66 protein-coding genes (2 of these 66 only partly in view) are annotated in these 115,343 nt (G+C 45.9%); 25 read left to right on the top strand and 41 right to left on the bottom strand.

Annotated elements, in window-relative coordinates:
* The 12 genes from DXN04_RS16215 to DXN04_RS16270 all read right to left on the bottom strand — a co-directional run.
* Positions 1-3,523, bottom strand: partial view of a hybrid non-ribosomal peptide synthetase/type I polyketide synthase gene (locus tag DXN04_RS16215; protein WP_116854431.1) — the 5' portion only. It extends 3,896 nt beyond the left edge of the window; 3,523 of the gene's 7,419 nt are visible here — the first part of the coding sequence; its start codon is at positions 3,521-3,523; the stop codon falls past the left edge of the window.
* A gap of 1 nt (position 3,524) precedes the next feature.
* Entirely contained in the window at positions 3,525-15,638 is a 12,114-nt protein-coding gene (locus tag DXN04_RS16220) for a non-ribosomal peptide synthetase (RefSeq protein WP_116854432.1), read from the bottom strand.
* A 38-nt stretch (positions 15,639-15,676) separates the two neighbouring features.
* On the bottom strand, positions 15,677-35,830 hold the full coding sequence (locus DXN04_RS16225) for a non-ribosomal peptide synthetase (protein WP_116854433.1): 20,154 nt from the start codon (positions 35,828-35,830) through the stop codon (positions 15,677-15,679).
* Positions 35,831-35,870: 40 nt separating this feature from the next.
* Complete coding sequence (locus DXN04_RS16230; RefSeq protein WP_116854434.1) at positions 35,871-47,066, bottom strand: non-ribosomal peptide synthetase; 11,196 nt, start codon at positions 47,064-47,066, stop codon at positions 35,871-35,873.
* A 30-nt stretch (positions 47,067-47,096) separates the two neighbouring features.
* Complete coding sequence (locus DXN04_RS16235) at positions 47,097-48,761, bottom strand: carbamoyltransferase N-terminal domain-containing protein (RefSeq protein ID WP_116854435.1); 1,665 nt, start codon at positions 48,759-48,761, stop codon at positions 47,097-47,099.
* Between the two features lie 11 nt (positions 48,762-48,772).
* Positions 48,773-49,279 (bottom strand): UpxY family transcription antiterminator, encoded by a 507-nt coding sequence (locus DXN04_RS16240; protein WP_116854436.1) that lies wholly within the window; start codon positions 49,277-49,279, stop codon positions 48,773-48,775.
* Positions 49,280-49,643: 364 nt separating this feature from the next.
* Positions 49,644-50,312, bottom strand: coding sequence for a response regulator transcription factor (locus DXN04_RS16245; protein ID WP_116854437.1), 669 nt, complete (start codon positions 50,310-50,312; stop codon positions 49,644-49,646).
* Between the two features lie 445 nt (positions 50,313-50,757).
* Positions 50,758-52,140, bottom strand: coding sequence for a DHA2 family efflux MFS transporter permease subunit (locus DXN04_RS16250; protein WP_116854438.1), 1,383 nt, complete (start codon positions 52,138-52,140; stop codon positions 50,758-50,760).
* A gap of 54 nt (positions 52,141-52,194) precedes the next feature.
* Entirely contained in the window at positions 52,195-53,520 is a 1,326-nt protein-coding gene (locus DXN04_RS16255) for a TolC family protein (RefSeq protein ID WP_116854439.1), read from the bottom strand.
* A gap of 36 nt (positions 53,521-53,556) precedes the next feature.
* Positions 53,557-54,687, bottom strand: a complete 1,131-nt coding sequence (locus DXN04_RS16260) for an ABC transporter permease (RefSeq protein ID WP_116854440.1) — start codon at positions 54,685-54,687, stop codon at positions 53,557-53,559.
* A gap of 6 nt (positions 54,688-54,693) precedes the next feature.
* Entirely contained in the window at positions 54,694-55,521 is an 828-nt protein-coding gene (locus DXN04_RS16265; protein ID WP_158569047.1) for an HlyD family secretion protein, read from the bottom strand.
* 146 nt (positions 55,522-55,667) lie between these two features.
* On the bottom strand, positions 55,668-56,360 hold the full coding sequence (locus DXN04_RS16270) for an ABC transporter ATP-binding protein (RefSeq protein WP_116854442.1): 693 nt from the start codon (positions 56,358-56,360) through the stop codon (positions 55,668-55,670).
* An 86-nt stretch (positions 56,361-56,446) separates the two neighbouring features.
* Between DXN04_RS16270 and DXN04_RS16275 the strand changes: the two genes are divergently transcribed.
* The 6 genes from DXN04_RS16275 (at position 56,447) to DXN04_RS16300 (ending at position 62,393) form a co-directional block, all read left to right on the top strand.
* A complete protein-coding gene (locus DXN04_RS16275; RefSeq protein WP_116854443.1) occupies positions 56,447-57,409 on the top strand; it encodes a helix-turn-helix domain-containing protein in 963 nt (320 codons plus the stop codon).
* A 416-nt stretch (positions 57,410-57,825) separates the two neighbouring features.
* Positions 57,826-58,506, top strand: coding sequence for a phosphatase PAP2 family protein (locus DXN04_RS16280; protein WP_199415063.1), 681 nt, complete (start codon positions 57,826-57,828; stop codon positions 58,504-58,506).
* 1 nt (position 58,507) lies between these two features.
* Positions 58,508-59,092 (top strand): HD domain-containing protein, encoded by a 585-nt coding sequence (locus tag DXN04_RS16285; protein ID WP_158569048.1) that lies wholly within the window; start codon positions 58,508-58,510, stop codon positions 59,090-59,092.
* 280 nt (positions 59,093-59,372) lie between these two features.
* Complete coding sequence (locus DXN04_RS16290; protein WP_116854446.1) at positions 59,373-60,353, top strand: helix-turn-helix transcriptional regulator; 981 nt, start codon at positions 59,373-59,375, stop codon at positions 60,351-60,353.
* A 79-nt stretch (positions 60,354-60,432) separates the two neighbouring features.
* On the top strand, positions 60,433-61,497 hold the full coding sequence (locus DXN04_RS16295) for an alkene reductase (protein ID WP_116854447.1): 1,065 nt from the start codon (positions 60,433-60,435) through the stop codon (positions 61,495-61,497).
* Entirely contained in the window at positions 61,494-62,393 is a 900-nt protein-coding gene (locus DXN04_RS16300) for an NAD(P)-dependent alcohol dehydrogenase (protein WP_116854448.1), read from the top strand. Before DXN04_RS16295 ends, DXN04_RS16300 begins: the two co-directional genes overlap by 4 nt.
* Positions 62,394-62,686: 293 nt before the next feature.
* On the opposite strand, the gene DXN04_RS16305 is transcribed toward DXN04_RS16300, so the two are convergent.
* From DXN04_RS16305 to DXN04_RS16315, 3 genes are all read right to left on the bottom strand, one after another.
* Complete coding sequence (locus DXN04_RS16305; RefSeq protein ID WP_116854449.1) at positions 62,687-63,577, bottom strand: alpha/beta hydrolase; 891 nt, start codon at positions 63,575-63,577, stop codon at positions 62,687-62,689.
* 142 nt (positions 63,578-63,719) lie between these two features.
* A complete protein-coding gene (gene fabV / locus DXN04_RS16310) occupies positions 63,720-64,901 on the bottom strand; it encodes an enoyl-ACP reductase FabV (RefSeq protein WP_116854450.1) in 1,182 nt (393 codons plus the stop codon).
* 130 nt (positions 64,902-65,031) lie between these two features.
* On the bottom strand, positions 65,032-65,454 hold the full coding sequence (locus DXN04_RS16315) for a cupin domain-containing protein (RefSeq protein ID WP_116854451.1): 423 nt from the start codon (positions 65,452-65,454) through the stop codon (positions 65,032-65,034).
* A gap of 121 nt (positions 65,455-65,575) precedes the next feature.
* On the opposite strand from DXN04_RS16315, the gene DXN04_RS16320 reads away from it, so the two are divergent.
* Both DXN04_RS16320 and DXN04_RS16325 read left to right on the top strand, forming a co-directional pair.
* Complete coding sequence (locus DXN04_RS16320; RefSeq protein ID WP_116854452.1) at positions 65,576-66,436, top strand: helix-turn-helix domain-containing protein; 861 nt, start codon at positions 65,576-65,578, stop codon at positions 66,434-66,436.
* 75 nt (positions 66,437-66,511) lie between these two features.
* Entirely contained in the window at positions 66,512-67,672 is a 1,161-nt protein-coding gene (locus DXN04_RS16325) for an FAD-dependent oxidoreductase (RefSeq protein WP_116854453.1), read from the top strand.
* A 21-nt stretch (positions 67,673-67,693) separates the two neighbouring features.
* Here the strand turns inward: DXN04_RS16325 and DXN04_RS16330 are convergent, their stop codons facing one another.
* From DXN04_RS16330 to DXN04_RS16370, 9 genes are all read right to left on the bottom strand, one after another.
* Positions 67,694-68,866 (bottom strand): MFS transporter, encoded by a 1,173-nt coding sequence (locus DXN04_RS16330; RefSeq protein ID WP_116854454.1) that lies wholly within the window; start codon positions 68,864-68,866, stop codon positions 67,694-67,696.
* 63 nt (positions 68,867-68,929) lie between these two features.
* Positions 68,930-69,787, bottom strand: coding sequence for an AraC family transcriptional regulator (locus DXN04_RS16335; RefSeq protein WP_116854455.1), 858 nt, complete (start codon positions 69,785-69,787; stop codon positions 68,930-68,932).
* 27 nt (positions 69,788-69,814) lie between these two features.
* Positions 69,815-70,879 carry a TlpA family protein disulfide reductase gene (locus DXN04_RS16340; protein ID WP_158569049.1) on the bottom strand — a complete coding sequence of 355 codons (1,065 nt, stop codon included), beginning with the start codon at positions 70,877-70,879 and terminating at the stop codon, positions 69,815-69,817.
* Between the two features lies 1 nt (position 70,880).
* Positions 70,881-72,077, bottom strand: a complete 1,197-nt coding sequence (locus DXN04_RS16345) for a TlpA disulfide reductase family protein (protein ID WP_116854457.1) — start codon at positions 72,075-72,077, stop codon at positions 70,881-70,883.
* A 20-nt stretch (positions 72,078-72,097) separates the two neighbouring features.
* The gene (locus DXN04_RS16350; RefSeq protein ID WP_116854458.1) at positions 72,098-73,504 is read right to left on the bottom strand and encodes a RagB/SusD family nutrient uptake outer membrane protein; all 1,407 of its coding nucleotides are present in this window, start codon (positions 73,502-73,504) and stop codon (positions 72,098-72,100) included.
* Positions 73,505-73,519: 15 nt separating this feature from the next.
* On the bottom strand, positions 73,520-76,990 hold the full coding sequence (locus DXN04_RS16355; protein WP_199415064.1) for a TonB-dependent receptor: 3,471 nt from the start codon (positions 76,988-76,990) through the stop codon (positions 73,520-73,522).
* 174 nt (positions 76,991-77,164) lie between these two features.
* A complete protein-coding gene (locus DXN04_RS16360) occupies positions 77,165-78,274 on the bottom strand; it encodes a FecR family protein (RefSeq protein WP_158569050.1) in 1,110 nt (369 codons plus the stop codon).
* Positions 78,275-78,360: 86 nt separating this feature from the next.
* Positions 78,361-78,921, bottom strand: coding sequence for an RNA polymerase sigma factor (locus DXN04_RS16365; protein WP_116854460.1), 561 nt, complete (start codon positions 78,919-78,921; stop codon positions 78,361-78,363).
* Between the two features lie 177 nt (positions 78,922-79,098).
* Entirely contained in the window at positions 79,099-79,806 is a 708-nt protein-coding gene (locus DXN04_RS16370; protein ID WP_116854461.1) for a Crp/Fnr family transcriptional regulator, read from the bottom strand.
* Between the two features lie 110 nt (positions 79,807-79,916).
* On the opposite strand from DXN04_RS16370, the gene DXN04_RS16375 reads away from it, so the two are divergent.
* The 4 genes from DXN04_RS16375 (at position 79,917) to DXN04_RS16390 (ending at position 84,514) form a co-directional block, all read left to right on the top strand.
* Positions 79,917-80,519 (top strand): methyltransferase domain-containing protein, encoded by a 603-nt coding sequence (locus DXN04_RS16375; protein WP_116854462.1) that lies wholly within the window; start codon positions 79,917-79,919, stop codon positions 80,517-80,519.
* 3 nt (positions 80,520-80,522) lie between these two features.
* Positions 80,523-81,227, top strand: a complete 705-nt coding sequence (locus DXN04_RS16380) for a YoaK family protein (RefSeq protein WP_116854463.1) — start codon at positions 80,523-80,525, stop codon at positions 81,225-81,227.
* Positions 81,228-81,319: 92 nt separating this feature from the next.
* On the top strand, positions 81,320-83,611 hold the full coding sequence (locus DXN04_RS16385) for a glycoside hydrolase family 3 protein (protein ID WP_116854464.1): 2,292 nt from the start codon (positions 81,320-81,322) through the stop codon (positions 83,609-83,611).
* Positions 83,612-83,686: 75 nt separating this feature from the next.
* On the top strand, positions 83,687-84,514 hold the full coding sequence (locus DXN04_RS16390) for a glutaminyl-peptide cyclotransferase (RefSeq protein ID WP_158569051.1): 828 nt from the start codon (positions 83,687-83,689) through the stop codon (positions 84,512-84,514).
* 45 nt (positions 84,515-84,559) lie between these two features.
* Here the strand turns inward: DXN04_RS16390 and DXN04_RS16395 are convergent, their stop codons facing one another.
* Genes DXN04_RS16395 through DXN04_RS16405 form a run of 3 tightly spaced genes read right to left on the bottom strand, consistent with a single transcriptional unit; the run spans position 84,560 to position 86,309 of the window.
* Positions 84,560-84,931, bottom strand: coding sequence for a VOC family protein (locus DXN04_RS16395; RefSeq protein WP_116854466.1), 372 nt, complete (start codon positions 84,929-84,931; stop codon positions 84,560-84,562).
* 57 nt (positions 84,932-84,988) lie between these two features.
* On the bottom strand, positions 84,989-85,687 hold the full coding sequence (locus tag DXN04_RS16400) for a helix-turn-helix domain-containing protein (protein WP_116854467.1): 699 nt from the start codon (positions 85,685-85,687) through the stop codon (positions 84,989-84,991).
* The gene (locus tag DXN04_RS16405) at positions 85,677-86,309 is read right to left on the bottom strand and encodes an HAD family hydrolase (RefSeq protein WP_116854468.1); all 633 of its coding nucleotides are present in this window, start codon (positions 86,307-86,309) and stop codon (positions 85,677-85,679) included. The genes DXN04_RS16400 and DXN04_RS16405 overlap by 11 nt, the downstream gene beginning before the upstream one ends.
* Positions 86,310-86,343: 34 nt before the next feature.
* Here DXN04_RS16405 and DXN04_RS16410 point away from each other — a divergent pair, with 34 nt between their 5' ends.
* Positions 86,344-86,745, top strand: a complete 402-nt coding sequence (locus tag DXN04_RS16410) for a nucleoside deaminase (RefSeq protein WP_116854469.1) — start codon at positions 86,344-86,346, stop codon at positions 86,743-86,745.
* Between the two features lie 65 nt (positions 86,746-86,810).
* Here DXN04_RS16410 and DXN04_RS16415 read toward each other — a convergent pair whose 3' ends face one another.
* The 6 genes from DXN04_RS16415 to DXN04_RS16435 all read right to left on the bottom strand — a co-directional run bounded on the left by DXN04_RS16415 (position 86,811) and on the right by DXN04_RS16435 (position 91,777).
* Positions 86,811-88,310: a carboxylesterase/lipase family protein gene (locus DXN04_RS16415; protein WP_199415065.1), complete on the bottom strand. Its 1,500-nt coding sequence runs from the start codon at positions 88,308-88,310 to the stop codon at positions 86,811-86,813.
* Positions 88,311-88,471: 161 nt separating this feature from the next.
* On the bottom strand, positions 88,472-88,996 hold the full coding sequence (locus DXN04_RS16420; protein ID WP_116854907.1) for a TlpA family protein disulfide reductase: 525 nt from the start codon (positions 88,994-88,996) through the stop codon (positions 88,472-88,474).
* Positions 88,997-89,009: 13 nt separating this feature from the next.
* Positions 89,010-89,150 (bottom strand): hypothetical protein, encoded by a 141-nt coding sequence (locus tag DXN04_RS34810; RefSeq protein ID WP_158569052.1) that lies wholly within the window; start codon positions 89,148-89,150, stop codon positions 89,010-89,012.
* Positions 89,151-89,258: 108 nt separating this feature from the next.
* Complete coding sequence (locus DXN04_RS16425; protein ID WP_116854471.1) at positions 89,259-89,984, bottom strand: SDR family oxidoreductase; 726 nt, start codon at positions 89,982-89,984, stop codon at positions 89,259-89,261.
* Positions 89,985-90,079: 95 nt separating this feature from the next.
* Entirely contained in the window at positions 90,080-90,967 is an 888-nt protein-coding gene (locus DXN04_RS16430; protein WP_116854472.1) for a helix-turn-helix domain-containing protein, read from the bottom strand.
* A gap of 21 nt (positions 90,968-90,988) precedes the next feature.
* The gene (locus DXN04_RS16435) at positions 90,989-91,777 is read right to left on the bottom strand and encodes a helix-turn-helix domain-containing protein (protein ID WP_199415066.1); all 789 of its coding nucleotides are present in this window, start codon (positions 91,775-91,777) and stop codon (positions 90,989-90,991) included.
* Here DXN04_RS16435 and DXN04_RS16440 point away from each other — a divergent pair.
* Positions 91,754-92,410 carry a phytanoyl-CoA dioxygenase family protein gene (locus tag DXN04_RS16440; protein WP_233525609.1) on the top strand — a complete coding sequence of 219 codons (657 nt, stop codon included), beginning with the start codon at positions 91,754-91,756 and terminating at the stop codon, positions 92,408-92,410. The genes DXN04_RS16435 and DXN04_RS16440 overlap by 24 nt on opposite strands.
* A 42-nt stretch (positions 92,411-92,452) precedes the next feature.
* Here the strand turns inward: DXN04_RS16440 and DXN04_RS16445 are convergent, their stop codons facing one another.
* The 3 genes from DXN04_RS16445 to DXN04_RS16455 form a co-directional block, all read right to left on the bottom strand.
* Positions 92,453-94,345: a TonB-dependent receptor plug domain-containing protein gene (locus DXN04_RS16445; protein ID WP_158569053.1), complete on the bottom strand. Its 1,893-nt coding sequence runs from the start codon at positions 94,343-94,345 to the stop codon at positions 92,453-92,455.
* 70 nt (positions 94,346-94,415) lie between these two features.
* Positions 94,416-95,246, bottom strand: a complete 831-nt coding sequence (locus DXN04_RS16450) for a hypothetical protein (protein WP_199415067.1) — start codon at positions 95,244-95,246, stop codon at positions 94,416-94,418.
* 139 nt (positions 95,247-95,385) lie between these two features.
* Complete coding sequence (locus DXN04_RS16455) at positions 95,386-95,709, bottom strand: hypothetical protein (protein WP_147319960.1); 324 nt, start codon at positions 95,707-95,709, stop codon at positions 95,386-95,388.
* A gap of 265 nt (positions 95,710-95,974) precedes the next feature.
* On the opposite strand from DXN04_RS16455, the gene DXN04_RS16460 reads away from it, so the two are divergent.
* From DXN04_RS16460 to DXN04_RS16470, 3 genes are all read left to right on the top strand, one after another.
* Positions 95,975-96,937, top strand: a complete 963-nt coding sequence (locus tag DXN04_RS16460; protein ID WP_116854477.1) for an aldo/keto reductase — start codon at positions 95,975-95,977, stop codon at positions 96,935-96,937.
* 9 nt (positions 96,938-96,946) lie between these two features.
* A complete protein-coding gene (locus tag DXN04_RS16465) occupies positions 96,947-97,735 on the top strand; it encodes a helix-turn-helix domain-containing protein (RefSeq protein ID WP_116854478.1) in 789 nt (262 codons plus the stop codon).
* 66 nt (positions 97,736-97,801) lie between these two features.
* The gene (locus DXN04_RS16470) at positions 97,802-98,389 is read left to right on the top strand and encodes a 5'-methylthioadenosine/S-adenosylhomocysteine nucleosidase family protein (protein WP_116854479.1); all 588 of its coding nucleotides are present in this window, start codon (positions 97,802-97,804) and stop codon (positions 98,387-98,389) included.
* Positions 98,390-98,456: 67 nt separating this feature from the next.
* On the opposite strand, the gene DXN04_RS16475 is transcribed toward DXN04_RS16470, so the two are convergent.
* A complete protein-coding gene (locus tag DXN04_RS16475) occupies positions 98,457-98,996 on the bottom strand; it encodes a hypothetical protein (RefSeq protein WP_116854480.1) in 540 nt (179 codons plus the stop codon).
* A 201-nt stretch (positions 98,997-99,197) separates the two neighbouring features.
* The gene (locus DXN04_RS16480; protein WP_116854481.1) at positions 99,198-99,737 is read right to left on the bottom strand and encodes a hypothetical protein; all 540 of its coding nucleotides are present in this window, start codon (positions 99,735-99,737) and stop codon (positions 99,198-99,200) included.
* Positions 99,738-99,874: 137 nt separating this feature from the next.
* Between DXN04_RS16480 and DXN04_RS16485 the strand changes: the two genes are divergently transcribed.
* The 5 genes from DXN04_RS16485 to DXN04_RS16505 all read left to right on the top strand — a co-directional run bounded on the left by DXN04_RS16485 (position 99,875) and on the right by DXN04_RS16505 (position 107,201).
* Entirely contained in the window at positions 99,875-100,669 is a 795-nt protein-coding gene (locus DXN04_RS16485; RefSeq protein WP_116854482.1) for an ImuA family protein, read from the top strand.
* Positions 100,670-100,672: 3 nt separating this feature from the next.
* On the top strand, positions 100,673-102,274 hold the full coding sequence (locus tag DXN04_RS16490) for a Y-family DNA polymerase (RefSeq protein WP_116854483.1): 1,602 nt from the start codon (positions 100,673-100,675) through the stop codon (positions 102,272-102,274).
* Between the two features lie 187 nt (positions 102,275-102,461).
* The gene (locus DXN04_RS16495) at positions 102,462-105,572 is read left to right on the top strand and encodes an error-prone DNA polymerase (protein WP_116854484.1); all 3,111 of its coding nucleotides are present in this window, start codon (positions 102,462-102,464) and stop codon (positions 105,570-105,572) included.
* 231 nt (positions 105,573-105,803) lie between these two features.
* Positions 105,804-106,691 (top strand): helix-turn-helix domain-containing protein, encoded by an 888-nt coding sequence (locus DXN04_RS16500; RefSeq protein ID WP_158569054.1) that lies wholly within the window; start codon positions 105,804-105,806, stop codon positions 106,689-106,691.
* A gap of 12 nt (positions 106,692-106,703) precedes the next feature.
* A complete protein-coding gene (locus tag DXN04_RS16505) occupies positions 106,704-107,201 on the top strand; it encodes a VOC family protein (RefSeq protein ID WP_116854486.1) in 498 nt (165 codons plus the stop codon).
* A gap of 63 nt (positions 107,202-107,264) precedes the next feature.
* Here DXN04_RS16505 and DXN04_RS16510 read toward each other — a convergent pair whose 3' ends face one another.
* Positions 107,265-108,164 carry a pentapeptide repeat-containing protein gene (locus tag DXN04_RS16510; protein ID WP_116854487.1) on the bottom strand — a complete coding sequence of 300 codons (900 nt, stop codon included), beginning with the start codon at positions 108,162-108,164 and terminating at the stop codon, positions 107,265-107,267.
* 1,262 nt (positions 108,165-109,426) lie between these two features.
* On the opposite strand from DXN04_RS16510, the gene DXN04_RS16515 reads away from it, so the two are divergent.
* Positions 109,427-111,064: an FAD-dependent oxidoreductase gene (locus tag DXN04_RS16515; protein ID WP_116854488.1), complete on the top strand. Its 1,638-nt coding sequence runs from the start codon at positions 109,427-109,429 to the stop codon at positions 111,062-111,064.
* A 326-nt stretch (positions 111,065-111,390) separates the two neighbouring features.
* On the opposite strand, the gene DXN04_RS16520 is transcribed toward DXN04_RS16515, so the two are convergent.
* Together DXN04_RS16520 and DXN04_RS16525 are read right to left on the bottom strand one after the other, a co-directional pair.
* Entirely contained in the window at positions 111,391-113,736 is a 2,346-nt protein-coding gene (locus DXN04_RS16520) for a TonB-dependent receptor (RefSeq protein ID WP_116854489.1), read from the bottom strand.
* 41 nt (positions 113,737-113,777) lie between these two features.
* Positions 113,778-114,068, bottom strand: coding sequence for a hypothetical protein (locus tag DXN04_RS16525; protein ID WP_116854490.1), 291 nt, complete (start codon positions 114,066-114,068; stop codon positions 113,778-113,780).
* 189 nt (positions 114,069-114,257) lie between these two features.
* Between DXN04_RS16525 and DXN04_RS16530 the strand changes: the two genes are divergently transcribed.
* The gene (locus DXN04_RS16530) at positions 114,258-114,740 is read left to right on the top strand and encodes a GNAT family N-acetyltransferase (RefSeq protein WP_116854491.1); all 483 of its coding nucleotides are present in this window, start codon (positions 114,258-114,260) and stop codon (positions 114,738-114,740) included.
* Positions 114,741-115,062: 322 nt separating this feature from the next.
* Positions 115,063-115,343 carry the 5' end (the start) of an SDR family oxidoreductase gene (locus tag DXN04_RS16535; RefSeq protein ID WP_116854492.1) on the top strand. 460 nt of this gene lie beyond the right edge of the window, so 281 of the gene's 741 nt are visible here — the first part of the coding sequence; it begins with the start codon at positions 115,063-115,065; the stop codon falls past the right edge of the window.

Here is a 115,343-nt window from a genome sequence, read left to right on the forward strand (position 1 = left end):
AAAGGGGTTCAAAATAACGGTAGTCAACAATACCTGCAGCATGAATAACGCCGTCAATGTGACCGGTTCCGGATACTATAGTCTCAATAGCGTCAGCATCACTGATATCGGCACTGTAATAGGTGATTGCTGCACCCGTTTCCTGCAATTTTAAGAGCCTTTCGCTGGCTTTTGACCCATCGTTAAGCACTTGCCTGCCAATAAGCACTAATCGGGCCTTAAAACGGCTGGCAAGGTGCCTGGCCAGCACATAACCTGCATTACCCAGACCACCGGTGATCAGGTAGGTGCCTCCTTCTTTTATGCGGCTTTGCGTATTAGCAATAGTTCTTTTGTTACGCTCATGACCATAGATCCACAGGTGGCCTTTTCGAATGGCAAGCATGCGATCCTGGCTATTGTTAAGTACAGCTGCCAGCAGGCGGGCAGATACATGTTCATCCAGGTCTATGTTTGTACAGGATAGTCCATATTCCTGCGGAACTACCTGCAGTAAGCCCAGGAGTAAGGACTGGCTGTAAGCGCCCTGTTCATCGCCATACACCTGGTGAAGAGAGTTTGTCAGCACTGTAAGCCGTTGTACGCTGAACTGTGATGCAGCCTTTATTACATCGGCCAGTTCAAAATATTGTTTCAGCGGGTCGTCTTCTTCCAATGACCAGCCATAAATAATATCAGCCGGTGATTGCAGGCTACTCAATACCTGCATGTAATCTTCTCCTTTATGTATTTGTTTCACATTGTCCAGCTCCGCGCACAATGCCTGGGACAATTTATTATTCGCGGTAAAAAACAGGTATTGCTTTTTTTCAGTCTCAATCAATGGTTGTTCAGAACGCTTCCATGTAGGATAGTACACCCAGTCCTTCAGTTCCTTGCCACTATCTGACATGGCAGACAAGAGGCCATCCGCAAATACATCTACTTCCGCAGGATATTTTACCGGCTCAAAACAATAGGTAGGCAGTGACACCCTTCTGCGGGTTTCGCCTTCATTAAAAGCAGTCCAATCGACAGGCAAGCCATGCGCCCATAACTTTGCAACACCTTCCAGCAGGTAGGCATCATCTGCCCGATCTTCTTTTGGAGAGCGGAGGAGGCTCACTGATAAACCACCCCGTTTTTGCAATAAGGGGACCAATGTACGGGCTCCTAATTCTATAAATACAGGATTGTCACCTGCCGATAACAATGTTTGAATCCCATCGGAAAAACGGACTGTCTCACGTAAATGGCGCACCCAATATGCAGGACTGAGTGCTTCTGAAGTAATAAGTTTACCTGTCAGGTTGGAGACAAAAGGTATTTCTATCTTCCCGAAATGAATAGATTTCAGCAGGCGCTGATAAGCAGGCAGGATAATATCCTGCATGGCTGAGTGAAAGGCGTGGGAGGTGTGCAAGCGGACGAATGCCACATCCGCGGCTTTCAATTGTTGTTCCAGTAAAGCAATGGCATCCAGGTCACCGGAGAGGACTACCTGGCGGGCACTGTTTACTGCTGCGAGACTAATGCCCTTACCCAGGAAAGGTTTTACAGCTTCCTCATCCAGCCCGACACTCAACATCGCACCAGGAGGCAAGGCGGCCATCATTTCACCACGGCGTACCAACAAGTGAAGCGCATCTTCAAAACTAAACACACCACTGATACATGCCGCCACATACTCGCCAATACTATGCCCGATCATATAAGACGGCCGAATACCCCAGCTGATTAAAAGCCTGCTCAATGAGTATTCAAACAGGAAGATCAGCGGCTGTGCATAGCGTGTATCATTGATACGGGCAGCATCTGTTAATACTGCCTGGTAGTTCTCTCCCGTTAACTTCGTTATTAGCGCAAAGCCGGCATCCATATGCTGCCTGAATACCGGCTCATGGTTATAGAGGTCAGTTCCCATCCCTGCATACTGGGAACCCTGGCCAGGGAACATGAAAACAGTTTTTCCCAAAGGACCTGCCTCGCGAACGATCCTTTCTGACAAACCTGGTACGGACAAGGCAGTGGCTGCATCTTCACATACCAGGGGCAGGCGATATGTAAAATGCCTGCGGCCTACCTGTAAGGTGTAAGCCATGTCAGCAACATTTACCTGTTCTTTATTAATAAAGTGCTGTAATTGCGTTGTGAATTGAGTGAGTGACTGACTGGTACGCGCTGATAAGGGAAGGATTTTATACCTACGACCGGCTATGCTTTGGGGCTGTTCCGGAGCTTCTTCCAGCACAGCATGCGCATTTGTGCCTCCAATGCCCAGGGAGCTTACACCTGCGCGCAGCGGGGTATCCCCTTTCCGTTGCCATTGCTGCAAGCGGGTATTGACATAAAAGGGGCCTCCATCGAAATCAATTTCAGGGTTCGCCTTTTGAAAATGAAGGCTTGCCGGCAACTGTTGATATTTCAGGGCCAGCACCGTCTTTATTAATCCGGCTACACCGGCAGCGGCATCGAGGTGACCAATATTCGTTTTTACAGAACCTATGGCACAGAATTTCTGATCACCGCCGGTGGCAAAGGCTTCATTCAATCCCCTTATTTCAATTGGGTCTCCCAAAGCGGTTCCCGTACCGTGTGCTTCTATATATGAAATACTTTGTGCACTTACGCCTGCCAGTTTATGAGCAGCAGCAATGCATTCCGCCTGCCCTTTTACACTTGGCGCGGTATAACCAACTTTAAAGTTACCATCATTATTTACTACTGAAGCCTTGATGATAGCATATATATGATCACCATCTTTCATGGCTTCGCTAAGCTTTTTCAACACTACGATGCCAACACCTTCACCGGAAGCTGTACCACTCGCCTCCTCGTCAAATGCCCTGCAATGACCGTCTTTGGAAGCTATCATATCAGGCCTGTACAGGTAGCCTTTTCTTTTGGCAGTACGAATACAAATACCACCTGCCAGGGCCATGTTACATTCCCTGGTCAGCAGGCTCCTGCTGGCCAGGTGTATGGCACTCAGGGAAGTTGAACATGCTGTGTCTACATAATAAGAGGGGCCTCTCAGGTTCAGTTTATAGGCAACCAGTGTGCTGATAAAATGCTGAGACATAATCATGTTCAGGTAGAAGGGATCCAGCGTACTATCCGCAGCTTTTGAATGCGCATAGATCTTCCAGTTATCATTGATAGAGGCACCTGCAAACAGGCCAATCTTTTTTGATCCTGTCATTGAAGCATAGCCGGCATCTTCCAATGCCTTCCAGCAATGTTCATGGAACATGCGGATCTGGGGATCCATGAAAGCAGCTTCCTCAGCACTGTAACCAAAAAAAGCATGGTCGAAATGCTCTTTACCCTCTACCACACCTTGTGCTTTGACAAAGGATTCATTCTTGAGTAAGTGCTCAGGAACACCTGACAGTCTCAGTTCTTCATCGCTGAATGTCTTAATAGACTCCCTGCCTGATTTCAGATTTTCCCAGTATTCCAGGTAGTTATTGCTTCCCGGGAACTGAGCCGACATTCCGATCACAGCAATCTCAAGACCATCATATTTCTTAACAGCAGTCATGTTATTCAAATTTATTTAAGTCATCCAGTAACTGGTCCCTGTCTATCTCTTCTTCTTCCACCAGCACCTGTTCCTGCAATACATAGTCTACCAGGTCCTTGATAGTTGGGTAACGGAATAATAGTGTAATGTTTACTTCGATATTCAGTATGGCACTTGTTTGTTTAGCCAGCTTAATAATCATAATAGAGTTGCCCCCAGCTTCGAAGAAGTTATCTTCTACGCCTATTTTGTCCCTGTGTAATAATTGTTGCCATACGACTACCAGCTTTTCTTCTATCTCATTGCGGGGGGCTACATATGTTTCATTTGAGGACTCTCCCGGTGCAGGTAACCGCCGCCTGTCTATCTTTCCATTCACTGTGAGTGGAATACTGCCCATTTGTACAAAATGGGAAGGGATCATATAGGCAGGGAATTTGTCCTGCATATATTTCCTGATTGCAGCACTCGTTTCATTGGTGCCGGCAACGAAATAGGCGATCAGCTTCCTTTCGGCATTCTCAACACCACTGGCGATGACAGCGGCCGTTGTGACACCCGGATAATCGAGTAGTGCACTTTCAATTTCGCCTAGTGAAATGCGGTAGCCACGTATTTTCACCTGGTCATCATTTCTGCCCAGGAAGCGGATATTGCCATCCGGGAGCCATGCAGCGAGGTCACCGGTTTTATAGATCCTTTCATTTTCCCGGAAGGGATCTGTTAAGAATTTCTTACCTGTGAGTGCAGGATTGTTGAGATAGCCACGGGCCAGCTGGGAGCCACCGATGTATAGTTCACCGGGTACACCGACAGGACTTAGATCTCCATATCTGTCTAGGATGTAGATGTGCATATTGGCAATAGGCTTGCCGATGAGCACGGGGGTATTTTCTTCCAGTTCTTTGACGATACAGCCTACGGTTGCTTCTGTAGGTCCGTATTCATTATAGATCCGGATCTGTGGATTGATTTTTTTAAGAATGGACACATGTTTGGGAGTCACTTCTTCCCCACCGACGATAGCAGCAGTCATGGTTGTAGAGCTAAGATCCAGCTGCTCCAGGATACTGATATGTGAAGGGGTCAGTTTGATACTATTGATGCCACTCTCTATGCTAAAGCTATGTTGCAATACACCGGATATTTCATCGTCCTGGTCGTAGAGGAATAGCCGGCCGCCTTTTGCTAAGGGACAGAAAATGCTCGTGACGGTGAGGTCAAACGACAGGGATGTAAACAAGCCAAAACATGGGAGATCTGTAAAATAACAGGATGTGGCCCATTGGATGTAGTTGTACAGGCTTCCATGTGTAATAGCGCAACCTTTGGGTGCTGCAGTGGAACCGGATGTATAGATGACGTAAGCAAGGCCTTCTGAATTTGTCTTTGCCGGTGGTACTTCGCTGTTATAATTATGTGTGTCACTTTTGAATTGTGTTAACACCTCATTATCTACCAGCACCTTGCAGCCGCTATCAGTCAGCATATAATCAATTCTGCTCTTTGGATAGGCAGGATCTATTGGCAAATACGCGGCACCTGATTTAAGCACACCCAGGATAGAGATAATCATCCATTCACTACGATCCAGTAGTATGCCTGCAAGGTCTCCGGCGTGTAAACCAAGGCTTGTATGCAGGTAATGCGCAAACTGGTTGGCACTCGCATTAAGTTCTGCATAGGTCAGTTTCTTTCCCTGGAAGATCAGGGCGGTGGCAGCAGGCGTGTTCCGCACCTGTTGTTCAAAGAGCGAGAGGATCGTTCCCTGCTCATATTCTACAGCTGTTTGATTGAACTCGTTGATCAGCTGATGTTGTTCTTTTTCATCCAGTATCTTTAGTTCTCTGACCGTCTGATTGGGATTGTGCAGGGCTTGATCTATCAATACCAGTAACTGATTCGCGGCTCTTTCCATCAGTGCAGGTGCGTACTTATTGACATTGTAATTGAACTGAATTTCAATTTCTTCCCCAGGTACCACAACAAGCAACAGATCATAGTTGGTCTGTTCAAAACTGTCGTAAGACAGGAAAGATAATTTCTCATGTTCCTGGATACTGCGTTCTACGATCTCTTCTACAGGGTAATTTTCAAATACAATGATATGATCGAACAGGTTTCTTCCCAAGGCGCTTTCCATCTGCACTTCTGCCAGTTGCACATAATGATGAGGAGTGCTTTCAATATTGCTTTGTTGTAATTCCTGGAGTAGTGTGCGGATGGTCTTGTTATGAACAGGTACACGTACGGGGATTGTATTAATGAACAGGCCGATCATCTCTTCAATTCCTTTTACTTCAGCAGGACGGCCGGAAACGGTGGTGCCAAATACTACGTCGTCCGTGTTGTTGTATTTACTTAAGAGTACACCCCACATTCCCTGGATAAAGGTATTTTCTGTGAAGCCGTATTTGCCACACAGTTCTTTGATCCCCTCACTCTTTATTTTCAGTTTATATTTCTGAGCCTGGTATACCTCGCTAAGGGATTGTTTAGGTAATCCGCTTAGTGTATCATAACCCTGCAGGTAATTCCGCCAGTAGTTAAGTGTAAGTTGCTTATCCTGTTTTTCCAGCCACCGGAAGTAGTTTGCATACGCCTGCACCGGTTTCAGTTCTGTCTGTCCGTAATAGAGGTCAAAGAACTCTTTGCTCAGGATACTACTGCACCAGCCATCCATCAGGATATGATGGTAACTCCAGATCAGCTCATAGGTGTCTTCTCCAAGGTCCAGGATACATAAGCGCATCTGCGATCCGTTATCTAACCTGAATCCACGGGAGCGATCAGCCGAGCGATATGCGCGTACGGCTTCTTCTATTTCCCCATTGATTATTTCATAATGAAAATCGCCTTTTACATTTTTCTGTACTACCTGTAATAAACGATCTCCTAACCTCTCTGTAAAGAAGGTGCGCAGCACTGCATGACGGGATACCAGGCGTTGATAAGCCTGTTCCAGTAACTGGATATTTAGTTTACCACGGATCCGATAGCTAACCTGTTCAAAGTAAGCAGGTGCCTGTGGATGGGTCGCCCAATGATAGTATAGCCCTTCCTGCAGCGGACTGAGTGGATAGATATCTTCTATAGTATAATCGGCTGTCAACTCCGACAACCCGGCTACCTGTAGGGATTTATAGGTAAGGTCAACAGGCGTAATATGCTCTGTTGTCTCCCTGCTTAACTTATTGATTAATGCTTCCAGGTGATGACGATAGGAAGCTGATAATTTTTCTATGGTGGATGCTTCGTATTGCTGGCTGCTATAAGTGAAGGTAAGCTGTAAGCGACCAGCGGCTATCAGACCGGAGATACCCAGTAATACATCACGTTCCAGCATGGGAGAGAAATCGTGCCCATGGGATTCAGCGGCATGGTTGAAGAATTGATTATTCAATGTAGCAGTTCCGAATTCACCCAGGTAATTAAAACTCACCCGCGCTTTTACATGCGGGATGGGATGTAATAGCCCATAACCAATTCCCTTATTAGGGATCCGGTGCAATTGTTCTTTTACACCTATGAGTTGGGCTAGCTGATCTGCATACCCCATTTCCAGCACCACAGGATAGAGCGTCGTAAACCAGCCTACGGTGCGGCTTACGTCTACATCTTTCCCGATATCTTCACGACCATGACCTTCCATCTGAATGGCGACACGGGTAAGATTGAAAACCTCTTCTATTGAAAGTGCGAGGGCTGTCAATAAAATATCATTGATTTCAGTGCGATAAGCTTTATAACAATGTTGTTGAAGAGTTGCTGTCGTTCTTTCATCCAAGATGAAAGAAACAGACACGGCATCTTTGACATGGTTTGTTCCATTGGCATGATCCAATGGCAAGTCAGTGGATGTTATTTGAGACCAATATCCGGCTTCATGAGTTACATCAAAAGAGTGTAATTGCTCCTGCCAGTAACGGAAAGAATCTGTTTTTTGTGGCAAAGAGAAAGCAATACCCTGTGTAGACTGAGCATAAAGTGTACTGAGGTCTTCCAGTAATATACGCCATGATACGCCATCTACTACCAGGTGATGAATGACCAGTAATAAACGATCTGCATCGTCGCTATGGAATAATCCTGCACGCAGTAAGGGACCATGTTCCAGGTCGAAGCCTGATTGAAGTTGTTCGTAATAAGCCAGGGGATCATTGGTTTTATGAACTTCCAGGTGATAGCCCTGTTCAGCACCCAGGTTTTCCTGTAACCAACCTTCAGCTGTCTGCCTGTACACCATTCGCAATGCGTCGTGGTGCAGGACTAATGCAGATAAGGCTTTCCTGAGCCTGGATTCATCTATGCGGGGATTACCTTTTAATAAAACGGACTGATTGAAATGGTGTTTGTGATCATGAGGGCCATGTTCCAGGAAAGATGCCTGGATGGGGCCTAAAGGTACAATACCAGTTACCAGTCCCTGATCAGCAATGCGACTCAGGACCTGGATATGTTTACCCAGGTTCGCCAGTTCAGGATAACGAAGGATATCCTGGATTGTAACGCGGTAGCCTCTTTGCTTTAAGCGGGAAGCGATCTGGATAGACTTGATTGAATCACCACCCAGTACAAAAAAATTATCACGGATCCCGATGGGGTGTTTGTGGAGCACTTCTTCAAATACAGCTACGAGTTGCCGTTCCATTTCATTACGGGGTGCCAGGTAGCTGACACCGGTACCCATATCCTGCCCTTCGGGAGCTGGCAAACGCTTGCGGTCTATTTTCCCGTTCGGGTTTAATGGCAGTTCTTCCAGCTGTACATAATGTGCAGGCAACATATAGGATGGCAAAAGCTCACCCAGATAGAGACGTACATCTGCGGTGGTAAGCCCCTCATCCCCTACAATATAAGCCACCAACTCCTTTTCACCGGAGACATGTTCACGGGCTACAACTACAGCCGAGTTGATACCGGGATGGCCAAGCAGGAGACTTTCAATCTCCCCTAATTCAATACGGTAACCACGTACCTTTACCTGTTCATCTTTACGCCCCAGGAATTCTATATTGCCATCAGGCAACCAACGGCCAACATCTCCGGTGAGGTAGATCCTTTGACCCGGCTCATAAGGGTTGGCTACAAATTTCTCCTGTGTTAATTCCGGGCGATTGAGATAGCCACGTGATAAGCCATCACCTCCTACACAAATCTCACCGGTAACACCCACAGGGAGCAACCTGAGGTGATTATCCAGGATATATACTGAAGAACAGCTGACTGGCTTGCCGATAGGCACAATGCTGGCTTCCAGGAAATGAGCCGGCCAGTTCGTGGAATCATCCGTATTCTCTGTAGGACCATAGGCATTATGCAAGGTAGTCTTAAATCTTGTCACGAAATCATTCACCGTTTTCACGGTGAGCTTATCGCCACCAGATACCACATGCTTAAGGGAACGAAGTCTGAATGACGCTTCCTCATCTGCAGCCAACATAAGTTCCTGTAAGAGGACCGGCGGCATGTTTATTTTGGTGATGCTATATTTTTCTATAAAATCATAGAGGTTCTCAACGATATTATCCTTGAAATCAGGAGGGGCTATACAACATTTTGCCCCTGTCACAATGGGCAACAGGTACTCTTCTATCGCTCCATCAAAACTGTATGAGCGGTAGAAAATGATATTATCGGCAGGACCTGTACCGTAGGTATCCCTGAAGTATTGCATGCGGGCTGAGAGACTTCTATGTTCGATCATTACACCTTTGGGTTTGCCGGTAGACCCTGAGGTGTAGATCACATAGGCAAGGTGAGCGGGAGAGGGTAAAGAGGCCGGAAGACCGCTGTTATATGAAGCGGCAACTGTACGAAAACGTGCAAGCTCCTCTTCATTGATGAGCAGACGGGCATTGCTGTCGGCCAACATGTAGCTGATCCTTTCTTCCGGATAGGATGGATCAATGGGTACATAGGCGGCACCAGATTTAATAATACCAAGTATAGTGATGACCATCCATTCACTTCGATCCAGGAGAATGCCTACCAGGTCTTCATGCGCTATACTATAATTGTCCCGAAGGTAATGGGCAAACTGGTTAGAGAGGGTATCCAGCTCCTGGTAACTAAGCTTTGCAGTGCCATATTCTACTGCTATCGCTGCCGGTGACTGCTTTACCTGTTGACTAAACAAATGCGCGATGGTGTCATTTTCCGGGTAGGCGACAGTTGTGTTATTGAAGCCTCTCGTTAACTGCTGGTATTCTTCTTCCGTGAGATAGCTTAGTTCTCCAAGGGTTTGAGAAGGCCTGTTGACAGCATGGCCGATCAGGGTGTAAAAATGCTTAGCTAAACGGCTTATCTGTTCCTGATCGAAGATGTTGTGATTATAAGTAAAAGATACTTCCAGTGCATCACCGGGATTGACAGTGATGGAAAGGTTATAATTCGTTTGTTCAAGTATGGTAGAACTAAGGAGTGTAAGGTGTGAAGAAGTATTAGCCTCCTCATTGCCTGTAATTTCCTGCACCGGGTAGTTCTCATACACCAGGATATGATCAAAGAGGTTTCTGCCAAGCTCACTTTCCGACTGTACTTCGGCTAACTGCACATAGTGATGTGCACTGCTTTCTATACTTTCCTGCTGTACTGATTGTAAAAGGCTGCTAACAGTGCAGGTATCATCGACCTTGATTCTTACGGGCACGGTGTTTATAAACAGACCGATCATATCTTCTATACCCGCTACTTCTCCCGGGCGACCTGCTACTACTGCACCAAATACGACATCATCCGTATTATTATACCTGGCAAGTAATACGCCCCACATAGCCTGAATGAAGGTGCTTTCTGTAATACCCAGATCGGCACAAAGATCCCGCAGCCTGCTACGAATGTCGCCAGCCAGCAGGAAACGTTCTTTCTCTGCTGTGAAATCGCCTGCTACATCTGTGCTTTTAGTGGGTATACTGCTCACCGACTCATAATCCGACAAATACTTTTTCCAGTAATCAAGGGTGGCCGGTTTGTCTTTTTTTGCCAACCAGTTGAAATATTCTGAATAGGGTTGCACTGGTTTCATCTCAGGCATGATACCATCCAGCAGCCCATTATACACTTCAAAGAATTCTTTGATCAGGATACTGCCACACCAGCCATCCATCAGGATATGATGGAAACTCCAGATAAACTCATAGTTATCGTCTCCAAGGCTCAGTATACCTAAGCGCATCTGGGAGCCTGCATGCAAATCGAATCCACGGGCACGATCAGAAGAACGATAGTCCTGTACTGCCGCTTCTATATCTCCATGGATAGTATCATAATGGAAGTTCCCTTTCACATTCTTTTGCACTACCTGCAATAAGTTTTCTGTAAAGAATGTCCGCAGAACAGCATGACGGTCTACCAACATCTGATAGCTCTGTTCCAGCAAGGCAATATCTACCCGGCCACAGGCACGGAAGCTCATCTGCACAAAATAGGCAGCTGCATCCGGGTTGGTCAGCCAGTGATAATACAAACCTTGTTGTAAAGGGCTGAGGGGATAAACATCTTCGATTGTATAACGGGATGTGAGCTCAGCAAGTGCTGATATCGTTAAGTCTTTGCAGGTAAGATCGACCGGCGTTAAATGGACGCTTGTCTCCTGACTCAGGTGGCTGATCAGCGCTTCGAGGTGAAGGCGATACGAATCCAGTAATTGTGCAATAGTAGCAGCATGGTATTGCTGATTACTGTACGTGACAGAGAGTTGCAAGCGCCCCCCGGCCATCAGACCAGAGACATCCAGCAATACATCGCGTGCCAGTAATGGTGAAAAGTCATGTCCATGTGCTTCTGCTGAATAACTAAAATGAGCGGCAGTATCAGATGAAGCTATGTTATCGCCAAAGTCACCCAGGTAATTAAAACTCACTGCTGGCTGTAAATGACGGGCATGCCGTAACAGGCCATAGCCGATTCCCTTATTAGGTACCCGGTGTAATTGTTCTTTTACACTTACCAGCTGCGCAACAGGATCTGCGTACCCCATATCCAGCACTACAGGATATAAAGAGGTAAACCAGCCAACAGTGCGGCTCACATCTACATCCATACCAATGTCTTCCCGACCATGCCCTTCCATCTGAACAGCAACGCGCTTAATGCCGAAGACTTCTTCAATGGCAATCGCCAGGCCTGTCAGTAAAATATCATTGATCTCTGTACGATAAGCTTTGTAACAATGATGCTGCAAATCTGCTGTGATCTTTTCATCCAGTATAAATGAACCGGATACCGTGTCTCTCATAAGATTTGTACCATCAGGCATTTCTATCGGGAACGCCGGCAGTACAAGAGACGTGAGCTCCGACCAATACGGAGCTTCATCCGCTACATTATAAGAGCGTAACTGCTGCTGCCAGTATTGGAAAGAATCTGTTTTTTGAGGCAGGGAGAAAGGAAGGCCCTTAGTATATTGATCATATAAAGTACTGAGGTCTTCCAGCAAAATACGCCAGGAAACACCATCTACTACCAGGTGATGGATAATGAGCAGTAATTTATTATGGAAAAGACCTGCACGTAACAATGGGCCATTTGCAAGGTCGATACCTTCCTGCATCTTTTCATAATAAGGAAGGCGATCTTCAGTAGCATGAACTTCCAGGTGATAGCCCTGCTCAGTACCCAGGTTCTCCTGGATCCAGCCATCAGGGGTATGTCTGAACACCATTCGCAATGCGTCGTGATGCCGGGTCAAGGCGGACAGAGATGCTCTGAGAGCAGTTTCATCTATAGGCGTATTGCTTTCCAGCAATACTGATTGATTGAAATGATGTTTATGATCTTCTGTGCCATGCTCCAGGAAGGAAGCCTGCACCGGGCCTAATGGCACGGGACCGCTTATAATACCCTGGTCAGGCACACGAGCTGCGACCTGTACATGCACACTCAGATGGGCCACTTCAGGATAACGCAGGATGTCCTGGATGGCTACCCGGTAACCACGTTGTTTTAAGCGTGCTGCTATCTGGATGGACTTGATTGAATCGCCACCCATTACAAAGAAATTATCATGGATCCCGATGGGATGCTTGTGGAGTACTTCCTCAAAGACAGCCACCAATGCCTGCTCTTTGTCATTGCGGGGAGCGATGTATACGACACCGCTGTTCAAATCCTGGCCTTCAGGAGCAGGTAAGCATTTGCGGTCTACCTTACCATTGGGTGTCAACGGCAGTTCTTCCAATTGCACATAATGGGCAGGCAACATATATACAGGTAAACTGTTACCCAGGAAAGTACGCAGACCAGCTGCTGTAAAGGTGGTAGTTCCAACCAGGTAAGCTACAATTTCCTTTTCTTCAGCAGGCTTTTCCCTGACTATCACTACTACATCGGTGATCTCAGGATGGGCAAGTAATGCAGCCTCTATTTCGCCAAGTTCAATACGGTGACCACGAACTTTCACCTGGGCATCTTTACGACCCAGGAATTCAATATTGCCATCAGGCAACCAGCGCCCCAGATCTCCGGTCAGGTACATGCGTTCTCCTGCACGGAAGGGATTGACTACAAATTTCTCCTTAGTCAGTTCCGGGCGATTCAGGTATCCACGGGATAAACCATCGCCGCCCACACAGATCTCACCTGCCACGCCTACAGGCAGCAACTGCTGATGCGGATCCAGGATGTAAGCATAACTATTACTTATCGGACGGCCTACCGGAATATTAGCAGCAACTTCTTTTATATTATAAGTTAGAGAAAAGGTAGTATTCTCCGTAGGGCCATAGCCGTTTATGATAATAAGTTCAGGATAATGACTACGTAGTTTTGCGATATGTACAGGAGACAAGCGGTCACCACCAGCCAGTAGGGTACGCAAACCGGCAAAGAGAGCGATATGTCCATCTACAAGCTGATTCAGCCAACCTGCAGTAAACCAGATAGTATCTATCTTTTCAGTTTGCATTAACTGCGACAAAGCGGTGGGTTCCAGCAATACATTTTGAGGACACAGCACGAGGCAACCTCCATTCAACAGGGTGCTCCAATATTCAAACGTCGTAGCATCAAATGATAATGCACCGGTAGATAATACGACCTCGTTTCCATTTAGCGCAATAAATTCAGTGTTCTTTACCAGTCGTACCACCGCACGGTGCTCTACCATCACACCTTTCGGACGGCCGGTAGATCCCGAGGTAAACATTACATAAGCCAGGTCGCCGGCAGCAGTTCCTGCAGAAACGTCCAGTTCTTCCAGCGCTGCCGCACATTCCCGGAAAGCAGTTAAGAATGCCTCATCTATCACTACATTACTTGCACAATCACTCAGCATATCAGCCACGCGTTCTGCAGGATATTCGGTATCTATGGGCACATATGCAGCGCCTGCTTTTAAGATTCCAAGTACAGCAATAATAATCCATTCGCTGCGCTCCAGTTTTATTCCCACCAGGTCTCCCTTCCCTACCGCATATTTACGACGGAGGTAGTCTGACAAACGATTGCTCCATTTATTCAGTTCTGCGTAGGTAAACCGATGCTCTTCAAAAACGAGTGCAGTATTGTAAGGGGTTTCTTTTACCTGGGCCTCAAACAGGCTGGTGATAGATGAATAGCGGGGATAACCGGTAGTGGTGGCATTCAATCCTTCTGTGAGCAAATGCCGCTCGGCGGCGGATAAATATTCCAGTTGCTGGAGGGCTGTTCCTGGTTTTACAGTGATAGCAGTGAGCAGGGATTCAAAGTGGGTAAACAGCTGCGCAATGGTGGATCCTGTATAGATATCAGTATTATATTCAAGATCTAATTTCAGTTCATCTCCTACAGATGAGAAATTAAATACGATGTCAAATTTGCTGGTCAGGTCTTCTCCCTGTTCGTATCTTTTTACGGTTAGGCCATCGATACCTTGTTGTGTACCCGACTCACTATTTTGCAGTACAACTACGATATCAAAAAGTGGATGACGGGAAGGGCTCCTGGGAATACGAAGGTCTTCTACCAACTGATCTACAGGATATGCCTGATGGTCATATGCCTGCAGTGTCGTCTGCTTCACAGCCTTAAGCAATTCCAGGAAGCTGTCTGATCCTTTAAACCTGGATCGCAGTGGCAGGGTATTGACATAGAAGCCAATCTGGTCTTCAAGATCTGCGTGGTTACGCCCTGCTACCGGGCTCCCCAGCACTATATCTTCCTGTTGTGTGTAGCGATATAATAAGGTATTGACAGTAGCCAATAATCCCATAAACAGGGTGGCACCTTCCTGTTGACTGAGTTGTAGCAGCTTTTGGGCCAGGCCTGTCTTTAATTTTCTGTGGATGATATTTCCATTGAATGTTTTTACGGCCGGACGGGCATAATCGCCCATCAGGGCGATGACGGGGATTTCACCCTCAAACTGCTGTAACCAATATTTCTGATCACTTTCAGTTTCATCCTGCCCAAGCTGCCAGGCGGTGTAATCTTTATAATGGATGCGTAAAGGCTTTAAGGAATGGCTGGAACCATTGATATATGCATGGTAAAATAATAACAGTTCATTCAGCAAAATATTCATAGATGAACCATCGCTGATGATGTGATGCATGACATAAGTGAAGACCCAGGTATTAGGGCTTTCATGGAAGAGAGTTGCACGTAATAGAGGAGCGGCAGTCAGATCAAAAGGACGTTTATATTCTTCTTTCACCGCGGCTTCAATCAATTCAGCATCCAGCTCATATTTCTCAATTTTAAAATTGATTTCATCTACAGGCAGGATATACTGCCTGATCTCTCCAGCTTCATTTTCTTTAAAAGCAGTGCGCAGGCTTTCGTGACGGGATATTAAAGTATTGAAAGCATATTCAAGTGCTGGTATAGAAAGATTGCCATCGAATACGTATGCCATAGCGATATTATAAGCAGTACTGCCACCTTCCCACTGACTGGCGATCCAGAGTCTTCGCTGGGCATAAGACAATGGATAAGAGGCCTGTTCTGCTATAGAAGGGATGCTGTCAAACGCACCTTTCCCTGTTGCCCCGTTTCCAGACAAATAGGTAATCAGTGCGGCTTTATTCTTCCTGATAGTATCGATGAGGGTTTCTGTAAGTACGTCTTTAGGGGCATTAATTATCAACTCGCCATCGGCCACGGTTATCAAAATATTTTGATTAGCCAAATTCAGGATCAGATCATTAATCATAATGCGGGCATTAAGAATAGTTAAGGGGGTGTTTGGACTCAAAGTTTGATGGTCACTCTGGCTTCATCTGTTGTGGATGCCATTTCCCTGGAGTTTTCCAACCAGATCTTTCGCTGTATGAGTTCTGAAAGACTTTTTATTTGTGGGCTCATAAAGAATTCCTGCAGGCTGACTTTTATTTTGAATTCAACTTTCAGTTTATTCAACATGACAGTTGCTTTCAGGCTATGACCACCGAGATCAAAGAAATTGTCTTTAATACCTATTGGATGACGCTGCAGTACTTGTTCCCAGAGGGCGACCAGCCTGGTTTCTGTTTCATTGCCTGCCGGTTCATAGACCTCGGCTGAATTCAGTTCCTGCCCGCCAGCACGTGATAGCGCCGCTTTGTCAAGTTTACCATTTAAGAGTAATGGCAGCTGCCCCAGGATCACATACTGTGAAGGGATCATAGGAGCCGGTAAACGAGCCGCCAGGTAAGCACGCAGGTCCTGCGCTACCAGTTCTTCTGTATAGGCTGCCCTCTCCTTTTCTATTACCAGGTAAGCCACCAGTTGTGTACGGCCGGCATCCAGCATTACGACAGCTTTGTCTATACCTTCATAATTTTCCAGGACCCGCTCTATTTCTGCTGGTTCTATACGATGGCCTCTTATCTTCACCTGCTCATCTCTGCGGCCGATGTATTCTATATTGCCATCCGGCAGCCAGCGGCCCAGGTCTCCTGTACGATACACCCGTTTTCCGGGAGCAAACGGTAATTGTACAAAACTTCCCGTTGTGAGCTCTTCCTGGTTAATGTAGCCACGACATGTGCCAGCCCCTGTGGTGTAGATCTCTCCTACCACACCGATACCACACAAGTCGCCATAAGCAGAAAGGATATAATGAGACATGTTCTGAATCGGCTTGCCGACAAGGACCTTGTCATGCTGACTATTACGGGGTATGATATAACTGGTAGTGACATCTGAGGATTCCGTTTGACCATAGGTATTCATAATAGTCAAACCTTCATTGCTACCGTAACATCTCTCTACAAAATGAGGACTGAGTTTTTCTCCTGTGAGGATTAATATTTCGAGCGCACCAGCATCAAGGGTACCTTCATTAGAAAGATGCTCATTTAATTGTGATGGAATAATTTCCAGGATACGACAGGCGTTTGCCTGCGCAGTGGAGAGTAATTCTTCCATGTTTGTCAGCGTATCCTTATCACAGAGTATGACACGGCCACCAGTTATTAACGGTGCCCAGAGTTGCCAGATGCCGCCTACAAAATGAAGTGCAGAAGTATGACAAATAACATCTGTTGCTGTCAGGGAAAGGTCATTGATCTTGCTATATAAATGATTGATCACACCGCGGTGTTCCAGCATACAGCCTTTAGGCTGGCCGGTAGAACCGGAGGTATAGATAACGTAGCAAAGGCAGGAAGGATCATGATGCGCAACTAAATTTGTGACCGCATAAGCATGCTGCTCATTTACAAATGAAGCCCAAAATGGTTCGTCAATTACGACCTTACATTTCCCTTCTTCAAACATATAGTCAATGCGGTCCGCAGGATATTCCGGATCTACAGGCAAACATCCTGCACCTGTTTTAAGGATGGCGAGCATCGCTATTACAATACGTTCATCGCGGGTGAGGCGGATACCTACAAGGTCTTCTCCACTTACTACTGCATGCTGCTGTAAGTAATGACCCAGGCGATTGGCCTGTTCGTTCAGCTCACTATAAGTAAAACGCTTAGGACCACATTCCAGGGCAATCTGATCCGGTGTTTGCAGGACCTGCGTTTCCCATAGTTCTGTCAGTGTCTGGGAAGAAGGATAATCACGCGCTGTCGCATTGAATGTCTTCAGTAACTGATGTCTTTCACGCTCATCAAAATAAGCCAGTGCATTGATGGCAGTATCCGGGTTTGCCACCGCAGCTGCCAGCAGCGTAGTAAAGTGATCCGTCATGCGTAATGCCGTATCACGGTGATAGATATCAGTGTTATAATCGAGATGAAGATGGAGGCCTTCGGCAGTTTCTGCGAAAGTGAAGACCAGGTCAAATATGCTCAATCGGTTCTCTCCTTCTTTGTAAGGACTCACCTGGAGCTTACCGGGTATTGGGGCCTGCTCATCCACACTTGTATTCTGCAATACCAGCATTACGTCGAACAATGGGCTACGACTCAGATCACGGCTCAGGTTTAACTGCTCCACCAGTTCGTCGAATGGATAGGATTGGTGTTCATATCCCTTCAGGGTTACATCGCTTACTTTCTCCAGGAGTTCTTTGTAAGTACCGGTGCCATTGAAGCGGGTACGGAAAGCCAGGGTATTTACATAGAAACCAATCTGGTCTTCCAGGTCAGCATGTTCCCTGCCGGCGACAGCACCACCGATGATGATATCTTCCTGACCGGTATAACGGTATAATAACGCGTTTACTGCAGACAACAGGCCCATGAACATCGTACGGCCCTGACCGCGTAATAATGCATCGAAACGGGCTACCAGGGAAGGGTCAATCGCTCTATCTATACTGGCACCATTATAGGTTTTAATGGCCGGACGGGGATGATCGCCTATCAGGTCAAGAACAGGGAGGCGATCGCCGAATTGCTCCAGCCAATAAGCACGGTGTTCCTGCATTATAGCGCTTTCTGATTGCTCCTGCTGCCAGGCGGCGTAGTCTTTATATTGAATGCGTAAAGGACTGCGATCCGACTTAATACCTGATGTATGTACATGGTAGCGATCTATGAGCTCACGGATCAGGATGCCCATGGACCAGCCATCACTGATGATGTGATGCATGACATAACTGAAAACCCATTGACTTTCGCTGGTACGATAAAGGCTGGCCCGTAACAGGGGACCTTTGTAAAGATCAAATGGGCGCTGCAGGTCTTGCTGCACAAGGTCTTTTACATCTTCGGCTTCCAATTGCTCATGGATGTATATTTTAAATCCGTTTACAGGCAATACCACCTGCCGTACCTCGCCCGCTGTGTTTTCACGGAATACAGTACGTAGTATTTCGTGACGGGACAGTAGTTCTTCAAAGCTTTTTTGCAGGGAGCTTACATCCAGGTCACCCTCAAACAGATATACCCTGGAAATACTGTAGGCGATGTTTCCTCCTTCAAACTGGCTTAATATATAGAGGCGATTCTGGGAAGAGGAAAGCGGATAGTCTGCCTGTTCAGGGATGACAGGGATAGCATTGAAGCTGGTACGTACTGAAGCCGCAATCCATGCTGCCTGGTCGGATAATACCGGTAAACGGAAGATGTCTTTCAGTAAGATCTTTACTTCGAAGGTCTTGTAGATCTGGCTGATGAGGCGCGTTGCTTTTAAACTATGACCACCCAGGTCAAAGAAATTGTCTTTGATTCCAATAGGCTGGCGCTGGAGTATTTGTTCCCAGAGGGCGATGAGTTTGGATTCCGTTTCATTGGTAGGCGCTTCGTATACATCGGCGGTGTCCAGTTCCTGTCCGCCAAGGCGTAGCAGGGCAGCTTTATCAAGTTTGCCATTCAACAACAAGGGCAGCTGGTCCAATACCACATAACGGGAAGGAACCATGGGTGAAGGTAAACGGGATGCCAGGTAAGCACGCAGCGCTGATGCCGACAGGTCATCTGAATGACTTATGATGTAAGCAACCAGCTGTCCGCCATCCAGCAATACCACCGCTTTCTCTACACCTGCATATGTCTCCAGCACGCGCTCTATTTCTGCAGGTTCGATGCGGTGACCTCTTATCTTCACCTGCTCATCCCTGCGACCGATGTATTCTATATTGCCATCTGCTAACCATCTGCCCAGGTCACCGGTACGATATACCCTCTTTCCTGGCGCATATGGTAATTGTACAAAGCTTTTTGCTGTTAACCCTTCCTGGTTAATATATCCTCGGCAGGTGCCAGCACCGGTTGTAAAGATCTCTCCTACCACACCGATACCACACAACTCACCATCTGAAGACAGAATATAATGAGACATGTTCTGTATCGGCTTGCCGACAAGGACCTTGTCATGCTGACTGTCACGTGGAATGATATAACTGGTGGTGACATCAGAGGATTCTGTCTGACCATAGGTATTCATAATAGTCAGCCCTTCATTGCTGCCATAACATTTCTCTACAAAATGGGGGGTCAGTTTTTCTCCTGTCAGGATGAGTATTTCAATAGCTCCGGCATCAAAGCTGCCTTCCTGGGCCAGGTACTCGTTCAACTGGGATGGTATGATTTCAAGGATACGGCTGCCGCTTGCATGAGCGGTAGCCAGCAGCGCATCCATATTGGTCAGCGTATCCTTGTCACAGAGGACCACACGACCTCCTGTCACTAATGGTGCCCACAGTTGCCAGATACCACCTACAAAATGAAGTGCAGATGTATGGCAGATGACATCTGCGGATGTCAATGAAAGATCATTGATCTTGCTGTATAAATGATTGATCACACCACGGTGTTCCAGCATACAACCTTTCGGCTGACCCGTAGAACCAGAGGTGTAAATGATATAACAAAGAGCAGATGGATCAGCAGCGATCATTAAATCTGTAGCAGTATAAGCAGCCTGCTCTTGCACAAAGGAAGTCCAGAAGGCTTCATCAATTACCACCTTACACTGTCCTGCTTCAAACATATAAGCGATCCGCTCCGCAGGATATTCCGGATCAACAGGTACACACCCTGCACCCGCTTTCAGCACACCCAGCATAGCCACTACAATCCGTTCATCGCGGGGCAATTGAATACCTACCAGCTCAGTTTCACTCAGGCCATATTTCTCCCGCAGATAATTTCCTAAACGATTGGCCTGACTGTTCAGTTCATCGTAAGTAAAACTGCGGCCCACACATTCCAGCGCTACACTATCAGGTGTCTTACTCACCTGTTCTTCCCAGAGGGCAGTCAGGGTATGAGAAGATGGATAATCACGTGTTGTTGCATTGAAGGATTCTAATAACCGGACGCGTTCAGCGTCTTCAATATAATTGAGCTTATTCAGCGAAATATCCGGGTTGGAAACGGCGGCCCCCAGCAATGTTCTAAAATGATCCGCCATACGCAATGCCGTATCACGGTTAAAAATATCGCTGTTATAATCAAGATGCAGACGCAAGCCATCCCCTGTCTCTACAAATGTAAACACCAGATCAAATTTACTTACAGATCCCTCCTCTTCATCATACGCCTCCAAAGACAAACCAGTAAGCTCACCAATACCTTTAATCGTATTCACCTCATTATTCTGTAAAATGAGCATGACATCAAACAGCGGGTTCCTGCTCAAGTCACGGGGCAGGTCCAGTTCTTCTACCAAAGTATCAAATGGATAAGACTGGTGTTCATACCCCTTCAGCGTCACATCCTGCACCTTCGATAACAGGTCTTTGTAACTACCAGCACCATCGAAACGGGTACGGAATGCCAGGGTATTTACATAAAAACCTATCTGGTCTTCCAGGTCTGCATGTTCCCTGCCGGCTACAGCACCGCCGATGATAATGTCGTCCTGACCGGTATACCTATATAATAAAGCATTTACTGCTGACAATAAACCCATGAACAGGGTACTATCCTGCCTGCGTAATAAGGCGTTCAGGCGGGTAGTTAAGGATGCTTCAAACAAAACATCCACACTTCCCCCATTATACGTCTTAAGGGCCGGCCGTGCATGATCGCCTGGCAGGTCGAGAACAGGAAGACGATCGCCGAACTGCTCCAGCCAGTAAGCACGGTGTTCTTTCATTGCATCGCTTCCTGATTGCTCCTGCTGCCACACTGCATAATCTTTATATTGTACACGCAAAGGTGTGCGGGATATATCAATACCTGATACATGGATCTGGTAACGATCCATCAATTCACGGATCAATATGCCCAGGGACCAGCCATCACTGATGATGTGGTGCATGACATAACTGAGGACCCATTCATTTTCTTTCGTATGATAAAGACTGGCGCGTAATAAAGGTCCGCTGGACAGATCGAATGGACGTATATATTCCTCTTTAAATCCTTCAAGCCCCTCATGTATTTCAATCTTAAACCCAATTGCATCTACAGGCAATACTACCTGTCGCACATCCCCATCCGCATTTTCCCTGAACACCGTTCGCAATATCTCATGCCGCGCTATCAACTCTCTGAAGCTCTGTTGCAATGCAATTAAATCAAGGTCCCCTTTCAGCACACAGCTACCCGGAATATTATAAGCCGCACTACCCTCTTCAAACTGCCCTAATACCCACAAGCGACGTTGTGCTGACGACAAGGGATAATCCTCAGCAATGGCTGCCACCGGTACATGCGCAAAAGCCGTCTGTACCGCTCCTGCAATCCAGGTTGCCTGACTCTCCAGCACGGGATGCGTGAATACTTCCTTCAGGGCCATCTTTACATTGAACAATTTAGATATCTGCCCGGTCAAACGTGTTGCCTTCAGACTGTGACCACCCAGGTCAAAGAAGTTATCCTTCACACTTATGCCGGTACGGCCTAACACCTCTTCCCATACTGACAACAACTGTGACTCGATCGGATTCCGTGGCGCTATATATTCAACACCTGTACTCAGCTCAGCTGCCTCCGGATCAGGCAGGGCTTTCCTGTCCACTTTCCCATTCGATGTTAATGGAATATGATCCAGCTGTATAAAATGCTCCGGTATCATATAAGCCGGCAAATGAACAGCCAATTCCTGTCTTAATACGGCCACATTCAGCAAACCACGACTCACTATATACGCAATGAGTGCCACTTCATCATGGCTGTCCTTTTTCGTAATTACAATCGCATCTGAAATACCTTCCTGCTTTCTCAGTACATTCTCAATTTCACCCGGTTCCACACGGTAGCCACGCACCTTCACCTGCTGATCCATCCTGCCACCATACTCCATTTCACCATTCTCCAACAGTCGCACTCTATCTCCCGACCTGTATAAGCGGTCCTCATGTGCCAGCAAACCGGGGATAAATCTTTGTCGTGTCAGCTCTTCCCGGTTTAGGTATCCCCTCGATAAACCATCACCTCCTACATACAATTCGCCCCAGATGCCAACAGGCTGCAAGCGCTGCTGCGCATCCAACACATAACCCCTGAGTGTCGGTATCGGCTTACCAATATTGCTGATATCATTTTTAATTTCTTCCTCACCTATTTCCTTGTAGGTCACATGCACCGTGGTTTCCGTGATACCATACATGTTGATGAGCTTTGTATCCGGATACCTTTCTTTCCAGGAAGCCAGTTTTCCCGGACTCAAAGCCTCTCCGCCAAAGATCACATGGCGGATCCTGAGCATCCTGCCGGGTACCTCCGCTTCTGCCTTTATCAGGTTATAAAAAGAGGAAGGTGTTTGATTCAGGATTGTTACCTGTTCTTTCTGTAACAATGTCACGAATGCATGAGCGTCTTTTGCCACCATCACCGGCACCATGACCAGCTTTCCGCCAAAGAGCAAGGCACCATACATTTCCCATACGGAAAAATCGAAGCAATAAGAATGGAACATCGTCCACACATCATCAGATGTAAATTTAAACAGCGGACGATCAGTAATAAATAACCTTACTACATTCCTATGTTCGATTAAGGTACCTTTTGGCTTACCAGTGGTACCGGAGGTATAAATTACATAAGCGAGGTCTCCGGGCCGGTTCACGGCATGAGGATTACTGGTCTGGTATTGTACCGCCTCTGCATTAAATAGTTCGAGTTCTGCTGCATCGATGACGATTCTGCACTGGCTGTCATTCCTGATATAGTCTATACGCTCCTGTGGGTAAGCCGGATCAATCGGCACGTATGCCCCACCGGCCTTCAGAATACCCAGTAATGCGATGATCATCCACTCATCCCGGTCTAGTTGTACGCCAATCAGGTCATCTCTGCGAATATTGTATTTACTCTTAAGGTAATGGGCCAACTGGTTTGCAAGGCTATTTAATTCCCTGTAATTAACAGAACGCTCTCCTGCTATTACAGCAATGTTGTCCGGTGTCCGCGCTACCTGTTCTTCAAACAAAGTGACAATGGTTTTATCATGCGGATAGGATACTGGTGCCTGATCTAATTGCAGCAATTCGTTTTCCTCCGCTTCACTCAGATAATTGATCTGGTCAATCGGCAGATCCAAATCGTCCGCCACACAATTCACGATGGCAGCGTAGTGCTGCAATAAGCGCGTGACGGTAGTATGTTTGAAATACTTTTTATTATAGGTGAGGTGTAACCTAAAGCCATCGTTATGGGTGATCAATAAATTGAGGTCATACTTCCCGTTTCCGTAGTTCGTTTCAATCACATTATCCTGCCCTTCTTCATAATGGATCATAATATCGAAGAGGGCGGTACGGCTCATATCCTTTCCCGGGTTTACACTCAGCACTACTTTCTCAAAAGGAACGACTGCGGCATGTACACTGTTTGTATAATCAGTACTAACCTGGCTAAGCAGCTCACTAAACCTGATATTGGAAGGTACTTCATTTCTGAGTGTAAGCAGGTTCGCTATCGGGCCTACGATTGACTGCAGGGCGGCATGTTCCCGGTTTTCATACAATGTACCGATCACGATGTCTTCACTGCCCGTATACTTGCTTAACAATACATTGAATGCACTCAGCAGGAGCATATAAGCAGGACTACCGCTACTTGTAACCTTGCGGGAGGTATCTGCTGCTAAGGTTAGTTCACAGAAACCGGCCTCGTAGATATGGATATGTTCCCTGCGGACATCTGTATCAAGCAGCAGTACCGGGGCATGCAGAAGTTTCTTTTTCCAGTAAAAATTATACTCTTCCAGATCCCTGTCTGTAAGGACATTCTGCCATAAGGTATAATCAGCGTATTGGAGTCCATCGTTTACCACAGGTGCTTGCTGCATAATTTCATCAGCCAGCATTCTCAGTGATGCTCTGTCAGCTATCAGCGATTGAGCAACGATGACGAACAATGATGTACCTTCTTCTTTACTAACCAATGCAAAACGAAACAAGGGACCATTCTTTATATCAAATGGTTTGTTAATGATGTCCAGCAACTCATTGTCCTCTTTTACCTGATACTGCTCCACCCCTTCGAAAAGGGTATCATTCAATACCTGGAAAGGCTCATTATTTTCCACTTCAATGAGTGTTCCTAATACCGGATGAGCAGCAAGTACATGCCGGATTTGCTTATTCAACAATTCAACATCAGGACTTGCCGGCAACTTAACAATCAAAGGTAAATTGTGATAGAGCGGACTACTCTCATATAAGAATCCTTTCTCAAACTGCTCAATGAACCAGATTCTTTTTTGATGTTCAGTACAGTTAATCCGCGCATCAGCTGTTTCTCTCCTTTTCAAAACCGGTAAATCCTTATGCATACTGATACCAGTAAGCTGGTCAATAGTCAGGTCAGAATGATTAGAAATAGCGACCAGTATTTTTTCCAGGCGCTCCCCAATCAGTTCAACCGTGTCCCTGTAGAACAGGGTTGTATTGTATTCTATATTGATATCTAATTCATCACCTTTTTCAGTAAAGTAAAAAGTGATATCGTATTTGCTTACTACATGCTCCCCACCGCTATACTTTTTGATATTCACGCCTTCCATGTTATAACCGTTCTCCTGTATTTTATCGAAGTTTTGTAGCAGGAGCATGGCATCAAAGAGGACATTGCGGGAAGGGTCCTGTTTAATGTGAAGATTGTTGACCAGTTCATCGAAAGGATACAACTGGTATTCATAGGCATCAAGCGTCAGTGATTTAATATGATCAAAGTAGGTATGGAAATGATCAGAGCCTTTGATAGCTGTTCTTAATGCCAACGTGTTGATATAAAAACCAATCTGATCTTCCAGATCCTGGTGTTCCCTGCCGGCTATGGGAGTACCGACTATCAGGTCTTCCTGACCGGTATAAGAGTATAATAAAAGATTAACTGCCGCCAGTAAACCCATGAATAAAGTACCTTCTTCTTTTTTGCAAAAGGTATTCAACCGCTCTGTGATCTCAGCATTGATGCGGCGGTTTACCAGTCTGCCATGATGGGTAATGACAGCAGGACGTGGTTGATCATATGGGAAATGCAGTACAGGTAAAGGGGACCTTAACTGTTGCAGCCAGTAGTTTTTATGCTTTTCAAATTTGCCTGTTATAAGCTGGTTTTGCTGCCAGGAAGAATAATCTTTGTACTGGATGCGTAAAGGCACCAGGGGGCTTGCCTCGCCCTTTACATTTGCATTGTACAACAGGAGCAATTCATTGATCAGGATATTCATAGACCATCCATCACTGATGATATGATGAACCATGTAGAAGAAGATCCACTGATTGGCTGCGACCTGGAACAAGGCTGCATATACAAGCGGTCCATGAACCAGGTTAAAAGGTCGTACCATGGATTCCTGCATCAGCACCGCCGCTGCGGATGCAGGACTTGCTTCATCTTGCAGATTGTACAATGTTATTTTACAATCCAGTGCTGATAATGGTTTGATCTGTTGCCTGATTTCACCATCATCATTCTGGATGAATACCGTTCTTAAGATTTCGTGGCGTTCCAGTAAGGACGCAAAAGATGATTGCAGGATGTCCGTATCGAGGTTCCCTTCGAACAGACAGGTATCAGAAATATTAAAGGTAATATTAATTGTCTCCTGTTGACTCAGTACCCAAAGACGGTGCTGGGATGAGGACAAGGTGTAATCAGTCTGTGCAGGAATAACCGGGATTTCCGTAAAGCTGGTGTGCACAGATTTAGCAATCCATGCTGCCTGGTCGGATAATACCGGTAAACGGAAAATGTCTTTCAGTAAGACCTTTACTTCGAAGGTCTTGTAGATCTGGCTGATGAGGCGTGTTGCTTTTAAACTATGACCACCCAGGTCAAAAAAATTGTCTTTGATTCCAATAGGCTGGCGCTGGAGTATTTGTTCCCAGAGGGCGATGAGTTTGGATTCTGTTTCATTGGTTGGCGCTTCGTATACATCGGCGGTGTCCAGTTCCTGTCCGCCCAGGCGTAGCAGGGCAGCTTTATCAAGTTTGCCATTCAACAACAAGGGCAGCTGATCCAATACCACATAACGGGAAGGAACCATGGGTAAAGGTAAACGGGATGCCAGGTAAGCACGCAGCGCTGATGCCGACAGGTCATCTGAATGACTTATGATGTAAGCAACCAGCTGTCCGCCATCCAGCAATACCACCGCTTTCTCTACACCTGCATACGTCTCCAGCACGCGCTCTATTTCTGCAGGTTCGATGCGGTGACCTCTTATCTTCACCTGCTCATCCCTGCGACCGATGTATTCTATATTGCCATCTGCTAACCATCTGCCCAGGTCACCGGTACGATATACCCTCTTTCCTGGCGCATATGGTAATTGTACAAAGCTTTTTGCTGTTAACCCTTCCTGGTTAATATATCCTCGGCAGGTGCCAGCACCGGTTGTAAAGATCTCTCCTACCACACCGATACCACACAACTCACCATCTGAAGACAGAATATAATGAGACATGTTCTGTATCGGCTTGCCGACAAGGACCTTGTCATGCTGACTGTCACGTGGAATGATATAACTGGTGGTGACATCAGAGGATTCTGTCTGACCATAGGTATTCATAATAGTCAGCCCTTCATTGCTGCCATAACATTTCTCTACAAAATGGGGGGTCAGTTTTTCTCCTGTCAGGATGAGTATTTCAATAGCTCCGGCATCAAAGCTGCCTTCCTGGGCCAGGTACTCGTTCAACTGGGATGGTATGATTTCAAGGATACGGCTGCCGCTTGCATGAGCGGTAGCCAGCAGCGCATCCATATTGGTCAGCGTATCCTTGTCACAGAGGACCACACGACCTCCTGTCACTAATGGTGCCCACAGTTGCCAGATACCACCTACAAAATGAAGTGCAGATGTATGGCAGATGACATCTGCGGATGTCAATGAAAGATCATTGATCTTGCTGTATAAATGATTGATCACACCACGGTGTTCCAGCATACAACCTTTCGGCTGACCCGTAGAACCAGAGGTGTAAATGATATAACAAAGAGCAGATGGATCAGCAGCGATCATTAAATCTGTAGCAGTATAAGCAGCCTGCTCTTGCACAAAGGAAGTCCAGAAGGCTTCATCAATTACCACCTTACACTGTCCTGCTTCAAACATATAAGCGATCCGCTCCGCAGGATATTCCGGATCAACAGGTACACACCCTGCACCCGCTTTCAGCACACCCAGCATAGCCACTACAATCCGTTCATCGCGGGGCAATTGAATACCTACCAGCTCAGTTTCACTCAGGCCATATTTCTCCCGCAGATAATTTCCTAAACGATTGGCCTGACTGTTCAGTTCATCGTAAGTAAAACTGCGGCCCACACATTCCAGCGCTACACTATCAGGTGTCTTACTCACCTGTTCTTCCCAGAGGGCAGTCAGGGTATGAGAAGATGGATAATCACGTGTTGTTGCATTGAAGGATTCTAATAACCGGACGCGTTCAGCGTCTTCAATATAATTGAGCTTATTCAGCGAAATATCCGGGTTGGAAACGGCGGCCCCCAGCAATGTTCTAAAATGATCCGCCATACGCAATGCCGTATCACGGTTAAAAATATCGCTGTTATAATCAAGATGCAGACGCAAGCCATCCCCTGTCTCTACAAATGTAAACACCAGATCAAATTTACTGGAACTACCGCTCCATTCCTCACTACTTATCTGCAACCCTGCAAATGAGCCATCCAATACCGTGCGCTCATTATTCTGCAAAATGAGCATGACATCAAACAGCGGGTTCCTGCTCAAATCACGGGGCAGGTCCAGTTCTTCTACCAAAGTATCAAATGGATAAGACTGGTGTTCATAGCCCTTCAGCGTCACATCCTGCACCATCGATAACAGGTCTTTGTAACTACCCTCACCATCGAAACGGGTACGGAATGCCAGGGTATTTACATAGAAACCTATCTGGTCTTCCAGGTCTGCATGTTCCCTGCCAGCTACAGCACCGCCGATGATAATGTCGTCCTGACCAGTATACCTGTATAATAAAGCATTTACTGCTGACAATAAACCCATGAACAGGGTACTATCCTGCCTGCGTAATAAAGCGTTCAGGCGGGTAGTTAAAGATGCTTCAAACAAAACATCCACACTTCCCCCATTATAGGTCTTAACAGCTGGCCGTGCGTGATCGCCCATCAGATCCAGTACTGGCAAACGACCTCCCAACTGCTCCAGCCAGTAAGCCTGGTGTTCCTTCATAAAGGTCGTTTCCAGCTGATTCTGCTGCCAAACGGCGTAATCCTTATATTGTACACGCAAAGGTGCGCGATCTGTGCTTAAACCGCCTGTATGGACCTGGTAACGATCCATCAATTCACGGATCAATATGCCCATGGACCAGCCATCACTGATGATGTGGTGCATGACATAACTGAAGACCCACTCATTCTCCTGAATATAATAAAGACTGGCACGTAACAAAGGTCCCCTGGATAGATCAAAAGCAGCCTTCTGCTCTCCTGCCAGCGCCGACCTTGAAAAAGAGTCATGAATTATTATCTCATAGCCGGGGGTATCTTTCGCAAGTACTACCTGTCGTACCTCTCCTGCCGTATTTTCTCTAAAGACGGTGCGCAGCACTTCATGTCTTTGAATCAACTCCACAAAGCTCCGTTGCAATGCTGCCACATCAAGCGCTCCTTTCAACACACAGGTACCAGGAATATTATAAGCTGCACTTCCCTCTTCAAATTGCCCCAGTACCCACAAGCGACGCTGTGCGGATGATAAGGGATAATCGTCCGAAACCGGTGCCAGGGGTACATGCGCAAATGCAGTCTGCACAGCCGCCCCTATCCAGCTTGCCTGGCTCTCCAGCACAGGATGTGTAAACACATCTTTCAACGACATTTTAACACTGAATAATTTAGCAACCTGCGCTGTCAATCTTGTCGCCTTCAGACTATGTCCGCCCAGGTCAAAAAAGTTATCTCTGACACTTATCCCTGTTCTTCCTAATACCTCTTCCCATACTGACAACAACAAGTTTTCCGTCTGGTTTCGGGGCGCTATATATTCCACACCTGTAGCCAGTCCAGCTACTTCCGGAGCAGGAAGTCCCTTTCTGTCCACCTTTCCATTTGGTGTTAATGGTAGTGCTGACAACTGCACATAATAAGCCGGTATCATATAAGCTGGCAAGCGCTCACTTAAATAAGAACGAAGTGATGATACTTCCGGTGGCTGCGTACTCACCAGGTAAGCCACCAGTTGTTTATCACCATCCGCCGCGGGAAGGGCTGTCACCACTACCGCTGAAAGACCAGGATATTGTTGCAATGCCTGTTCTATTTCGCCCAATTCAATCCGGTGCCCGCGCACCTTCACCTGGTCATCTATACGACCTATAAACTCTATATTTCCTTCCTGATTCCATCTGCCATAATCACCGGTTCTGAACATCAGGTACCCAGGCCGGAAAGGATCGGCCATAAACTTCTCCGCGGTCAGCGCAGGCCTGTTCAGGTAACCCATACTCACCCCATATCCGCCAATACAAATCTCACCAGCCACACCCACTGGTACCAGTTGTTGCTGCCCGTCAAGGATGTAAACGGTGCTATTACTTACAGGCTTTCCAACCGGCACTGTCGAAACTAAACTTCCATCCGCTTCATAAATAGTAGCAGATACCGTGGTCTCTGTAGGCCCATATTTATTGAAAAAAGAAACATTTTCATGAATGGTATCCAACAATGATGCAGGGCAAATATCACCTGCAGATACCACTCTTTTCAGAGTGCTAAGCGCAGAGAAATCAATCTGACTTAACAAGGCAGGCACAGCATGCACATGCGTGATCTGATGCTGTGCGATAAAATCCGTCAATTCAGCCCCCAATACTTTATCTGCAATAACTAAGGTCGCGCCCGATAATAAGGAAATGAAGATCTGCTCTACAGATGCATCAAATGCAAAATTGGCTAACTGTAATATTTTGTCTTCCTGGTGGAGGGAATAAGTGGCTGAAATAGCCTGCAGGTAGGATACCAATGATTGATGCTGCACCATTACTCCCTTGGGAGTACCTGTAGATCCGGAGGTATAAATTACATAAGCAAGGTCTGACAAACTATAGATCTGCTCCGGAATTGTCAAATTATATCTTTGCTGATCAGTGATGAACTGCTTCAACTCCTGTTCAGCAACCAATGCTTTACACTGACTATCCGAAACAATAAAATGAATACGATCCTGTGGGTATTCCGGATCAATAGGTACATATGCCGCACCCGCTTTCAGTACCCCCAATATCGCCACGACCACCCATTCACTGCGGGAAAGATGGATGCCTACCAGGTCACCATGGACCACCCCATGTTCTTCTTTTAGAAAATGAGCGAACTGATCAGACAATTCATTAAGCTGTTGATAGCTTAGAGATTTGTTGTCAAATACTATTGCTGTCTTGGCTGGAGAATTCTCCACACTGGCCAGGAACAGGTCTACTATTGTAAGATCATTCCTGTTAGCTTCCAGCCGAATATTCCCAGCTTCCAGCAATGCCGTTCTTTCACGGCTGCCGATATAATTTAACTGTTGGATAGGGACGGCCGGTGCTGCCACCAATGCCTGTAGCAATTGCATAAAATGATCTGCCAGGTGCGCGGCCATGACAGCACTAAAAACATCACTGTTGTAAATAAGCCGCAAACGCAGCCCTTCTGTTAACTCTGTAAAATTAAATAGCAGGTCGAATTTGCTGGAACCACCAGCGGATTCCTCAATATTTATATGGATTCCTGAAAATGAACCATCCAATACAGTACGCTCATTATTCTGAAGAATAAGCATGACATCAAATAGCGGACTACGACTCAAATCACGAGGCAGATCCAGTTGCTCAACCAGCTCATCGAACGGATAGGCCTGGTGCTCATACCCTCTCAGCGTTACATCATTCACCTTTTCCAACAGCTCAATAAAACTACCCCTACCTTCAAATCGTGTACGGAAAGCCAGCGTATTTACATAAAAACCAATCTGGTCTTCCAGGTCCGCATGCTCTCTACCTGCCACCGCACCCCCGATGATAATATCTTCCTGACCGGTATAGCGGTATAACAAAGCATTGACTGCTGACAACAAACCCATAAATAATGTACTACCCTGTCCCTGCAACAACGCATGCAAACGCTCCGTTACAGATGCGTCCAGTACCTTGTCAATATGACCGCCATTGTATGTTTTAATAGCAGGACGAGGCTGATCACCCACCAGGTCCAATACCGGCAGGTGGCCACTGAACTGATCCAACCAGTAAGCACGGTGCGCCTGCATCACTGCACTATCCAGCTGTTCCTGTTGCCACACTGCATAGTCTTTATATTGAATACGCAAAGCAGCGCGGTCTTTATCAGAACTACCTGTTACATGCACATGGTAGCGTTCCATCAGTTCACGGATCAGGATTCCCATAGACCAACCATCACTGATGATGTGATGCATAACATAACTGAATCTCCATTCAAGCTCATTGATGCGATGAAGACTGGCACGTAACAGCGGACCATTATACAGGTCAAAAACCTGCGCATCAGCCGGCGTAAGCACATCATCAATATTGATTGTTCCAACCGGCAACACGATCTGCCGCACTTCTCCTGCCGCATTCTCCCGGAATACTGTACGCAATATTTCGTGCCGTGCTACCAGGTCATCAAAACTTTGCCTCAATGCACGCACATCAAGTTCACCTCTCAGCACACAGCTAGCGGGAATTGTATAAGCCGCACTACCCTCTTCAAACTGCCCCAGTACCCACAAGCGGCGCTGTGCAGATGATAAGGGATAATCTTCCATGAGTGGTGCTACCGGCACATGCGCAAAATCTGTCTGCACTGCCGCCGCTATCCAGCTTGCCTGGTCCTCCAGCACAGGATGTGTAAACACCTCTTTCAACGCCATTTTTACGTTGAAATGTTTAGCAATCTGCCCGATCAGCCGGGTGGCTTTCAAACTATGCCCCCCCAGGTCGAAGAAGTTGTCTTTGACACTTATTCCTGTACGGCCTAATACCTCTTCCCATACTGAAATCAACAAGGTTTCCGTCTGGTTACGAGCTGCAATATATTCGACTCCTGTAGCCAGACCAGATGCATCCGGTGCCGGAAGTGCCTTTCTGTCTACCTTGCCATTTGATGTTAACGGAAGCGCATCTAACTGAACATAATAACCAGGTACCATGTAGGCTGGCAACAAATTGCCCAGATATGCACGAAGTGCTGCGATCTCAAGGTTTTGGTTGCTTACCACATAGGCTACCAGTTGCTTATCACCATCTGCCGAAGCAATGGCCGTTACAACCACATCTGTCAGACCAGGATATTGCTGCAGGGCCAGTTCTATTTCACTCAGTTCTATCCTGTATCCACGCACTTTCACCTGGTCGTCTATACGACCTATAAATTCTATATTTCCATCCCTGTTCCATCTGCCATGGTCACCCGTTCTGAAGATGCGGGAGCCGGGACGGAATGGATCTGCTATAAACTTTTCACCTGTCAGTAAAGGCGCATTCAAATAACCCAGACTGCCCCCGTCACCTCCCACACAGATTTCTCCGATCACCCCTGCGGGTACCAGTTGCTGTTGCGCATCAAGCACATAAACTGTACTATTACTTATAGGTTTGCCTAATGGAATACCACTTGCAGGATCATCCAGGTGGGCAGCCAGAGAGAAGGTAGTGTTTTCTGTAGGACCATAACCATTGATGATAACCATTTCAGGATAATGGGCCTTCAGCGAAATAATATGCGCAGGAGAGAGCTTATCCCCTCCTGCCAATAAAGTACGCAGACCTTTGAAAAGCGTAATATCAGTATCCACTAACTGGTTCAGCCAGCCAGCGGTAAACCACATAATGTTTACACGGTGCTTCGCGATTGTTGCTGCCAGCTGCACCGGGTCCAGCAGTGTATCCTGCGGGCACAGTACAAGTCTGCCGCCATTTAACAACATGCCCCAGTATTCAAAAGTAGTAGCATCGAAAGAAATAGCACCTGTAGATAAAAGTGTATCCTGTTCTGTCAGGGTAACATAGTTTGTATTTTTTACCAGGCGGGTGATGCCCTTCTGAGGAATCATTACACCCTTTGGTTTCCCGGTAGATCCGGAAGTATATAATATATAAGCCAGGTCATCTGCTTTGCCTACCGGCAAGGGATTCGCTGTACTATATTTCCCTTCCTTAAATTTCAGGATTACTGTTTCGTCTATCACCCGCTTACATCCGCTATCTGCAATAATGTAATCAATACGATCAGCAGGATACGATGCATCCACAGGCACATAAGCACCTCCCGACTTCAGCACAGCCAGTATTGAAATGATCAGCCACTCGCTTCGCTCCAGTTGAATTCCGACCCTATCCCCAGGTTGAATCTTCAGATAATCCGCCAGGGCATTCGCCTGACTATTCAACTCCCGGTAACTCAGCTCCCGCTCCTCAAATACGAGTGCAATATGATCGGGAGTCGCCGCTACCTGTTCTTCAAAAACGGGAATAACAGCAGGGGGATAATCTGTACGGGTATTATTATATGTTGAAATGAAAAGTTTCTTCTCTGATTCACTCAAATAGTCCAGCTGCCACAGGGGAGTAGCCGGTGCCAATGCAATAGCACGCATCAATCCAATAAGATGCTGCGCCATATGAGTGATTGTATCCGCAAAGTAAATATCACTGTTGTATTCTATCTCCAGCAGGAATGTATCCTCGTGCGGAGCAATCGTAAAGGTCAGGTCAAACTTACTACTATCGGAAGCCGGTTGCGGGTAAGGGGAAACCGCTAAGGTCCCTGCACCACCCTTCGATACCAGCTGTTCAAATTCCCCATCCCTGTATACTACCATTACATCAAACAATGGGTTCCTGCTAAGATCCCATTGCTGATGCAGGTTATTAATCAATTCATCAAACGGATAATCCTGGTGCGCAAATCCATCCAGCACATTTTGCCTGACAGCACCCAGCAAATCCATGAAATTATTTTTAGCATCCAGCTGTGTTCTCAATGCCAGTGTGTTCACATAAAAACCAATCTGCGACAACAATTCTTCATGCCGGCGACCCGCTACCGGACTTCCGGTAATGATATCACTTTGGCCTGTATAGCGATATAAAAGGGTCTTCACCACAGCTACTAATCCCATGTATACCGTCGCACCCGCCTGTTTACAAACCTCCTTAAAATCTCTACTTACATCTGCATCAATTTTCAAAGAAACAACACCTCCATTAAAGGTTCTGATCAGGGGTCTGGGTTGATCAGTTGCCAATGCCAGGATAGGCAGCGTGCCAGAAAATTGCTCCATCCAATAGTCCTTATCAGCAGCAACCGCATTGTTGCTGATCTGCTGCTCCTGCCATACTGCGTAATCCTTATACTGCACTGCCAGTGGCTCCAGTACAGGCTTCTCCTCTTTCACCAATGCCTGGTAGCATTGCAACAGTTCATTAATCAATACCACCATGGACCTTCCATCACTCACTATATGATGCATCACACATCCAAACACCCACTCTTTTTCTGCCGTACGATAGATGCCTGCTCTTAAAAGTGGCGGCTCTGCCAGTAAAAAATCTGTATGAATCAATTCATCCAACAGCACATCCAGCGTAGGCGCGCCGGTACGAGTCAGATCATAATATTCTATAAAAGAAGGAATATTCGCTGCTGCATGGATGACCTGTCTTACACTACCTTCACTATTCTCTACAAATCCTGTCCGCAGGATCTCATGTCGCTGAACAAGCAATTGAAAGGATGCTTCTATAGCTGGAATATTCAATTCACCTGTCAATTTATAAATTCCCGGCATATTATAGGCACGGCTTCCCTCCTGCTGCTGACTGAGTCCCCATAGCCGTCTTTGTCCGGATGACAATGGATAATCCGCCTGCTCCGCAGCCACAGGAATTACCTGCGTCAATTCCTCTCCTGCATTATCAGTCAGAAAACGGATCAGCTCCGCCTTATGCTCCCTGATTGCAGCCAGCAAAAGTGGATCTATATTATTATTAGAGAAAACATTCAGCTTACCATCCACTACGTCTATCAGAATATTATTTTCTCTGATATCTTTTAATAGCTTTTTCATATCTAAGTCCAGTACCGTTTAATCGGGGATAAAAAAATGATCAGATCTCAATGCGGGTCAACTGATCTCTTTGTGATTGCTGCTGCAGCTGACTATGCCTGAATGCTATCTGTTCTGCAACATCTTCTATAGTTGGGGTATTCAGAATCGACTTCATATTGAGCTTTACCCCGTACTCCCTGTTCACCCACGAAATAAGTTGGGCAATCTTCAAACTATGTCCACCCATATCAAAGAAGTTATCCGTGACACCGATTACCGGCACATCGAAGATCTCCTGACAGGCAAGGGCTATTCTCTCTTCATATTCATTTCTTGGAGCGACTGTTGCACGGGTCCTTGAAACAGGATTCCCTTTTGTCAGCAAGGCCTTTCTATCCAGTTTTCCATTTGGGGTAAGGGGCAATTCATCCAGCTGGATAATATGCGCAGGTAACATGTACAATGGTAAAAACTCAGCCAGGTGCGCACGGATAGCGGCAGTAGATAATTGCTCACTGCCAGTGACATATGCCACCAGCTCTACTTCCTTATGCACAACGGGGATGACTGCCGCCGTGATAATACCCGGGTATGAACGCAAAGCATTCTCTATCTCACCGGGCTCTATGCGGAAGCCCCTCACTTTCACCTGATCATCCTTACGACCACCAAATGCAATATTGCCGGAGGGCAACCATCTGCCAAGATCACCCGTCCTGTACATACGTTTGTTTGCTATAAATGGGTGCTGTACAAACTTAGCAGCAGTGAGTACGGGATCCTGTAAATACCCTCTCGCCAGACTATCACTGCTGATGCAGATTTCACCACTCACTCCCGCCGGTAATAATTCATTGTTGGCACCCAGGATATATATGGCCGTATTGGCAATCGGACGACCAATTGTTACCACAAGGTCTTCCCTGAACCGGTATACGGTACTGTAGGTCGTATCTTCAGAAGGACCATACAGGTTCCTGATTTCACGAACGCCATTATAAAGCGGCGCTATATATTGTGATGGAATTGGCTCACCGGCCATGTTCAATACCGTCACCGCACTTAAATCAATGCCTTCACGTAATAAGGCTCCCACCACGCTGGGTACCGTGTTCAATAGTATCTTCGAATCCGCAGAAAGATGTTGTGGAATAGATAAAGCATTCCTTAAGACCCTGATCATTTTCCCTGCGCTCAGCGAATAGAAAATCTCAAATACAGACAAATCAAAGCAGATAGAAGTGGTACAGAAAACCACATCAAAATCCGATTGTCCAAACTCAGTGCCGCACCAATCCAGGAAGGTACAAGCACTCTTATGTTCTATCATCACTCCTTTAGGGTAACCAGTAGAACCAGAGGTATAGATCACATAAGCCAGGTTTTCAGGACTACTAAGAGGCAAAGGATTTTCACTACTATACTCCTCCTGTTCATTTAGAAAACAAGCCAGCTCCTCTTCATCAATTACCAGCCTGCACTTACTATTATCTAAAATATACCGGATGCGGTCCGCGGGGTATTCAATGTCTACCGGCACATAAGCAGCACCTGATTTCAGTATACCCAATAGCGTTACTACCATCCAGTCAGTCCTCGGCAGCATCACGCCTACCAGGTCATCAGGAACTATCGAATACTTGTGGCGCAGGTAATGTGCCAGCCGATTTGCTCTTTCATTTAATACCTTGTAGGTCAATTCTTCCTGCTCAAACACAAGCGCCGTCTTTCCTGCTGAATGCCTGACTGCTTCCTCAAATAACAGGGGAATTGTCAGCCCTGCAGAAACAGGGGCGCTGGTATTATTATAGTCCTCCAACAAAAGCCTGCGTTCCTCATCTCCCACCAATTCAGCTTTGCATAAAGGCAACCCCGGGTTATCTACGATATGATCCAATATCGAAAAATACAAGGCCGCCAGGCGTGCTGCACTAAGTCCCGCAGCCAGCTTCTTCCTCAATTGTATCTCAATGGCAAAGACACCTGCCGTCAGATTCACAGTAAAGTCAAAATGCGTGTTCGTCCTTTCCCTTCCTGCCAGCAGGTTGTTTTGTAAGGAATCGGGTACTACCGTTCCATGCTCAAGATCTCTGAATACATGGAAGTCGATATAATTGAAGAGTACATCAAAGAAAGGATTCGCACCTTCTTTACGGGTATTATTCAGGGTCGCTATTTCTAGCAGACTCACACTTTCATAATTCTTTAGCTGTATCAGCTTATTATTTACCTCTTCTATAAACTGCCCGACTGTTTCATCACCTTTTACCCCCATTCTCAGTGGAATGGAATTAAGGAAACAACCCAACACCTGTTCTCCATCCTCATTTGCCGGTCTTATATGGGTTACCAGTCCTGCAAGTACTTCTTTTCCCTCATTCAGTATATGTAATAAGTAGAGATATGCGCTTAAGGAAAGGACTTTCACGTTTACACGTGCTGCTGTAGCTGCCGCCTCTATTCTTTGCAGGTAAGCTGCATCTGAGGAATATAAATATGCACTATGATCGTCTTCTTCTGTCAGTATGCCTAAGCGGGAATAACCATCAAGTTCCTCCTTCCAGAATTCCCTTGCTCTGCTGTTTTTTGCATCCATACGCTGCTGCACAATAAAGTCCTTGTAAGTCGCCCTGAGTTTAGGCAAAACAAAGCCTGTTCCCTGTTTGAAATAAAGATTATTCAGCGCGGTAATAAATGCTGCGTTGCTCCATCCATCTAAAATTGCATGATGAAACTGCCAGATGATTCCGTAATCATCATTCCCCAGGTTGATAATATCCAGTCTCCATAAAGGCGCTACTGAAAGATCAAATGGAGTATGCAAAGCATCTTCCAGGTATTGTTGTATAAATATTTCAGGTGAAATAGCAGGCGTATCTATCCAGCCAATAGAATATTTAATCTCCTTATGTACTATTTGCAATCCGGCAGCATGGTCTGTCAGATTAAAACTTGTTCTTAAGATCTCATGTTGCGCTACCAGCATTTCCAATGCGCGTTCTAAACGTTTCAGGTCGAAATCAGGATAATGCTGCCTGTAGACGAACTGATCATGATAAACGCCAGCTTCTTCACTTACCAATGATTCGAACAGCATCCCTCTTTCAATATCACTGGTAGGGAATACATCTTCTATATTCTCCTTCTCCTGAACATGTGGCAATAAAAGATAGCTTTGTTTCAGGGATGTAAATTCCCGTATCAGCTCCTCACGCTCTGCCTCCTGTTGTATAGCCATTAGTTTCCATTCGGCTCCATTCTCTGCAGCATAGGCTACCAGGTCAGCAATTGTATGATGGGTGTAAGCGACAGCGACAGGCACTCTAAATCCCAGGTGTTTATCTACTTCACTGATCATCTTCAACACTCTGATAGAATCCCCGCCCAGTTCAAAGAAACTGTCTGTCACCCCTATTTTTTGTTTGCCCAGCAATGCTTCCCAGATTTTCACCATCCTATACTCCACCTCATTGCGTGGAGCCACGTACGTTGTACCCGCGTTGATAGCAGCTTCCGCCGGCAGTGGCAATGCTTTCTTATTTAATTTACCATTTACCGTTACGGGGAAATGATCTACCTGGATATAATACGCCGGCAACATATAAGCAGGTAATTGCTGCGCCAGAGAATGACGTAATACCTGCACATCTACTGCCAGCTCACTGATCAGGTAAGCAATCAGCTGCCCTTCCCTGGCTAGTACCACCGCATCCTTGATGGAGGGAACCTGCCTCAGAGCATTTTCAATTTCACCCGTCTCTATCCTGAAACCACGAATCTTCACCTGGTCGTCAAAACGTCCTTCATATTCCATTTCTCCATTCACCAGTATCTTCGCTTTGTCGCCGGAACGGTACATCCTTTCTCCCTGCTGGAAAGGATCTGCTATAAAACGCTGACGATTCAGTTCATCCCTGTTTAAATAGCCCCTGGCTACACCATCGCCGGACACATACAATTCCCCTGACACACCAAATGGTACCAGTTGCTGATGCGCATCCAGCACATAACACCGGAGTGTAGGTATTGGCTTGCCGATATTACTTTTATTGGAAGAGATCTCCAGGGCAGTAATTTCTTTATAAGTAACATGTACCGTCGTTTCTGTAATACCATACATGTTGATCAGCTTCGTAGCCGGGTATTTTTCTTTCCACGCAGCTAATTTAGCCGGTGCGAGGGCTTCCCCGCCGTAAATTACATAGCGCAATGAAAGAGCGCTGTCTTCCCGCTCCATTTCCCGTGCAGACAAGTTATAAAACGAAGACGGTGTCTGGTTTAACACTGTAACTTTCTCACAACGCAGCAAATCCAGGTACGCATCCGGATCCCTGGTTGTTTCTGCAGGTACTACCACCAGTTTGCCTCCAAATAAGAGTGCACCGAAGATCTCCCATACCGAAAAGTCAAAACAATAGGAATGGAAGACAGTCCATACATCCTGCTCAGTGAAATCGTACAAGGCCGGATCTGTCATAAATAAACGCACCACATTCCTGTGTTCTATCAATGTTCCTTTGGGATAGCCGGTAGTGCCGGAAGTATAAATAACATAAGCAAGGTCCCCGGGCTTGTTTACACACACAGGGTTTTCAATATCAGTTTCCTCCAAAGCGAGTTCCAGCAATACTTCATCGATGATCACACGGCTGGCACTGTCAGATATAATATAGTTGATCCTATCTTCAGGATAAAGCGGGTCTACCGGTACATAAGCGGCACCAGACTTAAGCACACCCATGATAGCGATGATCATCCGCTCACTACGTTCCAGTTTTATAGCTACCAGGTCATCAGGGTTAATGACATATTGTTTTCTCAGGTAAGAAGCGAGTTGATTGGCTCGCTTATTTAATTCATGATAAGTGAGTGAGACATTACCAAAACTGAGGGCAACGCGATTCCCTGCCGTCAATACTGCTTTTTCAAACAAGGATACAATCGTTTCAGAAGAAGGATAAGTAGCATCAGCTGATAAAAGCAATTGTCTTTTCTCAATTTCACCCAGGTAATCCAATTGCCAAAGCGGGACTGAAGGCCCTTTAGCAATAGCAGCTAACAGATTTTGCAGGTGTTCCATCAACCTGTCAATAGTGCGCGGAAGATAAAGATCTGTGTTATACTCTATTTCGACCAGCAATTCAGCATTTACTTCTTCAAATGTAAATGTCAGGTCATACTTACTATGCCACACCATCTCAGCCTCATACTCTTTCACCTGGAGGCCATCGAAAGCCCTCTCTGTCAGCCGGCCAGTATCCGTATTCTGCAACACTACCATTACATTGAACAAGGGGTTCCTGCTCATATCTCTGCTCAGGTGCAGCGCATTGATCAGTTCATACAATGGAAATGCCTGGTGCTCGTATGCAGCTGTGGTATTGGACCTGATAGCGGCCAATAACGCCACAAAACTATCATCCTCCTTCACCTTGGTTCTCAATGGCAATGTATTCACATAAAATCCGATCTGGTCTTCCAGGTCTGCATGTTCCCTGCCGGCGACCGGGTACCCTACAACCAGGTCATCCTGTCCGGTATACCTATACAAGAGAATATTGATCGTACTTAGCAATCCCATAAAGAGCGTCGCCCCATTCTCCTCACAAATCTTTTTAATCCCCTCCATGGGCAAACTGCCTTTCATTTTACTGCCACGGTAAGTTTTCACAAGCGGACGCGCAAAATCAGTTGGCAATTCCAATACCGGCAATTCTCCTTTCAGCTGTTCCAGCCAGTAGCCCTTATGTGCATCGAAAGCTCCGTTGTGCAACTGTTCCTGCTGCCAAACGGCGTAGTCCTTATATTGCAGGCGGGCTTGCGTCAACTCCGCGCCTTCATAATATTGTAATAATTCTTTTATAAGGATTCCCATAGACCAGCCATCACTGATGATGTGATGCATGGAATAGATAAGGATCCATTTGTCCGGTGCTACCCGGGCCAGGCTTGCCCTTAACAAAGGTCCGTTTGCAAGGTCAAATGGCCTGAATAGTTCATTCTTCACCACATCGTCCTGATAAACTACCTGATTGATTTTAAAATCAATAACAGGCTTTATCACCTGACGAACGTCCCCGTTCTCCACGAAGACAGTTCTCAAGATCTCATGCCTATCAAGCAGGCGCTTAAATGCAGATTCTAATGCCGGAATATCCAATGCGCCCTCAAACTCAAACACACCATTCATATTATAGGCCATACTGCCGGCTTCGAGCTGACAAAGTACCCAGAGCATTTTTTGGGAGGAAGAAAGCGGGTAATCTGTTAATGGTTTCGCTACAGGAATGGCTGTATACGCTGCTTTTGAAGCAGCCAGGATCATGGCTGCCTGCTCTGACAGTACCCGCTTTGTAAAGAGCCTGGCAAAAGGCAGCTTTACCTCAAATGCTTTATGTATTAACCCGGCCAGTTTGGTCAATTTCAAACTATGACCACCCAGTTCAAAGAAATCATCTGTGACACTAATATGCTCTCTGCCCAATACCTGCTGCCACACTTTCAAAAGTTTTTCTTCCGTAGCATTGCGGGGAGCTACCAGCGATGTTGTAGCAAATACGGGTGCCGGCAATCGTTTCCTATCTACCTTTCCACTGGCATTCAGTGGCAATTGCTCCAGCACCACATAATGAGCAGGCACCATGTAGGAAGGCAAACTTTTGCCCAGGTGCGCTTTTATCTGCGCTACATCTACCTGCTGCCCGGTAGCGATATAAGCTACCAGGTATTTGTCTCCTGTATGATCTTTGCCAATCACTACCACGGCAGCATCAATACCAGGATAGCGTAATAATGTATTTTCAATCTCACCTGTCTCTATCCGGTATCCACGTATCTTCACCTGGTCATCTCTCCTGCCCTGGAATACGATATTTCCATCCGCTAACCAATACCCCAGATCACCAGTTTTGTAAATCCGCTTACCAGCATGAAAAGGATCAGCAACAAACTTCTCCTCAGTCAGCGCCGGTTTATTTAAATAGCCTCTCGCCACCTGGTCACCACCAATACAGATCTCACCACTAATACCGGGTGGCTGCAAATTCCCTGACTCATCAAGGATATAGATCCAGGTATTCCAAACAGGGCGACCAATAGGAATAATATGATCATAAGGTAAAGTAGGATAACAAGTCACATCTACCGATGCCTCTGTAGGCCCATACAGGTTATGCAGCGGCACTTCAAAATTCCCATACCATTCTGCCACCGTTTCCGGCAACAATGCCTCACCGCTCGCCATTACCTTGCGCAGGCTTCTTACCTTATCTCCCACATCCTCTACATCCCTTACATAGGACAGGAAGACACTTAACATAGCCGGCACAAAGTGCAGGCAGCTTATCTTCTCCTTCTCTATCAGTTGTAGCAGCTGTTCAGGAGAACCGGCAGCTGTACGGGTACACAAGACCATCTTTGCCCCCTTGCAAAGCGGCATAAAAATCTCCCATACAGATACATCGAATGTAAAATTGGTTTTCTGCAGAATCACATCTGCCTCATTGAAACCATAGTGATGCCACATCCACTCTATCCTGTTGATGACTCCCCTGTTCTCCAGCATACAACCCTTAGGCTGGCCGGTAGAACCCGATGTATACAATACATACAGCAGATCTTCCGGCTGAATGCCAATCATAGGGTTTATCTTCGAAAATTCCTGGTCCTGGTTACGGAATCTACCCAATTCTTCCTCGTCTATCAGCACCTTACAATTACTATCGTTCAATATATACTCAATCCGCTCCGCAGGGAATTCCGGATCGATAGGTAAATAAGCTGCTCCTGCTTTCAATACTCCCATAATAGCAAGGATCATCCATTCGCTCCGCTCCAGCTTCACACCGATGATATCACCCGCTTTCACCTGGTAGTGCTGCAAAAGGTAATGCGCCAATTGATTGGCTGTCTCGTTCAACCCGCGATATGTCAGCGTTCTCCCCTCAAACACCAATGCTGTTTTCCCGGGAGTAAGCGATACCTGTTCTTCAAAGAGTGTCACAATTGTAGCCGCTGAAGAATAAGCCCTCGCCGTATTATTGAATTGATGTAAAATGAGATCTTTTTCTGCCGGAGTTGCCAACCCAATGGCAGCCACGGTCGTAGTATCTGATGATATTACCTGGGATACGATATGACAATATAAGTTGTAGAACCGTTCTATAGTTTCTCTCTTAAACAAGGCTGTACTATATTCAATTTCCACATAGTACCTGCCGCCAGTACCTGTTCCAAAGTTGAAATGAAGATCAAATTTAGCCGATACATTTTCCTGGATAGTCACCGCTCCATCTTCCAGGTAAGTATCCAGCAGCTTCAACTCCAGCCCCTCTTCGTGCAACACTTCAGCCCCTACATCCTGCAATCCCACCATCACATCAAAGACAGGGCTTCTACCCGGCTCCCAGTGCAGATCAAGGTCCTCAATAATCTGATCAAAAGGGTAATCCTGGTACTGAAATACCCGGTAGGTATTCCCGGCTACCTCCCTCAGGAGTGCTGCAAAAGATTTACGCCAGTCTATCTGAACCGCCAGCGGCAATGTGTTTATATACATCCCCACCTGCTGTTCCAGGTCGTAATGATTCCGGCCCGATACGGGCGTGCCCAGCGTCATGGCCTGCTGTCCCGTAATTTTACTTAAGAGAACCGCAATGGTAGTAAGGAAGAAGTTGAAAGGAGTGGCCTGCTGCGCTTTGCAAAGCTGCCGGATGCCGGCCGTAAGCCCATCCTCCAGGTAAAATTTCATAATAGCCCCCGCAGTGGATCTTTCCGCAGGTCTGGCAAAATCAAGTGGCAACATTAAAGGCTCCGCCTGCCCGGCCAGGTTATTTTTCCAGAATTCGGCCAAATAAAGCCGTTTAAGGCGATGATTCAACCAGGAGGCATAATCCTTATACTGAACCCTCAAAGGCTCAGAAATGGGCTGTTTATACAATGCCAGCAGGTCACGGATCATAATGCTCACTGAACTGGCATCGCAAATAATATGATGAAGGGCAAAAATCAGGGCATATTCCTGGTTCCCAATCCGGTAAAGGTGCAGGGATACCAGCGGACCATTCGCCAGGTCAAACCGCAAATTCCGGAGACGGGTCAGTTCCGTATGTAAAAAAGAACGATGCTCTGATGCAGGATCATACTGTAAAACCGGCAGACTAAGCCCATTCAGCACCACCTGCCTCGGCTCCCAGTTTACCTCCCTGAATACTGTCCGCAGACTCTCATGCCGCTGCAGTAGCAGCTGAAACGCGCCCTCAAGCGCCGGTATATTCAATGCCCCCTTCAAATGCAATCCCGCCACCACGTTATACGCGGTTCCTCCACTCTCCGACTGGTCCAGGATCCACAAACGCTTCTGTGCATTTGACAATGGATAATCTTCCTGTATAGGAATAACCGGAATCGGCTTAGCCGCATCTGCCGCATTGCCTGCCCGCAATTTATTCTCTATATTTGCTATCAGCCCATCCAGGGTATTATCTTCAAATACCTCTGCAATACTGATATGAATATGCAGTTCCTTATTAATCGCATTAATCAGTTCCGTTGCCCTGAGTGAATCCAGCCCCATCGCTATCAGGTCATTCGTGCCGTTATCCGGTCCCAGTTTCCCTAACAGGTATTCCCTGACAGATCCCTTCTCCACTACCTGAGCCCTGCGCTGTTCACCCGTTAAATAAGATTCCAGCACACGCCATGTCTTATCCTTATAATACTGCCTGCACAACACACGCTGCAACTTACCGCTGGTAGTCCTCGGAATACCACCCGGCACTGTCAGTACCACGTCCACAGGCATTAATCCACAAATTCCCGTTACTATATTCCTGATATCATGTATCAGCACGGGCGCATCTATCTGCGTATGCAATACCCGCTTGATCTCCGCCACCACCATAATGTCTTCATCAGCTGCAAACACCGCAATGCCACCAGGCTCAAAACAATCAGCTGTATCGGCAATGGCCAGCTCTATATCATGCGGATAATAGTTCTCCCCACGAATAATCAGCATTTCCTTAATGCGCCCATTTATAAAAAGCTCATTATTATCCAGGAATCCAATGTCGCCAGTCCGTAAAAACCTGATCCCATCCACTTCATAAAACAATTCCTTATTGTCCCTGTTCCAATACCCTGCGGTCACACTCTCTCCTGCAATACAGATTTCCCCTTCATTCACTTCCACTCCCCCAGGAGAAAGAATCTTTACCATCATACCACCCGCTACCTGCCCGGAACTCACCACCCCGTTACCCAGCCTTACCTTGCTTTCTTTTTTAAGTCCTGATACCAGCAAGGTAGCCTCCGCCAAACCATAACAAGGATAAAATGCCTCCTTTCTAAACCCAGCGTCCCTGAAATGTTCTGCAAAACGCTCAAGCGTTCTTTCTTTCACTGGTTCTGAACCATTGTACGCCACCTGCCAGTGGGAAAGATCCAGCTCCGGTATACTCCCTACCGGAATTTTTTCTACACAAAGCTTATACGCGAAATCGGGTCCACCGCTATGTGTAATTTTATATTTTGAAATAGCATGCAACCACAACGCCGGAGTTTGCATAAATGCCAGCGGCTGCATCATCACACAACTACATCCTGTATACACCGCATGCAGTATGTTCCCGATCAAACCCATGTCATGATGAAAGGGCAACCAGGAAAAGATCACTGAATCAGCATCACAGCCAAAAGCCTCCCGGATCATTTCCTGATTATGCATCAGACTTGCCTGCCTTACAATCACTCCTTTCGGGGTACTCGTAGAACCCGATGTATATTGTATAAAAGCAATATCGCTTGGTTCACTGGCAGTTAGTTCCTGCGTTCCCAAACGGGTAGCAATGAGCTGCAGATTACCGGCTAATGCCTTCTCTATCACTGCCACAGATTCCTCTGAACAGAGTATAGCTACAGCTCCCGCATCCTCCATAATATTATTCAACCTGGAAAACTGCCTGGTTCCCCTGATATAAGGCATGGGCACCGGGATAATGCCAAGCGACTGGCAAGCCAGGAAGGCAACTATAAATTCAAGCGGATCCCTGTACATGAGCAAAGCACGCTCTCCCTTCAGTGACCTCCCGGCCAGCTGAAAGATCACCTGATTCACACGGGACACAAGTCCGCTGAAAGTAACTTCATCTTTGGTGGAACCTTCATTATCCAGAACGGTGAAGGCAGTCTTGTTGGGAAAAGTCAGGCTATGACTGAGTAAACAAGCAAGGATATTCTCGTGCTGATATCGCATGGCAATTCAATACATTAAAGTGCTCTAAAATCACACAGATGGCTGTCGGCGGCGGCTTAATAATTCTTTAAATTCAATTTTATTGATCTTCTCGTACAAGTATCCCTCACTCCAGATATAATTCACCTCACCCCACTCTATGACTGATGATATATTGGGGAAGAACCCTCTTCCCTTATGATTGGCACTTGTATTACAAAGCAATGGTAAACCACTCAGCTGCTTATATGCAGTTAACAAGGCATATATAGTCGGGTTATCGTTAGGACCTACTGTTTGTAATCTCGCAGTTTTATCCAGGTGACAGATCGCAGGCACACGATCCAGCCAGCTCTCCTTTACCAGGTGATCAAAGAGCATATAAGGATCCCTGATACCAGGTTCAAAGATTTCAGGGGCATCTTCTTCCAGGCAAATAGGTGCTACTGGCCTGTAATCTTCCCTGCCTTTGATTTTGTTCAATACCTTTTTCATTCCCGGATCATTGGCCGGTGCCAGGATACTCCTGTTACCCAATGCCCTTGGGCCCATCTCAGCTCGGTCATTGATAAACACTACCGGCTCATGCTCCTCATACAGCAGGCGCGCCAGGTCTTCGATAGATGCCTCACTCCTGCGCCAGCCCTCATGTGCAAAATCATCGATCACCGCAGGACCCGCATATACATTCCAGTCCAGGAAATTATTTCCCGTAGCATGAATCATCTCACAACACGCCGCACCCAGTGCACTACCGGAATCATTCGGAAATGGAGGTACCCATACTTCTTCGAAGACAGCGATGTCCCTTACTGCGCTGTTCCATTTTATATTCAATGCACAGCCGCCTGCCAGGCAGATATTCGAACTTTTCACTCCATTCTCCTTCACCAATTCTGCCAGTTTTTCAACGAGCAGGTTTTCTATAAATACATGGAATGTGTGCAGGATATCCTGGTCAGAAAAGTTATATTTCTTTGCCTGCTCCTTTACCTCTTTCGAAAATAAAAGCGCGAAGTTCATATCCTTCTTGTCAATGTTATTGTAAGCGGCCTCAAAGATCGGCAACAGCTCCTCCTGCAAAGTCCCGAAGGCAATGTATGCCATCACCTTGCCCGGAACGGACAGCTCACTGTTCAGGTCTTTGGCAGTCTTATCAAAAGGAGGGAAATGCTGGGAGAAAATACCGTAAATATTCCCTACAATAAAGAAGAGAATACCGATACTATCTACCACATTCGTCTTATTATTATAATAAAACAGCTGCGGGAACATGCCGCCATCCCATACCAGTACATATGCATCCTCACCTCTTGCTGCAAAAGGACTGCTGCAATATGCAGAAGAAATATGACCTGCCACGTGCTGGTAACTTGCATAATCCAGCTTCATGGGTCCTTCGAGAGAAAATGTTTTTCTCTCCATGATATTTTGTCTTGGTGCGAAGCTACCATAGCCAGCTAGTTTCACGGGTACATCTTTATCTCCCAGGCGAATGGTGACTACCTGGTCCGGTGTCCATCCGTCAAATACAATCATATCAATCTTGTTAGCATAGCTTCCGAGCAACGCATAAATTTCATTCAGCCCCAGGGTAAAGGCGCTGTATCTTTCATTATTATTGAGCTTCTCAATTTCATAGCTGAGCACCAGCTTATTCCCGTCAATTAAAGCAATTGACCCATCGTGTGTGAGTTTAATTCCACAGATAACCATTGAGGACTTATTTATGCAGTTAGAAAATATTCTGAAGACAAGGTTAACAGTATGTTGCGCTGTAAGAGTCCCACCCTTACGAGCAATTTCTCTTTATCATTCATCTTTACGACTTCGCAGGATAAACCAGCAAGTGCCCCCTGTGAAATGATCAGTTGCTGACCGGGTTGAAAATGATTGTTTGTCACCTCCACATCTTTCGCAAATGTTGTGGCCAGTCTGATATTGTTTACCACATCATCACTCACCCTGGCAATACCTTTCCCTGTTTTTACATAATACAGGAAACCGCCGGATTCCATGCCTGCATAATAGTGCTGCATACTGCTCAGATAAATAAAAATGTAAGAGGGGAAAAGGGGTGTTTCAATGTACTTTTTACGATCCCTGTAGCTTTTTACTTTGCGGGTAATGGGTAAAAAACTATGGATATTTTGCTCAGTTAAATTGGCACTCACCTTTCTTTCGTGACGTGGCTTGGTGTATATTAAATACCAACCGGCATTAAACGTATTCATACCTAATTTTTATTGGAACGATCAAAGCTATCGCTACAGTAAAGGGTCATTACTGCGGAAAAAAGAAATCAGAACGGATAGTAAGTAGCGATTCCACACATATAGCGTGGATGGGTAAACGGAAAAAAATGGTGAGTATTTTTTCCGCAATCAAATTAGTCCAAATTACCAAGACTCACTTTAGTAGTATCCCTAAATTTCATTGCGGTTTTTACTCAATATTTACCAATGGATGTTACTTAAAACGCATAGCTTTCCCCTCAGACCAGCTGCCTTTCTTAAGGGCATGATCTACGTTTTGGTGGAAGTGGTTTTTGGTAGAACCCGTATACTATATATTATTGATTATTTTGTGTCTTTGCTTTCAAATAATAGTATTTGTATCAATTATCTTTTGCACAATACCATATTTTAAAAGTCCAACTGTGGACTTAACCCCTAACTTCTCTTTCATATCCTGCCTGATCTTCTCAATAGATCTGATGCTCAGAAAAAAAGAATCTGCAATCTCTTTATTGCTCTTTTCCTCCCAAATGAATTTTAGTATTTTTTGTTCTCTTTCATTTAAAAGCACATCACTTTTCCCCTGATCATATATAATATTCTTCTGCCTGTTCCAATAAAGTGCCTCCGTAAATAATTTATTCGGATATATTTTATTTTTTGATACGGCCATAATGGCGTGTAATAACTCCTCAGGTTCATCCATTTTTGAAATATACCCGTGAATATCGTAATCCATGAGATTACTGATCAGTTGTGGATCTGTGCAGGAGGAAAGTATCAGTATTTTAATTGTAGGGTGTTTTTCATGAATCATTTTCAGTACATCACTATTACCAGAACGGGAAGAAAAAACATCCACCAATAGAATATCAACTTTGGCATGTTCCAGATGATATAATACATCAGATAAGTCCGAGGCCTGAAAAATTACATTAATAGAGATCTGCTCTGACAAGTATTCCTTCACACCTTTCCTGAAAAAAGCAAGCTCGTCTACAATGGCCAGGTTTAATGCGTCTACCGGCATAGGTCGCTACTTTGAGGTTTATAAAACAGTCTTAATGCTAATTGGAGACTATAGTGTAACATCCCGACATTGGTCCCCAATATAAAATTTACAACCTATCCAACCTGGTGTGGAAATGCCTTGATGGAAAGGTTACAAATATCAATGAAAGTTCATGTCCATGGATTCTGAATTAATTGCGCGGAGACAATAGGGTGCATATTATTTACTGGATTACAAAAATGGTTACTTTCTAGTTAACGCTGTCAAATATAGACTTTTTTCGAAAAAGCAAAAGTGTTTTTTTTATTATGAAATTATTTCCTCTTCCCGGCACGCGGCCCGAAACAGGAAATAATTTTATAATATTTATGTTAAGTACACAAACCTTAAAAAATGATGTCTCCCCTTTTTAGTTTTACATGTTACGGGCCTTTTACCTGTCTATCCATTTAAGACAATTAATTTAATGCTTCACATTTCCCGTTTTTACGGGCAACAAGCGCACCAATAAAAGACACAACACAATTGCCACTACAATCACAATGAAGCTACGCTCCATTGAAAAATTAATCGAACCATACCTTTGCGCAATAAAGAATACGGAGGTGATGGATGCTGCGCCAATACTGCTGGAAAGCTGTTGGACCGCACTTAAAGAACCACTGGCACTACCTGCTTCTTCAGGGTTGATATCTCCAATAGTAAAGTCGAACAGGGTGCCGAAACAAAAACCCATGCCGCTGCCCATAAGAAAGATCGCCGGTGCAAATGCCCATGGATTGCTGACAGTAAGGGTTAATTGATAAAACATGATGCCCAGGCCAACCAGGATAATGATTAAACCGATTCCAACAATATTCCGTCCGATCCTTTCGATCAGTGGCGGCGTTAGAATGGAGGAGATAATGATCCCAATTGATAGCGGAACCATCTGGATGGATGCACCAAACGGCGTAGCTCCTAATCCTAACTGAAGAAAAAGAGAAATGAGATAGGTAAGACCAGCAACAACGCCAAAGAAGAAAAATCCCAGTAATAGTCCGGCACAAAATCCCCTGTTCCTGAACAATGTCGGCTCGATGATGGGGTTGTCCGCTTTGGCTTGCCGCCAGATAAAAAAGGCGGCTAACACGACCCCTAATAAGATGATGAAGACGGAACGCTGTTGCCAGTTGTTAGCCGAACCTTCGATGATGCCATACAATAAAGAAAGCATCATTGCGCCAAGCAAAACAGAGCCAATGCCGTCTATAGACACATCTTTTTGTCCACTGTCTTTTGGAAGCATTTTATATGCTGCTATAAAACCCAATGTGCCTATCACAAGGTTAATGAGAAAGATAGCACGCCAACCACTGTTAAAAAGATCTGCATGAATAAGAAACCCTGCGAAAATCGGTCCGCAAATAGTGGCGATGCTCAGCACCGGGCCAAATACCGAAAACGCCCTGGTCATCATTTCCCTGGGAAAGTGTGCCGCCATAATGGCCATGCCCTGCGGAATAAGCAATGCGCCAAAAGCTCCCTGAACCAACCTGGCAATAATTATCATTTGGGGACTTACAGCGAGTCCACAGGCCAAAGATGCCAGCGTAAAACCTCCCATACCGATGAGGAATAGTCTGCGCCGGCCATATTTATCACCCAGCCTTCCACCTATCACCAGCAGCACACCCATGGTCAGGGCATATCCTGCACCTAGCCATTGCATCAGCTCCTGACCTCCGCCTAGTGCTTTGGAAATCATTGGAGCTGCTACATTCGTGATAGTTGAATCTAACATATCGAGCATGTCTGCAACCAATACCACGGCTAAAATGCTCCACAATCGAATATTTTCCTTCATAGGTTACCTGTGTTTTTGTTAGAATATTTTTGTCTCAATGCAAAGAAGCTATCGTTATTTTGACGACTCAAAACCGTTTAGTTTTTTGAAATTATAGTAAGCCATGAGATAGTTGTACACCGCTTTTACATAGTTTTGCTCAGCTGTATTGACAGTGGCTTCCGCATCGAGAATAGAGCTATAGGTAACGGTTCCCAGTTTGTAGTTGTTGAACTGGTTTTGACGCAGGGTCCGTGACAAGGTTAAACTGTTTTCAGCCGACTGAATATTACCAGTGGTGTTCCATAACTCAGTTTTGTTCTTTGTTATTTCGTAATTTAAATCCTGTTGCTTTTGCTGATACTGCATTTGAAGCTGGGAGGCGTTGAGGCGGAATTCTTTTTTATTAGCACTGCGTGTCCATAGTTCAGTAACAGGCAAGCTGGCTTTAATCCCGATATAGTTGTAAGGGGTCCACATGGAGGCGATATATTTAAAATCTGCTGCCTGGTAAAGCGTGGTATAATTGCCGGTTAACGATAAGGTCGGTGCCCATTTATAATTTTCTTTTTTAATTTTCAGGTCGTTCGCTTCCTTTAAGAATTTAAGCTGCTTTAACTCCGGCCGTTCCTGCATATCAGCATTGTAATCTGAGAGTTGATTTGTGGTGATTAAAGTTTGAAGTGAGTCGGTCAATGACAATGGCATATCGTCATTGACGTTCATCTGATACTTTAGTGCTTCCATTGCCAGGTCATAATTCTGGGCGCTTTCTTTTTCTGTCAGACTGGCATTTTCAAGGTCCGTCTGTGCTTTCATTAAATCGGTTTCCAGAATGGTTCCCAGGCGCTTTCTTTCAGAAGACACATCCAGGTATTCCTTATAACGCCGGGTGTTTTCCTTAGCCAGCTGTAATTGCTTCTGTTTTAATATTACGTTCAGATAGGCTTCCGCAACCTGCATCCTGATGGTGTTTTCCTTTTCCGCTGTCTTTTCCTGTTCTGCTTTTCTTTCTGCTTTGGCAATATTGATATCCGCTTTTAATCCTGGTTTGTAGATGTTTTGAGAAAGGTCCATACTAAGCGTCGTGAAATTAGTGGTACCTACTTCAATCTTTTGTTTACCGCCTTCGGTGCCAAAACCATCCAGGATCATCGTTTGTAACTGTGCATTGTAGCGCACTTCTCCATCTGCTTTAATTGCAGGCAGCCATTGGTTTTTTGATTGGGATATTTTAGCCGCTGCAATTTCTACATCCAGTTTATTTGCTTTTACATCATAACGTCTTTCAATGGCTGTCTGCATGGCTTGCGCCAGGGACAATTGCTTTGGTGGCAAAGTCTGTGAATGCGAAGCTGCTGCTATCAGCATTCCCATTAGTATAGTGATTCGTTCTTTCATTTCGGATAATTATTTGATAAATTCACCAATCCCGGTTTACATTCTGAATATTTGGACCGGTTCCAGTTTAAAAATCTTCCGCATTGAGAAAATATTGCCGATGAGACTGATGGCTAACGTAACGAGAAAAAGTCCCATCAGCAATGCGGGTGAATAGATAATAACCTGATTAACGGCTGCCATTGCCATCTGCAGGCCGTAAAGCAAACCTAAAGAGGCAACGAAGCCCATTACGGCATAGATCAGGGACTGCCTGAGAATGAGTTTTGCAATAAGGAAGTTGCTGCCGCCAATGGCTTTGATGGTTCCATAGTCGCGGATATGGTCGTTCACAGAGGAGAACATCGTTAGTCCTACAATGATAATTCCGGTAAGCAGGGAGAATCCTATCAACAGGTAGAAATTAGCTACAATACCACTTGAGGTTTTTACATATTCGATGGAAACTTCCGAAAACTCTTCACCCGTATAGGCTTTTACCGAAGTGATGGTCTTGTTAATCTCTTTCACCACATGGTTCATCACTGTTGTGTCTGTCGACGAACTTTTAATCAAAAAAGCGCTCACGCTATTAGCACTGAATCCGGTAAGTTGACGTGCCCGATCAATTGTGGTGATGATATTGAATTGACCCAATCCGGCATTATTTACAGACATTCCGCTCACGAAAACCCGTTTATCGTTAAGTGTGAAATGCTCGCCCATTTGGATATTTTCCATATTTTCCACATCTCCTGCATCAATTATGACAGCACCCTCATTCTGAAGATTGCTTAAAACGGTTTCATGCGTGTAAAATTCGGGAGCTCCTGCCATAGCGGGATACTGAACACCGATGATTTGTGCCATAGCCGTACCGCCTGATTTGGTTTTGGTAGTTCCACCAGCTACCACTACAGGGAAAACCCTGGCTACTCCGGGTATAGATTGCAGTTCGTTACCCACGCGTTTATCTACATTCACCAGCGAGGTGGAAGAAGTGCTTTTTTTATCGACGACATAGATGAATTGCTTGTTTCCCTTTACAATGCCAAGGCTCATATCGAGGATATTATTCAGGATGCCAAGCTGTGCCCCGATCAGGAAAATGGAAATAACGATACCACACAAAATACCAATTAGCTTGGCCTTATCGTACGTCATAAAACGCAATGCCGTGTTCCACATAGTCGTTTATTTAAGGTAGATTTTACAATCCACTTTGTTATTGATATTGACTTTTGCAACGGGGTTGAGCCGCACTTTCACTACTCTTACGCGCCTGTCTTCTACAGTGTTCTCATCAGAGAAGAGTGATTTTTTTTTCAGAAACTCAGCAATGAAAACCACGGTCCCGCTACCTATTTTTTGCCCGTTCATCTGGGAATAAATTTCTGCCCTCATCCCCTTGCCTACCTTATCTGAAAAAAGTTCATCCACTTCGGTTACCGCGATGAGCGGGCCATCCGGTGCAAATTGCCCCAGCTTTTGCCCGGTTGTTACATAATCACCTTCGTGTACATCCCATTGCAGCACCGTTCCTGGAAAGGCTGATTTTATTTGCCTGTCGCATAAAATGGCTTTCCTGTATTTTACATTGGCATCAATTTCCTGCTTCTTGCTTTTTTGCTCAGCGATGTCTGCTACCAGTTTCTGATAATCGTATTGCAACCGGGTCACTTTAGATTTGCTGTCGTTCAGGGCCTGTTCCGTGATCGCTTTGGCACTGAATAATTGCTCGTTTAATGCCTGGTCTTTTTGTGCTTTTTGAAGGTCGCTAAGTATGGCATTGGCATTTTGCTGTGCCGACAGAATGGCTGCGTTTTGTGCCGGAGCTTTGTTTTGTTCGATGGCAAGTAATGCGTTGTCTGTCTGGTTGTCCAGCAAAGCCAGGTCGCTTCCTTTACTTACCGGTTGGTTTTCTGAGGCGACAATTTTAGAAATGCGCCCGTTGGCGTTAGCATAGATATTCAGCAAGCCATTTTCCGGCTCTACCCGGGCTACCCCGACAACTGTGTTCATATCTGCCTTTATAGAAGCTGAGTCGGGTTTACTTACGGTTTCGTTTTTTTTATTTTCGCTGGAACAGGAAATTAACGCCAGCATCATCAATATTCCTGAAAAGGATATTGTCATTTTAGTTTTCATTGCTTAGAATTTTAAGTGTACTAATGTTTCATTACATCGGAAGCCTTCACTACCGATATTTTGCCGTTATTTATTTCAATTGCCCGGTCAGCATAAGATGCCAGTCTGGGGTCGTGGGTTACCACCGCCACCGCTTTACCGCTTTTAGCAAGCTGCTTCAGCTCCTCCATTACAATGAAAATGCTATCCTTGTCCAACGAAGCAGTAGGCTCGTCGCAGAGGATAATTTTAGGATCGGTAACCAATGCCCTTGCAATGGCAATACGCTGCTGTTGCCCGCCCGATAGTTGCTTCGGAAGTTTTTTGCGGTGATCCTGCATATTCACTTTCGAAAGGGCCTCGCTTGTCCGCTTTTTAATTTCTGGAGTTTTTAAGCCAAGCATTTTCAGAGGAAATGCGATGTTGCCTTCTGCCGTTAATGGTGCCAACAGATTGAATTGCTGAAAAACAAATCCAATGGTTTTTAAGCGGATAGCCGCCATTTCTGTCGCAGATAATGTGTTGGTTTTCTTTCCGTCTATTTCTAAAATGCCTTCTGTGGGATTGATGAGGCAACCTAATAAAGAAAGCAATGTGGTTTTACCGGAACCAGACGGACCGATGATCAATAACAGTTCCCCCAGGTTAATTTCGAGGGTGCAGTCATCCAAAACGGTCATTTTTCCTGTGGGAGAGTCGTAGATTTTACTGGCATTTTTCAATTGAGCTATCATCTCATTCTTATTATGAGACAAAATTATCCCCGTAAAATCAGTTAAAATAGCGTTATTTGACCTAATAATACTCGAAAACGGTCATTATGAAAATTGAACTTAAGTCGAAAGACGGATTAGGGATGCTGGCAGCTTTTGCCGAAAAGATAGGGAGCACGGTAAAAAATGGAAGAGTGGAAGTGCCGAAAGAGTTCGGAAGGGGCTTTTTACAAGGCTTTAATTTCGATGAACGCCTGCGGATGATGATACGGAACTACGAGCTGCACCAGGACTTTGCTATCAGCCGCAGAAACCAGCCGTCCAATATGCTCATATTTAATTTTCAGCATATCATTAATTCATCCAAAACGCCTTCCGGCATCAAATTACAACCATCGGTACAAATTACCACCCAGGGATTGAATGCCGAACTTTTTGTGCCCAAAAACACGGTTCAGAATTCTATTGCCATTGTAATTGATGCCGGTTACCTGCGTGAACTGATCGGGAAACGCATTGATCATCCCCTGGTGAACACCATCCTGGATAATAAGCAACCGCTGTTGTTTGAGGAGTTCGTGGTTGCCCCGCTGCTGAAAGTTGTTGACGATATCATGACCGCCAATGTACCGGTAATTCTTCATGATTTTTATTATAAACTAAAAACGCAGGAACTTATTTGCCAGTTATTGATTGCGCTTGTAAGCCGGGACGAGAAGAAAGTTCACGGGTTGAATATTGCTGATATCAAGGCACTGTATCAGGTAAAAGAACGGCTGCTGCAAAATTTGGAAGAGGCACCTTCCGTTGCAACACTATCTGAATTCTCCGGCATGAGCGAAACTAAACTAAAACGTTTATTTAACCAGGTATTCGGCAGGAGCATCTACCAGTATTTCCAGAATTTCAGAATGCAGGAAGCTGCCCGGTTGCTGAAAGAAGAAAGGCTTTCAGTTTCGGAAGTAGGCTACCAACTTGGATTTTCCAACCTGGGCCATTTCTCGAAGGTTTTTGAAGAAGTGATTGGCGTGAAGCCAAAGCGGTATAGTATGTCGGCAAAGCTTGGCTAAGCTGTTGCCATACAATATTCTGTCACCTGGACGATATGTAAATACCTAAGGAATGTCTGCGGTAAAAAGCAGCATTCCGTTATGGTTACCTTTCCTTTATAATACAGCTGTGTTAATCCTGTTTAAAACGTTTTTGCTGTGATGATTCAAGTGCTTGTTCCGGCCTTCCGTCCCCTGAGGCGGGCAAAAGAAGCTTCACGATGCCGGTTCATAAACTTTAACATTTCTATATGCAGCTGCCGAAAATGTATTTCCTGGCAAGGAAGCTGCCAGACCTACCACAAAAGGCCCTACTATCCTGATTTTGTTTATTTCGTACCCTGTAGGCGATCAGCCGGTCTTGCAGAAATACAGGAAACCCAATCCAGAATTTCTACCAAATTAAGATGCAATATTGTGGTATAACCAAGCATCATATGAAAAAGTGGTTCCTGTTTCTTTTCTGTACCTCCATTATATCATTAGGGCATGCGCAGACCCGGGATAGCATTTTCGTTCGTCCTTATCCTTCCTTCACCGTCCGCCAACTCAGTCTGCCGCTCACGCTGGCCGTGCTGGGTATTGCTGCCAATGGCAATGGCCGGGAATCTTTCAAAAAAGAAGTCGCCGAAGAAAGGGAAGAACATATGCCCCGGTTTCATACCAGCATTGATAATTACCTGCAGTTTGCCCCCCTCGCCATTGCTTATGGACTGGATGCGGCAGGCGTGAAATCGAAAACTGATCTGCTGAACCGATCGGCCATCTTAGTGAAAGGGGAACTGCTGATGATGGGTAGCGTATCGATCCTGAAGAAATATACCCACCAGCTCAGACCTGATGGCTCTACCTACAATTCCTTTCCTTCCGGACATACTGCACAGGCATTTGCCGCTGCTACCCTGCTTAGTGAAGAGTACAAAGACAGGTTGCCCTGGATGCCATATGCGGCTTATGGACTGGCCAGCAGTGTAGGGATGCTGCGCATGGCGAACAACCGCCACTACATATCTGATGTACTGCTTGGAGCCGGGATAGGCATCCTTTCCATGAAAGTAGCCTACTGGACACACCAGTACAAATGGGGTAAACACAGCACTCACCTCGAAAATCCATAAGATGCCAGATGCAACATTGCTATTGAAAATAGAATCGTACGTCCGAAACCTATTCGCGCTTCACCCGAACCCTATTTTGTACTACCACAATCTTTCACATACCGAAAAGGTGGTAAAGCATACTGCTGCTTTATCGGGTTACTTCCAGCTGGCAAACCACAATCATTTTACGCTAATGACAGCTGCATGGTTTCATGATACTGGACACTTATTCGGCGACATGGAAAGCCATGAAGAGCGAAGTGTGGAGCTGATGACGAAGTTCCTGCAGGATTCCATTCCTCCGCTTTACTTAAATGAAATCCAACAGTATATCATGGCCACCAAAATGCCGGTGCACCCCATGAATATCCTGGAGAAGATCATTTGTGATGCAGACACCTGGCACCTGGGAACGGAGGATTTTCCGGAGGAAGATAAAAACGTGTGGCAGGAACTGGAGGCACGAAGAGGAAAGACTTTTGAAAATAAAGCGGCATTGAGTTTGAAATTTATGCAGCAGCACCAGTTTTATACCTCCTATTGTGTACAGCAATTATCGGAAGGGAAGTTGAAAAATGAGGCGTGGTTGAGGGGGATTTTGTAAAAATTCAGGATTTCCACAGAATTCAGCAATACTTTAGCACCAGATAATAATTACTAGCGAAGTTTTATAACAATAAACAATTGATACCGGCCCGTCTTCTGGCGGGCTGAATTATTTTATGAACGCCCCCATTTGTAGCTATCTTTAATTGAGAAATATTGGCAAGTCTTCAATAAATTCATTCATTATACCGGGCTTCAAACAGACAACACAATTGAAAGGCAATGCGGATTTAATCCGCCGGTTTGAATTGAGGAAAAAGGAATGATTATATTTACGCATGTATTTTGAATTCGTACCAAACCCGAAGTTTGACTTCCTCACGCATTTCGCTCAAAAGTTCAACGTGCCGCTCGAAGGCGACAGACTGAACCTGCCTCCAATCATGGGCACCGGCAGCATTCGCAGGATTGCCTTATCTCCCGGGCTGAAACTCATTGTACATCATTATCAGCTCAAACAGGATTTCATTCTGAACCGAATCGGCAATGACGCGCCCAACGACCTTGTGAGCGTTATCTTTCACAGTAATGAAGACGGTGCAAGCGTACATACGGGAGGTACTGCCAATCCCCTCTCCCGCAGCAGTGCCTACGCCATCCAGATAGCTTCAACTGACCTCAACTCCCAGATCCGCTTTCCGGCAAACACAGATATCTATTTCCTGGTGGTCGGCATTATGAAAGATACCCTGAAAGAACTACTCGGTATTAAAAACCCCAATGATGTTGTACAGACAATTTTAAACGCAGCACCGGGATTTCTATATTATGAAAGCATGACGGTAGAAATACATAAACTGCTTAAACAGGTAACGGATGCCCGCGAAGACAATGACCTCGGCAATTTTTACCACCGGCTGAAAGTACAGGAACTATTGTACCTCGTATTTGAAAAACTCCAAAAACGTGAAGCCGTTAGTCATAGTGTAATCCATAAAGAAGATGCAGAAAAACTATCAATGATCAGAACAGCTATTCTCGCTGACCTGGCTGTGCCCCCCAGTTTACCTGAACTGGCAAAAATGGCGGGCTTCGGTGAAACCAAGATGAAGGACCTGTTTAAACAGGTATTTGGCGACACCATTTATAATTATTACCAGCAGGCGAGGATGGAGGAAGCCGCATTTTTACTGAAACATGGCGGCTTGTCAGTATCCGGGACCGGCTATCAGCTGGGCTTTGCCAACCTTAGCCACTTTGGCCGTCTCTTTGAAAAATACCATGGTATGAAGCCTAAAAAATATGCAAGCGGCGGATAAGACTATTTTTCTGCCATAAGGAACTATTTTAAACCTGCCCCTTGAAGCAATTTTGTATTGTCATCAAAACGACAACAACATGAACAAATTGCTGATGCCTTATGAGAAAGGCGCTTTACAATTGAAAAATCACCTGGTCATGGCACCAATGACCCGTAGCCGGGCTATCAATAATTTACCCAATTCACTGATGGCTACCTATTATGCGCAGAGAAACGGCGCGGGTTTAATTATAACAGAAGGTACTGCCCCATCACCCAATGCACTGGGCTATTCCAGGATCCCGGGTATTTTTTCCAAAGAACAGACCATGGCGTGGAAGGAAATTACTGCCGCAGTACATGCAGGCGGAAGCCGGATTTTCCTGCAACTGATGCATACAGGGCGTATTGGCCATCCGGCAAACCTGCCTGCAGGCGCACGTCTGGTAGGCCCCTCTACCATAAAAGCTGCAGGTGAAATATGGACAGATAGCCTGGGGCTACAGCCCTATCCTACGCCTGAAATGCTCAGCGGGCAAGAAATCCCATCACTCATAGCGGAATTTGTAACTGCCGCGCAAAACGCCATAGAAGCGGGCTTTGACGGCGTAGAACTCCATGGAGCCAACGGCTACCTGGTAGAACAGTTCCTGAATCCACACGTCAACAACCGTACGGATGAATGGGGCGGTAGTGTAGAAAACAGGGCCAGGCTGGCAATCAGGATCTTACAGGAAATGGCAGCCGCTATTGGCGCAGAAAAAGTAGGCATTCGTTTCTCTCCTTTCTCTACCCTGGGCGATCTGCCCGCATACGATGAGCAGGAAGTAAGCGCTACCTATGCGCTACTGGCAACGGAACTGAATAAACTGAACATCGCTTATCTACATCTAGGCATATCAGCTATTATTCCACAGCAGACATTAGATGCCATCAGAAGTGGTTTCGCCGGTACGATTATCCTTTGTAACGGACTTACACCAGAAACTGCGGAAGCTGCGCTGAATGAAGGTTTTGCTGACCTGGTAGCTTTTGGACGGGCTTTTTTGGCAAACCCGGACCTGGACAGAAGAATTGCAGAAAACGCTGAGTTGAATCAACCTGATTATAATACACTTTATACACCTGGTCCGGAGGGTTACACGGATTATGCAAGCTTATGAGAAAGTTAATCTATAGCCGTTTTGGCGGCACAGAAGTATTGGAGATGGTAGAGGCAGCGATGCCGGAGGGAGAGATTGTAGTAAATGTAAAGGCTGTCTCGGTGAATCCATTGGATTGGAAATTGTGGCAGGGCGAGTTAAAACTGATGAGTGGAAAGAAGTTTCCGAAGGAGGTTGGGATAGACTTCTCAGGGATAGTGATTAAAGGAGGTGCGGGGTATCAGGAAGGCGATGAAGTGTTTGGGGTGGCATCTATATTCAAAGGAGGGGCGATGGCGGAATATGTGGCTGTAAAGGCGGCTGATATTGCCTTGAAACCGGCAGGAATATCATTTGAAGAAGCAGCGTGTTTGCCGGTGGCTGGTGGTGCTGCGTGGCAGATCGTAGAGGAGTTGGGGAAGGTGAAGGCAGGGATGGAGGTGTTGGTGAATGGTGCGGGAGGAGGGCTGGGGCCGTTTGTGATCCAGCTGGCGAAGCGGAGGGGTGCTCTGGTGACGGCGGTAGTGGGTGCTAGTGGAGTGGAGATGGTGAAGGGGCTGGGGAGTGATGTGGTGGTGGACTATAGGAAGGAAGATGTGTTGCAGGGTAGGAAGAGGTATGATGTGGTGGTGGATTTGGCTGGAAAGATGGGGTATGCGGCAGGGAAGAAATTGCTGAAAAAGAAGGGTGTGTTTGTGAATACATCACCGGGATTGAAGGAGATGGTGGGGAGTTTGTTGAGTGGAGGGAAGTATAAATTGTTGTTTTTGAAAAATTCGGCGAAGGGGCTGGAAAGGCTGGCGGGAAGTGGGCTGAAGGTGGTGATTGGGAAGCGGAATGAGTGGACGGATTATAAAGTGGGGTATGATGAGGTGAAGCGGGGAGGGATTGTTGGGAAGGCGGTTTTTGTTTTATAGTGGATATAGAGGGATCACTGGAAGGTGATCCCTTTTTATTGCAGGAATGTTATGTTGGCGCTTCGAAGGCAAAAGATAATGAAACATAAATTCAATCTATATGGAAGTATGGACCTCAACATCTACAAAAACAATAATAAAATAGAATCAATCTCCCGTCCCGAATTCGAATCTGTCATCCGACAGCTTTTAATCCTATGAGATTTTCGCGTAATCCCCACCCGCCAGACAAGAGAGGGAGTAATCGGCATGCTGGCCTTTAAAAATAATCCATCCCCACCTACAACCTCATTCTAAAAAAACAACTTATACCGTACATACCCCGCCACATTCTCAATCACCTCCCTTCCCTCATCAATCACCCCACCCATCTGGAAAAAACCATGTATCATCCCCGCATACACCTTCTCCGTCACCTCCACATACGCCTCCCTCAACCTCCGCGCATACTCCCTCCCCTCATCCACCAGCGGATCATACTCACCCAGCACCACAAACGCATCCGGCCTCCCCACCAACTCCACCTCATTCACCGGTGCCGCTTCCCTCTTCCCCCCTGCATAATCCTCCCATATCTTCCGCATCTTCTCGCTCGTTATCACCGGTCCCTCCGCAAATTTCCTCCACGACTCCGTATCCTGCGCCGGATCAATCGCCGGGTAAATCAACACCTGGCACCGCAAGCCCTCTACTCTCCCAGTTACCCCCGCCGCCAAAGTCCCTCCCGCACTATCTCCCGCTACCCCAACGCGACCCGGATCAATCCCCAGCAATCCGCCATTCCGCATCACCCACCTCGTCGCCGCCACACAATCATTCAAGCCACAGGGAAAGGGATACTCCGGTGCCAGCCTATAATCCACCGCAACGACCACCGCCCCCGATAAATTAGCCAGCTGTCGCAAAGGCCGGTCATGCGATAATAATCCTCCTGAATTAAATCCTCCCCCATGAAAAAATACCAGCACCGGCAACACGCCTTCTGCCACCGGCCTGTAAATCCTTACCTTTACCTGCGTATCGGTCACCCTGTCCTCCACCAACCACACTGCTTCTTCTTCACCCGCCAGCGGCACCAGGCTATCATAAAACACCCTCCTCGCCAGATATTTATCCTCAATGTGCGACACATCCACCGCATGTATAAAGTCCAGGGCTTCCTGTACCTGCTTTAAGATCTCCATATTGCAAATTGTTTTACACAAATTTCAAGAGCAGATCCCTATAAAGAAAATAAGGTGATTTATAGCCGCCTATAAATATAATTATATAAAAAGGGCCTGATAATTCATGATTACCAGGCCCTTTTTATTATTTAGAGATTCTCTATTTTATAGTCGCCATCTCATCCACTTCCTTCGTATAATCCACCCCAGGTACGCTAAACCCAAACAGATTCAGGAAATCTTCCTTATATCCTTTCAGGTCACCGATCTCCGCAATGGTCTCGGTAGTCACACCTTTCCACAACTCAGCAATTTCCGCCTGCACATCCTCACGCAGTTCCCAGTCGTCTATACGGATACGCCCCTGCTCATCCTTTGCTGCCGGCTGCGCCGCATACAGATGATCATGGAACAAACGGGACATCTGCTCAATCGTACCTTCATGGATGTTTTTCTCCTTCATCACCTTATATAGCAGGGAAATGTACAGTGGCACTACAGGTATTGCAGAACTGGACTGGGTAACCAGCGCCTTGTTCACAGATACATAAGCACTACCATTCAGCTCCTTCAGCTGCTCAGTGATCTTTGCAGCAGTCGCTTCCAGGTGATCTTTCGCCCTGCCAATGGTACCATGACGGTAAACCGGGTTGGTCAGCTCAGGCCCGATATAAGAGTAAGCAACGGTTTTCACATTAGGAGCCAGTACACCGGCACCCTGCAATGCTTCTAACCACAGCTGCCAGTCTTCCCCACCCATTACAGCGATGGTATTGGAAATATCATCACCCGCAGCTGGCTCGATAGACACGTTTGTCACAACGCCGGTATGGAAATCGACAGTTTTATTCTGATAACTTTGATCGATAGGTTTCAATACAGAACGATGCAAAACACCTGTTTCCGGATGCTTACGTACCGGAGACGCAAGGCTGTAAATAACCAGGTCTACAGTACCCAGCTCCTGCTTAATCAGGTCGATGGTTTCCTGCTTCACTTCCTTTGAGAAAGCATCGCCATTGATACTTTTAGCATATAAGCCAGCACGGTTGGCTTCCTCGTGGAAAGCGACTGTGTTATAATAACCTGCAGAGGCAGTTTTGCCTTCCTGGGGTTCTTTTTCGAAGAATACGCCGATAGTGGCAGCTCCACCGCCAAATGCAGCAGTAATTCTGGAGGAGAGACCGAAACCGGTGGAAGCGCCGATTACCAGTACTTTTTTGGGTCCGTTAGGAAGTTTTTGCGATTCAACATAGCTTATTTGTCTTCTTACGTTCTCAGCACAACCAGCAGGATGAGCTGTCAGGCAAATAAAGCCACGCATTTTTGGTTCTATGATCATAATTTGATATCAGTATTAGATATATCTTGTTCAATTCCGGTGCAAATTTAGCCTCTTCACGGACAAGTTACAAGAATCAGGCGGCAATATATTAAGGAAAAGCGAGATGAGGGGCAGAAAAATTAATTTGCTACTTCTTTATCGCCAGACTCTGCCCATCCCCGCCAAGATACACCACGAACAACACTACATCCTGTTTCCCCTTATTAATTCCCCTGTGATACGTATCATAAGACTCCACTAAACTACTCCCTTCCTTATACTCCCTGGTCCCCTTTCCCTCTACCTCCACCGTCAGTGTTCCCTGCAACACATATGAAAACACAGGAATCAGGTGCTTATGCCAACCCGTGGTCTCCCCCGGAGGAAATGTAATCTTACACATCGTCACCTTCGGGTCCTTAAACTGAGGATAAGCAATCTTTTGCCCGATTGAATTCAAACTCGTATCTGCCAGCTTCTCAATCTTCAGCTTCCCGCTATACTGTTGTGCATGTACGGCCATACCCATAAAAACCAGCAGGGACAGCACTATCTTAAACTTTCTCAGCATTTTTTAATATTTTATCTTGAAATTTAAAGCAAAATAATACACCCGGGGGATATTAGGAACGAAGACCTGGAAAGACTGAGTAGTATTTACTAATTGTCCCTTATTATTAATACGCCAATTCATGCCGAAGAAAAATACACCCATTCCTATCATCACCCTGCCCCCTGATCTGGATGTAGGTATCCTCTTTTTCAGGACTAGCATCAAATCCCTGAAAGGACTGGTAAAAGAAGTACAACAGGCGCACCGGGATAACTGGCATTTGTTCACCCTCCAGATTGCCGGCACCACCGTCATGGAAGTGGATTTCCAAATGAATATAATTAAATCACACGCCGCCGCCTATATGCATCCCAGCCAGGTGCACCGTGTCGTAGCATTCAAAGATGCCGACTTCTACAGCCTGATCATAGACAACAAAAGCCTGAAACCGGAATACCTGAAAATGCTGGAAGAACTCTCGCCGGTTAAACCCCTGCTATTAGATAAAAAAACCTTTGCTCTCCTGAACGATATTGCTTCCATCTGCATCAAAATCTTCAACAACAAGGAAAGCAAACTACGGGCCTCCCTGTTAAAAGATAGCTGCCATACTTTTATAGCAGCTATCTTGTCACAATACCTTGCACAAAGCAACCCCACAGATACATCCACCCGCTACGACATCATCGCCAAAGCTTTCAAATCCGCACTGGAAGAAAATTTTACAAGGATCAAATCGCCAAAAGAATACGCAAAAGGACTCAATATCTCCACCCCCTATCTGAATGAATGTGTAAAACATACGACCGGTCGCTCCGTATCTTACCAGATCCAGCAACGTATAATTTTAGAAGCAGAACGGCTCCTTTATCATTCCAACAAATCAGTAAAAGAGATCGCCCATGAACTGGGGTACGACGATCACTCCTATTTCATCCGCCTTTTTTCCCGGGTGGCAGGCATGACCCCGTTGGCCTTCAGGAATAAAAACCGCGAATAGTCCTATACCTACTTCGCATCGCCCTTTTTTGCGCTACCTGTTCGGCGTTACTTTGCCTAAAATTATTGCAGGTAAATGAAAAACTTAATTTCAGGAAAAAAGATTGCGATTATAGGCGGCGGTCCGGGTGGCTTAACACTTGCCAGGTTATTGCAAATGCGGGGTGCGGACGTAAAAGTATATGAAAGGGATGCCAGCAGCGCATCACGTGTACAGGGCGCTATCGTGGATCTGCATTTTGAATCAGGCCTGAAAGTGATCGAACAGGCAGATCTGATGGACGCTTTTAAAGCAAATTATATAGTAGGAGCTGACAGGTACCGGGTGTTTGAAAAAGATGGTACCATCCGCCTGGATGAACATAACAAGGCAGCTACCGGCACCTTCGGGGATGTGTACTTCAGACCGGAAATCGATAGAGGCGCTTTAAGAAATATCTTGCTGGATGCACTCAAACCCGATACGATAGTTTGGGATAGCCAGTTTGTATCAATGTCCAGGGAAGGTGAAGGCTGGCTATTAAACTTTAAAAACGGCAGCAGCGCCAGGGCAGATCTTGTAATCGGTGCGGATGGTGCCCGTTCCAAAATCCGTCCTTATGTTACAGATATTACTACCATCTATTCCGGCGTGACGATCATCCAGGGCGAAATCGATCATCCGGCAACAGCTTGTCCGGAGATGCATACCCTAATGGCCAACGGAAATCTCGCCGTATTGGGTGAGGAGAAAAGCATTTCTGCTCAACCCCGTGGTGATGGTGGCCTTACCTTCTATGCTTCAGCAAAGTACCCGGAAAACTGGGGAGAGGATTTTACCGCCAATGAAGAAATATATGACTTCCTCCTTGAATTCTACAAGGGATGGCATCCTACCTTCCTGACACTTTTTAAAGCCACTGATAAGCTTATCATCAGACCATTAAATTACTTCCCCCTGGATCAGTCCTGGGAAGCACAGGCAAATATTACCCTCATAGGTGATGCCGCTCACCTGATGCCACCATCCGGTGAAGGCGTAAATACAGCCATGCTGGATGCACTTGATTTAAGTCACTACCTGTGCAATGGCGAATATCCGGATCTGCAATCCGCTATCGCTGCATTTGAAAAACATATGCGGGCAAGAGGCAGGCTACTTGCTCAGGAAGCCCTGGATGGCAATGAAATCATGTATGGACCACATGCTTTAGAAGCTCTCCTGGAATTGCTGTCAGGAGAACGGGCAAAAAAATAACGGCACTGGTGCCGTTATTTTTTACATAGCAGACAAAGCAATTTGCTTACGAACAATCAATATACAAGCGACCACGCTACAGATAGCACCAAATAAAAAGATGGCATGATACCCCAGCAAACTTGCTATTAAACCCGCAGCAGGACCTGTCAGCCCCAATGCCACATCTGAAAAAGCTGTGAAGGCCCCCATAGCACTCCCCCGCATCTCAGGTTTTACTTTCTTCACCGCCTCTACCCCCATTGCCGGGAACATCAATGAGAAGCCGATACCCGACAGGGCAACACCTGCCAATGCCATCGCCTTATTGACCGCCATCCATAAGATCAACTGTCCGCCAACCTCAATGACAAGAGAACAAATGCCTACCAAACGCCCTCCATATTTATCCGGGAATGACGCGAAAAATAAACGTGCCAGTATAAACCCTGCAGCAAATACAGTATATGCCAGCGACGCTGCTCCCCAGTGCATGGCAAGGAAGAATAAGGTGATAAACGATGCCGTGCATCCATAGCCCACAGCCGACAATGCCAGTGCAGTGCCCTGTTGCCAGATTGCCCTGAGCACATCGAAGAAAGAGCCTTCCTTTTTTGCTGCATGTGCGGCAATGGGCGGCAGATTAAACATCGGCAGACTTCCCATCAGCGGGAACAGGATGATGCCTCCAAATGCCATCAATACACCCCAGTGACTGCTCAGCAATTCACCTAATGGCGCCCCTAAACCAATCCCGCCATAAATACTAATCCCCACCCAGGCCATTACTTTGCCGGTATTTGCCACACCTGTAAGTCCTACACCCCAGGTAAGCGCCCCCGTGATCAGGTAACTTTCACCCATACCATGAAAGACCCGTGCAATGAGTAATTGAATGAAAGCAATGAAAGGTAAATTGGTAGTAAGACCCGCACAGATATATAATATACCTGCCAGAAAGGTCCAGTAAATCCCCTTATTTACGCTTGATTTTGCCCCTTTAAGGTCAGTGTTTCTGCCGGCCATTGAGCGGCTTAAAAGGGCTGTAATGTCTTCTGCACCGAGTACAATGCCGACCATAATATCGCCATAACCCAATTGTCCATGTACTAATTGGGGCAATACACCAAACCCGATCCCCATCGTAAGAAAAGTGCTGAACACTGCCAGTATAACCGGGAAGATCAGCACCATAACTCCTTTTTGTTCCTGCATTATAAATTTGTTTTTTAACTGCAGGCAAAATTAGCAGGGAGCAGGTTCTTCCCGGGAGGCCAATCAATGGGGATGATTGGACATATCATGGTTTTTAATCCTGAATTCAAGTGCAGTCATACCCGTGTGCTTTTTGAAAAACCGGGAGAAGTAAGTATGATCTTCATATCCCAGTTCCCAGGCAATCTGTTTTACATCCAGTGCAGTATAAACCAGCATACGCTGCGCTTCTATCAGGACTTCCTGCTGGATCCAGGAACTGGCAGTGAAGCCGGTGATCTCCCGGATTACCTCGTTCAGGTAGAGCGGTGTGATATTTAGTGCCGAAGCATAATGCTGTACCTGTTTGATTGTTTTAAAATTTGCCCGGATAAGTTGCTTAAACTGCTTCGCAATGTTATAAGGCTGGCCATTGACAGGATGTGCTGCCAGAGAAGACTGAAGAATACGGGCAGCCGCCATACCCAGCAGGGCATGAACCTGACTCGCCACAATTGACCTTGTAAGTGCATGCGATTCCTGGTTCAATAACTGTGCTAAAAGTAATGTACCGGCAAATAACATATCATCCTTATCAATATCAACCACCTGCCTGAAGTGCTGGTAAGTTTCAAAAATTTCCCTGTATTGATCCGGCACAAGACTGGTGTCAATAAACACATACCATCCCGAAAGATTCGTCCTTTTAAAATAACGGTGTACCTGGCCAGGCGTTACAAAGCAAAGTGAAGCTCCTTTAATACGCATAGCAGTATAATCGATCTCTAACTCCGTCGTCCCCTTTTGCTGGATGATCAGCATATAGTGATCATCACGATGTGCCTCATGCAAACTTTCATCGATCTTTTTCATGGGGAGTACATCCACACCAAAAGTGTCGAGTTCATTTGTATGTAATGCTATTCTGATTGGCTTATTCACGGAATAAAGGTAACTAATTGTACCGTGTTAATGCCGGGATTCCTCCTTATACTCCTTCAACTTCTGCTGTTCCCCTTCATAATACCCCGCAGGCCCCCTGTTCGTTGCCGCTGTCAGAAAATCTACAAATTGCTGCTGGTAAAACACCGCCTTGTCCGCATCTCCCAGGTTAAAACTGGCACCCGCCAAAAGTGGCCATGCGCCCACTTCTTTCTCCAGCGGACTTAACACAGACAAACTCCATTTATAATACCCTGGCACCAGCCCCTTTCTCATTGCCAATGCAGCCGCGGCAGACTGCATCAAATTGGTATCATTCATACCCGCCAGCAATTCCAATCCCTTATCCGGCGCAGTTACAGCCAGTGCGATCATGTAATTGCCAAACAGGTACTGCTTCAACCTTGGATTCAATGCCAGCGCAGCATCATAGACCTTCATCGCCTCGCTATAACTACTGGCATCCACCAGCTTTTTAATGCTATCTGCCATCGGCATTGCCTGCTTATAATCTGCCATCATCTGCATATTCTTCTCCTGCTCCTCCTTATATTGCAAAGCATATTTCTTCATATCATACCTGCCCTGCAGTAATTCCGCCAGGGGCATCTCCACATCCCATGGCGCACCAATCCATGCTACCTGCCCTAAAGCATCAATGATCATCGTGGCGGGAATCCCCATCACACCTGCAGGAGTCAGCCAGTTCTTTGCCATCAGGTCCCCATCTTCCATCGCCACATTGAAATCCATGATCGAATCATTCGATTTTACGAACTTCGTCACCTGCATATTGATGTCCTGATCCTTTTTATCCCGCTCCCATACACTGACCCCGATCACCTCTACCTTCCCGGAAAACTTCCTGGAAATCTCAGATACATGCGGCATCGCTTTTTTACAAGGCCCACACCAGGTAGCCCAGAACTCCAGCACATAGACCTTCCCTTTCTGAAACCGGGAGATCGGTTTTCCCTTCACAAATTTAACATGCAATGCAGGTGCCGGGTCTCCAATGTGCAGACTGGAATCTGTATTCGAAAACGCTGGCACCGACACCAGCATAAAAAGCAAAATGCAAATAAGTCTCATATCAGTTAAATATTTTAGAAAGTTCTTTATCCATCGCCTCATCATTTTCTCCGCCACCACCATAGCGCCCAATGATCACACCATTCGGATCAATCAGGATCTTGGTAGGCAGTGACTGAATACCATAGTATTCACTAATGTCTTCAGGATTCGGTTTATTCGCCATGCGCAGGTCCATATCCAGGCCACGCAGTACATGCTTCCAGATCCCGATTCCATCTTTGTCTACCGCCTTCTTCCAGGCCGCTGCATTCCTGTCGTCATCAGAGATGCCGATGATCTCCAGCCCCTTTTCTTTATAAAGGGCATACAAAGACTTTAAATGTGGATTCCCCTTACGACATGGTACACACCAACTCGCCCAGAAATCCAGCAACACATATTTCCCCTTGAAATCAGACAGGCTCAATGGTTGATCATTGATATCAGTTTTCGTAAACCCATGCGCCTTACTTCCCGGAGATCCCATTTTCAGTTGATCCAGTTCACTCCTGATTTCTTTTCCATTCTCACTCTGCTGCAATGAAGCCGGCATCTTCGCATAATATTGCTCTCCCAGTGCCAGGGGCATATTCCCTACCCTGTAACGTAGTATATAAGCGGTCACATAAGAACCCGGATGCGCATCTGCAAATGCGTAATCCTGTTTTTCAAGCTCCTCATAAAAAGGTTCCATCTTGTCCTTGATAGCAGTCAGCGAATCTTTGAGCGAAGCCAGTTCTTCATCCGTTTTTTGGGCCTTGCGCAAAGCTATATACTCGTTATTCTTCTTTTCATAAAGTGCAGATAAAGGCTTCAGTTTTTCCAGCACAGGCGCATAAGCTGCGTCCAGGATCTCCTGTTCTTTTTGTGAGGCAGAACCAGTGAGCTTCGCAGCCTTCAAATGCGCCAGCTCACCCGACAGTTTCATATTTGCAGGCTCTATAAAGAAGGATGCTATCCCCTCAGCACCATCCATCCTGGCCCCCTTATCTACATAAAGCGCAGCCTTGGTGGGTGATTGCAGGCTGCCTTTAAATGTGAAGATACCTCCCTGAGCACGGGTACTATCTGTACGGTATTTCTTACCGGTGGAATAACTCATGTATACATAGCGGTCACCCAGTCCGCTGATCTTCCCCTGCAATGTATACGGTTTTTGGGCCATCAGGGTGGATGCCAACAGTAGCGCAGGAATTAACACGATTCGTTTTTTCATTTACTGGTATTTTGTTGTGATTACTTTTGATAGCCTTTATTCTGATCTCCGAATGTGGGATTTTGTAAAAATTCATCATGCGGCACAGGCATGGTATATTGCAGCTTATCTTTGATGAGGGGCCTTAACTGCTGCACGGTTGCAAATGGCAGCCGAAGCAATGCCATCCATTCCTGCCCGTCTTCACCCGTCAGACATTTAGCAATTTCATAGTATACCTGCAGTAACAGGTCATCGGTGCTGACAGCACTGTCAATTGCTGAATAATCAGTTACACCCGCATGCTGCATCACCGTCTTCACCAGCGTAACAGCCGCCTGCCTGTCACCACCGGAACGAAGGATCGCTTCTGCTCCCAGCAGGTATACCTCTGTCAGCCGGAATGCATACGCGGTCTCTGAGGTCGTAGTGGCCTTCGTGCCCTCAGCAATGTATTTCAGGAAATAATAAGTACCCGGCACATAATTATTCTGACTGCCTATGAGCCAGCTCTGGCGGGGATCCCCTGCCAGTAAATCTTTCAGTGCCTGTTTGGCCACATACAAACCGGAAGCACCCGGATAATACTGTGAACTCAGGTTATAATAGTAAGCCGCCTGGTTTTGCTGCGGCTGAATACCTAATATCACTTCCTGGCTGGCAAGTCCTTTCGAATAAAAGATGTCCTTCACATTGGCCTCCAGCTGGTAAGGACTCCCGGTAATAATATCATTTGCAAGCGTGGCTGCATTGGCATAATCCCCATAGCTCATGAGGATCCGAAGCTTCAATGCCATTGCCGCCCATTTATCAGCATAGTAATTTTTTGTCTGATCCGCTGCATTGGCCACCGCATAATCAATATCCTCCAGGATCTGGTCATAACTCTCCTGCACAGTACTGCGGGCTTTCTGCACATTGCTGGTGGTTACAAATTCAGTACGCAACAAGGCACCATACGTACTACTCCTATCGTACCACTCACCGTACAGGCTTAACAATTTAAAATGCCCGTAGGCACGCAGGAAACGCGCTTCTGCCAGGATCTCCTGTTTGCGGTTGCCAGTAAACGCTTTATCCGACAGGGCAGACACACCTTCTATGACCCCGTTGGCAGCATTGATCAGGTCATACATCTGGGACCAGGGCATTGCCACGTAATTCGAACTGGAATAATTATTTTCTTCGGCCCCATCCGCACCATAACCATATCCCAGGTACCCTGCACACATACCTGGCAACACCTGGTGATCACGCCATTCCGTCGTATTGGTACCTGCATTTACATTTGCAAAACGATAGTACACTCCATTGAGTGCAATCTCCGAGGTACGCTGATCCAGGATGGTATTCCCTTCTACCTTTGCATTATCAGGCAGTTTACCCAACTCCTTGTTACAACTGCTGGCAGTGAGAAAAAGTATAGATAGTAAGACGATCTTCTTCATGATAATAGTATTTAATTAAAACCCGACTCTGAGCCCGAAATTGTATTGTTTCACTGTAGGATAAGTAGCTACATCACTGCTGCCATTGATAAGGCTGTAAGGATTATTACTCACCTCGGGATCTGGTCCCGGATACTTTGTGATGGTAAATAAATTACTGCCAGATAAATAAGCGGAGGCTGTGTTGAGATGGAGTGATTTGGCAATAGCCGGCGGCAGATTGTAAGTCAGTGTCAGTGATTTGAGTTTTAAATAAGACGCATCGTATACATTATTGCTGGCCGTATAAGCAATGGAATTCTGCCCAAGCATTAATCTTGGCCTGTCACTATCCGGATTTTCCGGGGTCCATCGATCCAGGATCCGTACCCCTTTGTTAGTACGGCCATTAACGTACTCATTCTGGATATCAGCCAGGTACAACATATCTCCGCCATAAGAGAATGTCAGCAAAGTGATCAGGCTAAAATTCTTCCAGGTGAAGGTGTTAGTAAAACCGCCGTAAAACTTTGGTTGTGCATGCCCGATCACATCCTGGGCAAAATATCCCGTATTATCGAGTTTGTACATCGGGTCACCAATACCCATATAGCGGGCAAAGTACTGTGCGTATACAAAATCATGTTTGTAATCATCCAGCTCCTTCTGCGTACGGATAATGCCGGTAAACTGCTTACCATAGATCAGGCCCAGGGGCTGGTTCTTGCGAACAATACTATTACCCAGGTTATATTGCGCATCCTGCGGATTATCATTTGGATTGGTAAAGTCAGTGCTGATGTCTTTTACCAGGGAACGGTTGCCGGAGATATTTATGGCACTGGTCCACTGGAAATTCTTCCCGCGCAGGATATCTGCACGCAGGTCTACTTCCAGGCCGCGGTTACGGATCGTTGCCAGGTTGGTGATCACACTACCATACCCTGCACTGGGTGGCAGACTTGTAGTAAGCAATAAACCCGTCGTCAATTTTTCATAATACCCAATTACGCCCCGGATCCTGGAATTAAACAGGGCAAAGTCAATACCGAGATCCTTTTGCAAGGTAGATTCCCAGCGAATCCTGTCATTCCCCAACTGGGTAGGCACCAGGGCATTACTCCCCGCATAGGCAGCAGGCGTATACAAGGTATAATACATGTAATCGCCGAAGTTCTGCGTACCAGTATACCCTGCACTGGCTCTCAGTTTGAGTTCACTCAGCCAGTGAAGTCCCTTCATGAAATGCTCCTCGGAAGCACGCCAGGCAATACCACCCGAAGGGAAGTACCCCACCCTGTTGTGCGAAGGGAATTTAGAAGAAGCATCAGAACGCCCGGTAAAGGTGAGAAGGTATTTTTCCCGGAAAGCATAATTTGCACGGGCATAAAAACTCAGCAAACTATTTTGTCCGCTGGTACCGGTAGATGGCAATGTCACCGCAGCAGAAGAGAGATTATTCAGGTACTTGTCATCCGGGAATCCCTGGCCACTGGCAGAAAATGAATTGTACCTGTACTTTTGCCAGGAAGTACCACCTACTACATTGATCCTGTTGTTGCTGTTGAATTGCTTATCCCAGGTCAGGGTATTTTCGTAAAATGAATTAACATCTTCCGTTTGACTCTGAGATCCCGTACCACCATTGGAACTGCCGACCCCATTGGGAGATGCAATCACTGCAGTACTGGGTACATAATTAAGCTGGTGGTAGTTGTTATAATTGACAGACACAATGCTCCTGAATTTCAGGGTAGGCAGGATGTCGTACTCCGCGGAGAGGGATCCTAATAAAGAGGCTGTTTTAGCCTCATTTTTGCCATCTAAAAGCACCAATGGGTTCTGATACCCTTCGTAATTAGATCCGCCGATATCTGAAGCTAAAAACTGGTGTACGGTACCATCCGCATTGTAAGCAGGCAAAGTTGGAGGTGCATACAAGGCCTGGGCATACATGCCGTTTGTGATATTGTTCTTTGTAAACCCGTAATCCAGGTTGCTGATCACCCTGAATTTCTTTGTAATCTCATTATCCAGGCTGATCTTGCCGGATACGCGGGAGAAATCGGTACCTTTGATTGTACCGCCCTGTTTCAGGTAGGCAAGAGAGGTATAGTACCGGGATCCACTCCCACCACCTCTTACCGCCACATCAGCATTTTGCAGCACACCGGTTCTCAATACCTGGTTTAACCAATCAGTTTTGGCCGTACCCAGAAAATCGGGATTATTGAGGATATTGCTGGCAGTAGCATCTGCTGCCAATCCCTGCAGCGCCCTGGCATCATTCAGGTTCTTCGCTGCTTCCTTCATGATCATGCGGTACTGGTCTGCATTCAGCAATTTTTCTTTAATAGGTTGGCTGGCCCCTATGTAGTAGTTTGCTTCAAGGATCGGCTTCTGGTTCATCTTTCCTTTCTTCGTAGTGATGATGACCACACCATTCGCCGCTTTGGAACCATAGATCGCAGTGGCTGAAGCATCTTTGAGGATATCGATGGATTCAATGTCGTTGATATTTAAACCAGCCAGACTATTCAATCCCCGGGCAAAGGAACCGCCTACTGATGAATTGGGATTATCACTGCCAAAACGCTCCACAGGATTCACGACCTCCGCCTGGTTCTGAATATACCGATTCTGAATGGTCACCTGTACTCCATCAATGATGTACAAAGGATCATTACCTCCAATCAGGGAAGTACCCCCACGAATCCTGATCTTGGCCACACCACCGGGAGAACCGTCTGCCTGGGTCACCTGCACGCCCGCAGCCTTACCACTCAATGCCTGGTCAATGCTTGCAAAAGGAACATTTTCAATTTCCTTTACATCTACAGATGCGACAGCACCAGTCAGATCCTTCCGCTTCACACTGCCATATCCCACTACTACATACTGCTCCAGTTCACCGGCCTTTGTTTTCAGGATCACTTTGACCGGGGTACTGCCATTCACCACCAGGGTCTGGGTTTCAAAGCCCACACCACTAATGAGTAGTACGCTCTTATCCTCAGTATTATGTAATTGAAAATACCCGTTTTGATTGGTAACGGTACCATTTTTACTCCCCCTGATGCGAACAGAAATTCCGGGTAAGGGAACACCTTTGTCATCCGTAATAGTCCCGCTCACATCTGCCAGCGGAATATCGGCATGAACGATGCTGACATTGTTTTCAACAGATATCACCACGGTATTCCCCTGCATGGCATACACCAATGGCTTATGGAGTAATTGTTTCAACGCATCACTGATAGGGATGCTATTGAACTGAACAGATACAGGTGCTACACCTGAAAGATCTTTGGGACGATAAAAAAAGACATAACCTGTTTGCTCTTTGATGATGCCTAATACCTGGGGTAGTGGCATGTCTTTGCAGGAAAGCGTCACCTCCTGTGACAATCCTCTTGCGCTGATGTGTAATACGAACACGGTAAGCAGGATAACGGTCAGTTTCATAATACGCCTGATTTTGGTTGGTTGTGCTAAGAACCGTTTCATTGTGGCGCTTTTTAGGGCGCACAACGGCTCTATGCAATGTGGCATGAATTGCATACATCTGATAATTTGGTTGAGAATGCTGGTTATATAGGGGTTGACATGTCCCTTCCGGCTGATGATTTATCGGCCAGTGACAACAATAGATAATGACTGAATTTCCTGGTGGTAATTATTTCATCGTGAGGTTACAATTATGCTCCTGCCCTCATCTGATAACCTCATATGTATTCTGGTTGTTTCCATCAAACTGGCCAGTTGGCCGATACTCAAACTTCTTGACAAGTCGCCACTGAATGTTCCCTCTGGTATCCCTTCCGGATATACGACCTTTACATCATACCATCTTACCAATTCGCGCATCACAGTTGCAATGTCCGCATCCTTGAATGAGAAGAGTCCATTCTTCCAGGCAATAGCAGTTGCTACATCTGCATGTTTGTTGATGACAGGTGAACTACCCGTTACGATGGCCTGTTCACCTGGTAATAATTGCTGTCCGTTTACAAGGACTGCACCTTGTATTAAGGTGGTAGCTGTCTGACTTTCATCTTCGTAAGCTTTTACATTAAAACGGGTACCCAGTACGCGCACTGTTGTGCTCCCGGTAGTAACGGTAAACGGTTGGCTGGCTACAGCAGCTACTTCAAAATAAGCTTCACCGGTGATACTTACATTGCGTTCGTGGCCGGTAAAGGCAGTTGGAAAACGAATGGAAGATGCGGCGTTCAACCATACAGTGGTACCATCTGGCAGGACTAGTGTGAACTGGCCGCCTTTTGGTGTGCGTAACGTATTATAATGAATTGTAGCGCTCACTTCATTACCTTGCTGCCGGTAGGACAGTTTGGTTAAAGACTGCACAATACTGGTACTCCCCTGCCGGGAAAGGATCCCTTTTTTTGCAGTATCCAGAGTCAGTTCACTACCATCATCAAGGATGAGTGTAGGGAGATTTGACTGTGCCACTAGTTTCTTTTCAGGATGGTTTCTTGTAAACAACCACCCTCCACCTATTGCACACACCAACAGCAAACTGGCTGCCACCTGAACACTTCTCCTCCGCAGGAAATGAATTTTCTGCCTGCCGCCAATATAATTGGTCTCCTGCAAACGCAGTAGCATGCGTGCTTCCAGCGCTTCTTCAGTTTCGTCCTGATCTGCCTGCAGGTAAGCGGTCAGTTCTTCCTCATCATATGCATTGTACCATTGCAATAATTCGGATTTCTCAGCTTCACTGGCCGTTCCGGACAGGTACTTCCGGGACAGGTGGACTAGTTCATTCATTTCCATTCTTGCGGATTACATTTACAGGTATATAATATAAGTACCGGGTATAGTACTTAACCCTACCTGTGGATGAAAAAAATTTTTTAGGGAAGGATAGAGAAAAGATGGAGGTAGTGCCTCAGTTGGATCCGAAGCCGCTGAAGGGCTTTCGTGATGTGTTTTTCCACGGCTTTTTCAGAGATGTCCAGTTGCTGTGCGATCTCTTTATTAGACATGCCTTTGTTCCTGCTATATTCAAACACGAGGCGGCATTTCCCGGGCAATGCCTTTAATTCTTCCTGCATGGACTGCTGCAGGAATCGTACTGCGGTAGCATCGTCGGTATCGGAGAGCATAGTCTCGAGCAGACTATCAGCCTCTACTGTCATCCTGCTTTTGGATAATTGCCTGAAGGCTGCGTAACGGGTCGCTACGGCCAGGTAAGGTTCCAGTGCATCGATGATGGTATTGGCACGGCGTTGCCAGAGTCCGGAGAAGACATCCTGGACTACATCTTCCGCCATTTCGCGGGAGTGCAGACGGTGAAGCGCCAGTGTAAATAACCGCTTCCAGTAGCGGGAATAGATTTCGGTAAAAGCATTCGGATCGTCCTGCCTTAATAACAGAACCAGCTCACTGTCACCATATTGCTTGTATTCAGACATAGGACGCGATCAGATTTATCTCATGAACAAGAAATATAAAGTTGGTGATTATATGGAGTGAAATATACAATAGTTTTATTTCTTTTCATAGCACTATCAATTGCTCTTATACACACTTCGCACATGGTAGTTCCTGATTTTACTTTCCCAACCATTTATAATTTTCTCATGCCCCCTTTAAGAATAATTTGCTATCTCTACCAATGCCTTTACATTATGAATAATTATCTTTCTCCCCTGCGTACCTACAATTCCCTCCTCTTTCAGTTCCTTTAGAATCCGAACCACATTCTCCTCCGTAGTCGCCGTCATACTCGCCAGGTCTTTCCGTGAAATATTAATAGACACATCACTTGTATCCTGCGCTGACACCTTATACTTCTCCCTCAGTACAATCAGCGAAATCGCCAGCCTTTCCCGTACAGAATGCTTTGCCACGATAGACAAACTATTTGCCAGCACACTATATTCATAACTAAGCGCACTTAATAAATGTTTCGTCAGATTAGGTGCCCACTCCATTGCCGCCAAAAACGCCTCCCTCGGTATAAACGCAATCCTGCTATCTTCCAGGGCTGCTGCAGAGTCAGGATAGGTACTCCCTGCCAATACGGGGTGATAGCCGATCAGCTCTCCTTCATTCGCCACATAAATGATATGCTCATGCCCGTTCCTGTCCTGCTTATATTTCTTGACCTTGCCCTGCTTGATATAATAAATACCAAAAGCAGGATTATTTTCCCTGAAAATGATCTGTCCCTTTTTGTACTCCTGTTCTACCATATCCGATAGCAGCCTTTCCATCTCTTCGCCTGACAAACTCTCCATGATCGACCTGGAACGAAAAATCCACTTATCTATGGGAAATATCCCCTTTAAACTCATAAAAGTTAATTTTTATCAACTTTCAAATTGACAACTTGCAAAGTTACTGCCCTGGGAAGTTGGTACCTTTGCAGGCAGAATAAAGGTACAATTTTATTATAGGACAGTGTATGACAAGTAATACTACATCAGATAGCGTCTATTCGACAAATAAAAACTTCGATCAGTTATACCCTACTCCCATACGCCGCCTCTCCTACCTTCACTGGACACCTATCGAAATCGCACGACAGGCAGCTGCTTTCCTGGCAGTCACTCCCGGTTCCAATATTCTCGATATCGGCGCAGGCGTAGGCAAATTCTGCCTGAATGCAGGCTATTATTTCAGTGATTGCACCTTCTATGGCATAGAACAAAGGAGCAGCCTGGTAAAGATCGCCAACCAGGTGCAACAGCAACTCGGCCTTAACAATACCTCTTTCATACATGGAGATTTCACCCAACTGGATTTCTCCGCCTTCGATCATTTCTATTTCTACAATCCTTTCTATGAGAACCTGGTAGATGAAAGTCTGCATATAGATAATAGCATCGATCACTCAGAAAGTTTATACGAGTACTATGCAGGTTACCTGTATACAATGCTCAATACCAGGCCCGCAGGCACCCGCCTGGCTACCTACCAAAGTTCACATACGAGAATTCCGGCATCGTATCAACTGGTAAAATGTGATGTAGACACCTTGTTTAGCTGCTGGATCAAAACAGAATAGAAAATGTTCAGACACCGGGGACAAAAGAGAAGCTTCAAACATAATATCCGCCTGGCCGTCATGCTTTGTTTAACAGCAGGCTTTGTCAACGCTTCAGGATTTCTAGGCTTCTTTGTCCTTACCACCAATATTACCGGCCATGCAGCCCTCCTGGCCCTGAAGATCACCGAAGGCGATCTCCGCGCCGTAAGAATGGTTGCACTCTGGCTCATCCTCTTCCTCTCGGGGGCCTTCTGCTCCAGCCTATACATTTCAAAGACCAATGCATACACCCTGCCCATTCTCGCCGAAATCGTCATCCTTGCTTTAGTCGGCTATTTTGGGCATACCTTCGATAAGAGCGTGGTAAAAACGGAATACTTTGCCGGCAGCCTCCTCTTTGCCATGGGTATGCAGAATGCACTGGTATCTATGATCTCCGGTTCCGTAGTAAGAACCACCCACCTCACCGGCATGTTTACAGACCTTGGCATCGACCTGGCAGCCGCCCTGATGAAATTCCCCAAAGTCCGCAAAAAGATCCTGCTCAGATGCACCATTATCGGCTTCTTCCTGCTTGGCGGCATCATCGGGGGCTTTGCCTTTGTGAAGTTCCAATATCATTGCTTTTATATCGCCGGGGGCGTATTGATCATCGCTATGTTTTATGACTTCTTCCGGGTCAATATGATGCTCCTTAGAAAACGGCTCACTACACATTTCCCTTGAAAATCCGGAAAATAGCTTTATCATTGCTTCATATTGAGGCATTCGTAGCTAATGCCCATGAATTCAACGTTTCATGAAAAAAATCCTGCGAAATGATAAAGGGAATTATCACGTTATCACTTTTACTGGGAGTGATGCATTCATATGGACAAAATTACCTGACCATTGCCAACCCCAAAGGCCCCACACTGGGTTATGCCAGCAACTCCGGGGTAAAGATCCTGCGCATCGGGAAATTGCATTTTAAAGACCTGAATAAGAACGGGAAACTGGATAAATACGAGGACTGGCGGCTACCCATAGAAGAGCGGGCCAAAGACCTGGTATCCAAAATGACGGTAGCGCAAATGGCTGGCCTGATGCTCTACAGCCTTCACCAGGCCATTCCTTCCCACGAAGGGGGTTTTGCCAGCGGCACTTACAATGGGCAGCCATTCAGCAAAAGTGGTGCAGCCCCTTCAGACATCAGCGATCAGCAGAAACAGTTCCTGAAAAACGACCAGCTCCGCCATATCTTAATCACCACAGTGGCAAGTCCCGCTGTGGCGGCAACCTGGAACAATAACGTGCAGGCATATGTGGAAAGTCTGCCATTAGGCATACCTGTCAACAACAGCTCTGACCCCAGGCACGTAACGCAGTCAAACGCTGAGTTCAATGCAGGTGCAGGGGGAGCCATCTCCCAATGGCCCGATGGCCTGGGGCTGGCAGCTACCTTTGATCCCGGGATCGTACTACAATTTGGTAGCATCGCCGCCAGGGAATACAGGGCCCTGGGTATTACCACTGCCTTGTCTCCCCAGGTGGACCTGGCCACAGAACCAAGGTGGTACAGGCTGATCTCCACCTTTGGCGAGAGCCCGGCCTTGTCTGCCGATATGGCACGGGCTTATATCGATGGCTTCCAGACCTCCCAGGGTAGCGATGAAATAAAAGACGGCTGGGGATGGACCAGTGTCAATGCCATGGTCAAACACTGGCCGGGTGGTGGTCCGGAAGAAGGTGGAAGGGATGCGCATTTTGCCTATGGTAAGTTTGCCGTTTACCCTGGTAAGAACTTCGCTGCACATACTACGCCCTTTGTAGACGGGGCTTTAAAACTCAGCGGCAAGACAAAACAAGTGGCCGCCGTCATGCCTTACTATACCATCTCTTATGGCATTGATCCTAAAGGGGTAGGCAATGGCTATAGCAAATACCTGCTTACCGACCTGCTCAGAGGCCAATATCATTATGATGGTGTCATTTGTACCGACTGGCTCATTACTGCCAATGAAGGCGCTGCACCTGACATCTTTGAAGGGAAGCCCTGGGGCATGGAGACCAAAACAGTAGATGAAAGGCATTACCAGGCACTGATAGCCGGTGTGGATCAGTTTGGAGGGAATAATGATGTAAAGCCGGTGATAGCGGCCTACCAGATGGGGGTGAAAGAACATGGGGAGGCATTTATGAAAGAGCGCTTCCAGCGTTCAGCAGTGCGCCTGCTTAAAAATATCTTCCGGGTTGGATTGTTTGAAAACCCATACCTGGACAGTGCAAAGAGCAAAGCTATTGTAGGCAATCCGGACTTTATGAAAGCGGGTTTTGATGCGCAGCTGAAGTCTGTCGTAATGTTGAAGAACCATGCCAGTGTACTGCCTGTAACGGGCAGGAAAACGGTTTATATCCCTAAAATCTATTATCCCATGACGAAGAACTGGTGGGGCATCGCTACCTTACCGCATTTCGATTACCCCGTCGATACCAATACTATTAAGAAATACTACAACATCACCAATTCACCGGAGAAGGCTGACTTTGCCATCGTGTTTGTATCAAGTCCGGCAAGTGGCGAAAATGGCTATAGTGCGGAAGACAGAAAAGCCGGCGGTAATGGTTATCTGCCCATCACCCTGCAATATGGCATGTACAAGGCGGTAGATGCCCGTGAACAAAGTATTGCAGCAGGTGACCCGGTAGTAGCACCGGAAGTGAAAAACAGGTCTTATAAAAACAAGATCGTCACTGCCAATAACTTCATGGACCTGCAAACGATCCTGGATACCAGGTCAGTGATGAATGGTAAACCAGTGATAGTGGCAGTCAATGCAGGCAAGCCAATGGTGTTCAGTGAATTTGAAAAAAGTGTGGATGGCCTGCTCGTACACTTTGGGGTATCCACAAGTGCTTTGATGGAGATTATATCAGGCAGGACGGAACCGACTGGCTTATTGCCCCTGCAGATGCCGAAGGATATGGCTACGGTAGAGAAGCAAAGTGAAGATGTGCCTTATGATATGGCATGTTACGAGGATGCGGATGGGCATAGTTATGACTTCGGATATGGCCTGGATTGGAAAGGGCCGATACGGGATGCAAGGAATACAAAATATCACAGGTAATCAACGCCCCGTGCTTTGCCCCAGGTAAGGCACGGGGCCTTTTTTATTATGCCAATACTATCCTATCTTAGAGCAATGAAGAAACATGTTCAGCTACTAAGGGGATTAGCAATATCAATAGGCCTGGTTTTTACAGCGTGTAATAATAACAATAAACCGAAGGAACAAAGTGTTACGGCTGTCACCTCACCCGCATTCATGGAATACACCGTTGTGAAGGTATACCCGCACGACACCTCCTCTTATACAGAGGGCCTCCTGGTGCATAACAATGAACTCTTCGAGAGCACCGGCCGTGAGGGATTCAGCAAGTTCGCACAGGTAGACCTGGCTACCGGCAAAGCTATCAGGGAACACTATATCGACAAATCCATCTTTGGAGAAGGGATCACCATCTTTGACAACAAAATATACCAGCTCACCTATCGCAGCAACAAGGTCTTTGTCTATGATCTGAAAGACTTCAAAAAGATCGCCGAATACCCATGGCCGGGGGAAGGCTGGGCACTCACGCATGACGGTAAAAGCCTCATCGCCAGTACGGGTACATCCAACCTGCAATTCCTGGATCCCAATACCCTGCAGGTGCAAAAAGTACTGAGTGTAACAGATCAGAATGGTCCGGTGAATAACATCAATGAACTGGAATATGTAGATGGCTTTATCTATTCCAATCAATTCCTGACAAACAATATCCTGAAAATAAACGCGGAGACCGGCAGCGTGGTCGCCAGGGCAGATCTCACCGATCTCTTTGCACAGGGAGGTAAGGTATTCAACCCGGCTCAGCTACCTGATCCGAATGAAGATGTGCTGAACGGCATCGCATATGATAGTGCAAGAGGGAGTTTTTTTGTAACAGGGAAGCAATGGCCTTATTTGTTTGAAGTAAAGTTCAGGTAGTCGCCTGAACTTTACTTTTCCTGTAAACGGATCAATGGCAGTACATTATGCCGGCAACACACTGATCTCTATCATCAATTGATCGAAGTGAAAGTAAAAGCCAAAGGTATCCCTCAATTTACGGGGTTCACTCTCGAATGTCAGCTCGCCACCATTCACCTTTAAAGCCTCATAGATCCTGCGCACGGCCTCCTGGTCCTCCTGGTAAAAACCGATATGAAAGTTCTCAGGATAGCTTACTGCTGCCGACTTATTTAACTTCGCGGACCAGAAGATCAGGATAAATTTATCTTCATTGGTCAACACCCCAACCATATCTTTCCTGTTTTCAATACAGGTAAACCCCAGGTGATTTTCAAATAATTCAATTGCTTTTGCGACATCTGTCACGACCAGATTCATGTGATTTATTCTCATTGTATTCCTGTTTAGAATACAAAATTACCGCCCCTTCCAGGCAGAAAATAGGATAAATCAGACATCCGGATCGTTCAACTGCAAATAACGCCGGGCCTCATTTTTCAACAATACTTTCGGAGTTGTACCCGTATGCTTTTTGATCTCCCGTATAAAGTGTGACTGATCATAATATCCCGTATCCGGATTGAGATCACCAGCCTTGATCTCTTTGTAGGAAGCATAGCATTTAAGAATATTACAATAGCTTTTCAACGACATGCCCAGTTCCTTATTGAGATAACGGTTGATCTGCCGGGAACTCCAGAAGCATTGTGCCGCGAGGGATGCCACATCAATATTTCCAGCACTTTTTTGCAAAAGGTTATAGAGCAGTAGTTTTCTATTATCTATCTCAGGCAGCATGCTTTGCATATCGGCACTTACCTGCTCCGCAAAGTGTTCCAATCCATTTTTAGAGAAATCCGCAAAGCGGTCGAGCGTAGAACATTTATCGAGATAGTATTCCTTAGCAAGAGGGGTAAAACGAATACCCATCTTCAGTTCATTTGCCGGCATCACCAGATCAAAGGGGGCAGACAGGATGCCGAATACACTGACGCTTTTAATCTTTTGTGCCTGGTAGAACACTACCAGTTCCAGACAACCGTCAGGCAGGGTAGTAAAATGCAATGCTGCATCCGATTCATTCTTAAACAACCAGAAGCATTTAATGAATGGGGCCAGCTCTTCTGAAGGCAGCAATTCAAAGTACATAACTATGTAACATATAATCTGCAATATCAAATGTTATTTCCCTCCTCCCATTCGTAAACCCAATCACTGTCATTCCCGCACTTTTCCCTGCCTGGAGACCATGATAGGAATCTTCAATCACCACACAGTCTTCCGGCCTTACCTCCAGTTTCTTCGCAGTAGTAAGGTATACATCCGGGTGCGGCTTGCCATTCGCCTCATCTTCAGCAGAAGATACTACATCGAACAAATCTGCAATTGCCGCCCGCTCCAGGCAAATTGGTATTAAATACGCCGGGGAATTAGTAGCCAGTCCGATCTTACAACCCAAAGATTTTAAATATTGAATAAACTCACGCACATGTGCAATTTCACAATCTCCCGTTTTGATCAACTCAATTACTCTTGCTACCACCATCTGCTCCGCCGCCTGGACAGATACATTGCTCCAGGGGCATTTTTCAAACCAAAAGTTGGAAGCTTCAGATACCGTCATCATCCGTGTCAACAGGCAATTTTCTTCGGTCATCTTTACTCCCAATGATGTAAAGACTTCCCGCTCAGCTATTGACCAGCATCCTTCACTGTCAATAACCACACCATCCATATCGAAGATCACCGCTTTCTTATTAGTAAACATCATATGGGCAAATATAATAAACCTATCTTTGCATTAAATGGAAAATCATCGTCCTTATCTGGAGCGTAGTCTTGAACTAGCACAGGAGGCTGCACAGGCAGGAGAAAGTGCAGTCGGTTGTGTCATCGTAAAAGATGGTGTTATTATAGGCGAAGGCACTGAACAAAGCCGCCGGCTGAAAGATGTAACACGGCATGCGGAAGTAGTAGCGGTGCTGGATGCGGTGCATAGACATGGCTCCTGCGCAGGGGCGACTTTATACTCGAATGTAGAGCCCTGCATTCTTTGTTCATATGTGATCAGGCATTATAAAATAGCACAGGTTGTATTCACAGATTACTGCGGAGAATTAGGGGGTACTCTCCCGCCTTTTAATATATTGACCACAGCTGAAATAAAAAGCTGGAACCCTCCACCCATAGTTACACAGGCAGGGTGAGATCATCTCTGCTATTGTTCCCGGGTACCTGGAAATGATTGCTTCCAGATCATTTCCAGGTCGGCTTAATATAAATGCCGCTGTAAGATTTCCAACACATCTCTTGTACGCAAACGCTCCGTTTTTACCTGCTCCCCCAATATCTGGGTTGCGTACCCTTTCTCATCATACTGCTTCCAGGCAGGTAAGCCTTTCCCATTCGGATCTCCTGTCTTTACAAAATTTGCCCAATAGCTACTCATCACTTCCGCTAATTGATAATCCACTTTCTCAAAAGGACAGCGCTTCACAAATTTTAAATTATTATAAGCATACGCCACCTCTCCGGTATGAAAAGCGCCGTATTTAATGTACTCTCCCGTAGCCGGCAATTTCCTTGTAAAATTATACACATACACCTTCCCTCTTCTGGCCTGCACGCCAGCCCAGGTATAATTTTGTACACCAAATACAAGGTCCCTGGAATACCTGGTTTGCACACCAGGCATATCCACATCACTATCAGGTTTATAATAGCTCAACAATTTCGCAGCATCATTTCCATACTCACCCGCGATATCTGCCTTAAAATCCGCTGCCGTTATTGTACTAAAATCAACGCCATCATCCTCATTCCAGCCTGTCAGCAAGTCTACCTTATTCTCCTTTCCTGCTTCAAAAATATCGCTCAGCGATTCAGGCAAGACATAAGTATCTATAATAGGTCCGCGCCCCTGCCACTGCTTCTGTAATAACGCTGCTGCGGACAATTTTCTCAGCTCCGCAATACCTGTTCCCAGCGCAGCACCTTTTTCCTCGCCCTGTTTCAAAGTGGTCATCGACTTCCCAAACATGGCCCCGCTTTCGGCAATAGCCCGCTTAAATAAGCCTTTTCCCAGGGGAGAGGCTACCAGGCAATGCACACTCATTGCCCCCGCTGATTGCCCTGCAATAGTCACATTTTCAGGATCGCCTCCAAAAGCAGCGATATTCCGGTGCACCCATTTAAGTGCTGCTATCTGATCCAGGAGTCCATAATTACCGGATGCATGGGCGGGAGATTCCGCACTCAATTCCGGATGTGCCATAAAACCGAAGATGCCTACCCTGTAATTGAAGCTCACATATACCAGGCCTTTCTTCGCCATGGCCGTCCCGTCATATACCGGGCACGCTGAACCGCCACCGGCAAAAGCACCGCCGTAGATATATACAATTACCGGCCGTTTTTCAGAAGGGGATTTTGCACCTGTCCATACATTTAAATACAGGCAGTCTTCACTGATGGGTTCCTTTGGTATCAGGTATTCTTCACTCCAGGGGCCGAAAGGTGTAGGGGGGCCTTGTACTGCGCTTGGGCCGAAGGTGTTGCATGACTTAGTACCTTCCCAGGGGATCACCGGTTGGGGTGCTTTCCAGCGCAGATCGCCTATAGGAGGGGCTGCGAAGGGGATGCCTTTGTAGATATGAATGTCTTCATTATAAGTGCCGGATATTGATCCGCCGTCTACTTTGATTGTATCTAAGTTAGCATTGGAAGATAATATTCCGCTTACAAGTAATAATAAAATACCTGCTTTAATCATATTGGGCATATTACACTAAGGAGCAACTAAAGTAAAGATTTTTTCACTCTTAGTTGATTGATTAGGATCAGCGCTTCTTCTCCTCATTCCTCACAATTGAAATCAAAGGGAAATCCAATACATATGCGTTATCAGGACGGCAGGAAGGAAGGACGCACTGATTACCTGCCTGCAATGTGATCAGTCAAAATCTTCCGGATCTCAGGAGAAGTATAATCCTTGCCTCCCTCAACATGCCAGACCATGTCTCCATTCTTTGCAAGGATAGTGGAGGTTGGAATAGAGTGATAGTAAAATACCCGCGGTATGGCTGTAGTGGCTGCATATACCGGAAGCGTAAAATGCTTGCTATCCATATAAGCTTTTGATTTAGGGAGGTCCGCATCCACGTCTATTGTCAAAAACACAACCTCGTCATTGTCTTTGAAAGATGCTTTCAATTCATTGATAGAAGGCATCTCCTGCACACAAGGCTGGCACCAGGTAGCCCAGAAGTTGATGAACACGACCTTGCCGCGCAGGGAGCTGATGGATATATTATTTCCATCACTGTCAATAAGGGAGAAATCGGGAGTGGTAGTGGTATCTGGTCTTAATTTTATCTCACTACGCAGATTCGTCGCACTGGCTATCACAGTAAAGCAGGTCAGCATGAAGAGTGTTTGAACTGCCATCTTTATTTTCATATCTATTGGTTTATTATTCATGTTGAGCATACATCCCTGTATTGGCCATAATATGGCGCATCATATGAAGATCAGCAGGATCTGCTTTGGCACATCCTCTATTCTTTTTAGTGGCATCGCTTCCATAGGAAGACGAAGTTATGATTTTAATCATTAATGGCCCTGGGTTCTATGACTATACCAAATAATAAACAAAGGTGAGCAGGCATAACACCAACCTACTCACCTCTTACTAAAAAATTCCCACAGATCGCAAACGCCTCTACCATGGACAAGTAGCCGGTGCCGGGTAATACTCTTCACTAAAATACTTACCCGTCGGCCCATCCTCCCCGATCAACGCATATTTTGCTATCCGCTGGCCCGCTTCTTCTGCAGTGCTGGTGCCCTGATGGCCCGTAAAATCTGTCCTGGTATATCCCGGACACACCGCGTTCACCTTAAACGCCGTACCCCGCAGCTCATAAGCCAGCTGCACCGTATACATATTCAAGGCTGCCTTGGAAGACTGATAAATTACATATCGCTTAGGATAATTACTATTCTCCAGGTCCGCCGCCAGTGAAATAGATGCCATTGCTGTACTTACATTGACGATCCGGGGTGCAGACGATTGCTTAAGCAAATCAATAAATGCCTGTGTAACTCTTACTACCCCGAATACATTCGTCTCATACACCGACAAATACTCCGCTGCTCCTGAGCTGATGGCTGATTGTTCAAATCCACCTGCTATCCCGGCATTATTCACCAGGATATCCAATGCCTGGATAGATTTCCTGGCCGCATCTACTGAATCCTGACTGCTTACATCCAACTGAACAGCAGCGATATTTTGCAAGCCCTGTGCTTTTAGTTTTTCAACGGCAGCCACACCCAATTCAAGATTGCGACATCCTAAATAAACAAAGAAACCTTTTTGTGCGAGTATTTTTGCTACCTCAAAGCCAATGCCTTTATTGGCACCTGTTACTAATGCTGATTTCATAATTTAAATTTATGAAACGAAGGTAGAACGCCGGGAAAAGGCTAATGAGGACAAATCATTTTTATTGTGGGACAAATCGTGGTAAGGACCAATATTTAATTTTGTGCATTTTTTAAATCCTGCAACTCCTCCAGGTATTCGCTCACACTCTTCCCCGTACTCTTCTTAAACACCCGCGAAAAATACCTCGGATCATTAAACCCTAACTCATAAGCCAACTCCTTCACCGACAGCTTCGAATACTGCAACTTCCGCTGGGCCTCCAGCATCAATCTATTCGTAATCCATTCCTTCGGCGACACACCGGCAAACTCCTTTACAATCCCATACAAGGTACTTGAAGTCAAAGCCAGCTGATCCGCTATTCCCTGTACATCATGCTGCTCAGACAGGTTCGTCTCTACCGCCATTTTAAAGGCAATGTACTTCGACAACTTCGCCCCCGTATGCACATCCTGCTCTCCGTACTGCTCAAAATAGGCTGTATTAAACTCCGTCAGAATAGTATGCAAATGCGCCAGGATCACCTCGGCCTTGCGTTGCTTTCCGCTGGCATGCAGTAACTGGAATAATCCGGAAAGCAGATTTTTCACCCTTAATTGAGAGGCAATATCAAAAGAGATGGCGTTAACGTTATAAGGGTTGACAAGAAATGGATAGGTTACAGGCAATAACATCAGCGTACTTTCATCAAAGGACAAAGCAAACTGAAAATTATTCTTATCATAGGGCAATTTCGTAAAAACCTGGTTCGGTAATCCAAATGCGAGTCCGCCATCAGCAATGCTAAACTCATTCAAATCAGTGACAAAGGTAGCCGAGCCCGTCACTATGAACTGGAAATAATAAAAGGTGAGTCTATGCGGCCGGGCCAGGATCTCCATCACATCTTCCGGCAATGGAATAGCACAGTTTTGATTCAGCGCGATTGATAATTTATCGTGATGCCTGATCTTGTCCAACATCCCCTTTGTATCCTGCATAGATTTGAATTTGGAACAAATTTACACATTAATTTTATACCCCCTTCTAAACACCGCCGGAGTTACCCCCACCACCTTCTTAAACAACCTGTTAAAATAACTCACGCTCTCAAATCCCACCTCGTAACACACCTCGTTCGCACTCTTTCCCTGCAATAACAGTGTTTTTGCATTACTCAGCCTGTACTGGTTCACAAACGCTGTAAACGTCATCTTTGTCTGCCGTTTAAAATACCTGCAAAACGCCGCCGTGCTCAAATGCACCTTGCCCGCTATCTCATTCACATCCGGCTCCTTATCATAATTCTCATTCACATAGTCATAAATCGTCCCCATCCTCACTTTGTCATTCAATAACCATTTCGAAGCAGTATCTTCCTGATTCAACACCTCCACCTCCCCTGGTGCCGCCCCGCTCAAGAGCTGGAAAATCTCCAATAAACCCAGTAAGGCCTCGAAAGGATGCTCCATATTTAACTCTCTCAGCCGTTTTACGACCCTTTCTCTCGTTTCCCCATAAAATGCCAGTCCTTTATAAGATCGCTCAAATAAAGCCCTGATATTCCCAAATTCGGCCGTTGGCATTATCAGCGTTTCTAAAAAATCCGGTTTCAGTTGCACCACGATCTGCTTATACTCCGTTTCCAGACCGTAATCAAAATTAAGATGGGGGATATCCGGGCCGATGAGCACCAGGTCACTCCCCGTATACCCGGAAATATGCCGGCCTACATGCCGGATCCCACTCAATGCTTCTACATACACCAATTCGATCTCCGGGTGAAAATGCCAGTAAAAATTCTTCCGCATACTGGGGGAGAATACCTCTGGGATAACCGCCAATACCCCCGCATTCACCAGGCCTTTGCCGACATCTGGGGCATGGAAGCACTATGGGTGACCATCGATCGCGCCAACCTCAATTTTCCCATCCGCCCCGGCCATGAATACAAAGCCTTCATCCACTGGGATTACGATCCTGAAACAAAACCGCAAAATGTACAGGGTGTACTGGCTCTCGCAGACCAGACCGATGAAAATATGGGCGGATTTCAATGCATTCCTGAACTATTCAGGACTTACGACACCTGGAAACTGACCCAACCTGCGGACAGGGATCATTTCAAACCGGATACGACCGGCTTTATTCCTACTAAAGTCAAAATGGAAGCCGGCGACCTGCTCATTTTCAACAGCTCCCTGCCGCACGGCATCCGCGCTAATAACAGCAAAGACAAGGTCCGCATCGCCCAATATATTTCTATGATGCCCGCCAATGAAAACAATGAAGAGATGAGGCAATGGCGCATCCGCTCCTGGAAAGAAAAAGTGGCACCTGATGGATATGCATTTCCAGGCGATCCTTTGAACAGGGAAAAACAACAGCCTGTGGCAGCACTGACTGAACTGGGAGAGAAATTACTGGGATTAAGAAAATGGTAAATTATAAAGCCGCCTCTCAGGAGGCGGCTCAATTTCTTTGGACTAATACCTCCATATCAAATTCACAAACACATTCCTCCCCATCCTCGGCACCCTGTTCCAATCCGCAAACGTCGTATACTTCTTATCCAACAAATTCTCTGCTCCCGTTTTTACCATCAGGCCCTGCTTCCCAAAAGAAAATTTATAACTGGCCGACAAATTTAACACCGCATACCCCGGCAAAGCCTGTTCCCCAAACGCTGCATTATACTTATCCTGCGCTGCCGCTCCATTGCAATTTACATCTGCTGCAAAAGCCTTCCAACCAAACGCGAGACCTGAACTATAGGTAAAGGGCTGGATCAATGGCAGATTCTTCACGCCCTCACCAGATCCCCTACGATAGCCTACACGATTACTCCATGTAAAATGCCCGGCAAACTGATAATCCGCCTCCGCCCCCACATTGAATATATTCGCATATCCTAACTGCTCATATATCTTCACTCCTGCCGCTCCAATCGTCATCACGCTTAATCCCGGTCGCGGCCGGCCAATGATATAATCCATCAAATGAAAATAAGAACCTGACAGCTTAGCGGAAAACTTCGATGCATGCAAGAAGACCGCTCCATTTACACTCACCGATTTCTCCTGCTTCATTTCCGGATTACCTATATAATCATACCTGTCAAAACTATTAAACAAATAATACCCATAACCTTCAGATACACTGGGTGCACGCTCCCCATAAGCCACACCAAGCGTATACTGCACATGTGCCTGTGTAAAATTCAACGCCGTCGATAAGCGCTTCAACACCCGTACCTTACTCCGTTCCATCCCCGGGTAAAAAATCTTCAAACTCTCCAGGCCCAAATGATCATCCACCACATTATCCTGTACCCCTACGCCTCCATTCACAAGTACATGCCAGTTCTTCGCCAGCGTATAACGATCCTCCCCATACACATCTCCATAATACGTCAGTACGCCCGGCCATGTCAGCATAAACATATCCTTCTCTCCCGGCGTATTTGAATACATCGTCATCTCCGCCAAAGATTTATTGTAATGCCCGCTTATATTTGCTTTCCAGTCATGCTTCTTAAAACTCCCCTTCAGGGAAGAATAAAATCCCGCCGTTTTACTCCATCCCGGCATATCCATACGAATAGCCACCACCGGTCGTTTCGTATCATCCATCACATGCTTGATTGTATTGTAATATACCTTAGTCTCCCATCCATGACGGATGTAAGCCAGGGATGCTATCACGCCCCTGGCCAGCCCTACATCCATCGTCAATGCAGGATACCCCACATTCACGGCACGATCATAAATCAAAGACGCTTCGAGCTGAGAATGTTCATTCACCTTATAGCCCGCAATGGCAGATACATTGTACTTAGAGTACTGGGAATACAATACTTCCCCGCCACCACCAGCTTTATAATTCCCTGCATGACGATAAGTGAAATCCAGGTTTGTAAATACTTTTGGCTGTGAATAAGTAAGTGCGCCTCCAATTACCTGCTGCCGGCTATTCGTCTCAAACCCCGTGAAGAGCATGCCAGACATCTCCTTCTTCCCGAACACCCCCTTATTCCTCACCAGGTCTATGCTCCCCGCTATTGCGGAGCCGCCGGCGGAACCTGACTGTCCGCTATGCACATTGACCTTTGCAAGATTCATAATATCTACATAAGAGGTTACCGGGTCCATTTTGTCTGTGCAGGCTGCATAAATCCGCATGCCATCAATCGTCACCACGCTTCTCTCTGCACTCATTCCATTTAAATAGGGCTCCCAGGCATAGGCACCACGCCTTACCATGTTTACCATATTGGATTTCTCCAGGTATTTGTCTAGTGAAGACAAAGGCTTATCTGTCTTGTCAGATAATGAACGCTTGTGAATGATCACCACTTCTTTCAGCAGGTCGGTCTTCATTGTATCCTGGGAATAAACATTAAGGCTGAAAAGGATTAATAAGCAAGTCAAACGAAACATACAATCATCTTTAGAATTCCAGTTCAAAGTAGATACTGCTACCTTCATTTGTAGCTGTTACGGCCTCGCCTTTTACGATTGCCTGCGTAGCATCAGCAAGTTGCAGGTTGATCTTCCAATACCCCGTCATGGTCAGGCTTAGCTTGCCATAATACATACCACCTGTACCCTGGGTCAGGTCTACATTATTGGGAGAGGTATGATTGCCCATGCCTGTCATTCTTGGATCAATTTTAATGGTATAATCATTAACCACTACAAAACTTGTCATTGACTCCATCTTATATAACACTGCAGAAATATCATTTACTGCTACAGCGGGTTTGGTGGGATTCACCAGCGCCAGTACATAACGGATATTATCACTACCCTGGAATGTCTCTACTACCCGCTTCGCTGATTCGGATACTGCGATCGTACCGGTCACAGTATAGGTAGCATCACCAATGGTATAGTTCAATGTCAGGTCCCAGTATTCATCTTCCGTTCCTGCCATTTGAAATACGATGTAACCTTTATAAATGCCGTTTGATTGTTTTGTAATAGCAGATGCCGGGCAGGAATGCGTCATGCCCATCATATGCATCAAGGGGGTCCAGGTCACCCCTGCATTGCTTTCGTTGCTTCCCTGGATATTCTTAATCTGGATATAGACCTCATTGTAGCCTGTCTGCAACTTGCCGCTGGCGGTGTAGAGCCCTATCTTATGTGTATCATTTGTAAGTGTGGTAACGAGTGTTAGTCCATCGGGATCATTCGTAATCACAGGATCATCTTTTTTGCTACAGGACACGATGCAGGAAAAGGAAATTAATATCAAAAGAGATTTAAGTAAGTTCATTGGATGGTATTTTAAAAATTACCAGGCATAGATTGGCCCTTATATGCGCGCGTAATTGTTATAAGCACACATATTCATTCCAAATGCATGGCGCATTTAGTAAATCATGTTCATTGAAAATTCAGATGTGTAAATTGGCCTACGCCTGTGGAGGTTTCTTACGTGGGTCTGTAAACAGGTAGGTATATGAAGGGTGCGTAAATACAGGATACATCTTATCGTCTACCTGTGTAAATGCTTGCTTAGCGAAGTCTATACAAGGTGGAATTGGGCAAGCCATTGCTTCTGCAGCCAGCTCTTTTAATAATTTTTCGGTACTATTCCCCCGCTGTTCTTTTTGCATCTTTACCAGCTGACACTTACCATTACAGTGCAACTCAGGCCGGTTCTTGTTTTCACAAAATGCGCTTACAAACAATTGCGTATCGTACTCGTAAACAGCGTATAATATTGAGGTTCTCATACTTCCCATCAGGAAGATGAAAAACAGGAATGGGCTCAATATGACTGCTAGTTTTCGCAATGTAGGTATGATAATCCACGCGAAATTATAGAATATTATTAAGGAAAGGAAGAATGATATTACATAAATTACTGATTATAATCAGCTGAGCGCATAAATTGAAAATAATGCTGAGCCGTGGAAGAAAGTAATTTGAGCTTTGCAGGCAATTCAACATAACAATTTATGCCTGACCTTTGTTTTACTAATCAACAATGCAAGCATCATGAGAAAAATACAATTAGGCACCAACGGGCCACTTGTTTCAAAGATCGGTTTAGGCTGTATGCGTATGTCGTCTGTATGGGGCAGCTCGACTAATGACGAGACCGAAAGCATCGCCACAATACACCAGGCACTGGATAGTGGCATCAATTTCCTGAATACCGGCGACTTCTATGGTGCCGGCCATAATGAATTACTGGTAGGAAAAGCCCTCAAAGGCAGGAGAGACGATGCATTTATCAGTGTGAAGTTTGGAGCTATCTTCGACAATGGTCGTATGTTAGGACTGGACATTCGTCCTATTGCCATCAGGAATTTCATTAACTATTCCCTTGTGCGCCTGGGCATAGATACTATCGATCTGTATCAACCCTGCCGCCTGGATAACAGCGTTCCTATAGAAGATGTAATCGGTACTGTGGCCGACCTGATCAAAGAAGGTAAGGTGCGTTACCTCGGTGTATCCGAGATCACTGCCGATCAGCTTCGCAAAGCACATAGCGTATATCCTGTCTCCGCACTGGAAATTGGATATTCACTGGCTGACCGCCAGATAGAAAAAGAACTGCTGCCGGCAGCAAAGGAATTAGGCATCGGCGTAGTTGCTTTTGCAAACACAGCCGAAGGTCTGCTCACAGGTGAGATGAAAGCACCCTTGCCTGCAGGTAGTTACCAGACCCACTTCCCTCGCTTCCAGGGAGATAATCTCGTGAAGAACCTTGAAAAGGTAGAGGTCTTAAAAAAGATGGCGAAAGACAAAGGATTTACACCTACACAACTGGCGATTGCCTGGGTGAATGCACAGGGAGAACATATCATGCCATTGGTAAGTATGAGCAGAAGAACCCGTTTACCGGAGAACCTGCAGGCCATGGAAATTGTATTTACGCGGGAAGAGATGGAGGCACTGAACAGTACCTTTGCACCGGGTGCCATACTTGGTGGTACTTATCTGCAACGTTAACATTACAACATGGCTGAAATCATCTTCCGTACTTTCCTCTCTACATTGCGAAAAGAAGACGTTGCGTTTCTTGAACACAACATCCTGCTGCTGCAAGTCGCCGGACAGTACACACTGGAAACTGCCGATCAGAAAGTCAGCCTGAAAAAAGGCCAGCTCCTCCTGATTGGAAAGAACCAACTGGGGCAGGTTACAAAACAACCTTTGCCGGGAGAAGATTATGAAACCATCCTGATATCCCTGCAGGAAGACATGCTCAGGAATATTGCGCTGGAAGAACAGGTAGAGGTCACCCAACCTTATACTGGTCCGCGCAATATCCGCATCCCATCCAATGATTTCCTGCAGGGATTTTTTCAATCCATTCAACCATATGTGCGCAAACCGGCCGATAAGATTCACAGGGATATTGGTAATCTGAAGGTGAAAGAAGCTGTGATCCTGCTCCTGGATGCCGTGCCAGCACTCAGGAATTTCCTCTTTGATTTTTCAACCCCTTATAAGATTGATCTAAAAAAATTCATGCTACGCAATTTTCATTATAATGTACCCATTGCAAAATTTGCGGAGCTCACAGGCAGGAGTCTCGCTGGATTTAAGCGGGATTTCAAAACGGCATTTGGGCTGGCTCCACGGCAATGGCTATTGGAAAAAAGGCTCACCGAGGCAAGGCACCTGATAGAGAAAAAGAAGCAGAAGCCGGCTGCTATTTATCTTGATCTTGGCTTTGAAAGCCTGTCTCATTTCTCCTATTCATTTAAGAAAAAGTTTGGCAAGGCTCCTTCTGAGTGGGAGTAAATTAAATGTGGGCTTATAAAATGGCCAATTTAGTACTACCTTTGCGGCCAAATCAGAAAAAAACGAATGATTAGGATTAATCAGGAATATTCTTTTCCTCTTGAAGAAGTATTGTTCTCTTTTGCACTGCCGGCTGAAGCGGCGGAGGTATTTGAAAGTCATCATACGCTCATCACGGGGATTGGCAAGGTGAATGCGGCTTACGAACTAACGAAGGCGATCGGGATCAGGAGACCGGCGTTGATAGTGAACCTGGGTTCTGCAGGCAGTAATTTCTTTAAGAAAGGTGAAGTGGTTTGCTGTACGAAATTCATACAGCGGGATATGGATGTAAGAGGACTGGGGTATGCACAGTATGAAACGCCCTTATCCGGGGTGCCGCCATTACTTGAATATGGTTTGACAATGGAGGGTGTGAATGTGGCTACCTGTGGAACGGGAGATAATTTTGAAATGGGGCATTCTTCCACTGCATACAATGTAGTCGATATGGAAGCATATGCGATTGCATTGATTGCTATGAAGGAAAAGATTCCATTCCTTTGTCTGAAATATATTTCAGATGGTGCAGATGATAATGCAGCAGAGGATTGGCTCGTGCAGGTGCACAAGGCAGCAGTCGCCTATGGAGAGTTGTTGCAGTTACATAAATAAATAATAAGGCCTGGTAGGCAACAGGTAATCATGCGCATTCAAGGTCTACCGGGCATTTATTTTCCATCTATTCCAATTGTATCACTTTTAGGGTTTCATTTCCTGCCAGGTCTACGGCCACGGCTATCAGCTTCCCTCCTGCCGGTATATTGGCCGCTTTATAATACCAATCCACGCCATTCCTTCCCAGCACGGCCTTTCCTCTTTCCAATAAAATACCCTCTGCATCAATTACCTGTACGTCTACCTCAGCTACCCTGAATTCATCTTTGGCAGTTACAATAACAGTGGTGTCTTCGAGGCGGAGTTGTTGTATTTCGGGGGAGTTATATGCATCTTTTATGGCCATATTCCATGCATTTTGTCCGGGGCATGCTTTGGACAGGTAGTATGCTTTCAGTTCGGGGTCTTCCAGCATGGTCTTCGCATAAGCGGCTGCCACTTGCATTTTATACCTGGCTTCCAATTGTTTTTGGGTTGGCTTTTTATTAGACCGGCCGCGCTTTTTGGCCATTATTACCTGGCCGTTTCGCCTATAAATGGTGATTTGATCACCAAGGGAGCCATTGACGTATTCGAAGATAAGGTTGTCTTTAATAAGCGCCATAACAAACAATTTTAGGTTTATTCAATTATAAGGATTTATCCTGAATTCAGTACAGTCTTTATACTATAACTACACTTATTGAGTACTACTACATCATTATAAGTACACCTCAATATCGAATCGATATAGAGATGTACTTATAGTGTACTTATAGTGTACTAATGATGTACTGTTGGATCGCTATTTGGCTTATTGCATTAGTTATTCTTTCACGATCCTTTCATTCACGCTATACAGTACCTGAAATGAGCAGGAATCTTTTATGGTACGGCGGTTTTTACTTTTTTCCCCGATCAGGTCTTTCAGGTCGAACAGGGTTTGCTCTTCCAGGTTTCCCTTATAAGATAAACGGATCTGCGGCTTTTTAGCAGCGTACAATGTGTACTGGATCATCACCTCTCCTTTTTCTTTAACGGGGGCGAGTTCCTTAAGCACCACTTCTTTGATGCCATTGATGTAATCGCCCAGGGTGTCGATGTTGATCAGGGAAGGCAGGATTGTCTGGTCGGTCAGCAAGACTATCTTCTCCATTTGTACGGTTCCGGGATCCCATTTTACCCCGTCTTCAGGCTTGTATTCTTTCCATCCTTTTTCGGAGACATAGGTATTGTTGTCTACGGGGTTCACATAGGCGGTCTTGCCGGATAAACTGTCTGGATTACTGGTAGCTGCATGTTGGGTGTTTTGGCCACAGGCGGCAAGGAGTGCGACTAAAGCACTGAGAATAAAGGTTTGTTTCATAGAATTGTCCCTCTTATTATATATAAATTATCGCAAATATATATAAGCAGATGCTTCCAGAAAGAAAAAAATGATTTTAGCTAAAAAATGTAGTAGTATTGCTAATATTTTTAGCATTCATTTAAAAATCCAGGGCTATGCTAACAAACAAAGCGGAGGTAATCAAACGCCTGCAGCAGGATATATTGCATCTTCAGGGATTTAAATCAAAAAATAGTGAAGAAAATTTACTGGGATTAGGTCCGGTGGAAGCGGCATTTCCAAACGGGATCTTTGCGACCGGCGCGATCCATGAATTTGTGAGTGATGGTAGTGAAGAGACGGCTGCTACCTTTGGATTTGTCAGTGGGGTATTGTCGAGGTTAATGACGGATGCGCGACCTTGTATCTGGGTATGTCCCAGTCGAAGTTTGTTTCCCCTCGCATTGAAGAAGTTTAATATTGAACCGGAGAAGATAATATTTATAGAGACGGCAACGGATGCGGAGAGTTTGTGGGTGATGGAGGAGGCGTTGAAATGTGATGGAATTGCGGTGGTGGTGGGAGAGATTTCAAGGGTGTCTTTTTCGCAATCGCGGAGGTTGCAGCTGGCAGTGGAGAAGAGTAAGGTGACAGGAATGCTGCTTCGGTCGTTTAAGGCACAGAATATCATTGCAGGGATTGCAAAGTGGCATATATCACCATTGCCGGGATTGAGCCCGGACGGATTTCCGGGAGTAGGGTTTCCACAGTGGAAGGTGGATTTGGTGAAGGTAAGGAATGGGAAGCCGGGGTGTTGGAAAGTAGCATGGATGAGGGAAGGATTTGTTGTGCAGGAGATGGTGCAAGCAGGAGAAAAAATAGAATTGATTTCGATGAATAATGAGGAATTGGAAGAAAGAGCTATAAAAAAAGAACTTGAGCAGGAAAAGGTTCGATACAAAGTCAGCTAAAACATGGCAAAAAGATACATTGCCATATGGTTCCGCCACCTCCTCACAGACTGGTACGTCCGCAAACATCCTGATTGCGGCGACTCTCCCCTTGTATTTTCCTCTAATCAGCGTGGCCGCCAACTCATAGTGGCCACCTCCAAAAAAGCCGAAAATACCGGTATTTATAAGGGCATGGCGGTAGCCGATGCCAGGGCGCTCTTTCCGGACTTAACAGTCGTCGCCTATCCCCCCGACCAGGAACTCAATTTACTCAGCGCACTTGGCCAATGGTGCATCCGCTACTCTCCTGTTGTTGCCATCGACCCACCCGATGGCCTGTTTATCGATGCCTCGGGCTGCGCACACCTATGGGGCGGGGAGCAAAATTACCTGACAGAAATATTGCTGAAACTTAAAGCCTACGGATATGATGTACGTGGTGCCATGGCCGATACCATTGGTACAGCATGGGCAGTATCCCGGTACAGCAGTGATACCATGATCATTACAGGCGGATTGGAAAGGAAAGCATTACGTCCATTGCCACCTGCTGCTTTAAGACTGGATGATGCGCTCCTTACGAAATTGCAGCAACTGGGGTTTCACCGGATTGAAGACTTCATTCATTTGCCATTGAATGCATTGAAACGCAGGTTTGGACAGGGTTTTATTTTGCGTTTGAAACAAGCGCTCGGGGCAGAAAGAGAGGACATTATTCCAATTGGGGTAGCCCCCGTTTATGAAGAAAGATTGTCGAGCCTGGACCCCATTAAAACTGCAAAGGCAATTACGATTGCATTGACAAAACTATTGGAAGTGATGTGCCTGAAATTACAGCAGGAAGGGAAGGGTATTCGTACTGCAACACTGGTGTGTTACAGGATCGATGACCAGGTGGTGCAGCTGACTATCGGAACAAATGGGGCTTCTAATAATAGCAGTCATTTACTGAAATTATTTGAGTTGAAGATACCTTCACTGGCACCCGGGCCTGGGATTGATCTTTTTATTTTGCAGGCATCGCTGGTGGAAGATGTGGTGGCGGCACAGGAGAAGATCTGGTCGGCTAAGGGTTCGGCAGATAATAATATTACGAAGTTGTTGGATAGGATTGAAAGTAAGATTGGGGCGGGGAATGTGAAGAGATACCAGGTAGTGGAACATTATTGGCCGGAGCTGTCGGTGCAGGTGATGAGGGGGGGGAATTTGTCGGTGAAGATGATGAGTGAAGGAAATCCGTTGGTGAAGGTGATGAGGGAGGGGAATCTGACCGTGAAGATGATGAGTGAAGGGAATCCGTTGGTGAAGGTGATGAGGGAGGGGAATCACCAGCAGGTGAGCACTCCCAGGCCGGAAAAATTGCTTCCTGCACCACTACCTATTGAGGTGACTGCTCCTATCCCGGATTATCCTCCAATGCTTTTTCGTTTTCTCGGCCGCCTCCATGAAATCAAAAAAGCGGATGGACCTGAACGGATTGAGCGGGAATGGTGGGTGGATGATGGCGAGCACAGAGATTATTATATTGTTGAAGATACTGCAGGCAGGCGTTATTGGATATTCCGGCTGGGGCATTATGCGGTTGATAAATCGCAATGGTTTATTCATGGATTTTTTGCGTAAGGAGGAATGGATAGGCCCTATAATTTATTCACGATTTTTTGCGTAAGGGGGAATGGATAGGCCGTATAATTTATTTCACGATTTTTTGCGTAAGGGGGAATGAATAGGCCCATATAATTCATTCACGATTTTTTGCGTAAAGGAGAATGGGTACGCCCACATAATTCATTCAAGGATTTTTACTTACATGAACTACATCGAACTACAAATAACCAGCAATTTCAGCTTCCTTCGCGGTGCCTCCCACCCCGAAGAACTTGTAGAGCAAGCTGCCCGCTACGGCTACCCTGTCATCGCCATCACTGACCATAACACCCTCGCCGGCGTAGTGCGCGCACACGTTGCCGCCAAAGCCAAAGGTATGCGCATCATTCCCGGTGCCACTTTAAATCTGCAGGATGGCCCATCCCTTCTCGCCCTCCCTACCAACAAAGCTGCCTACGGCCGCCTTTCCAAACTCCTCACCACCGGCAACCTCCGCACCGAAAAAGGCAAATGTGAACTTTATAAAAAAGATGTCTACGCTCACAAAACAGGCATCCAGTTTATCATCATCCCCCCGCATGATCTCAACGATCAATTCGAATTCGAACCGGCCTTTCAACAAGCCGTTAAAGAATACAAAGAAGAATTCAAAGATGCCCTTTCCCTCGCCGCCGTACGCACCTACCAGGGCCTGGATCAAAAACGTTTCTTCCGTTTGCACACCCTTTCTACTCTCTATAATATCCCGATGGTCGCCACCAACGATGTGCACTATCATGAAAAATCCCGTCGCCAGCTCCAGGATGTATTAACCTGTGCCCGCGAAAAATGTACCATCACGCAGGCAGGCTTTAAACTCCACGCTAACGCCGAACGCTATATGAAAGCACCGGAAGAAATGATCCGCCTCTTCCGCCAATACCCCGATGCCATCGACAGAACGATCGAGATCGCCAATGCCTGCCAGTTTTCCCTGGATACCCTTGAATACATCTACCCCGAAGAAATTCTTGTCAAAGACAAAACACCCCTCCAACAACTCAGCGACCTATCCTGGCAAGGTGCCCATGAGCACTTTGGAGACATCATCCCCGATTCCATCTCCAGCGCCATCAAACACGAGCTTACTTTCATCGAAGAAATGAATTATGCTTCCTATTTTCTCACCGTATACGACATTGTAAAGTTCGCCCGCTCACAAGGCATCCTTTGCCAGGGCAGAGGTTCCGCTGCCAATTCTACCATTTGTTACTGCCTCGGCATCACCGCCGTAAACCCTACTAAATTCGATCTGCTGTTCGAACGTTTCATTTCATCTGCACGTAACGAACCTCCCGATATTGATGTAGATTTCGAACATGAACGCCGTGAAGAAGTGATCCAATACGTCTATAATAAATATGGCCGTAACAGGGCGGCCATCGTTGCCACCGTCACACAACAACACCTGCGTGGTGCACTGCGCGATGTAGGCAAAGCCATGGGACTCTCTGTCGATACCTTACAACAACTATCTAAAGCGATCAACCGGCACACCGAGAGTTTTGACGCGAAACTATTGGTGGAACAAGGTCTCAATCCCAATGATCCCAATCTCAGGAAAGTAGTGGAACTCACGAACCAGATGATCGGTTTCCCCAGACAACTTGGCCAGCATACCGGGGGATTTATCATCACCCAGGATCAGTTGACCGACCTCTGTCCTATCCTGAATGCCCGCATGGAAGACCGCACCAATATCGAGTGGAATAAAGATGATATCGATGCCTTAGGCTTTCTGAAAATAGACATCCTTGCGCTTGGGATGCTAACCTGTATCCGCAAAGCTTTTGTGCTGGCAAAGCATCATTATGGGCTGGACCTGACTTTGGCAAACATTCCACAGGATGATCCCAGGGTATATGAAATGATCAGTAATGCCGACACGATCGGCGTGTTCCAGATTGAAAGCAGGGCACAACAATCTATGTTGCCCAGGCTACGCCCCAGGACCTTTTATGATTTAGTAATCGAAGTTGCCATTGTACGCCCGGGGCCTATCCAGGGCGACATGGTGCATCCATATTTAAGAAGACGTAATAAGGAAGAAGAAGTAGAATATCCATCCAAAGAACTTGAGGAGATCCTGGGCAAGACCCTGGGTGTACCACTCTTCCAGGAACAGGCCATGAAGATCGCCATTGTTGCTGCGGGCTTCACCCCTGCCGAAGCAGACCTGTTAAGACGTAGTATGGCTACGTTCAAAGCCCAGGGGCAAGTGACACAGTTTGAAAAAAAACTCATCGATGGCATGGTATCCCGCGGGTATAAACAGGAATTTGCGCAACGTGTATTCAGACAACTGGAAGGATTCGGTGCCTATGGGTTCCCCGAATCTCATGCCGCCAGTTTTGCGCTCCTCGTGTATGTCTCTTCCTGGCTAAAATGCTTCTATCCCGATGTATTTGCCAGCGCTATCCTGAACAGTATGCCTATGGGATTTTATCAACCTGCACAAATTGTAGCAGATGCCCGCAAACATGGTGTGGAGGTCAGACCCGTTGACATCAATCATTCTATGTGGGATAATACCCTCGAAGAAAAGTCAGGTGCCTATTGCGCTATGCGACTCGGTTTCAGGCAGGTAAACGGCTTAAGGGAAGATGAGATCAACCTGCTGGTAAATAAGCGGGATACAGGATACAAGTCCATAAACCAACTCTATGATGCCGGTATCACACTAAGTACTTTAGAAAAACTGGCCAATGCCGATACTTTCAGATCTATCGGGTTAGACAGGAGAAAGGCTCTTTGGGAAGTATCTGCATTACACGATCATCCTATTGCTTTATTTGCAGGTCAGCCCTCTGAAACCACTTTTGAAACACAGATTGAATTACCCCTGATGAGTATGCCGGAACATGTGGTTCAGGATTATGCTACCACAGCCTTGTCACTCAAAGCACATCCCGTGAGTTTTGTAAGAGAGCAATTGTCAGCTCTACACATTTTAACTACAGAAGAGGTGAACAATGCTGTCAATGGGACATTTGTAAAAGTAGCTGGGCTGGTATTGGTCAGGCAGCGCCCAGGTACTGCATCCGGTGTTTGTTTTATTACGATTGAAGATGAAACGGGATGTAGCAATCTGGTGGTGTTTAATAATATTTTCACGCAGTTTAAAAATGATATAGTGCAGTCGAAGCTGTTGATGGTGGAAGGGGTTTTGCAAAGAGAGGATCAGGTGGTGCATGTGATTGTGAAGAAGTGTTATAACTTTTCAAAGTTGTTAAGGAATATGACGGTGATCCCGGATTCAAGAGATTTTAAATAGGGAATAGGGAGATAAGTTTCTGCAATTCCTGGGTGCAGGAATTTAAATAGGGAATGTAGAGATAAGTTACTGCAATTCTCAGGTTCAGATTTCAAATAGGGACTATGAAGATAAGTTTCTTCACTTCCCGGCTCCAAAATTTCAAATAGGGACTATGGATACAAGTTACCGCACTTTGGCTAAATAAATACGGCTTACATATCGCATCTTTGCATCAACAAGCCGATGCACATGGACCAGCAACCATACAATGTAGATTCAATATCAGAATTACATAAACTGTTTTTTCTGCCTCCGCCAAAGAACCCTTTGATCACGGTCATCGACCTGAAAGGGAACCTGTCGCAGGACCATATTGAAGCAAAACGTCTGCTGATTAATTTCTACTCTATCTGGTTCAAAGAAGATGTATCTGGCGTAGTCCGGTATGGACAACGCGCATTTGATTTCCAGACCGGCACACTTACCTTTCAGGGACCGGGACAGGTAATATCTATGCATAAACATTATTTCTCCGCCGGCTGGGGTGTTGCTTTTCATAGTGATTTACTGCTCTCACATACTACGCTTAGAGATACGATCAAAGCTTATAATTTCTTCTCTTATGATGTTTACCAGGGTTTACATCTCAGTGAGGAAGAAGATAAAAAAATCAGGGCACTGGTAGCGGATATTGCTATAGAGTGTGAATCCAATGATCCCTTATCCCGCACGGTTTTGATTGCCCAGCTAGAATTATTACTGGCCAGGCTATACCGTGTGTATAAACAGCAAATGAATCCTGCCCGCAGAGATCCTACAGATTTACTCCGGCAGGTAGAAAATATACTTGATCAGCAGGCGCACGCAAAACAATTGCTGACTGTACAATTATTAGCCGCACAGCTGCGCCTCTCCCCTCATTACCTGAGTGACAAACTGAAAGAGCTGACGGGTATGAATGCCAGGCAGCATATACAAGCCAGGATGATTGAGAAAGCTAAACATTTGCTTGGTACCACAACTTATTCTGTAAGTGAAGTGGCTTTTCAGTTGGGCTTTGAGCACATGCAATCTTTCTGTAAGGTCTTTAAAAACAAGACAGGTCAGTCTCCCAGCGAATTCAGAGAAAACCTTTAAACCAGCATACATATGAAAATGAATACCGTGCCCGAAGGGTACACATCCGTCACGCCCTGGATTGTCTCGGCGAATACTGCAGCGCAGATCAAATTCCTGGAAGGAGCATTTAATGCAGTAGAAATTCCTGGCAGCAGGATCACTAATGATGAGGGGATTATTATTCATGCGGTGGTAAAAATCGGCACTGCAATGGTCATGCTTTTTGATTCGCGGAAAGGATGGGGACCTACGCCTGCTTTATTGAATCTGTATGTGGAGGACGTGGAAAGTACTTTTGAGCAGGCAATAGCATTAGGTGCTACACCGGTGACGAAGATCACGCAGTTATGGTTTGGGGAGAAAGTGTGCAGGGTGTTAGATCCACTGGGGAATCTTTGGTGGATTTGTGAGCGTGTGGAGGAAATGGATTTTTCAAAGGCGGCTACACCGGAAGCGATTGAGGGTATTGGGTATATTCAGCGGTCGCTGAATGAGGCGTTGTTGAAGCAAAAAGAGTTTTTTGGATGATGCGGGTGTTTTTAATAAGGTAGTACTATCAATAAAGGAAGCCGGGGAACTGTTCCCCCGGCTTTATTCTTCATTAATGAATGTAATTCCACTTACATCCACCTGGCCATTTTTCAAAAACTCATAAGTCAATTTATCCGCTTTACAATTTACAAATTTGATCTTCCGTAGACTTTTGGATTTGAAAAACGTATTGAGCAAGGTAACATTTTGAAAGCTTACTTTTGTGAAACTACCATTGTCAAATACACAATCTTCTACCAGGCCTTCGAATGTAATATCCACAAGGTCTGTTCCTTTGAAGGAAGTACCGCTGAATATTGCGCCACTTATTGGAAGTTTTTCCAGGTAAGAGGCGGAAAAAACAGTACCTGTGAAATCTGCTCCTGAAAAATCGCAGTCTTTGATATAGCAGCCGATCAACGCTGTCCCTTTCAGACTGCAATCATTAAAGTTGTCATTGGTGATGTAGCATTTTTCCAGCTGTCCGTCATCAAAGGTAGCGCCTCTCAGGTCACATTTGTCAATACTATTGCCTTTCATGTGGATGCCTGCCAGTTCAGCGCAGATGAATTTTGAGCGGAGCATATTGGAGGTGCTGAATTTCTCATGGAGGTTCTTGATGCCGGAGAAGTCGGCATCTACCCAGTTGCCGAGGGACATGTCCCAGCTGGGTTTGGCTTTTACCTGCTCTTTGGATGAAAACGCAGGAGGATTATCCTGATTTTTCAGAATACTTTTCTTTTCTGAAAGATCGTCCTGGTGCCGTAGATCCTGTTCGGAGAAATAATTAAGGTCAACCGCTAAGATCTCCGCGAGCCGGTTCATGGTTGAAATATCCGGGATGGATTCATCGCGTTCCCATTTCCCAACTGCCTGTGGGGTGATAAATAATTGTTTCGCTAATTGTGCCTGCGTCATGTTCATGTGCCTGCGGGCCTGGGCAATTTTGTCACCAATCATAAGGTTGTTGTTTTTGGATATGGCGAAGATAGCGGGGAGAAAAACAACTGGTGGTAAATGGCGCACAACTATTGGTTGTATTGCCGCTACTTACGGTTGTATTTAAGCCCATGGCGGTTTAGGAGGGTGATCACTGGAATAACCATTATTCAATGGTACCCAAAAGTCCACTTGCCCACTTGCCAATACAACCAAGATAATACATTCCCCCGAGCCGATCCGGGCATAGATCCTTCCCGGAAACGCACCTGTAATTTCCCAATCTAAACCGAAAGATCAGGCCACCCTAATACGGGCATAGATCCTTCCCGGACACGCACCTGTAATTCCCCAACGTAAACAGGAAAATCAGGCCACCCTAATCCAGGCATAGATCAGTCCCGGAAACGCACCTGTAATTCCCAAACGTAAACCGGGAAATAAGGCCACCCTAATCCGGGCATAGATCCATCCCGGACACGCCTGTAATTCCCAAACGTAAACAGGAAAATCAGGCCACCCTTATCCAGGCATAGATCCTTCCGGAAACGCACCTGTAATTCCCAAACGTAAACCGGGAAATAAGGCCACCTTTATCCAGGCATAGATCCTTCCCGGAAACGCACCTGTAATTCCCCAATCTAAACCAGAAGATCAGGCCACCCTAATCCGGGCATAGATACTTCCCGGACACTCACCTGTAATTCCTCAATCTAAACCGGAAGACCAGGCCACCCTAACCCTGTCCTTAATGGAACTTCCTGGGGGCGAATACGACAGTTTTTCTATTAATGGTTTAATATTAAACTCTTCGAAAAGGGAGAAAATAATTCCGCCAACAAGACAGGGTCCCTCCCTGCTGCCATGGTCACCCCGATTAAAATCCCCGCTACAAAGAGCTGTTTCCAGCACTCCTTCTTCCACTCATACCGGCAAAAGAGACTCCCTGCCGGAAAACAGGCTGCACATCCATGAGGGAGATTAAACCAGCCGGAATGCCCGATGTTTATTTCCGAACAACAACGCTGCCGGCACAACCAATCCTGATAAGGCACCACATACCATAACCAGGACCCCCTCAAAACATGTATCATTCTTTTTTTGCAGCAAACTTATCAGGCCCCCTGATTTCGTTCAGTAATTGTTATCAGATAATAATGATAAAAGTCATCCGAAAACAGGATTATAGCTATATGTAACAAAAGTTACTTTCAGCATCTTCGCCGGATGATAGTTTTGTCTCCAGATGAAAACTATATAATTAAAAACCACCATTTTAATTTATGAAGTATCTGATTATTGGCGCAGTAGCAGGAGGCGCATCAACTGCCGCCCGCTTAAGAAGATTAGATGAGCATGCTGAAATTATCATTTTTGAAAGAGGTAATTATATTTCCTATGCGAACTGCGGCCTTCCTTATTACATCGGAGATGTGATTAAGGACAGGAACAAACTCTTTGTGCAAACAGCCGCTTCTTTTTCAAAACGTTTTAATATCGATGTCAGGATCAATTCTCTGGTGACTGCTATTGATCCTGCGAAACAAACCTTGACTGTCTTTCACCAGCCTTCGGGCAATACTTACGAGGAAACTTACGATAAACTTGTCATTGCTGTGGGCGCGGAACCTATTCGTCCGCCGCTGCCAGGGATTGATAGTGATGATGTGTTTACACTCAGGAATGTGGTAGACACGGACAAAATTAAAAACCATATTGCAAAGGCAAAGACCAGGAAGGCCGTGATTGTAGGGGCAGGTTTTATTGGTCTGGAGATGGCGGAAAATATTCATGGACTAGGGATTGAAGTGGAGATCGTGGAAAGAGGACCGCAGATCTTAGCCCCGGTTGATTTTCCGATAGCAGCCATTATTCAGCAGCATATCCGTAAAAAAGGGATCACTTTGCACCTGAACACAGCTGTTACGGCTTTCAATAAAAATGAGGTGGTATTGGATAACAGGGATGTGATTGAGACGGATATGGTAATTCTTTCTATTGGTGTGAAGCCCGATCTGCAATTGGCGACAGCAGCAGGCTTGGATACAGGGAATGGGATTATTGTGAATGAATACCTGCAGACTTCCGATCCGAATATTTATGCGGTGGGTGATGTGATTGAGTTCAATCATCCATTGACCGGGCTTGCAGGTGTTACTACATTGGCAGGACCGGCGAATAAACAGGGACGCATCCTGGCGCATAACCTGGTATATGGGAATACGCAGAAATACAATGGGTCTATAAATACGGCTATCCTGAAGGTGTTTGATATGACAGTGGGTACGGCGGGAATTGCATCTAAACACCTGAAAGCTGCGGAGATAGAGCATATTGTCTCAACGACACATGGGGTATCTCATGCGGGTTATTATCCTGGCTCCAAGCAAATGACGATACAGATTGCGTTTACGCCCAATGAGGGAAGATTACTGGGCGCGCAGATTGCGGGATATGATGGGGTGGATAAGCGACTGGATATATTTTCTTCGCTGATTCAGCAGGGTAAGACGATTTATGACCTGATTGAGTTTGAGCAGGCGTATGCACCGCCGTTTTCTTCTGCAAAGGATCCGATCAATATTGCGGGGATGGTGGCAGAGAATATCCTGTTGAAGCGATTGCAGGTGATTTATTGGGATGACCTGGAGAATGTGGATTTTTATGAAGATGCTTTGATTGATGTACGGACACCGGATGAGTATGAGATGGGGCATGTGAAGGGGGCGGTGAATATACCCCTGGATGAGTTGAGAGGCAGGTTGGGCGAGATACCGGCGAATAAGGATATTTATATTTATTGCGAGGCGGGGTTGAGAGGGTATCTGGCGCAAAGGATTTTATTGCAGCAGGGGTTTGGTAGAGTGTGGAATATGTCAGGAGGGTTTAGGACGTGGAAGATTTGTATGAAAGAGAGTTAGAAGGTAATTCGCGAGGTGGAGGAGTTGTAGGAAAAAGAAGTTAAAAGAATTTGGCTCAAAAGGGTGGCAAATGGTTTCTGTAAACAGGTTTGTGATGTCCTGTTGAAAGAAACCCGTCATCCTTTTAAGCCAAACTCTTTATTTTATTGATTCATTGGAAATGATCCTATTTAAATGTTCTGACCTTTTTTTAAGCACACCATGCCATCAGGCAATTCGTGGACGTAGCCGTACTACTTCATTTCTATAGACAGGTCTTCGGCGTGAATATCATTCATCCATTGCAAAAATGTTACAATCTTCAAAAGAACCTTATCCGACTTAAATTACAATTTGATTTTCAGGCCGCCATTTACCACAAATCCATCCAGGGGGGCATAAATATCCCTGAACACAGGATTTTTAAATGTACCCGTATAAATACTATCAAACTTCGTCTGCCGTGTATCAGTAAAGTTCTCAAAGTTGACAAAAAGCGAAAATCGTTCCCAGAGTTTTTCAGCCATAAAACCACAAGTCCAGTAAGCCTTACCGGTAGTGCCATCATTCAATGCCTGCCTGCTGTAATAATACGCTTCCAACCCGACCTTCCATTTATCTTCCACTTCGTACATGAGCACATTATTAAGACGATGCCTGGCCGTGAGGGGATTTTCTCTTTTCATGCCGCCTTCGTGTAAGAATGCATCTGTAAATGTATAACCAATGAAAAGCTTGAAATCCTGATAACCCAGTTTCACATTTATCTCCCAGCCTTTAGTATCCAGATAGCCCCTGATATTGACCAGCGAGGTATTTTCCAATAAGAGCGGATCATTGATACGGGTGTAAAAGAACAACTGGTTGATACTAAAACTGAGCCGATCAAAAAATAAAGTTTTGTAGTTGAAGTCAATGTTGGCACCATAAGACCTTTCCAGTTTGTTGCTATCTGCCTGGATAGGCCGGATGTTGCGGAACTGGATCCGTTCTGTCTCCTCTGTGAAAATAGTAGGTGTCTTGTAACCTAAGCCTCCACCGAGACGGGAGCTAAAGTGATCAGAAAACTTAAACAAGCCCGAAACACGCGGCAGAAATGCAAAACCATAATCTGCTACATAATCACCGCGAAGGCCCGCTTCTACCTGCAGCCAGTCCGTAGTCTTCCAGATATTTTGTACAAAGGCACCGGCTGTTTTTTGTGTGTAGTTTCTTTTAAGTGTGTTAGCTTTTGGCTCTTCAACGAACTGGTCGGTGTAGTAATTGATACCTGCTACCCAGTCTTTATAATGATAGCTGATTTCGGAGTAGGTAGACCATTGTTTACCATCAAATTCGTAATCAGGAATGGTGATATTCCTGTTAAAATTATTGACGGAGTTTTTGATCGTTAAGCCACCATGTTCAAGGGAAAACTGGGTGGAGAAACGGCTGCTTTTATTCCTTTCGAAGTAGCCATCCCCACGGCCCTTGATGTAAGCGATATCCCCACCGGTACGATCTTCGAAGGTGGTGTTTACGCCGAACATCATCTTCGTCTTTGGATTGAAGTAGACGAAAAGTTTTGGGTTGAATATATAACGTTCGGTTTTAGGAATGGCTGTAAAGCCGGTATTGGATGGGTCGTAAGGTCTGCTGCTATTGCGGGAGGCGAAGAGGGTGAGGCCTGTCTTATCAAACTTTTGTGCATAGAAAGCACTGAGATCGAGGCCGCCGGCGGAGGTACCGTTTATGAGGAAGCGGAGTTCCCTTTCTTCTTCAGGGGCTTTTGAAATCAGGTTGACTAAGCCGGCAATGGCCCCGCCACCGTATAAAGTAGAGGAGGCACCTTTGATCACTTCAACCTGTTTGAGATCGAGGGGTGGTGTCTGGAGCAGGCCAAGGCCACCGGAGAAACCGGCGTAGAGGGGGAAACCATCTTTGAGTAGTTGGGTATAGCGACCATCCAGTCCCTGGATGCGGATGCTGGAATTGGCAGAGGTCGCGGAGACTTGTTGGGTTTGAATACCGGTGCTTTCGTTGAGCATCATCCTGATATCGCCGGGTTTCATGTTGCCTTTCTCTTCCAGTTCTTCCCCACCGATGAATTCTACGCGGGTGGGAATGTTTTGGATGGTACGGGTGGAACGGGTGGTGGTGATGACAACTTCTTCCAGTTCTTCGTGCTGCGGTTGCAGGAGGATAAAGAGGGTGTCGTTGACAGGGTGATTGGGTAATGCGTCACTGCGAGGATACAGGGTATCCTTACCGGGTTGAAGGGCAGATTTATCACTGCCAGTGTATAGGACAAGCGGATCCTTACCGGATTGAATGGCGGATTTATTACCGCCAGTATAAGGGGACAGGGTGTCCTTACCGGATTGAGTACCCGATTTATCACTGCCGGTGTTATTAGCAAGGGTATCAGTACCCAGGTGAATTGGACCTGGTTTATTGCTCATGGATACGACAATTGTGGCCGTTTCATAACCCATAAACGCCACTTTCAATTGTTGCCGGCCGCCAGGTATATTGGTGAATTGTGCGATCCCCTCCTCGTTGGTAATACTACTTTTCTGTAAAGCAGGAAGTGAAAGGGTGGCACCAGACAATGCTGTCTTAGCAACTGCATCCTTAACGGATATAATAATAGTACACTGTCCCATGCAGATGCTGACTGCAAAGAGCAGTATTGAAGTCAATACTAATTTCATGTTGTAAATTAAGTTTAAGCAAATGAGGTAATGTGGGTTGCTTAAACCTGTTTGGGGGGCTGCCAGATGGAGGGGAAGAAATCGCTTAACTGAGGTGAAATATACGCAGCATGGTGATTTACTACAGGGCGGATAGGTGTCGGTTTAACAGTGTACGCCTCAGGAACTTCTACGGCATGGATGGCACCACAGGCGAAGAAGGGCGAGCAGGGCGAAACGGGTTTATGGTCGCGCTGTTCCATCGGGTTGCTACAGCAATCATCATCGGCATCACAGGGGATACCTGAGAGCAGCAGGATGTAAAGTGAGAACAGACAGACAAGCCATTTCATAGGGTAAAGATAGTGGCAAACAATGAATTATGTACGAACATATGCTACCTTTGAAAAGATTTTGTTATTTTCCAATTATGACAGGCCTGGAAGGTGGACAATTTTTGGCCTGAACCGGAGGATATTATTGCATATTTATTGCCCTAATGGAAGTTTGAATTATCTTTTAAGTTGGATTGATTGTAAACTATGAAACTCAGAATTGCTACGCTTACCGATTTAGATGCTATTACTGCCCTTGAAAATGTGTGCTTCCCTCCTAATGAAGCTGCGAGCCGTACGTCCTTTATTCAACGCTTACAGGCGTTCCCGGATCATTTTTGGGTCCTGGAATCTGGGGGACAGTTGGTGGGTTTTATCAATGGGATGGTAACTAACAATGAAACGATTATTGACGAGATGTTTGCGAGTGCAAGTTTGCATGATGATAATGGGAGGTGGCAGAGTGTATTTGGATTGGCGGTGGCACCTGAGTTCAGAAAGCAGGGCTATGCAGGGAAGCTTATACATCATTTGATTGAGAAGTCGAGAGCGGATGGAAGAGAGGGTGTCACGCTGACATGTAAGGAGTATTTGGTGGGGTATTATACAAAGTTTGGGTTTGAGGATAGGGGTATTTCCAAATCAGTACATGGCGGGGAGGTATGGCATGATATGACCCTCAGGGTTTGAGAATAGGAGATTTCTAGGCAGGTAGGATAAGTTTTAAAAAGTACAAACAGGATTTATTTGAACAGGAGCTGATGCCCCCTTGGAGATAAACACCCCTTATATGTGATTCCAGACTTTATTTTGAAATAATAACGATTGGAGTCATACCCAATTCATTTACCAGGATGTGTTTCCTGCTATTAAAACATGGCTCATTGATTTGTATAAATTTATAATTCGAAATTTAAATCCCGATATTGTTTGATTCCTACTTAAAACTGTTTGATTTGAACCATTTACCCCAGTCCCTATTTCCTAATTTTGTATATAATAAATATATTTTATGCAAATATTAAATGGAAAAGTTGCACTGGTTACCGGTGCTTCAAAGGGTATTGGTGCTGTTACTGCATTTAAGTTGGCTCAAAATGGGGCAAAGGTGATTGTTAATTACAACGGAAGCCACAAAGCCGCAGAACAAGTAGTGGCGGATATCAGAAACGCAGGTGGCTATGCTATCGCGGTGCAGGCAGATGTTAGTAAAGAAGCGGACGTAAAACGACTGTTCGACGACTCCATTGCCGCCCTGGGTAAAATTGACATTTTGGTAAATAACGCCGGAAT

It is taken from the genome of Chitinophaga silvisoli, assembly GCF_003412465.1.
Taxonomy (GTDB): domain Bacteria; phylum Bacteroidota; class Bacteroidia; order Chitinophagales; family Chitinophagaceae; genus Chitinophaga; species Chitinophaga silvisoli.

Excerpts from the sequence above, each read along its gene's own strand:
- DXN04_RS16220 (WP_116854432.1), bottom strand. The coding sequence starts at position 15,638 with ATGATTAATGATCTGATCCTGAATTTGGCTAATCAAAATATTTTGATA.
- DXN04_RS16225 (WP_116854433.1), bottom strand. The coding sequence starts at position 35,830 with ATGAAAAAGCTATTAAAAGATATCAGAGAAAATAATATTCTGATAGAC.
- DXN04_RS16230 (WP_116854434.1), bottom strand. The coding sequence starts at position 47,066 with ATGCGATATCAGCACGAGAATATCCTTGCTTGTTTACTCAGTCATAGC.
- DXN04_RS16235 (WP_116854435.1), bottom strand. The coding sequence starts at position 48,761 with ATGGTTATCTGTGGAATTAAACTCACACACGATGGGTCAATTGCTTTA.
- DXN04_RS16240 (WP_116854436.1), bottom strand. The coding sequence starts at position 49,279 with ATGAATACGTTTAATGCCGGTTGGTATTTAATATACACCAAGCCACGT.
- DXN04_RS16245 (WP_116854437.1), bottom strand. The coding sequence starts at position 50,312 with ATGCCGGTAGACGCATTAAACCTGGCCATTGTAGACGAGCTTGCTTTT.
- DXN04_RS16250 (WP_116854438.1), bottom strand. The coding sequence starts at position 52,140 with ATGAAGGAAAATATTCGATTGTGGAGCATTTTAGCCGTGGTATTGGTT.
- DXN04_RS16255 (WP_116854439.1), bottom strand. The coding sequence starts at position 53,520 with ATGAAAGAACGAATCACTATACTAATGGGAATGCTGATAGCAGCAGCT.
- DXN04_RS16260 (WP_116854440.1), bottom strand. The coding sequence starts at position 54,687 with ATGTGGAACACGGCATTGCGTTTTATGACGTACGATAAGGCCAAGCTA.
- DXN04_RS16265 (WP_158569047.1), bottom strand. The coding sequence starts at position 55,521 with ATGAACACAGTTGTCGGGGTAGCCCGGGTAGAGCCGGAAAATGGCTTG.
- DXN04_RS16270 (WP_116854442.1), bottom strand. The coding sequence starts at position 56,360 with ATGATAGCTCAATTGAAAAATGCCAGTAAAATCTACGACTCTCCCACA.
- DXN04_RS16275 (WP_116854443.1), top strand. The coding sequence starts at position 56,447 with ATGAAAATTGAACTTAAGTCGAAAGACGGATTAGGGATGCTGGCAGCT.
- DXN04_RS16280 (WP_199415063.1), top strand. The coding sequence starts at position 57,826 with ATGAAAAAGTGGTTCCTGTTTCTTTTCTGTACCTCCATTATATCATTA.
- DXN04_RS16285 (WP_158569048.1), top strand. The coding sequence starts at position 58,508 with ATGCCAGATGCAACATTGCTATTGAAAATAGAATCGTACGTCCGAAAC.
- DXN04_RS16290 (WP_116854446.1), top strand. The coding sequence starts at position 59,373 with ATGTATTTTGAATTCGTACCAAACCCGAAGTTTGACTTCCTCACGCAT.
- DXN04_RS16295 (WP_116854447.1), top strand. The coding sequence starts at position 60,433 with ATGAACAAATTGCTGATGCCTTATGAGAAAGGCGCTTTACAATTGAAA.
- DXN04_RS16300 (WP_116854448.1), top strand. The coding sequence starts at position 61,494 with ATGAGAAAGTTAATCTATAGCCGTTTTGGCGGCACAGAAGTATTGGAG.
- DXN04_RS16305 (WP_116854449.1), bottom strand. The coding sequence starts at position 63,577 with ATGGAGATCTTAAAGCAGGTACAGGAAGCCCTGGACTTTATACATGCG.
- fabV (WP_116854450.1), bottom strand. The coding sequence starts at position 64,901 with ATGATCATAGAACCAAAAATGCGTGGCTTTATTTGCCTGACAGCTCAT.
- DXN04_RS16315 (WP_116854451.1), bottom strand. The coding sequence starts at position 65,454 with ATGCTGAGAAAGTTTAAGATAGTGCTGTCCCTGCTGGTTTTTATGGGT.
- DXN04_RS16320 (WP_116854452.1), top strand. The coding sequence starts at position 65,576 with ATGCCGAAGAAAAATACACCCATTCCTATCATCACCCTGCCCCCTGAT.
- DXN04_RS16325 (WP_116854453.1), top strand. The coding sequence starts at position 66,512 with ATGAAAAACTTAATTTCAGGAAAAAAGATTGCGATTATAGGCGGCGGT.
- DXN04_RS16330 (WP_116854454.1), bottom strand. The coding sequence starts at position 68,866 with ATGCAGGAACAAAAAGGAGTTATGGTGCTGATCTTCCCGGTTATACTG.
- DXN04_RS16340 (WP_158569049.1), bottom strand. The coding sequence starts at position 70,879 with ATGAGACTTATTTGCATTTTGCTTTTTATGCTGGTGTCGGTGCCAGCG.
- DXN04_RS16345 (WP_116854457.1), bottom strand. The coding sequence starts at position 72,077 with ATGAAAAAACGAATCGTGTTAATTCCTGCGCTACTGTTGGCATCCACC.
- DXN04_RS16350 (WP_116854458.1), bottom strand. The coding sequence starts at position 73,504 with ATGAAGAAGATCGTCTTACTATCTATACTTTTTCTCACTGCCAGCAGT.
- DXN04_RS16355 (WP_199415064.1), bottom strand. The coding sequence starts at position 76,990 with ATGAAACGGTTCTTAGCACAACCAACCAAAATCAGGCGTATTATGAAA.
- DXN04_RS16360 (WP_158569050.1), bottom strand. The coding sequence starts at position 78,274 with ATGAATGAACTAGTCCACCTGTCCCGGAAGTACCTGTCCGGAACGGCC.
- DXN04_RS16365 (WP_116854460.1), bottom strand. The coding sequence starts at position 78,921 with ATGTCTGAATACAAGCAATATGGTGACAGTGAGCTGGTTCTGTTATTA.
- DXN04_RS16370 (WP_116854461.1), bottom strand. The coding sequence starts at position 79,806 with ATGAGTTTAAAGGGGATATTTCCCATAGATAAGTGGATTTTTCGTTCC.
- DXN04_RS16375 (WP_116854462.1), top strand. The coding sequence starts at position 79,917 with ATGACAAGTAATACTACATCAGATAGCGTCTATTCGACAAATAAAAAC.
- DXN04_RS16380 (WP_116854463.1), top strand. The coding sequence starts at position 80,523 with ATGTTCAGACACCGGGGACAAAAGAGAAGCTTCAAACATAATATCCGC.
- DXN04_RS16385 (WP_116854464.1), top strand. The coding sequence starts at position 81,320 with ATGATAAAGGGAATTATCACGTTATCACTTTTACTGGGAGTGATGCAT.
- DXN04_RS16390 (WP_158569051.1), top strand. The coding sequence starts at position 83,687 with ATGAAGAAACATGTTCAGCTACTAAGGGGATTAGCAATATCAATAGGC.
- DXN04_RS16395 (WP_116854466.1), bottom strand. The coding sequence starts at position 84,931 with ATGAGAATAAATCACATGAATCTGGTCGTGACAGATGTCGCAAAAGCA.
- DXN04_RS16400 (WP_116854467.1), bottom strand. The coding sequence starts at position 85,687 with ATGTACTTTGAATTGCTGCCTTCAGAAGAGCTGGCCCCATTCATTAAA.
- DXN04_RS16405 (WP_116854468.1), bottom strand. The coding sequence starts at position 86,309 with ATGATGTTTACTAATAAGAAAGCGGTGATCTTCGATATGGATGGTGTG.
- DXN04_RS16410 (WP_116854469.1), top strand. The coding sequence starts at position 86,344 with ATGGAAAATCATCGTCCTTATCTGGAGCGTAGTCTTGAACTAGCACAG.
- DXN04_RS16415 (WP_199415065.1), bottom strand. The coding sequence starts at position 88,310 with ATGATTAAAGCAGGTATTTTATTATTACTTGTAAGCGGAATATTATCT.
- DXN04_RS16420 (WP_116854907.1), bottom strand. The coding sequence starts at position 88,996 with ATGAAAATAAAGATGGCAGTTCAAACACTCTTCATGCTGACCTGCTTT.
- DXN04_RS34810 (WP_158569052.1), bottom strand. The coding sequence starts at position 89,150 with ATGATTAAAATCATAACTTCGTCTTCCTATGGAAGCGATGCCACTAAA.
- DXN04_RS16425 (WP_116854471.1), bottom strand. The coding sequence starts at position 89,984 with ATGAAATCAGCATTAGTAACAGGTGCCAATAAAGGCATTGGCTTTGAG.
- DXN04_RS16430 (WP_116854472.1), bottom strand. The coding sequence starts at position 90,967 with ATGCAGGATACAAAGGGGATGTTGGACAAGATCAGGCATCACGATAAA.
- DXN04_RS16440 (WP_233525609.1), top strand. The coding sequence starts at position 91,754 with ATGCCAGTAAAAATTCTTCCGCATACTGGGGGAGAATACCTCTGGGAT.
- DXN04_RS16435 (WP_199415066.1), bottom strand. The coding sequence starts at position 91,777 with ATGCGGAAGAATTTTTACTGGCATTTTCACCCGGAGATCGAATTGGTG.
- DXN04_RS16445 (WP_158569053.1), bottom strand. The coding sequence starts at position 94,345 with ATGAAGACCGACCTGCTGAAAGAAGTGGTGATCATTCACAAGCGTTCA.
- DXN04_RS16450 (WP_199415067.1), bottom strand. The coding sequence starts at position 95,246 with ATGAACTTACTTAAATCTCTTTTGATATTAATTTCCTTTTCCTGCATC.
- DXN04_RS16455 (WP_147319960.1), bottom strand. The coding sequence starts at position 95,709 with ATGAGAACCTCAATATTATACGCTGTTTACGAGTACGATACGCAATTG.
- DXN04_RS16460 (WP_116854477.1), top strand. The coding sequence starts at position 95,975 with ATGAGAAAAATACAATTAGGCACCAACGGGCCACTTGTTTCAAAGATC.
- DXN04_RS16465 (WP_116854478.1), top strand. The coding sequence starts at position 96,947 with ATGGCTGAAATCATCTTCCGTACTTTCCTCTCTACATTGCGAAAAGAA.
- DXN04_RS16470 (WP_116854479.1), top strand. The coding sequence starts at position 97,802 with ATGATTAGGATTAATCAGGAATATTCTTTTCCTCTTGAAGAAGTATTG.
- DXN04_RS16475 (WP_116854480.1), bottom strand. The coding sequence starts at position 98,996 with ATGGCGCTTATTAAAGACAACCTTATCTTCGAATACGTCAATGGCTCC.
- DXN04_RS16480 (WP_116854481.1), bottom strand. The coding sequence starts at position 99,737 with ATGAAACAAACCTTTATTCTCAGTGCTTTAGTCGCACTCCTTGCCGCC.
- DXN04_RS16485 (WP_116854482.1), top strand. The coding sequence starts at position 99,875 with ATGCTAACAAACAAAGCGGAGGTAATCAAACGCCTGCAGCAGGATATA.
- DXN04_RS16490 (WP_116854483.1), top strand. The coding sequence starts at position 100,673 with ATGGCAAAAAGATACATTGCCATATGGTTCCGCCACCTCCTCACAGAC.
- DXN04_RS16495 (WP_116854484.1), top strand. The coding sequence starts at position 102,462 with ATGAACTACATCGAACTACAAATAACCAGCAATTTCAGCTTCCTTCGC.
- DXN04_RS16500 (WP_158569054.1), top strand. The coding sequence starts at position 105,804 with ATGGACCAGCAACCATACAATGTAGATTCAATATCAGAATTACATAAA.
- DXN04_RS16505 (WP_116854486.1), top strand. The coding sequence starts at position 106,704 with ATGAAAATGAATACCGTGCCCGAAGGGTACACATCCGTCACGCCCTGG.
- DXN04_RS16510 (WP_116854487.1), bottom strand. The coding sequence starts at position 108,164 with ATGATTGGTGACAAAATTGCCCAGGCCCGCAGGCACATGAACATGACG.
- DXN04_RS16515 (WP_116854488.1), top strand. The coding sequence starts at position 109,427 with ATGAAGTATCTGATTATTGGCGCAGTAGCAGGAGGCGCATCAACTGCC.
- DXN04_RS16520 (WP_116854489.1), bottom strand. The coding sequence starts at position 113,736 with ATGAAATTAGTATTGACTTCAATACTGCTCTTTGCAGTCAGCATCTGC.
- DXN04_RS16525 (WP_116854490.1), bottom strand. The coding sequence starts at position 114,068 with ATGAAATGGCTTGTCTGTCTGTTCTCACTTTACATCCTGCTGCTCTCA.
- DXN04_RS16530 (WP_116854491.1), top strand. The coding sequence starts at position 114,258 with ATGAAACTCAGAATTGCTACGCTTACCGATTTAGATGCTATTACTGCC.